The organism is Castellaniella defragrans 65Phen, from assembly GCF_000612685.1.
Taxonomy (GTDB): Bacteria; Pseudomonadota; Gammaproteobacteria; order Burkholderiales; family Burkholderiaceae_B; genus Castellaniella; species Castellaniella defragrans.
The window spans coordinates 2,370,283-2,485,625 of sequence record NZ_HG916765.1; the positions used below are offsets into that span (position 1 = coordinate 2,370,283).

A 115,343-nucleotide genomic window follows, 5' to 3' on the forward strand; every position below is an offset into this window, starting at 1 on the left:
ACCGGCAGGAACACCGTGAAGGCCTGGGACGTCAGGTCGTACCAGGACTTGCCGGATTCGGGCTCGATGGTGTTGCGCAGTTCGGTGATGAAGATGTCGTCGGCGCGGCGCAGCAGGTCGGCGTATTCGCGCTTGACCTCGCCCAGGATGCGCACGCCCAGGCCGGGGCCGGGGAACGGGTGGCGGAAGACCATTTCGGGCGGCAGGCCCAGGGCCAGGCCCAGGTGGCGGACTTCGTCCTTGAACAGCTCGCGCAGGGGCTCCAGCAGCTTCAGGTTCAGGGTCTCGGGCAGGCCGCCGACGTTGTGGTGGGACTTGATGGCGACGGCCTTGCCGGTCTTGGAGGCGGCCGATTCGATGACGTCGGGGTAGATGGTGCCCTGGGCCAGCCAGCGGGCGGACTTGAGCTTGGCCGATTCGGCCTGGAAGACTTCGACGAATTCGCGGCCGATGATCTTGCGCTTGGCCTCGGGATCGGCGACGCCGGCCAGCTTACCCATGAACTGTTCGCCGGCATCGACGTGGATGACGCGGATGCCCAGGTGCCGCGCCATGGTGTCCATGACCTGCCTGGCTTCGTTCAGGCGCAGCAGGCCGTGGTCGACGAAGACGCAGGTGAGCTGGTCGCCGATGGCCTTGTGGATCAGGGCGGCGGCGACGGAGGAATCGACGCCGCCGGACAGGCCCAGGATGACTTCGTCGGAACCGACCTGCTCGCGGATGCGGGCGACGGCTTCGGCCACGTAGTCGGGCATGTTCCAGTCGCGCGAGCAGCCGCAGATCTCGGTGACGAAGCGCTCCAGGATGGCCTGGCCCTGGACGGTGTGGGTGACTTCGGGGTGGAACTGGACGGCGTAGAAACCGCGTTCCTCGTCGGCCATGCCGGCGATCTCGCACGAAGGCGTGGAAGCCATGCGCTTGAAGCCCGGCGGCAGGGCCGTGACACGGTCGCCGTGGCTCATCCAGACTTTCAGCATGCCGTGGCCTTCGGCGGTCTCGAAGTCCTGCAGGCCGGTCAGCAGGCGGGTGTGGCCGTGGGCGCGGACTTCGGCATAGCCGAATTCACGATGGTCGGAAAATTCGACCTGGCCGCCCAGCTGCAGCGCCATGGACTGCATGCCGTAGCAGATGCCGAGCACCGGTACGCCGGCCTGGAAGACGGCGGCGGGGACTTTCAGGGATTCCTCGGCGTAGGCGGAGGCGTGGCTGCCCGACAGGATGATGCCCTTCAGGCCCTGTTCCTGCTGTTCGCGGATGAAGTCGTCGCCCACGTCGCCCGGGTGGATTTCGCAATAGACGCCGGTGTCGCGCACGCGGCGGGCGATGAGCTGGGTGACCTGTGAACCGTAGTCCAGGATGAGGATGCGCTGGTGGTGCATGATGGATGGGCGATCGGGAGGGCTGTTCAAGGCGTTAATGTAACCCAGGCGCGCCCCGGGTGTCCCGGCGCGGCGAAGCGATCCCGGAAGGCGCCTCGGCAGGGGGCCGGCCATGCGCGAGCGGGCCCCGGCGGCATCCGGACACCCGGCGGCGCCCGCACGCCTTGGTCCGATCGGCGCATGCCGGTTACAGTACAAGCCTGAAGGAGACGACACAACATGGCATCCCGCCCCTCTCGCATTCCCCTGCCCCTGGCCGGCCTGCTGGCCCTGGCCGTGGCCATGGGCATCGGCCGCTTCGCATTCACGCCCGTGCTGCCGATGATGCAAGCCGACCTGGGACTGAGCCTGGCCCAGGGCAGCTGGCTGGCCAGCGCGAACTACCTGGGCTATCTGCTGGGCGCATTGCTGGTCACGCACCTGAGCTGGCCGCCCGCGGCCCTGCTGCGGCGCGGCCTGTGGCTGGTGGTGCTGATGACGGCAGCGATGGGGCTGGACAGCCACTGGCTGGGCTGGCTGGCGTGGCGGCTGCTGGCCGGGGTGGCCAGCGCCTGGGTGCTGATCGGCACGTCCGCCCTGTGCATCGCGCGCCTGAACGCCACGGGGCAGACGGAACGCAGCGGCGTGGTGTTCGCCGGCGTGGGCTGCGGCATCGCGTTCGCCGGGCTGGCCTGCATGGGCCTGACCCTGGCGGGGACGACGGCCTCGCAGGCCTGGCTCTGGCTGGCGGCGGCGGCGCTGGGCGGCCTGATGGGCGCGTCGATGCTGTGGCGGACGGTGGACGCCGCCGCGCCGCCCCCGCCCGCGACGAGCGCGTCGGACCCAGCCGCGACGACCGCGTCGGACCCGGCCGCGGCGCGCGCGGCGGCTTCCGGCGAGCCGCCTTCGGGCAGGCCGCCGGCCGCCCCGACGGCCGCCGCCCGGCAGGCCGACGGCGCTTCGGCCCACGCCGTCCCGCCCCTGCACTGGGGCCTGATCCTGTGCTACGGGGTCTACGGCTTCGGCTACATCCTGCCGGCCACGTTCCTGCCGGCCCAGGCACGGCTGCTGGTGCCGGACCCCTGGCTGTTCAGCCTGGCCTGGCCGGTTTTCGGCCTGGCGGGCGCGGTGTCCACGGTGATGGCCAGCCGCCTGGCGCGCCGCTACACCCGGCCGCAGATCTGGGCCGGCGCCCAGGTGGTGATGGCGGTGGGCGTGCTGCTGCCCGCGATATGGCATGCGCTGCCGGCGATCCTGCTGGCGGCCTGCTGCGTGGGCAGCACCTTCATGGTGATCACGATGGTGGGCCTGCAGGAGGCCCAGGCCGCGGTCGGCCAGGCCGGCGCCAAGCGCCAGATGGCGGCGATGACGGCCTCGTTCGCCCTGGGCCAGCTGATCGGTCCGATCTTCTTCAGCCTGACGCACGCCTGGTTCGGCGCATCGCTGGAATTCGCCCTGGTGCTGGGCACGCTGGGCCTGCTGGCGGGCGCCGTTCCGATCCTGCGGCTGCGACGCCCGGCTTCGGCCGGGCAGCCCCGGGAACAGCGGTAAGCAGCTCCCCGATCCGGGCGGCGGCATGCCGCCCATGCGCTCCCGGCTTTCAGCCCGCCAGCCGCTGATACACCAGGGTGGCGAAGATCGCCGCGCCCTGCGCGAGCAGCGCGTCATCGAAGTCGAATTCGGGATGGTGGCAGGTCAGGCCGTCATGGCCCAGGAAGAAATACGCGCCCGGGCGATGGTCCAGCAGGTAGGCGAAGTCCTCGGACGCCATGAGCGGCGTGACGGGATCGACGACTTGACCGGTCCCCAGCACGGCGGCCGCCGCGCGCTTGACGTGCTCCACCGGGCCGGCCTGGTTGACCGTGGGCGGGGAACTGAGCAGATGGCGGAATTCGACTTCGCAGCCATAGCCGCGCGCCGTGCCTTCGCACAGGCCGCGCAGGCGCTCCAGCACGCGGGCCTGAGCCTCGCGCGACAGGGTGCGCACAGTGCCGCGCAGCACCGCATGGTCGGCAATGACGTTGATGGCGCTGCCCGCCTGGAACTGGCAGACGCTGAGCACGGCCGTATCGAGGGGGCTGACGTTGCGGCTGACGACGGATTGCAGGGACTGCACCAACGCCGCGCCGGCCACGATGGGGTCGTTGGCCTGATGCGGCATGGCGGCATGGCCGCCGACGCCCCGGATGTGGATCTCGAACAGGTCGCAGGCCGACAGGATGGCGCCGGTGCGCACGCCGACCTGCCCCGGGCCGATGCAGTTGTTGTTGTGCAGGCCGTAGAGTTCGTCGCAGGGAAAGTCGCGGAACAGGCCGGCCTCGGCCAGCGCCTTGGCGCCCGTCAGGGGCTCCTCGGCCGGCTGGAAGATGAAGACGATGCGTCCGGCGAAGTCGGGATGGGCCGCCAGATGGCACGCCGCGCCCAGCAGGATGGCGGTATGGCCGTCGTGGCCGCAGGCGTGCGCGACACCGGCGTGGACCGAGCGGTGATCGTGAGCGCCCGCATCCGGCATGGGCAGGGCATCCATATCGGCGCGCAATCCCAGGATCGGCCCCGCTCCCCGGCGTCCGTCCAGGACCCCGATGACGCCGGTGGTGCCGCCGTACCCCTCGTGCACGGCGATACCCCAGGAACGCAGCAGTTCGGCCACGCGGGCCGCCGTGCGGTGCTCTTGGTGGCCGAGTTCGGGGTGCCGGTGGAAATCCCGGCGCCAGGCCTGCATGGCCTGCGCCAGGCCGTCGTCGATGCGCACGCCCGCCGAAGCGGCGGGGGCGGCATGGACGCCCGGGACCGGGTCGCTGGCGGCCATGCGTTCAATCCGCCCGATAGTTGGGGGCTTCTTTGGTGATCTGCACGTCGTGGACGTGCGATTCGCGCACCCCGGCGGCGGTGATTTCCACGAATTCGGCCTGGGCGTGGAGATCCTTGATGGTGGCGCAGCCGCAATAGCCCATGGAGGCCCGGATGCCGCCCACCAGTTGGAAAATGATGGCAATGACGCTGCCCTTGTAGGGGACGCGCGCCTCGATGCCTTCGGGAACCAGCTTGTCGACGTTGTTGTTGGGATCCTGGAAATAGCGGTCGGCCGAGCCGTCGGCCATGGCGCCCAGGCTGCCCATGCCTCGATAGGACTTGTACGAACGCCCCTGGAACAGCACGACTTCGCCGGGGGCCTCTTCGGTGCCCGCGAACATGCCCCCCATCATGCAGGTGGATGCCCCCGCCGCCAGGGCCTTGGACACGTCGCCGGAATAGCGGATGCCGCCGTCGGCGATCAGGGGCACGCCGGTGCCTTCCAAGGCCTGGGCCACGTCGGCGATGGCGGTGATTTGCGGCACGCCCACGCCGGCCACGATGCGGGTGGTGCAGATGGAGCCCGGGCCGATGCCGACCTTGACCGCATCGGCGCCGGCCTCGACCAGTGCGCGCGCAGCGGCGGCAGTGGCGATGTTGCCGCCGATGACCTGGATGTTGGGGTAGTGTTTCTTGACCCAGCGGACGCGGTCGATCACGCCGGCCGAATGTCCGTGCGCGGTATCGACCACGATCACGTCCACCCCGGCGGCGGCGAGTTTCTCGACGCGCTCGTCCGTGCCCTCGCCCACGCCGACGGCGGCGCCGACGCGCAACTGGCCCTGGGCGTCCTTGCTGGCCAGGGGGTGCTCGGTGTTCTTGACGATGTCCTTGACGGTGGCCAGGCCGCGCAACTGGAATTTGTCATTGACGATCAGCACGCGCTCCAGGCGATGACGATGCATCAGCGCCTGGGCCTCTTCGAGGGTGGCGCCTTCGGTCAGGGTCACCAGGCGTTCCTGGGGCGTCATGATCTCGCGCAGGGATACGTCGAGGCGGTCCTCGAAACGCAAATCGCGATTGGTGACGATGCCCACCAGCTTGCCGCCCTCGACGACCGGCAAGCCCGAGATGCCATGCTGGCGCTGCAGCGCGATGGCGTCGCGCACCTTCATCGTGGGGGTGACCGTGACCGGGTCGATCACGATGCCGAATTCATGGCGCTTGACGCGCGAGACTTCGCGCGCCTGCTCTTCGGCGCTGAGGTTCTTGTGAACGATCCCGATGCCGCCTTCCTGGGCCATGGCGATGGCCAGGCGCGACTCGGTCACGGTGTCCATGGCGGCGGACACGAGGGGGATGTTGAGCTGGATCCCCCGGGTCAACTGCGTGGTCAGGCGCGTATCGCGCGGCAGAACCTGGGAAAAGGCCGGGACCAGCAGGACGTCGTCGAAGGTCAGGGCTTTTTTGATCAGACGCATGAAAGAACTCCGCACAAAGAGCGATTATAGCGTTTCAAGCCAGATGAACCCGCGCATTGCGGAACATCCGCATCCACGGCGTATAGCCGCCGTGGGGCGCGTCGTCCCCGCCTCGATCCGCCGGGCCCCAGCGCTCAGGCCGCCAGGACATCATGACGTTGCGCGTGACGCGTTCGGGGTGCGGCATCATGACGGTGTAGCGGCCGTCGGCCGTGGTGACCGCCGTCAGGCCGGCCGGGCTGCCGTTGGGGTTGGCCGGATAGGCTTGCGTACGCGCGCCCCGGTTGTCGATGAAGGCCATGGCCTCGACCACCCGGGCGGCGTCGCCCTGGCGGCTGAAATCGGCATAGCCTTCGCCGTGCGCGACGGCGATGGGCACGCGCGCGCCGGCCATGCCGGCAAAGAAGATCGACGGCGAATCCAGGACCTCGACCAGCGACAGGCGCGCCTCGTATTTCTCGGACACGTTGCGCGTGAAGCGCGGCCAGGCGTCCGCGCCCGGGATGAAGTCGGCCAGCGCCGCCATCATCTGGCAGCCGTTGCACACGCCCAGCGCGAAGCTGTCCGGGCGGGCGAAGAAGGCGCCGAACTGGTCGGCCAGCGCCGCGTTGAAGCGGATGGTGCGCGCCCAGCCCTCGCCCGCGCCCAGCACGTCGCCGTAGCTGAAGCCGCCCACCGCCACCAGGCCGCTCATGCCGTCCAGGCGGATGCGGCCTGCCAGCAGGTCGGTCATGTGCACGTCCACGGCCTCGAAGCCGGCGGTGTCGAAGGCCCAGGCCATCTCGACCTGGCTGTTGCAGCCCTGCTCGCGCAGGACGGCGATGCGCGGCCGCGCGCCGGTGGCGATGAAGGGCGCGGCCACATCGTGCTGGGGATCGAAGTCCACCCGCGGCGACAGGCCCGGATCCTCGACGTCGAGCCAGGCCTCGTATTCGGCCTGGGCGCAGTCGGGATGGTCGCGCCGCGCCATGATGCGCCGCGTGGTCTCGCTCCAGGCCTGGCCGAGTTCGGCCAGGGGGCGCTGGTAGATGATGGAACCGTCGCGGAAGACCTGCAGCTCCCGGCGCGCGTTGGGCATGCCCACCACGTGGGTGCAGTGCGACAGGCCCGCCTGGCGCAGGTGGCGCAGGACCTCGTCGCGGTGCGCGCGCGGCACCTGCAGCAGCCAGCCGGCTTCCTCGTTGAACAGGGCCGCCAGATTGCGTTCGTGGTGCTGGACGGCCACCTGGTCGGCGCGGATCTTGTAGTCGCCGGCGTCGGCCGTGTGCGGATCGATGGTCAGCATGTCCAGGTTCAGCGACACGCCCAGGCGCCCGGCGAAGGCCATTTCGGCCGCCGCCGCCAGCAGGCCGCCGTCGGAGCGGTCGTGGCACGCCAGGATCCAGCCCTTGGCCGCCAGCTCGCGCAGTGCCAGGAAGGCCGCGCGCAGCAGGGCCGCGTCGTGCAGGTCCGGGGTGTCCGTGCCGATGGCGCCGTAGGCGTGGGCCAGCACCGAGCCGCCCAGGCGCTGGCGCCCTTCGCCCAGGTCGACCAGCAGCAGCACGGAGCCTTCGGCCGCGTCGCGCAGCTGCGGCGTCAGGGTGGCGCGCACGTCGGCCACCGGCGCGAAGGCCGTGACCACCAGCGACACCGGCGACACGATCTGGTGGTCGCCCGCCTCGTCGCGCCAGGCGGTGCGCATGGACAGGGAGTCCTTGCCCACCGGGATCGACAGGCCCAGGCTCTGGCACCAGTCGCTGACGGCGGACACGGTGTCGTACAGGGCCGCGTCCTGGCCGGGCGCGCCGCAGGCGGCCATCCAGTTGGCCGAGAGCTTGATGTCCTCCAGGCGGGCGACGCCGGCGGCGGCGAGGTTCGTCAGGGCCTCGGCCACGGCCATGCGGCCGGAGGCGGCCGGGTTCAGGACCGCGATCGGGCTGCGTTCGCCCAGGGCCATGGCCTCGCCCGCCACGCCTTCGTGGTCGCGCAGGGTGACGGCGCAGTCGGCCACCGGGACCTGCCAGGGGCCGACCATCTGGTCGCGGGCCGTCAGGCCGCCCACGGTGCGGTCGCCGATGGTGATCAGAAAGGACTTGTTCGCCACGGTGGGATGGCGCAGCACGCGCTCGACGGCCTCGGGCAGCTCGATGCCGCCGAGATCCAGCGGCTCGCCCGCCACGGCGACGCGCCCGGCGCTGCGCTGCATGCGCGGCGGCTTGCCCAGGATCACGTCCACCGGCACGTCCACGGGCCGCAGCCCGGCCGGGGCCGTTTCGCCCGCCGGACGGTCCAGGCCTGGCAGGCCCTCGTCCAGGGTGACGCGCAGGCGGCGCTCCTCCGTGGCGACGCCGACCACCGCGTAGGGGCAGCGCTCGCGCTCGGCGATGCGCGCGAAGCGGTCCAGGTCTTCCGGACGGAGGGCCAGGACGTAGCGTTCCTGGGATTCGTTGCTCCAGATCTCGGCGGGCGACAGGCCGGATTCTTCCAGCGGCACGCGCCGCAATTCAAATTCCGCGCCGCGCCCGGCGTCGTTGACCAGCTCCGGGAAGGCGTTGGACAGGCCGCCCGCGCCGACGTCGTGGATCGCCAGGACGGGGTTGGCTTCGCCCTGCTGCCAGCAGCGGTCGATGACTTCCTGGGCGCGGCGCTGCATTTCCGGGTTGCCGCGCTGCACGGAATCGAAGTCGAGTTCGGCCTGGTTGCTGCCCGCCCCCATGCTGGAGGCCGCGCCGCCGCCCATGCCGATGCGCATGCCCGGCCCGCCCAGCTGCACCAGCAGCGCGCCCGGCGGCAGCGGGTCCTTGTGCGTGAGCCGCGCGTCGATCTGCCCCAGGCCGCCGGCCAGCATGATGGGCTTGTGGTAGCCCCAGCGCGTGCCGCCCGCCTGCTGCTCGAAGCTGCGGAAATAGCCCAGCAGGTTCGGCCGGCCGAATTCGTTGTTGAACGCGGCCCCGCCGATGGGGCCTTCGATCATGATGTCCAGCGGCGCGGCGATGCGCTCGGGCGCGCCGCCCGCGTCTTCCCAGGGCTCGGCGGCGCCGTCCACGCGCAGGTTCGACACGGTGAAGCCGGTCAGGCCGGCCTTGGGCTTGGAGCCGCGCCCGGTCGCGCCCTCGTCGCGGATCTCGCCGCCCGCGCCGGTCGCCGCGCCCGGGAAGGGCGCGATGGCCGTGGGGTGGTTGTGGGTCTCGACCTTCATCAGCGTGTGGGCCACGACGTCGTGGCGCCGATAGACGGTGTCGCCGGCGCCGCCCGCGTGGAAGATCCGCGCCGGTCCGCCGGCCATGATGGCGGCGTTGTCCGAGTAGGCGACGATCGTGCCTTCGGGCTGGGCCGCATGGGTGGCGCGGATCATGTCGAACAGCGTGTGCGGCTGGGCCTGGCCGTCCACCGTCCAGTGGGCGTTGAAGATCTTGTGGCGGCAGTGCTCGCTGTTGGCCTGGGCGAACATCATCAGTTCGACGTCGGTGGGATCGCGCCCCAGGTCGCGGTAGGCGCGCAGCAGGTAGTCGATCTCGTCGTCCGACAGGGCCAGGCCCAGGCGCGCGTTGCAGGCTTCCAGGGCGGCGCGGCCTTCGGCCAGCACCGGCACGGCCTGGACGGGGCGGCCTTCCAGGGACGCGAACAGCGCCTGGCCGTCGAAGTCGTCCGCCACCACGGTCTCGGTCATGCGGTCGTGCACGCAGGCGGCCACGGCGGCCAGCTGGTCCGCATCCAGCGCGCGCGCGCCCAGCAGGCCGCGTTCGGGCACCACGGCGTAGCGCACCCCGCGCTCGATGCGGCGCACCTGCGGCAGGCCGCAATGGCGGGCGATGTCGGTCGCCTTGCTGGCCCAGGGGGAAATCGTGCCCAGGCGCGGGATCACCAGGAAACGCGCCACGTACCGCCCGTCCGGCAAGGCCTCGGACGCCCGGCCGTCGTCGAGCAGCGCCCGCAGGCGCGCCCGGCCCGCCTCGTCCGGTTCGCCGTCGAGGCCGACGAAATGGCAGGCCTGCGCGCGGACGTCGGCCACCGGCAGATCCCGGGCGGCCAGGGCGCGCAGCAGGCGTTCCCGGCGGAAGTCGGACAGGACGGATGAACCGGGGAAGATCAGTACGGTAGTCACGGCGGGACGGCTCGGGGGCATGGGAAACCGACTATTTTAGCCGCGATCGACAGCCGCGATCAGGGATCCGGATAGCGGATGTCCAGTATGTCGAGCTCCTCGATCCCCGAGGGCGTGCGCAGGGTCACGGTATCGCCTTCGCGCGCCTTGATCAGGGCGCGGGCCACGGGCGAGACCCAGCTGATCCGGCCGGCCAGGGGCTCGGCCTCGTCCACGCCGACGATGGTGACGGTGAATTCCTCGCCGCGGCTGTCGCAGTAATGCACGGTCGCGCCGAAGAAAACCTGGTCGCGGTTGGGCTGCTGGGCCGGGTCGACGACCTCGGCCGACTCCAGGCGGCGCGTCAGGTAGCGGATGCGCCGGTCGATCTCCCGCAGCCGTTTCTTGCCGTACAGGTAGTCGCCGTTCTCCGAGCGGTCGCCGTTGGACGCGGCCCACGACACGACGGACACCACCTCGGGGCGCTCGACGTTCATCAGGTGCATCAGCTCGTCGTTCAGCGCCCGGTAGCCGGCCACCGTCATGTAGTTCTTGGTCCCGGCGGGCAGCGCCCGGGATTCGGGCAGGTCGTCGTCCTCGTCGCCTTCGGACTCCTTGACGAAAGCCTTGTTCATCGCATCACTCCACTAGATCCAGTCGCGCCACACCGGCGTCAGGTATTCCGGCAGCGGCGGCACGCGGCCCAGTTCCGCGCGGGGGATGCCCGGCGCGTGAAAATCCGAGCCGCGCGACGCCTCGAAGCCGTAGGCCTGCGCCACGCGGGCGTAACGGTTGCACTGGGCGGGCGTGTGGCCGCTGGAGACGACCTCCAGGCCGACGCCGCCCAGCGACTTGAATGCCTCGAACAGCGCGTCGAACTGCTGCAGCGTATAGCGGTAGCGTCCGGGGTGGGCGATCACCGCCTTGCCGCCGGCCGCGCGGATCCAGGCCACCGCCGCTTCCAGGCTGGGCCAGCGCATCGGCACGAAGGCCCGCTTGCCGTCGCCCAGGTAGCGGTCGAAGGCCTGCTGCAGGGTCCTGCAATGCCCCTGCTCCAGCAGATGGCGGGCGAAATGCACGCGCCCGATCAGGTCCGGATTGTCCACCTGCCGCAGGGCGCCCTCGTAGGCGCCGGCGATGCCGCAGTCCTGCAGCCGCTCGGCGATTTCCCCGGCGCGCTCGAAGCGGCTGCGGCGGATGCCGGCCAGGCCCGCGCGCAGGTCGGGCTGCTCCGGATCGATGTTCAGGCCCAGGACGTGGACCGTGAGTCCGCAGAACGTCACGGAAATCTCCACGCCGGGGATGAAGCCCAGGCCCAGTTCGCGCGCCGCGGCGGCGGCCTCGGCCAGGCCGGAGGTCTCGTCGTGGTCGCTCAGCGACCACCAGTCCACCCCCTGCTCGCGGGCGCGCGCGGCCACCTGCGCGGGCGGCAGGACCCCGTCGGAGCAGGAGGAATGGCTGTGCAGATCGACGTTCAGCGGCATGATTCCGGTGCGCGGAGGCGCGGTGCGGGCGGCCGGCGGACCGCCCGGATTCAGCACGAGGCAGCGAGCAGGAAATCGCGCACCGCGGCGATCTGCGCGTCGGCGCGCAGGGTGGGCGCATGCCCCACCCCGTCGAATTCCACCAGGCGGGCGCGGGGATTGCGTTCCAGCATCCGCTGCGCGGTCTCCGGCGTCAGGATGTCGGACTGCGCGCCGCGCAGGATCAGGGCCGGCACGGGCAGGCGGTCCCAGGCCTGCCACAGCAGGGCCTCGGCGGCGGCCGTGGCCTCGGGGGTCTGCAGGGCGAAGGGCTGGGCCAGGCGCAGGTCGTAATGCTTGACCCACCGGCCGTCCCGCTCGGGGAACACGTACCGGGTGAGCGCATCCCAGCCGGCCTCGTCATGCGGTCCGAAGGCGGCGGACACCGTCCGGACGTAGTCCACCGCCTGCTCGTAGCGCGCGAAACTCAGGTCCTGGCCGACGTACGTGCCGATCCGCGCCAGGCCGTCGAAGTTCAGCGTGGGGCCGATGTCGTTGAAGACCATGCGGCCCAGCGGCACGTCGGGCGCCGCGCCCAGCCCCAGCGCGCCGCGGGCGGGACGCAGGGCGGGCGACACGGCCGCCATCCCCGCCAGGCCCAGCCCGATCAGCCCGCCCATCGACGTGCCGACCCAATCCAGGCGCGCCGGCCGCAGGCGGGCGACCAGCGTCGTCAGGTCGGCCACGTACTGGGGAATCGCGTAGCCGGCCGGATCGATCAGCCAGTCCGAGCGCCCCCGCCCCACCACGTCGGGGCAGGCCACGCGGTATTCGCGGCTCAGCGCGCGCGCCAGCGCATCGAAGTCCCGCCCGGTGCGGGTCAGCCCGTGCACGCAGACCAGGACCCGGTCGTTGTCCGGATCGCCCCATTCCCAATACGCCATGCGATGCAGGCCCGCCGGACTGGCGCAGGCGACGAAATCCAGGCGGGGCTCGTCGGCCGTTGGGGTTCGGGAGTGCGGGGCTGGGGAAGCGGAAGACATGGGGGCACCTCGTGTCGGACGGACGCCCTTATTTAAACATGGCGATGGACGGGGCGAGGAGAAGCCCCCGCCCCCGCCCGCGGCGCGCTCAGACGTGCAGCGCCTGCCCCAGCGCCCGCAGGGCCGCTTCCTGGATCGCCTCGCCCTGGGTCGGATGGGCGTGGATCGTATGGCCCACGTCCTCCAGCCGGGCGCCCATCTCGATGGACTGGCCGAAGGCGGCGGCGAATTCCGACACGCCCCGCCCCACGGCCTGCCAGCCCAGGATCAGGTGGTTGTCGCGCCGCGCCACCACCCGCACGAAGCCGTCGGTCGATTCCAGCGTCATCGCCCGGCCGTTGGCCGCCAGGGGGAAGGACGCGTCGATGGCGTCGATGCCGGCCTGGGCCGCCTGCTGCGGCGACAGGCCCGCCGTGACGACCTCCGGATCGGTGAAGCACACGGCCGGGATGGCCGCCGGCATGAAGCGCCGCGTGTGGCCGGCGATCTGCTCGGCCACGCATTCGCCCTGCGCCATGGCGCGGTGCGCCAGCATGGGCTCGCCCGTCAGGTCGCCGATGGCCCAGACCCCGGTCATGGACGTGCGGCAGCGGTCGTCCACGCGCACCGCCTGGCCGTCCATGTCGAGCATCAGGGAACTGAGGCCGAAGCCCCGGCTGCGGGGTTTGCGTCCGACGGCCACCAGCACCTGCTGCGCGGGCAGCACGTCCTCGGTCTTGCCCGACTGGACCCGCAGGCCCTTGCCGTCCTCCGCCAGGCCCAGGACCTGGGTCTGCAGGTGCAGGCCCACGCCCAGGGATTTCAGCGCGGCGTGCACCGGCTTGACCAGGTCGGCGTCGTAGACGGGCAGGATGCGGTCCTGCGCCTCGATCACGTCGACCTTCACGCCGAGCTTGCGGTAGACCGTGCCCAGCTCCAGGCCGATGTAGCCCGCGCCGACGATGGCCAGGGACTTCGGCAGTTTCCTGGGCGACAGCGCCTCGGTGGAGGAAATCACCGGGCCGCCGAAGGGCATGAAGGGCAGCGCGGCGGGTTCGGACCCCGTGGCGAGCAGCAGGTGCTCGCAGCGGATGCGCTGCGGCGCGCCGGCCTTGCCGCGGACGACGGGATCGACGTCCACGGTCTTGCCATCGACGATGCGCGCCCAGCCCTGGACGACCGTGACCTTGTGCTTCTTCAGCAGCGCGCCCACGCCGGCGGTCAGCTTCTTGACGATGCCGTCCTTCCAGGCGACGCTGCGCGCCAGGTCGAGTTCGGGCGACTGGGCGCGGATGCCCAGCGGCGAATCGCCGGCGTAACCCTGCAGCGCGTGGAACTGCTCGGCCACGTGGATCAGCGCCTTGGACGGGATGCAGCCGATGTTCAGGCAGGTGCCGCCCAGGGCTGCGCCTTCGACCAGCACGGTGGGAATGCCCAGCTGGCCGGCGCGGATGGCCGCCACGTAGCCGCCGGGGCCGCCGCCGATGATGAGCAAGGTGGTATGGATGGGATTGGACATGCTGCTTACTCCACGAACAAGAGCGCCGGGCACTCCAGGTAACGCCGGATGCACTGGATGAACTCGGCGGCATGCATGCCGTCGACCACGCGATGATCGAAGGACGAGGACAGGTTCATGAGCTTGCGCGCCACGACCCGGCCCTCCTGGAACACCGGCCGCTCGACCACGCGGTTGACGCCGACGATGGCGACTTCCGGATGGTTGATGACCGGCGTGGACACGATGCCCCCGAGCGCCCCCAGGCTGGTCAGGGTGATGGTCGAGCCGCTCAGCTCGTCGCGCGCCGCCTTGCCCTGGCGGGCGGCCTCGGCCAGGCGCGCGACTTCCGCCGCGCACGACCAGAGGTCCAGGGTCTCGGCGTGATGCAGCACCGGCACCATCAGGCCCGACGGCGTCTGCGCCGCCACGCCCAGATGCACCGCCCCGTACTGCGTCACCACGCCCGCGTCGTCGTCGTAACGGGCGTTGATCTGCGGAAACTCGCGCAGGGCCAGCACCATGGCGCGCGCCAGGAACGGCAGCAGGGTCAGCTTGCCGCGCTCGGCGCCGTGCAGGGCGTTCAGGCGCGCGCGCAGCGATTCCAGCTCGGTCACGTCGATTTCCTCGACGTAGGTGAAGTGCGGAATGCGGCGCTTGGATTCCTGCATCTTCTGGGCGATCTTGCGCCGCAGGCCGATGACGGGGATCTGGGTTTCCTCGTCCTGGGAGGCGTAGAGCGTGCCGGTGGTGCGGTTCGAGGTCGCGTTGCGGTCGCGCGCCAGCCAGGCGTCCAGGTCGCCGTGCGTGATCCGGCCGGCGGGGCCGGTGCCCGGCACGTACTGCAGGGTGATGCCCAGGTCCCAGGCGCGGCGGCGCACGGCCGGCGAGGCCAGCGGGCGCTGGCCTTCGGGGCGCGACGGCGCATGCGAGGCCGCATGCGGCGCCTGTCCGCCGCGCGCGGCGGGAGCCGGCGCGGATGAAGCGGGCACGGCAGCGGACGGCGCCGCGGCGGCCTTCGCGCGATCGCCGTTGCGGGGCGCGGCGGCCGCGACGGGTGCTTCGGACTCGGGTCCGGGCTGGGGTTGTTCGGGCTGGGGCGCCGGTGCCGGCGCCGCGGGTGCAGATGCGGTCGCGGCCGCGGCGGGCGCCGCAGCCGCCCGCGACGTCGCCCCGACCATGTGCTCGTTGCCCTCGCCCTCGACCTCCAGGCGGATGAGCTCGGAGCCCACCGCCATGACGTCGCCGACCTGGCCGCCCAGCGACACGACGCGCCCGTGCACCGGGGACGGCACCTGGACGGTGGCCTTGTCGGTCATGACGTCGGCCAGGACCTGGTCTTCGACGACGGCGTCGCCCGCCTGGACGTGCCATTCGACGAGTTCGACTTCCGCGATGCCTTCGCCGATGTCCGGCATCTTGATGATGTGAATACCCATTATGCCTCCCGGAACACGCGCTTGAACGCCTCCGCAACCCGCTTGGGGCCGGGGAAATAAGCCCATTCGTGCGAATGGGGATACGGCGTGTCCCACCCCGTGATGCGTTCGATCGGGGCCTCGAGATGATAGAAACAATGCTCCTGGACCAGGGCGCACAGCTCGGCGCCGAACCCGCTGGTGCGGGTGGCCTCGTGCAGCACCACGCAGCGGCCGGTCTTGCGCACCGAGGCCAGGATCGCGTCCAGGTCCAGCGGCCAGAGGCTGCGCAGGTCGAGGATGTCGGCGTCGATGCCGGCCTCGCGCGCGGCGACCTCGGCCACGTACACCATGGTGCCGTAGGTCAGCACGGTCAGCTCGCGGCCTTCGCGGTAAAGCGAAGCCGAGTCCAGCGGCACGGTGTAGTAGCCTTCGGGCACGTTGCCCAGCGGATGCTTGGACCAGGGCACGACGGGCTGGTCGTGGTGGCCGTCGAAGGGGCCGTTGTACAGGCGCTTGGGCTCCAGGAAGATGACCGGGTCGTCGTTCTCGATGGAGCTGATCAGCAGGCCCTTGGCGTCGTAGGGGTTGGACGGCATGACGGTGCGCAGGCCGGCCACGTGCGTGAACAGGGCCTCCGGACTCTGGCTGTGGGTCTGGCCGCCGAAGATCCCGCCGCCGCAGGGCATGCGGATGGTCAGCGGCGCGGTGTAGCCGCCCGCCGAGCGATAACGCAGGCGCGCCGCCTCGGAGAAGATCTGGTCGGCCGCCGGGTAGAAGTAGTCGGCGAACTGGATCTCGACCACCGGGCGCAGGCCGTAGGCCCCCATGCCGATGGCCGCCGCGACGATGCCGCTTTCGGAAATCGGCGCATCGAATACGCGCGAGGGGCCATACTTGGCCTGCAGGCCTTCGGTGCAGCGGAACACGCCGCCGAAATAGCCGACGTCCTCGCCGAAGACGACGATGTTCTCGTCCCGCTCCAGCATGACGTCCATGGCCGAGCGCAGGGCCTGGATCATCGTCATGGGACGGGTCTTGGTTTTTTCCTGTGCCATGCTCACACTCCCAGTTCCTGGCGCTGCCGGCGCAGGTGGACCGGCATGTCCTTGTACACGTCCTCGAACATGGTCGCCACGCTGCTGGTGCGCCCGGTGGCCAGCGTGCCGTGGGCCTCGGCCTTCTTCTGGGCGGCGACGACCTCGGCCTCGCAGGCCTTCTGCAGTTCCTGGTGTTCCTGTTCGGACCAGATGCCGCGCTTGAGCATGTGGTCCTTCAGCCGCGCGATCGGATCGCCCAGCGGGAAGCGCGACCAGTCGTCGGCCGGCCGGTATTTGGACGGATCGTCGGAAGTGGAGTGCGGCCCGGCCCGGTAGCTGACCCATTCGATCAGCGTGGCGCCGTGGTTGCTGCGCGCCCGTTCGGCGGCCCAGCGGGACACGGCGTGGACGGCCAGGAAATCGTTGCCGTCCACCCGCAGCGAGGCGAGGTTCGAGCCGATGCCGCGCGCCGCCAGCGTGATGCCCTCGCCGCCCGCGACGGACTGGAAGGTGGAGATCGCCCACTGGTTGTTGATCACGTTGAGGATCACCGGCGCCCGGTACACGTGCGCGAACAGCAGCGCCGTCTGGTAGTCGGACTCGGCCGTGGCGCCGTCGCCGATCCAGCCGCAGGCGATGCGGGTGTCGCCCTTGATGGCCGAGGCCATGGCCCAGCCCACCGCCTGGGGCATCTGCGTGCCCAGGTTGCCCGACAGCGTGAAGAAGCCTTTTTCCGGCACCGAATACAGCACCGGCAGCTGGCGGCCCTTGAGCGGATCCTGGTCGTTGGAAAAGATCTGGCACATCATGTCGAACAGGGGGTAGTCCTGCGCGATGAGCAGGCCCTGCTGGCGGTAGGACGGAAAATGCATGTCGCCTTCGCGCAGCGCCAGCGACTGGCCGATGGCGATGGCTTCCTCGCCCAGGCATTGCATGTAGAACGAGGTCTTCTTCTGGCGCTGGGCGATGACCATGCGGGCATCGAAGATGCGCGTCTTGACCATGGCGCGCAGGCCGCGGCGCAGCAGTTCGTCATCGGGCGGGTCTTCGGCCCAGGGACCCTGGGCGTTGCCCTCGTCGTCGAGCACGCGGATCAGCCCCATGGCCAGGTCACGGGTGTCGTAGGGCGCGATGTCGATGGGAGGCTTGCGCGCGGCCCCGGCGGGTTGCAGGCGCAGATAGGAAAAGTCGGTTTCCTGACCGGGACGCCCCGAGGGCTCGGGCACGTAGAACTTCAGAGGTGTCTGTGTCATGGTCGCAAAAATCTTTTGGATTTTTCACAAGCCCGCAGGAGAATCCCGAATCCGGGCCGGTGCCTGGAAAATCCGCTGAACGGATTCCCGTGGCCGGGCGGATGAGCTCGAACATTCTCGAAAGGACCACAGTCGTCTTGTGGACGGCTGCCGGATCATCGCCGATCCGGCGCCAAGACGCAAGACCGCGAAAACCACTACAGGCGCCGTCCATGCCCTTAACGACGGGACGACTCCAGGACACTGTACAACGACAGGCCGGTGCCGCGCGACCAGGCATTTACCCCGGCTTGCAGATCGAAACGTCCCTCGTTCCGGGACCGAAGAACCGAACCGCGGCCTGACCGCCTGGCTGCGGCTCGTCGCGCAGCGCAGCGCCCATCCCGCGGAAGACTTCCCGCCCGTGCCAATGGCGGCGGGACGACTCCAGGACGCTGGACAGCGTGAGTCCCTCGGCGCGCGACCGGGCATCGATCCCGCCTTGCAGATCGGTGCGCCACAGGGTGGCACCCGCCCGGCGCCAGCGCTCCAGCACGGCGGTGTCCGGATGGCCGTGCCGGTTCCAGGCGCCGGCCTGGAAGATCACGTGGCGCGCGGCGGCGGCCCCGACGAAGGCGGCCGACGACGAGGTGCGCGAGCCGTGGTGCGCAGCCACGACCACGTCCGCCGGCGTCAGTCCGCGTTCGACCAGGGCCGTCTCGGCGCGGATCTCGATGTCGCCCGTCAGCAGCAGGCTGTGATGCGCGCCGCGCACCCGCAACACGCAGCTGCCGGCGTTGGCTTCCGCGCCCGGGCGGCGCGCGCGCACGTCCAGCGGCCAGAGGAATTCAAATTCGACGCCGTCCAGACGCCAGCGATCGCCGAAGCGGCAGGGCGCCGCCGCCCGCGGCAAGGGCGTGTCGGCGGCGCCCAGCTTGCGGGTCTCGGCGCGCAGCCAGGCATCCAGGTCGAAGGAAGCGAAAGCCTGCGCCACCGGCACCGCCGCCAGCACGCTGCGGACTCCGCCGGCATGATCCAGATCGGCATGGGACACGACCAGCGCGTCCAGGCGGCGCACGCCCAGGGCCTTCAAGGCGGGGACGATCGTGCGGACACCCTCGTCCGCATCCCGCGCGTGGCGCGCGCCCGCGTCGAACAGCAGCGTGTGCCGCGCCGTGCGGACCAGCAAGGCGCTGCCCTGCCCCACGTCCAGCGCACGCAGGTCCCACTCGCCATCGGCCGGACGGGCCGGCGGCCACAGCAGCATGGGCAGCAAGGCCAGCCAGGCCCAGGCGCGGCGGCGGCGCAATGGATCGGCCCAACCCCGGGCGCGGCGGCGCGATGGAGCGGTCCAATGCGCGGCCGCGCCGTAATGGGATGCAGCCATCGTCTCCCCATCCCCGCCCCGGCCCGGAACGGCGAAAGCCGTTCGTCCCGCCTCTGCCGGCTCGCCGAAAGGACCCGCCATGCGCTCTCCGGACGGCCGGCCGCCCGATCCACCCCCCGGCCAGAGCGCCACCGCCGCCCCGGCCAGCGCCAGCAGATACAGCCACGCCGGACCGGCCGGCACGGGCCAGGCCGGCAAGGCGGCCAGCCATTCGGTCGGCCGCATCATCAGGACCAGCGTGCCATGCGCGAGCCAGGCCAGGCCGGCGGCCACGGCGTCCAGCCCCGGCACCAGCGCCACGCCGGCCAGCAGCAACGACAGGGGCGTGACCAGCAGTTCGATGACGGGGATGGCGTAGGCGTTGGCCAGCGGGGACACCAGCGAGACCTCGTGAAAGGTCCAGGCCAGCGGCGGCGCCAGGGCCCAGGTGATCGCCCACTGCAGGCGCGCCGCGAGCATCAGGCCGCGCAGCCAGCGGTCGCGCCGCCGCTCGGCCGGGCGGGCGCCAGGCGCCGAACGAGGCACGGTCGCCGCCCTATTCCCGGCCTGCCCGCCCCCAGCCTGTTCATCGCCAGCCTGCTCATCGCCAGCCTGCCCGCCCCCAGCCTGTTCATCCCTCGCCTGTTCATCCCCAGCCCACCCATTCCTGATCGGCTCGTTCCTAGATGATTCATTCCCCGCCGGCTCATTCCCGACCGGCTCATTCCCGACCGGCTCGTTCCCAGTCCGGTCATCCCCGAGCAGCCGCTCCCCGGCCGCTCCGTCCTCGCCGGCATTCTCTGCCCGCGCGCTGACGGCCAGCAGCACGGCCACGGCCAGGAACGAGAGCCAGAATCCGCCCGCCAGCACCGCCCAGGGATCCGTCAGCACGACCGCCGCGGCCGCCAGGGCCAGCACCCGTGAACCGCTGACGCGCAGCTGCAGGGCCTGGGCGCCCGCCACCACGGCCAGCATCATGAAGGTGCGCCGCGCGGGCACGCCCCAGCCCGCCAGCAGGCAGTACAGCCAGGCGACCAGCAGCGCCGCGAGGGCGCCCGCCCGCCGGGCGGGCCAGCGCTCGGCCAGGCAGCGCCCGCGCCAGCGCAGACGGCGCCACAGGCCATACACCGCCAGCCCGCCCGCGCCGGCCAGCAGGGTGATGTGCGAACCGCTGATGGAGACCAGGTGGGTGATGCCGGTGCGGTTGAAGACGGCCCAGTCGGCATCGTCCACTCCGTCCTGGTCGCCAATGGCCAGCGCCCGCAGCACCGGCCCGTAGCGCAGGCCTTGCAGATGTGGCGCCATGGCCTCGCGCACCGCATGACGCGCGCGCCCGGCGATCACGGACAGGCCCGCCCAGTCCTCGTCGCGCAGCCATTCCGGTGTGCCTCGCACCGTGCCCTGCGCACGGATGCCGGCGGCAAAGGCATGGGCCTCGGCATCGAAGGCATGCCGATTCTGCGCGGCGCGCACCGGCCGCAGCACCAGGGCCATGCGCCAGACCTGGCCGGGACGCACTTCGGGAAACGGAGGATCGGGCGGCCGCGCGGGCGCATAGGGGCCGCGCCAGCCGGCGGCCGGCCAGCGCACCCGGATCCGCTCGGGCACGCCGCCGGGATGCGCGTCCAGCACCACGGCCTCGAAAGTCAGGCGGTCCGGCTGGAGCCGGGGCAGGCTGTCGACGCGCAGCGTCACCCGCGACACGCGGTCCACGTTGCCGTCGGCCAGCGCCTGTGCCAGCCGCGCCTGGGCGCACAGCACGGTGAAGACGAAACCGGCCCAGGCGCTCAGCAGGCACAGGACCGACGCGCGCAGCAGGAGGCCGCGCCCCGGACCCGAACCGCGCCTCCGGGCCGGTTCCATCGGACCGGCGCGATGATCGGCCGCACCTGGCCGCTCCGCCCAGCACGCCCCCACGCGCCGCATCGCACCGCCGTTCCGGACGGTCCCACGACCGGCCCGCCACGCCGCCCATGCCGCCAGCCCCGCCATGCAGGAAACCAGCGCCAGCGTGCCGCCCCCCGGCAGATCGGCCAGCCGATGGGCGCCGAGCACGCCGCCCAGCCCCGCCGCCACCATCGCGCGCCCGAGCATGCCTTCCCCCGAAAACGAATCCTCTTTCAGCTTAGGGGGTGAACGGGCCGCCGGAACGCCTCACGCGCATTCCGGTCCAGGGGGGAAACCACGTAGTGCCTGGCAAGACCCGCTTGTGGAAAAGCGTCCGGCTTCAATAAGCTGTCGGATTGGCAACCCGCACATCTGGAGATCCCATGAAGGTCAAACGAATCGTCGCCAACATCCCGACACCCGACCCCGCCGCGGTGGATGCGTTCTACCGGGACATTCTGGATCTCGAACTCGCCATGGACCACGGCTGGCTCCGCACATACACAGGCCCCGGCAAGATGACGGTCCAGGTCAGCTTCGCAAACCAGGGCGGTTCCGACACGCCCGTACCGGACCTGTCCATTGAGGTGGATGACCTCGATGAGGCCTTGCAACGCGTGCGGAAAGGCGGGATCCGGGTGGAATACGGTCCCGCCAACGAGCCGTGGGGCGTCCGCCGGTTCTACGTCAGGGACCCGCTCGGTACGCTCGTCAATATTCTTCAGCACGAATAGCTACGCGCCATCCGCCTCGCCCAGGGCGCGCGCCAGCCGGGGCAGCACCCGGCGGGCATTGACGGCGCACTGCGCGATCAGCGCCTCGGCATCAAGACCGCGCAGCCCGGCCAGGACGCGGGCGATGCCGGCCGTCTGCGCCGGTTCGTTGCGCGCGGGCCACGGCCGGCCGTCGGCGCCGCGCCCCAGCCAGGCGGGGGGAATGTCGGGCGCGTCGGTCTCCAGCACCAGGGCCTCGGCCGGCAACTGCGCGGCCAGGCGGCGGATCTGCCGGGCGCGCTCGAAGGTCATGGCCCCGCCCAGCCCCAGGGCGAAGCCCTGCGCGATGAACTGCCCGGCCTGCTGGAAGCTGCCGTTGAAGGCATGGGCGATGCCGCCGATCGGCGGGCGGCGGCGCAGGTGCTTGAGCAGCACGTCCTGCGACCGGCGCACGTGCAGCAGCACCGGCAGGCCGTGGCGCCGCGCCAGGTCCAGCTGGCGCGTGTAGAACCGCTCCTGGCGCTCGCGCCGTTCCGGCGCCCTGGCTTCCTCGACGAAGAAATCCAGCCCGATCTCGCCGACCGCCACCAGCCTGGGATCGTTCCGCGCCGCCGCCAGGGTGGCATCCAGCGCGTCCAGGTCCGCCTCGGCCGAGCGCTCCACGTACAGCGGATGGATGCCCAGGGCGTAGCAGGCGCCCGGGGTGGCATGCGCCAGGTCCCGGACGGCCGCGAAGTTGGCGCGCGCCACGGCCGGGATCACGATGCCCCGGACGCCCGCGCGCCGCGCGCGCTCGATCACGGCGGGCCGGTCCGCATCGAATTCCGCGGCGTCCAGGTGGCAATGGGTGTCGATCAGCATGGGCTCTCCGTTCGGGTAGCGGGCCTGCGGCCCGGCGCCGGTCAAACCGCCGGGCGACCGGGCATGGCCGGAAGCGGCCGCCCCGGGCCGCCCTGGGCCGCACCGCGGCAGCGCCGCGGGCGACCGGATGCAGCATGCGCCGGACCCGGCCCGCGGCCTACCCGGCCCTATCCACCTCGCCGCTTGCAAGCGGCTCGGATTCGTCAGGCATGGCGCAGTCCGCAGGGACTGCGCCATGTCCGGCCTCATCCAGCCGTCCCGCCTGCATGTGGAAACGCCGGTGCGCCAGGGCCGCCAGCGCCGGATCGTGGGTGACGATGACGAAGGCCGTGCCCAGTTCCCGGTTGACGCGCGCCAGCAGCGCGAACATGGCGTCGGCCGTGCGCCGGTCCAGGTTGCCGGTGGGCTCGTCGGCCAGCACGCAGGCCGGCTGCGTCACCAATGCCCGCGCCAGGGCCACGCGCTGGCGCTCGCCGCCCGAGAGCTGGCCGGGGAAATGCATGGCCCGGTCCGCCAGGCCGACCTGGTCCAGGATCGCGGCGGCCTGCGCCCGGGCCTGCGCCCGCGAGCAGCGGCGCACGATCAGGGGCATGGCGACATTGTCCAGCGCGGTGAATTCCGGCAGCAGGTGATGGAACTGGTAGACGAAGCCCAGGGCCTGGTTGCGCAGGCGGCTGCGGCGCCGCTCGTCCAGCCCCGTGGCGGCCTGCCCGGCAATCCACAGCCGCCCCGCGTCGGGCTCGTCCAGCAGGCCCAGCACGTGCAGCAGCGTGCTCTTGCCCGAGCCCGAGGCGCCGACGACGGCGACCATCTCATGGGCGTGGACCGCCAGGCTGACGTCGCGCAGGACCTCGACCCGCCCGGCGCCCTCGTCATAGGTCTTGGCCAGGTGCTCGGCGCGCAGCACGGCGTCGGGAGCGGCGGAATCAGTCATGGCGCAGCACTCGGGCGGGTTGCAGGCGGGAGGCCCGCCAGCTGGGGTACAGCGTGGCCAGCAGGGACAGGGCCAGGGAGGTCCCGCCGATCACGGCAATGTCGCCCACCTGGGGATTGGACGGCAGCTCGCTGATGAAATAGATCTGCTGGGGCAGGAACTGGATGCCCAGCGCATGCTCGATCCAGGGCACGATCACGTCGATGTTGTAGGCCACCAGCGTGCCCAGCGCCACGCCTCCCAGCGTGCCCACCACGCCGATCAGGGCGCCCTGGATGAGGAAGATGCGCGCGATCTCGGCCGGGGTGGCGCCCAGGGTGCGCAGGATGGCGATGTCGGAGCGCTTGTCCTTGACCGCCATCACCAGCGAGGACAGCAGGTTGAAGGCCGCCACCGCCACGATCAGGGTCAGGATCAGGAACATCATGCGCTTCTCGGTCTGCACGGCGGCGAACCAGGTGCGGTTGTTCTGGGTCCAGTCCATGGCCCGCACGCCCGCCGGCATCCGCTCCAGCAGGGAATGGGCCACCTGGGGGGCGCGCTGCATGTCGGCGATGCGCAGGCGCACGCCGCTCACGCCGCTGTCGCGGAACACCCGGGCGGCGTCCCGCACGTCGATGAACACCAGCGAGGCATCGTATTCGTAGTAGCCGGAGGAAAAGATCCCGGACACCGTGAACTGGCGCATGCGCGGCGTGAAGCCGGCCGGCGAGATCGAACCCTGCGGCGCCAGCAGCAGCACCGTGTCGCCCACCATCAGCCCCAGGGACTGGGCGATCTGGCTACCCACCACCATGTTGAAGGAGCCGGGCGCCAGGCTGTCGAGCTTGCCCGAGGCCATCTGGCCGGCCAGGTCGGAGACCTCGGGCTCGATGGCCGGATCGATGCCGCGCACCTGCACGCCGCTCAGGCCCTCGCCGCGCGCCAGCATGCCCTGGGCCGCGACGAACGGCGCCGCACCCCGCACGGCCGGGTCCCGGCGGGCGGCATCGGCCAGGTCCCGCCAATGCTCCAGCACCTGTCCGTGGTCCGAGCCGGGCACGTAGAGCTCGATGTGCGGCAGCACCGACAGCATGCGGTCGCGCACCTGGGTCTGGAAGCCGTTCATCACCGACAGGACGATGATCAGGGCCGCCACCCCCAGGCCGATGCCGGCCATGGAACTCGCCGCCACGAAGGACACGAAGCGGTCGCCGCGGCGTCCGCCCCGCCCCGCGCGGGCCAGGCCCGCGTAGCGCGCCCCTATCCACCATTCATACGCCATGCGTATCGCCATCCTCGTCCGATTGATACCCTACAATTCCGCCATGCACATCGTGATCCCCGGGGCATTGCCCGAACCCGAAGTCGCCGCCGAACTGGCGCCCCACCTGGCGCAACGCGCCCCCACCCTGGCCCGCTGGCTGGGCCTGGGCACGCCGCGGACGGCGGCCTGTCCGGCCTCGGACGCCTGGTGCACGCCGCTGGAACACTGGCTGCTTCGCGCAAGCGGATTCACGCCGGCACAAGACGAGCATATTAGCGCAGGACTGGGGCCGCTGCGCCTGCCCGGGGCGGACGACGAGCCCGTCTGGCTGGCCGAACTGATCCACATGGCGCCTTCGCGCGACGGCGCGGCCCTGCTGCCGGCCGACACGCTGGCGATCACGGCCGAGCAGTCCGCCGCCCTGATGGAAGCCGCCCGCGAACTGATCGCCGACAGCGGCATCGGGCTGACGCCCGACACTCCCGATACCTGGCGGGTCCACTGGCCAGAACCGGTCCGCCTGGCCTGTGCCAGCCCGGCGCTGGTCGCCGTCAGCGCCGTCAACGACTGGTGGCCGCAGGACCCGGCGGCGCGGCCCTGGCGCCGCCTGATCAACGGCCTGCAGATGGCCTGGTACGATCATCCAGTCAACCAGCAACGCCAGTCCCAGGGCCTGGCGCCGGTCAACAGCCTGTGGCTGTACGGCGGCGCGCGCCGCCGCCAGCTGAGCCGCCCACTGCCGGATGATCTGCGCATCGAGACCGCGCTGCAGGCCCATGCCGCGGCCCAGGACTGGGGCGGCTGGATCGAGGCGCTGGCGGACCTGGAGCGGCGCTGCTTCGCTCCCCTGGCCGGCGCCGCGCCCACGCTGGTGCTGACCGGGCGCGAACGGACCGTGGAACTGGACGCGCGCGGCGGCTGGCTGCGGCGCCTGCGTCCGCACGACTGGAGGCGCTGGTGGTGCGCCCGCTGATCCTCGCGCGCACCGCCGACCCGGCCCGCACCCGGGCCCTGGCGGCGGCCGGCGCCCACCCTCTGCTGGCCCGCCTGTGGGCCGCCCGCGGCCTGGAACAGGCCGGCCCCACCGAATGGGCCGCCCTCATCCCCCCGGCCCGGCTCGGCTGCGTCGACCAGGCCGGCGAGCTGCTGGCCGACGCGATCCAGGCCGGACGGCGGCTGCTGATCGTGGCCGACTACGACTGCGACGGCGCCACCGCCTGCGCCGTGGCCGTGCGCGCCCTGCGCGAGATGGGCGCGCGGGTCGATTTCCTGGTCCCCAACCGCTTCGAGACCGGCTACGGCCTGTCCCCGGCGGTGGTCGAGCTGGCCTGCCGCCATCCGGCCGGCAAGCCGGACCTGCTGGTGACGGTGGACAACGGCATCGCCAGCATCGAAGGCGTCGCCGCCGCGCGCGACGCGGGAATCGAGGTCATCGTCACCGACCACCACCTGCCCGGCCCCGACCTGCCCGACGCCCTGGCCATCGTCAACCCGAACCAGGCCGGCTGCGGCTTTCCCTCCAAGCACCTGGCCGGCGTGGGCGTGATCTTCTACGTCATGCTGGCCCTGCGCGCCGCGCTGCGCGCGCGCGGCGTCCTGCCCCCCAAGGGCGGCCCGAAGCTCGAAGCCTACGCCGACCTGGTGGCCCTGGGCACGGTGGCCGACGTGGTGCGCCTGGACGCCAACAACCGGCTGCTGGTCGGCCAGGGGCTGCGGCGCATCCGCCAGGGGCGCATGCAGGCCGGGCTGGCGGCCTTGTTCGAGGTCGCCGGCCGCGATCCGGCGCGGGCCGGCACGGACGACCTGGGCTTCGCCCTGGGGCCGCGCATCAACGCCGCCGGCCGCATGGCCGACATGAGCCTGGGCATCCACTGCCTGCTGGAGGACGATCCCGGCCGCGCCCTGGAACTGGCCCGGGCGCTGGACGAGATCAACCGCGAACGCCGCGTCCGGGAAACCGTCATGCGCGACGAAGCCCTGGCGCAGCTGGACGCGACCGCCCAGGCCCTCGCCGCCAGCGTCTGCGTCTGGCAGCCGGGCTGGCATCAGGGCGTGATCGGCCTGGTGGCCTCGCGCCTGAAGGAAACCTACTGGCGCCCCGCCCTGGCCTTCGCGCCGGACGACGGCGACACCCTGCGCGGCTCGGGCCGCTCGATTCCCGAAGTCCACCTGCGCGACGCGCTGGACCTCGTCAGCAAGCGGCTGCCGGGCGCGATCCTGCAGTTCGGCGGCCACGCCATGGCGGCCGGCCTGACGCTGCGCACGGCGGCCTTCGACGATTTTTCGCGGCAGTTCGACGCCGCCGTGCGCACCCTGGGCGGGCGCGAATCCTTCGAGCCGCGCCTGGACACCGACGGTTCGCTGGAACCGGACTACCTGACCGTGGAAACCGCCGGCCTGCTGGCCGACCAGATCTGGGGCGCCGGATTCCCGCCGCCCCTGTTCCAGGACCGCTTCCGCGTCCTGCACCAGCGCCTGCTGAAGGACAGGCACCTGAAACTGTTCCTGGAGCGCGACGGCCTGCGCCTGGACGCCATCTGGTTCAATCACGCCGACCCCCTGCCCGACGCCATCGAGGCCGTCTACCGGCTGGACTGCAATACCTGGGGAGGGCGCAGCAGCGTGCAACTGCTGATCGAGGACGCGCGGGACGCGGCCTGAGGGCGGCCCGGGGATCGCCGCGCGCCGCGGCCGCCCCGCCGCGAGCCGCGCAGTCGAATAGCCGCGCAGCCGCGGCCGGCCCCCGGACCGCGGCCGCGCCGTTCAGCCCGGCGCGGCGCCGGAGCGCGCCGGCCACGCGGCCAGCAGCAGGCCCGCCAGGGCCAGGCCGAAGGCCAGGGCCTGCGGCACGTCGAAGGGCTCGTCCAGCATCCAGACCCCGACGCAGGCCGACCCGACCGGCAGCATCACGGTGAACACCCCCGCGCGCGAGGCCGGCACGCGGCGCAGGCCGGTCATCCACAGCCAGATGGTCCAGCTCGACGCCAGGCCGTAGAACAGCAGCAGCCCCCACACCGTCCAGGACACCGCGCCGAAGTCGAACCGCCAGGCGGCCCAGGCGCCCGCCGGAAGCATCAGCGCGAAACCCCACAGGTTCATCAGGGCGCTGATGCGCCGCGACGACAGGACCGCCGTCAGGCGCTTGCCGATCACGGCATAGCAGGCCTCGCACAGCACCGCGCCGCCCAGCAGCGCGTAGCCCAGCCAGAGGTCCTCCCCGCCGCCGGCCGGACCGCCCGCCGCCTGCGCCGGCCCGGGCCGCGCCAGCGCCAGCAGGGCGATGCCGGAGACGGCGCAGGCGATGGCCGCCAGCACGCGCGGACGGATCGCCTCGCGCAGCACGACGCGGCTGAGCAGCGCGATCGCGGCCGGGATGGCCGACATCACGACCCCGGCCGCCACGGCGCCGCTGAGGCTGACGCCCAGCACCATGAAGACCGTGAAGAGGAAGCTGCCGATGAAGGCTTCCAGGAACACCAGCAGGCGCACGCGCGCGGTGGGCGCGGGCTCCGCGGCCGGCCGGCGCAGCCAGTGCAGCATGCCGGCGCCGCCGATGCCGAAGCGCAGCCAGCCCAGCAGGAACACGGGAAACACGGCCGCCAGCGGCTTGCTCAGGGCCACGCAGGCGCCGACCACGAACATGCTGGCCGCCAGGCTGCCGTAGGACAGCAGCGGCGGCGGCCCGTCTCCCCGCGCATCCAGGCTCATGGCGCGCTCACTCGCGCGGCTGCCGCGAGGACAGGACGATGCCGCCGATGATCAGGGCGAAGGCCAGCGCGTGGAAAATCCGCGGGTGCTCGCCCAGCAGCCCCAGCGACAGCAGGGCGGCGATCAGCGGCGTCAGGTTGTTGAAGAAGCCCGCCAGGGTGGGGCCGACGCGCTGCACGCCGGCGCCCCAGCAGCGGAAAGCGATCACCGCCGGGCCGACGGCGACGAAGGCCACGGTCAGCGCCAGCGGCCAGCCCCAGTCGATCCGCCAGTCCGTCAGCCCCCATTCGAGCGCCGCGAACAGGCCCGACCAGGCCACGCCGTAGACCACCTGCCCCAGCAGGAAGCCGGCCCAATGGGCCCGCACCGGCGCGTCGGCCGGCACCCGCGTCAGCTGCCAGCTGTAGAAGGCCCAGACGATGGTGGCCAGCACCATCAGCAGGTCCCCGGCGACGAAGTGCAGCGTCAGCAGCTGTTCCCAGTTTCCCTGGGACAGCACCACGGCCACCCCCGCCAGCGACAGCACCGAGCCCGCCACCTGGGCCGGCCGGATCGCCACGCCGTGGAACACGCGGCCCACGATCAGCATCCACACCGGCATGCTGGCCGCCACCAGCGTCACGTTCACCGGCGTCGAGGTATGCAGCGCGAGGTACTGCAGCGAGTTGTAGAGCCCCACGCCCAGCAGGCCCAGCACGGCGTAGCGCCGCCATTCCCGCCAGACGGCGCTGCCCGCGCGCAGCACCCGATAGCCCACGGGCAGGAGCAGCAGCAGGGCCACCGCCCAGCGCAGGAAATTGAGGGTCAGGGGAGGCACCATCTGGGCCACCGCCCGGCCGACGACGGCGTTGCCCGCCCACAACAGGGGGGGAATCAGCAACAGGGCCGCTGTGCCGGGGCTCATTCGTTCATTCATGCGGATCGGGAAACAGGAACTCAGCCGGAATTCTACCCGCACCGCTACCCGCACCGCCCGGCGCGCCGGCTCCGCGTCCCGCCGCGCAGGCGAAACGCCGCGCCACGCACCCGAAATCCACGGCATGGATTCTTGACGAATCCCTGATGAATTCTTGACATAAGATGCCTCAAGCACTATGATTATAAGTACTTGATAATCAGCGGTTTTCAATTCTGGCAGCTTTTTTGCCGGTCTACGCGGGATTTTCCCGCCGTCCCTTCGGGGGTTTTACGCCCCTGCCCGGATTCCGATCGCCCCCGCGACCCCGTCCGCATGCCGCGCCCCCGGCGCACCGCGTGCCCGCTGATTTTTTGTCTCTACACCGGAGCGCACCACCATGGCCAAAGAAGAACTGCTCGAAATGCACGGATCCGTGACGGAAGTCCTGCCGGATTCCCGTTTCCGCGTGACGCTGGACAACGGGCACCCGGTCATCGCCTACACCGGCGGCAAGATGCGCAAGCACCACATCCGCATCCTGGCGGGCGACCAGGTCACCCTGGAAATGTCGCCCTACGACCTCACCAAGGGTCGCATCACCTTCCGCCACCTGAACCGCGGTCCCGGCGCCAGCAGCGCGCCGGCTCCCCGCCGCCGCCACTGATCCCGCCCGCGTCCCTTCTCCGGCGCAACCGCCGGACCGGGTCCGCGTCCTCCGCGCCCGGCGATCCTCCGGCATCGCCCGCCGCCCGCCCCGGACTCAATGGCAGTCCGGCACCGTCTGATCCAGATACACCTCGAACGCAATGTCCCGGGCCTGCAGGCGCGCGAGCGCGCGCAGCCGCTCCGGCGACGTGGCCTGCCGCATGGCCGCCTCGCGCGGCGCCGCCAGACCATCGCGCGTCAGGCGGGTGAGCGTCAGCGTCCGATAGGGCGCCAGCTGCGCCGAGAATTTCTTCCACTCGGGAAACGCCAGCAGCGCCTTGAGGAAATCCTCGTCCTGCACGGCCGCGTCGCACTGGCCGATCCGCAGCGCCAGCAGCGCGTCGGCCGCCGAGGGGTAAAGCTGCTCGATCGCGCCGAAACGCGCCGACAGTTCGCCTGAAGCGCGGCCGTCGGCGCTCAGGCACACGGTCCGGCCGCTCAGGTCGGACCATGCACGGATGTCGGTATCGGTGCGCATGATGGCCATGGGGCTGGCCGACCAGCCCAGCGCCGCGGCGCGCACGCCCGCCGGCGGCGCGGCATCGTCGCCGGGCCACACCCCCACCCAGGCATCCAGCGCGCCCTCGGCGACCTGCCGCGCGGCCTGCCCGGCCGCCACGGCCCGCAGGGTGCTGCCGCCCTGCTCCGCCCGCCCCGCCAGGACCTCGATGCGGGCCGGGGTGCGGACCTTGGCGCCCGGCGCCTGGGGCGTCGGCACCGCCGCCACGCCCAGGATCCAGCCCTCGCCCGCCGCCGCCGCGGCCGCCGGCGCATCCGCGGCGGATGCCGCCAGGCCGGCCCGCGGCAGCGCCAGCGCCCCGGCCACCAGGCTCGCCAGCAGCCCCGTCATCAGGCCCGCCAGCGGCCCCCTCGGCAGACCGGTCCGCGGGAATGGACCGGTCCGCGAAAATGGATTCGCAGCTTCCTTCATGGCTTCGCACCTCCCGGCCGCCGGCCGGGCCTCACACGTATTGATAGCGCAGCACCTTGCGCTTGATGTTTTCCAGGAACACCTGGTCGATCAGCGTGGCCAGGATGGCGATGGTCAGGATGTTGGCCATCACGCCCACCATGTCGGCCGTCTCGCCCGCGTAGGCCAGCGAGCGGCCCAGCCCCTGGCCGAAGCCGATCAGCATCTCGGCCGAGATCAGCGCCCGCCAGGCGTTGCCGAAGGCGAGCTGGGCGCCGGTGATGAGTTCGGGCATGACGGCGGGCAGGTAGACGCGCCGCAGCATGTCCCAGGGATTGGCGCCCATGACCCGGGCCGCCGACACGTGGGTCTGCAGCACGCTTTCGGTCGCGTTCATGACCGACAGGGCCGCCGGGAAGAACGCGGCCAGCGCGATCACCACGATGATGGGCACGTTGCCGAAACCCATCAGGATGAGGAACAGCGGCACCCAGGCGATCGACGGGATCGACTGCAGCACGATGATGGCGGATTTCAGGACTTCGCGGAAGAACACCAGCAGCCCCCCGGCCAGGCCGAAGCCGATGCCGAACAGCAGCGCGAAGGCGTAGCCCACGCCCAGCCGCCCCATGCTGCCGGCCAGGATGGCGCGGAATTCGGCGGTCCGGATGTCGTGCCACACGCGCTCCAGCACCTTGGGCACGCCCGGCATCAGGAAGTCCGGCAGGGTCCAGGCGGCCATCTGCCAGAACAGCAGGATGGCGGCGATGGCGATCAGCATGGCCAGCTTGCGCGCGGCCGGGGAAAGGCGTCGTTTTTTGCTCATGGATTCCGGACGAGGCTTGGCCGGGCGCCGGGAAATCTCCGGACAGGATCCCGGGCCGCGGAGTCCGCGTGCCGCCTGGCCTGTCCAGTGCTTCCCCACCCGGCCATCAGGAGGTTTTCAGGCCCGTTCACACGCGGCGGCGCAGCGCCGGACCGCATGGAGAAGCCTGGAGACGGGGTGCCATTATCGCGCACCCCGCCATCCCGCGTCTCAGAGCTTGCGGGTCTGCTGCCAGTCCAGATCGACGATGGACTTCACCTCGTAGGGTTTGCCGTCCTGGGTCTTCAAGGCGCCCTGGGCCTGCATGATGTCGGCCACTTCCTGCATGCGCGCCAGGTCCTGCGGGGTGAGCGCGGCGCTGAAGGTCTGCGTCTGGATCGCCTTGCTGATGACCTGCTCGCGCGGCACCTCGCCGTGCTTCAGGGTCTTCAGGGTCGGCTCGGCGATGAAGTAGCCGGCGATCAGCTTGGCGGCCTCGTCGGGCTTGTTCTGCAGCAGTTCGATGGCCTCGCGCTGGGCGTCCAGCGACTTCCAGACCAGGTCCTTCCTGTTCTTCAGGGTCTCGCCCGAGGTGATCGTCACCATGCAGGGGAAGGGCCAGACTTCGCCGATCTCGTAGATCTGCTTCACCGGCGCGATCAGCTGCGCGATGCTGGCCTGGGGCTCGAACAGGAAGGCCGCGTCCACGCGCTTGCCGACCAGGGACTGCACGGCCACCTGCGGGCTCACGCCCATCACCGTCACGTCCTCGGGCGCCAGGCCGGCGTTCTTCAGCACCACGCCGCGCAGCACCGTGTCGGCCGTGCTGCCTTCCTTCTGGGAAGCCAGGGTGTGGCCCTTCAGGCCGGCCACGTCCTCGATGCCCGTCTCTTCGCGCACCACCAGCGCGTGGAAGCCGCGCTGCGCGCCGGCCACCACTTTCAGGTCCGCGCCGCGCGAGGACCAGGAGGCCGCGTTGGTGAAGCCCAGCACGCCGGTGTCGAGCTGACCGCCGACGATGGCCTTGATCAGATCGGTGCCCGACTTGAACTCGATCAGCTGCACGTCCAGGCCCTGTTTCTCGTAGAACTTGCCCTCGTAGGCAGCGATGGCCTGGGCGTCGTCCATGACGCGGATGTAGCCGACCTTGAAGGGTTCGGCGGCCTGCGCCTGGGACGCCAGCGTCAGCGCGGCGAGCAGGGGAATCAGGAAACGAATTTTCATGCTGCGAGTTCCTCGGAAATGGAAGATGCGTGTTCGGTGTCGTCGACGATGCCCAGCAGGCCCAGGATTTCCCGGCGCATGGCGGCGAAGTTCGACAGGTCGTGGGTCTTGTCGGTGTCCGACAGGTGGAATTCCTTCAGCACGCGCGACGGCCGGGCGCTGAACACCAGGATGCGGTCGGCCAGGAACAGCGCCTCGTCCACATCGTGGGTCACCAGCAGCACCGTGGGCCGGGTTTCGCGGATCAGGGTGCGCAGGGCGTCCTGCAGCGTCATGCGGGTGAGCGCGTCCAGCGCGCCGAAGGGCTCGTCGAGCAGCAGCACCTCGGGGTGCGTGATGAAGGCGCGCGCCAGGGCGCAGCGCTGGCGCATGCCGCCCGAGACCTGGTGCGGGAAATAGTCCTCGAAGCCCTTGAGGCGGACCTTGTCCAGCCAGAGCCGCGCCTGGCGCTGCGCCTCGGCGCGCCCGACCTTCTGCAGCTCCAGGGCCATGGCCACGTTCTGCACCAGGGTCAGCCAGGGGTACAGCGCGTTTTCCTGGAACATCAGCATGCGGCTGGGATCGGGCTTGCGCACCGGCCGCCCGTCGGCCAATACCTGGCCGGACGAAGGCTTTTCCAGGCCCGCGGCCATGTGCAGCAGGGTGGACTTGCCGCAGCCCGACGGCCCGACCAGCGCCACCAGCTCGCCCGGCGCGATGTCGCGCTCGAAGTGTTCGACCACCCGCAGGTCGCCGAAATGCTTTTCAACCTGTTGGAAAGAGAGATTCATATGCGCGGCCGGCGGGAAAGAAATCGGTATCAAGGATGTTCGATACTTTAACGATCCAGCTTAATGAGCAACAACGATTCATTCACCATTTCTTTATTTCTTATGGAAATATAAAGAAGGGGCCGCGGCTGGAACGGAAGCGGGCCGCGGCGCTACGATAGGGCATTCGCCACCCTGGAACCCCCTTCCCATGTCCAGTCCGTCCTCTCCGGATCCGCTCGCCCGGCTGCAGGCCGTCCATGCCGGGACCCGCCGGCGCCTCCAGGCGCTCGCCGGCGCGGAGGCGTCCGACCCGCGCGCCGCCATCGCCTGGATCGAAGGCCCCGCGCGCATCGCGCACGACATCCTGGAGCAGCGCCTGTTTCCCGCCCTGATCGAATCGATGGCGGGATCCGACGCCGTGTGCCTGAAGGGCATGACCGGCGGCCTGGCGCGGGGCCGCGCCGACCTGGACCGGCGCTGGCGCCAGGCCGTGCGCCCCGCCCTGGAAGAACGCGCCGATGCGGCCGGCCGTGATGCCCGCGACGCCCGTGATACCCGTGGCGCCCGCGACGCCCATGAAGCCTGCGACGCCCATGAAACCCTCGCCGCCTGGACCGGCGACTACCTGGACTGGCTGACGCGCGCCGACGAGGAACTGCTGCCCATGGCGGCCCGCCTGCTGGACGACGCCGCCCTGGACGAGCTGACGGCCGACTGCGCCCGGCTCGACGGCGCCGCCTGATCCGGCCCGCGGCCGGCCCCGCTGCCGCCCCGCCCCGCTGCCGCCCCGTCCACCGCCGACACACGGCTGTCATGTTCGGCCGCCATACTCCCTGCGCCAGCCCGTGCCGCCAGGCCCGAGCGCTTCGACCGGAGGGATTGCCGCATGCGGTTCGCGTCCACGCTGAAAACCCGTTTCATCCTTTTCATGATCGTGCTGACGCTGTGCGCCGGCCTGGTCATGGGCGCCGTGGCCCACCTGCGGCACACGGCCGACACCTTGCGCGACGCGGAGGCGGCGCGCTACCGGGCCAGTCAGCTGGCAGGCTGGTATCAGGCGCAGGCCAACGCCCTGTCGCGGGATGCCGCCGCCTTCGTCGCCAGCGGACAGCCGGAATTCGAGCAGCGCTACCTGGAGCACCTGGCCGTCCTGGAGGGTCGCGCGCCCGACGCCCGGGGGATCCGGGCCGACGCCCGCGCGCGCTTCCGGCAGGCGGGACTCGACGCGGCCGAACTGGCCCTGTTCGAGGACGCCCACGCGCGGCTGCGGGCGCTGGCGGCCACCCAGCGGGAAGCCATCGGCACCGCCAAGGGCGAACTGGACGACGGCCAGGGCGGCATCCGGATCGCCCTGCCCAATGCGCTGCTTGCCTCGGCACTGCTCTTCAGCCAGCAATACGCCCAGGCGGAAGCGGACATCGCCGCCCTGATCGATGCCTTCGACACCCGGCAGGCGCGGCGCATGGAGGCGCGCGTCGGGCGGGCCGCGGCCGACGGCCAGACGGCCGGGCGCATCGCCCTCGGCGCGGTGCTGGCGCTGCTGCTGTGCGGCCTGCTGGCGCTGCGCGGCCTGTACCGTTCGGTCAAGCGCCCGCTGGACCGCGGCGTGGCGCTCGCCGGCCACCTGGCGGCCGGCGACCTCTCAGTCCCCATCGGGGTGACGAGCCACGACGAGATGGGGCGCCTGATGCACGCCCTGGAAGGCATCCGCCAGGGCCTGAACCGCACCCTGTGCCGGGTCGCCGACCACTTCGCGCACGTCAATGCCGGTGTGGACGTCCTGTCCCGCGGCCAGGAGGCCGCCCTGGGCGACAGCCACGACCAGTGCGCCATGGCTGGGCAGATGGCCTCGGCCATGAGCGGCCTGGACGATACCGTCCGCCTCAACCACAACCGGGCGGTCGAAGCTTGGCGCCTGAGCGAACAGGGCGACGGCGAGGCCCGCACGGGCGCCGAGGCGGTCGCCCGGCTGGCGCAGGCCATGGACGGCATCGCGCAAGGCGGCCTGCGCGTCGAGGACGCCGCCCGCCAGATCGGCGAGATCGCCTTCCAGACCAATCTGCTCGCCCTCAACGCCGCCGTCGAGGCCGCCCATGCCGGCGCCCACGGGCGCGGCTTCGCCATCGTCGCGGCCGAGGTCCGGTCGCTGGCCCTGCGCTGCGACCAGGCCGCCGGGCTGATCCAGTCCACCATCGAAGCCTCGATCCGCGACAGCCGCCAGGGCGCCGCGCTGGCGGCCGAGGCGCGGCTGGCGATGGATCGGGTGGTCCAGAGCACCGGGCGCAGCCGCCAGATCATGGACGAAGTCGCCGCCGCCACCGAGTCCCAGTCCCAGGCCATCCACGAGACGACGCAGGCGGCGCGCCGCCTGGAGGCCATCGGCGCGCGCGGCGCGCGGCAGGCCCAGGCCGCCGCGCGGGTGGTGGCCGAGCAGCGGGCCCGCGTCACGGACCTGCGCTGGACGCTGGCGCAATTCCGGCTGGAAACCGCGCAATCCCCGGAAGCGCCGGGGGAAGCGTCCGGCCGCCCCGGCCGGGCCGCGGACCCGAACCCGAACCCGGACCCGGACCCGGACCCGCAACCGCAGCAACCACAGCAACTGCAGCCACAGCAACCGCAACCACAGCAACCGCAGCCACAGCAACCGCAGCCACAGCAACCGCAGCCACAGCCACGGCCGCAGCGGCCCGAGCGGCCGGACATGGCCGCCCTGCCCCTGGACCTTCCCCCCAGGCTCGCCGCCTGAGGAACGCGGCCGGCCTCAACCCGGGTCCGGCCGCCCCCGCGCCAGGCGCAGCAGGCGGCGGACCATCGCGGCGAAGGTCAGCAGCCAGCCCAGCCAGGCCGCGTACAGGAACGCGGGGGGCAGGAAGCCCAGGAAGTCGAAGCCCATCGCATGATTCATCTGCCAGGTGCAGGCGGCGTACATGCCCAGCGGGAAGATCGCGCCCCAGTACAGCGGATCGTAGCTGAACGGAAAGCGCTGGAAGACGTAGCGCCAGATCCCCAGCAGCAGCAGCATCGGGATCCACCAGGTCCCGGTGGCCCAGTAGAACACCGTGAAGCCCTTCAGGAAGGGCAGCAGCGACACCAGGTACGGCGCCTGGGGCGCGTTCAGGATCAGCAGCGAGCCGGCCAGGGTGGAGATCGCCATGGCGCCCATGTTGATCCAGTACGGCGGCGACAGGTCGCCCGGCGAGAAGGGAAAGAAGCTGTAGCGGTAGAAGATCAGCGACATCATCCAGATGTACAGCATCCCGCCCCACAGCCACATCGACAGCGCCATCAGGTTCAGCTCCAGGCGGAAGGGCTGTCCGCTGCGGGCCGCCAGCAGCGCGCTGGACACCGCCAGCGCCTGGGTCGCCACCACCGCCAGCAGCCAGGCGCCGCTGATACTGCGGTCCAGCGGCGGCTTGTCCTTTTTCACCGTGAAGGCGGTGAAGATCGTGTAGGTCAGCCCCACCCACAGGACCACGGCCAGCACCCACAGGGCGAAGCCCGTGGCGAGGTCGTCGCGCAGCAGGACGAACTGGCTGGAGAGGATGCCGGTGGCCGCCACCATCGTGAAATAGCCCGGCCCCTTGGCGTGGTCGATCATGTCGCCGAAGAAGCGCCGGGGGAACCGCCACGCGCGCAGCAGGTAGGCCAGCCACAGCGCCACGTACTGGACCGCGTTCAGGGCGAACAGCGCCCGGGCCAGCCGCGGATGGCCCATCATGTCCGAGGCCAGCGAAACGATGCCGGTGGCCATCACCAGGCCGAAATACGCCGGCGACAGCCCGCGCAGGGGTTCTTGCCACCACGGCGGCGCGGTGTCCGCGGGCTTGAGCCCGCGCGGGCCGGCGGGAGCGGGTACGCGGCGGTCCGGTTCCGGTGCTTGCATGGCGGGGGTCTCCTTCTGGTTTGGCGCTGCGCCGCCCTCCGGCGCCCCTGCCCGGAGCGCGCTAAAATGGCGGATTGACCCGCATTTTAATGCGCGCGCCCAGCCCTGGAACCAGACACCGGACGCTCCTGCGCGCGCCCCACACAGGACACCTCCATGGAAGCCGAACGCCAGAACCAGATCATCGCCCGCATCGACGACTACACCGAGCGCCAGGGTCTGCTGCGGAGGTATCTTTGACTACGATGCCAAGGCCGAACGCCTGCTCGTCGTCAACGCCGAACTGGAAAACCCGGACGTCTGGAACGATCCGCAGCACGCCCAGGACCTGGGCCGCGAAAAGAAATCCCTGGAAACCGTCGTCCACACCCTGGCCGACCTGGAACGCGGCCTGAACGACGCGCGCGACCTGTTCGAGCTGGCCAGCGCCGATGACGACGACGCCACCCTGCTCGCCATCGAGCAGGACTGCGCCGCCCTGGGCGAGCGCCTGGAAGAGCTCGAATTCCGCCGCATGTTCAACAACCCGGCCGATCCCCTGAACTGCTTCGTCGACATCCAGGCCGGCGCCGGCGGCACCGAGGCCCAGGACTGGGCCTCCATGCTGCTGCGCCAGTACCTGCACTACGGCGAGCGCAAGGACTTCAAGACCGAGATCCTGGAAGAATCCGAGGGCGAAGTCGCCGGCATCAAGTCGGCCACCATCAAGTTCGAGGGCGAATACGCCTACGGCCTGCTGCGCACCGAGACCGGCGTGCACCGCCTGGTGCGCAAGAGCCCCTTCGATTCGTCCAACGGCCGGCACACCTCCTTTGCCAGCGTCTTCGTCTATCCGGAGATCGACGACTCCTTCGAGATCGACATCAACCCGGCGGACCTGCGCATCGACACCTACCGCGCCAGCGGCGCCGGCGGCCAGCACATCAACAAGACCGACTCGGCCGTGCGCATCACGCACCAGCCCACCGGCATCGTCGTGCAGTGCCAGAACGACCGCTCCCAGCACCGCAACCGCGCCGAAGCCATGCAGATGCTGAAGTCGCGCCTCTACGAACTCGAAATGCGCAAGCGCATGGCCGAGCAGCAGAAGCTGGAAGACGCCAAGAGCGACGTGGGCTGGGGCCACCAGATCCGCTCCTACGTCCTGGACCAGAGCCGCATCAAGGACCTGCGCACCGGCGTCGAGATCTCCAACACCCAGAAGGTCCTGGACGGCGACCTGGACCCCTTCATCACGGCCAGCCTCAAGCAGGGCGTCTAGCCCGCGGCGCGCACGGGACGCCTCCGGCCGCCGCGGCCGGGCCTTCCCGGCCGCCCTCGTCCTCTCCCACTCATTGCACGACATGACCTCGCAGAACGACACCCCAGTCCAAGCCCCCGACGAGAACCGCCTGATCGCCGAGCGCCGCGCCAAACTCGACGCGCTGCGCCAGGCCGGCCCCGCCTACCCCAACGACTTCCGTCCCGACGCCCGCGCCGCCGACCTGCACCGGGACTGCGGCGCGCTGGACGAGGACGCCCTGCAGGCCCTGGGGCGGCGCGCCCGCGTCGCCGGGCGCATGATGCTCAAGCGCATCATGGGCAAGGCCAGCTTCGCCACGCTGCAGGACGCCAGCGGGCGCCTGCAGCTGTACCTGGACCGCGGCGTGCTGGGCGACGAGGCCTACGCCGCCTTCAAGGCCTGGGACATCGGCGACATCGTCGGCGCCGAAGGCGAGGTCTTCAAGACGCGCAAGGGCGAACTGTCGCTGCGCGTGCAGTCGCTGCGTCTGCTGTCGAAATCCCTGCGGCCCCTGCCGGACAAGTTCCACGGCGTGGCCGACCAGGAACTGCGCTACCGCCAGCGCTACGTGGACCTGATCATGACCGAGGGCACGCGCGAGACCTTCCTGGCGCGCAGCCGCATCGTCACGGCGATCCGCCAGATCATGTCGGAGGCCGATTTCCTGGAAGTCGAGACCCCGATGCTGCACCCCATCCCCGGCGGCGCGGCGGCCAAGCCCTTCGTCACCCACCACAACGCGCTGGACATGCAGATGTACCTGCGCATCGCGCCCGAGCTCTACCTGAAGCGCCTGATCGTGGGCGGCTTCGAGCGGGTGTTCGAGATCAACCGCAATTTCCGCAACGAGGGCGTCAGCCCGCGCCACAATCCGGAATTCACCATGATGGAATTCTATGCGGCGTACACCGACTACCGCTGGCTGATGGACTACACCGAGTCCCTGATCCGCGAGACCGCGCGGCGCGCCCGCGGCACCGCCAGCCTGAGCTACCAGGGCCAGCCCCTGGACCTGGAACGCGCCTTCGACCGCCTGACGATCACCGAGGCCATCCTGAAGCACGCGCCCGGCTACGCGCCCGCCCAGCTGCAGGACGAAGCCTGGCTGCGCGGCGAACTGCGCCGCCTGGGCGCGGACATGGACGGCCCGGTCCTGGCCCACGCGGGCCTGGGCGCGCTGCAGCTGGCGCTGTTCGAGGAAACCGCCGAAGCGAAGCTCTGGCATCCCACCTTCATCATCGACTATCCGGTGGAAGTCTCGCCGCTGGCGCGGGCCTCCGACACGCAGGCCGGCATCACGGAGCGCTTCGAGCTGTTCGCCTGCGGGCGCGAGATCGCCAACGGCTTCTCCGAGCTGAACGATCCCGAGGACCAGGCCGCGCGCTTCCACGCCCAGGTGGCCGCCAAGGACGCCGGCGACGAGGAAGCCATGTACTACGACGCGGACTACGTGCGCGCCCTGGAATACGGCATGCCCCCCACCGGCGGCTGCGGCATCGGCATCGACCGGCTGGTGATGATGCTCACCGACAGCCCCAACATCCGCGACGTGATCCTGTTCCCGCACCTGCGGCCCGAGGACTGATCGGCGTCCCGCGGGAACGGCGCATCCTGTGCGCACCACGACGAAAAGGCCGGAAATCCGGCCTTTTCGCTGTCCGATCCGCGGGCCGGTTCCCTGTCCGGGTCCCGGCCCGCGCCTGCGCCCGCCGCGCAAGGCGGGCGCGGCCGGCCTGTGCGCTCAGACGGTGAACGACTCCCCGCAGCCGCAGGCGGCCTTTTCGTTGGGGTTGTTGAAGCGGAAGCCCTCGTTCAGGCCCTCGCGGGCATAGTCCAGCTCGGTGCCCTGCAGGTAGGGCAGGCTGTCGGGCGACACGTACACGCGCGCGCCGAACTGCTCGAAGACCTGATCCTCGGCGGAGGGATCGTCCACGTATTCCAGATGGTAGGACATGCCCGAGCAGCCCGAGGGCTTGACCCCCAGGCGCAGGCCCAGGCCCTTGCCGCGTTTGTCCAGATGGCGCTGGATGTGTTCAGCGGCCTGTTGCGTCAGCGTGATTCCCATGATGTGCCTCAGGAACGGTGGTTGTCGATGGATTCGGGTGCTTGCGGGCGTAGTCGGCCACGGCCGCGCGGATGGCGTCCTGGGCCAGCAGCGCGCAATGCAGCTTGTCGGCGGCCAGGCCCAGCGCCTGGACGAAGTCCTGGCTGCCGATGGCCAGCGCCTGGTCCAGGCTGCGCCCCGGCAGCCATTCGGTGGCCAGCGATCCGGCCGCGATGGCCTCGCCGCAGCCGAAGGCCCGGAAGCAGGCGGACTCTATGGTAGCGCCATCCAGCCGGATCTGCAGCTTCAGGATCTGGCCGAGCTCGGGCGAACCCACCAGCGCGGTGCCCACGCAAGGATCGGCCGCGTCGAAAGAGCCGACGTTGCGCGGATGCAGGTAGTGTTCCAGGACCCGCGGCCCGTACGACGGACCCGCCATCAGCAGTGCTCCGCCCAGGCGCCCAGCGTGCCCTGCCGGCGCATTTCCCACAGGGGGGACAGCTCGCGCAGGCGCCCGATCTGGGTGCGCAGCAGCCGCACGGCGCGGTCCACTTCGTCCTGCGTGGTGGCGCGCCCCAGCGTCAGGCGCAGCGAGCTGTGCGCCAGGGTGTCGCTGCGCCCGAGGGCGCGCAGCACGTGGGACGGCTCCAGGCTGGCCGAAGTGCAGGCCGAGCCCGAGGAGACGGCCAGCTCCGGCACGGACATCAGCAGGGCCTCGCCCTCGACGTGGGCCACGCTGATGTTCAGGGTGTGCGCCACGCCCCGCTCCAGGTCGCCGTTGACGTAGACGTCCGGCAGGTCGCGCAGGCCGTCCCAGAGGCGGTCGCGCAGCGCGCGGATGCGGGGGACTTCGGCGTCCATCAGCTCGCCCGCCAGGGCGAAGGCCTCGCCCATGCCCACGATCTGGTGGGTGGGCAGCGTGCCCGAGCGCAGGCCGCGTTCGTGGCCGCCGCCGTGGATCTGGGCCTCCAGGCGCACGCGCGGCTTGCGGCGCACGTACAGCGCGCCGACGCCCTTGGGGCCGTAGGTCTTGTGCGCCGACAGGGACATCAGGTCCACGCCCAGCGCCTGCACGTCGATCGGCAGCTTGCCGGTGGCCTGGGCGGCGTCGGTATGGAACAGGATGCCGCGTTCGCGGCACGGCGCGGCCAGCGCGGCGATGTCCTGGATGACGCCGATTTCGTTGTTCACCAGCATCACCGACACCAGGATCGTGTCGGGGCGCAGCGCGGCGGCCAGGGCCTCGGGACTCACCAGGCCGTGGGCGTCCACCTCCAGCCAGGTGATCTCGAAACCCTGGCGCTGGAGTTCCAGGCAGGGATCCAGCACCGCCTTGTGCTCGGTGCGGACCGTGACGATGTGCCGGCCCCGGCCGGCATGGAAATGGGCCGCGCCCTTGATCGCCAGATTGTCGGATTCGGTGGCGCCGGAAGTCCAGACGATCTCGCGCGGATCGGCGTGGATCAGCCCCGCGACCTGGGCCCGGGCCCGCTCCACGGCCTCTTCCGCGTCCCAGCCCCAGGCATGGCTGCGCGAGGCGGGATTGCCGAAGCGTTCGGTCAGCCAGGGCAGCATGGCCTGGAGGACGCGGGCGTCGACGGGCGTGGTGGCGGAATGGTCCAGGTAGATCGGAAGCGGGTCCTGTGGCATCGAAACTCCGGGAAATCAGGCCGATACGGGCTCCTGGACCCGGGAGTCGGCCGCCACCGGCGTGATCGGGATCGTCGGGCGGCCGTTGCGCATGTGGCCGGATTCCTGCCATTCGCGCAGCCGCTGCTGGTCGACCAGGTCCTGCAGCGAGACCGAGTCCAGGTATTCCAGCATTTTACGACTCAAAGTCGCCCACAGGTCGTGGGTCATGCACTTGCCGCTGTGGCCGTTGCGGCCGATGTCGCAGTTTTCCTTGCCGCCGCAGCTGGTGGCGTCCAGCGGCTCGTCCACGGCGAAGATGATGTCCGCCACGGAGACGTCGCGCGCATGCCGGGCCAGCGTGTAGCCGCCCCCCGGGCCGCGCACGCTGTCGACCAGCTCGTGCCGGCGCAGCTTGCCGAACAGCTGCTCCAGGTAGGACAGGGAAATGTTCTGGCGCGCGCTGATGGCGGCCAGCGTGACCGGGCCGCTGTGATGGCGCAGGGCCAGATCGATCATTGCCGTGACGGCGAAACGTCCCTTGGTCGTCAAACGCATGGTGAAGTCCTCTGTGGGTGCGGAAAATTTCCGGGCAACTCTAATACCCGACTATTTGAGTCAAGTGTACCCTTTTACCCGACTAAAATACTCGGTTTTAGATCGGGAAAATCAGCGGAACTTGATGGTTGTCAATTCCCACTGTCCGCAGTGGTCATCGGCCGAGGTCGCGCCCCGGACCTCCGCACCGCGAGCCTGCCCGCACACGGGCCCACCCCAAGCCTTCGCCTCCGGAAACGGTCACGCCCGCAGAGCCGCGCCGCCGGAAATTTGACGCCCGGAACCGCATGCCGGGAACCTCATGCCCGCGGGCCCGCGCCCATGAATGCGAAGGGCGCCCGCAGGCGCCCCGACATGGAAGGGAAGGATCCTCAGGCGGCCTGGTATTGCAGCGCGCGCTTGCGCACCAGTTCGAGGACGCCCTGGCAGGAGTCTTCGATGTAGTCCAGGACCTTGTTGAAGCCTTCGGGACCACCGTAGTAGGGATCGGGCACCGTGGCTTCCTCGAATTCGTTCGAGAAGCGCATCAGCAGCATGAGCTTGTGCTGGTAGACCTTGGGGCACTGCTGCTGCAGCGCGGACAGGTTTTCCCAGTCCATGGCCAGGATCAGGTCGGCGTCGCGGAAATCATCGGCGCGGACCTGCCGGGCCACCAGCCCCGACAGATCGTAGCCGCGCTTGCGCGCGGCCGTCTGGGCGCGCGCATCCGGCGCCTCGCCCACGTGGAAGTGGTGGGTCGCGGCGGAATCGACGGCGATCGCATCGGACAGCCCGGCCTCGTCGACGAGGTGCTGGAACACGCCCTGGGCGGTGGGGGAGCGGCAGATATTGCCCGTACAGACAAAAAGTACCTTATGCATGATGAGTGAAAGTGTGCGGGAAAACCCGGAAATAGGCAAGCATTTTCTGTGGAAAACCGCAAAAAAACCTGACACTTGAAGCACTTCCGAAGCGGCCCCGCAACAGGCCGGCCCGCAACAGGCCGGCCCGCAACAGGCCGGCCCGCGACGGGCGGACGGGAGACCCGGCGCCGTCCGCGCGAAACCGGGGACGAGGCCAGGCCCGGCGCCGCCGGCGCATCCGGGCGCCGGGCGTCACTCCATCAGCGCGCGGGCCTTCAGGGCGCGCAGGGCGTCGCGCACCGAGGCCGCCTGCTCGAACTCCAGGTTGCGGGCGTGCTCGTTCATGCGCTGCTCCAGGCGGCGGATCTCCCGCGCCAGGGACTTTTCGTCGTGCAGGGCCGATTCGTCGTAGCCCGCCGCGACCGGCGCCGCGGCCGCCGCCGCGGACACCCCGTCGATCAGGTCGCGCACCGCCTTGCTGACGCCGCGGGCCGTGATGCCGTGCTCGATGTTGAAGGCCTGCTGCTTTTCCCGGCGGCGGGCCGTCTCGTCCATGGCCCGGCGCATGGAATCGGTCACCCGGTCCGCATACAGGATGGCGCGCCCGTTCAGGTTGCGCGCCGCGCGGCCGATGGTCTGGATCAGGCTGCGCTCGGAACGCAGAAAGCCTTCCTTGTCGGCGTCCAGGATCGCCACCAGCGAGACTTCCGGGATGTCCAGGCCCTCGCGCAGCAGGTTGATCCCGACCAGCACGTCGAAGGCGCCCAGGCGCAGGTCGCGGATGATCTCGACGCGCTCCACCGTGTCGATGTCCGAATGCAGGTAGCGCACCTTGAGGCCGTTTTCCCCCAGGTATTCGGTCAGGTCCTCGGCCATGCGCTTGGTCAGCGTGGTGACCAGCACCCGCTCGTGGCGCGCGATGCGCAGCTTGGCCTCGCCCAGCAGATCGTCGACCTGGGTGGCGGCCGGGCGCAGCTCGACCTCCGGATCCACCAGGCCGGTCGGGCGCACCACCTGCTCGACCACCTGGTCCGCGTGCGCGGCCTCGTAGGGCCCCGGCGTGGCGGAGACGAACACGCACTGCGGCATGCGCGCCTCGAATTCCTCCAGCCGCAGGGGCCGGTTGTCCAGCGCCGAGGGCAGGCGGAAGCCGAACTGGACCAGGGTTTCCTTGCGCGAGCGGTCGCCCCGGTACATGCCGCCCAGCTGGCCGATGGTGACGTGGCTCTCGTCGATGAACATCAGGGCGTTGGCCGGCAGGTAGTCGATCAGCGTGGGCGGCGGCTCGCCCGGCAGGGCGCCCGACAGGTGCCGGGAATAGTTCTCGATGCCCTTGCAGAATCCCAGTTCCTGCAGCATCTCCAGATCGAAGCGGGTGCGCTGCTCCAGCCGCTGGGCCTCGACCAGCCGGCCCGCCGCCGTCAGTTCGGCCAGGCGCTCGCGCAGTTCGTCCTTGATCGTCTCGATGGCGCGCAGCACGGTCTCGCGCGGCGTCACGTAGTGCGAACTGGGAAAGATCGTGAAACGCACCAGGCTCTGCACCGGCTTGCCCGTCAGGGGATCGAACAGGTCCAGGGACTCGATCTCGTCGTCGAACAGCGTGATGCGCAAGGCATGCTCGGCGTGCTCGGCCGGGAAGACGTCGATCACCTCGCCGCGCGCCCGGAAGGTCCCGCGGGAGAATTCCGTGTCGTTGCGCTCGTACTGCATGGACACCAGCCGCGCCAGGATTTCCTGGCGGCCGATCCGGTCGCCCGTGCGCAGCGTCAGCACCATGGCGTGGTAGTCGCCCGGGTTGCCGATGCCGTAGATGCAGGACACCGTGCCCACGATGATGGTGTCGGGGCGCTCCAGCAGGCTCTTGGTGGCCGACAGGCGCATCTGCTCGATGTGCTCGTTGATGGACGAGTCCTTCTCGATGAACAGGTCGCGCGAGGGCACGTAGGCCTCCGGCTGGTAGTAATCGTAGTAGGACACGAAGTATTCCACCGCGTTGCGCGGGAAGAATTCGCGCATCTCGGCGTAGAGCTGGGCGGCCAGAGTCTTGTTGGGCGCCAGCACGATGGCCGGCCGCCCGGTGCGGGCGATCAGGTTGGCCATGGTGTAGGTCTTGCCCGAGCCCGTCACCCCCAGGAGCGTCTGGCACATGAGCCCATCGCGCACGCCCTCTTCCAGCGTGTCGATCGCGGCCGGCTGGTCGCCGGCGGGCGGATAGGGCTGGAAAAGCTGAAACGGACTGTCTGGAAAATGCACGAAACCCGGCGAGTCCTCCACCGGGTCCGGGGTATTTGCGCGGCTCTCCATGGTTCGCCTGGACACTATTCGGGTAAACCCCTTATTATCTCATCGTTGGCCTTCGCGACCAAGGAATCCTTTGCATCAGTCTCCCCACGTCCGACGCGCTCCTTGCCGGGATGGCCGGCGGACGGGCGGACCGGTGCATGGCGTCTCCAGACCTTTCCCCTTGTCCCTACGGAATCCCATGTCCTCCATCTTCGCATCCGTCGAACTCGCTCCGCGCGACCCCATCCTGGGCCTGAACGAACAATTCAAGGCCGACACCCGGCCCACCAAGGTCAATCTCGGCGTCGGCGTCTACTACGACGACGCGGGCCGCATCCCGCTGCTGAAGGCCGTCCGCCAGGCCGAGGCCCGCCTGTTCGAGCAGGCCGAGCCGCGCAACTACCTGCCGATCGACGGCATTCCCGGCTACAACAACGGCGCCCGCGCCCTGCTCCTGGGCGCCGGCTCGCCCCTGATCGCCGAGCACCGCTCGCTGACGGTCCAGACCCTGGGCGGCACCGGCGCGCTGAAGGTCGGCGCCGACTTCCTCAAGCAGATCCTGCCGAACGCCCAGGTCGCCATCAGCAACCCCAGCTGGGCCAACCACCAGGCCCTGTTCGCCGCCGCCGGCTTCCCGGTCGTCAGCTACGACTACTACGACGCCGCCACCCATGGGCTGAATTTCGACGGCATGCTGGCCTCGCTGCGCGCCCTGCCCGCCGGCACCATCGTGGTGCTGCACGCCTGCTGCCACAATCCCACGGGCGTCGATCCCACCCTGGAACAATGGCAGGACATCGCCCGCACGCTGCAGGCCGGCCAGCTGGTGCCCTTCCTGGACATCGCCTACCAGGGCTTCGGCGCCGGCATCGAGGAAGACGCCGCCGTGGTGCGCCTGTTCGCGGACCTGGGCATGACCATGTTCATCAGCTCCTCGTTCTCCAAGTCCTTCTCGCTGTACGGCGAGCGCGTCGGCGCCCTGACGCTGGTCACCGGCGGCGACGAGGAAAGCACGCGCGTGCTCAGCCAGTTGAAGCGCGTCATCCGCACCAACTACTCCAACCCGCCCACCCACGGCGGCGCCCTGGTCTCGACCGTGCTGAACACGCCCGAGCTGTACGCGCTGTGGGCCGAGGAACTGGCCGGCATGCGCGACCGCATCCGCGCCATGCGCCACCAGCTGGTCGAAAAGATCCAGGCCCAGGGCGTGAGCCAGGACTTCAGCTTCGTCAAGGCGCAGCGCGGCATGTTCTCGTACTCCGGCCTCACCAAGGACCAGGTGGAGCGCCTGCGCGAGGAATTCGGCATCTACGCCGTGGGCAGCGGCCGCATCTGCGTGGCCGCCCTGAACAGCGGCAACATCGACTACGTGGCCGAGGCGATCGCCCGCGTAATCAAGGCATGATCAAGGCATGATCAAGGCGTGATCGGGCACTGACCCGCCCGCCCGCGCCGCGGCATGGCGCACGACGGGGCCTCTTGCGGGGCCCCGTCGCCGTTTCAGGACGGCCGCCCTGCTGCTGGCCGCCCTGCCGCTTGCGCGGCGCGCGCCCTTCGGTCACAATACGGGCTGTGTTTCCATCCAGTAGCGCGTCATGGCCCTGAAACTCACCGCCCGGCAGTCCCAGATCCTGGACCTCATCCGGCAATCCATCCAGCAGGCCGGCCGCCCTCCCACCCGGGCCGAAATCGCCCGCCAGCTGGGGTTCCGCTCGGCCAACGCGGCCGAAGACCACCTGCGCGCGCTGGAGCGCAAGGGCTACATCCGCCTGTCGGCGGCCACCTCGCGCGGCATCCAGCTCACGGAGCAAGCCCGCAGCCCGGACGCCGATCCGGCGGGCGCGCCCGCCGCTGCCCGCCCCGCGCGGGACGGCATCCCCGCCGGCGCCGGCCCGGCCCACGGGCTCCATCCCCCGTCCGGCACATTGCCTGGCGCATTGCCCGGCCCCCTGCCCGGCGCCCCGGTCTGGCTCGCGCCGTCCGACAGCCGCCTGGTGCCGCTGGTGGGCCGCGTCGCCGCCGGCAGCCCCATCCTGGCGGCCGAGCACATCGAACGCGAAATCCCGCTGGCCCCCCACCTGTTCGAGTCCGCGCCCGACTACCTGCTGCGCGTGCGCGGCAGCAGCATGCGCGACGCCGGCATCCTCGATGGCGACCTGCTGGCCGTGCGCAGCACGCCCCAGGCGCGCCATGGCCAGATCGTGGTCGCCCGTCTGGGCGACGACGTCACCGTCAAGCGGCTGGACCACCAGGGCCGCCGCATCCGCCTGCTGCCCGAAAACCCCGACTTCCAGCCCATCGACGTGGGTCCGGGCGACGACTTCGCCATCGAAGGCATCGCCGTCGGCCTGATCCGCACCACCGCGCTGCACTGAAACGCCGGCGCTCCTCTGCGCGCATCCGGGCCAGAAGCGGCAAGGGCTCCCTTTCGGGGAGCCCTTGGTCGTTTCGCCGGCCCTTCTCCGGCCGCTGAACCGCGCCGCGCACGGAGGGGAAGCCGTTCCGATCCGCCGGGCTCGGGCCGGTCCGAACGGGGACCGGCCCGGGGCCAGGTTCGCCTCAGTGCTTCATCACCCCGCTGCCGCCGGCTTCCGCCGGCTTGGCGGCGGCGACCGCCTCGGCCGCCAGGCGGGCGACTTCCTCGTCCGACAGGGGCACGGGCATGCGCTGCAGGGCGACTTCCAGCACCCGGTCGATCCAGCGCACCGGGATGATCTCCAGGTGGTTTTTCACGTTGTCCGGGATTTCCGCCAGGTCCTTGACGTTTTCCTCCGGGATCATCACGGTCTTGATGCCGCCGCGATGCGCCGCCAGCAGCTTTTCCTTCAGGCCGCCGATTTCCAGGATCTCGCCGCGCAGGGTGATCTCGCCCGTCATGGCCACGTCGGCGCGCACCGGGATGCCGGTCAGCGCCGACACCATGGCCGTGGTGATGGCGGCCCCGGCCGAGGGGCCGTCCTTGGGCGTGGCGCCTTCCGGGAAGTGGATGTGCAGGTCGCGCTTCTCGAAGGCCTGGTCGGCGATGCCCCACTTGCGGGCGCGGGCGCGCACCACCGTGCGGGCGGCCTCGACCGATTCCTTCATCACGTCGCCCAGCGAACCCGTGCGCAGGACCACGCCCTTGCCCGGCATGTCCGCCGCCTCGATGGTCAGCAGGTCGCCGCCGACTTCCGTCCAGGCCAGGCCGGTGACCTGGCCGATCTTGTCTTCCTTTTCGGCCACGCCGAAATTGAAGCGGCGCACCCCCAGGAAGTCGTTCAGGTTGGAGGAATCCACCACGATCGCGGCCTGGCCGTCGGCATGCTTCAGCTCACGGCCCTCGGCACCGGCGCTCAGCAGGCGCTTGACGGCCTTGCGGCAGATCTTGGAGATCTCGCGTTCCAGCGCGCGCACCCCGGCCTCGCGCGTGTAGTAGCGCACGATGTCGCGGACCGCGTTTTCGGAGATGCTCAGCTCGCCTTCCTTGACGCCGTTGTTCTTCATCAGCTTGGGCAGCAGGTGATCGAAGGCGATGTGGACCTTCTCGTCTTCCGTGTAGCCCGACAGGCGGATGACTTCCATCCGGTCCAGCAGGGCCGGCGGAATGTTCAGCGTGTTGCTGGTGGCCACGAACATCACGTCCGACAGGTCGAAATCGACCTCGATGTAGTGGTCCTGGAAGGTGTGGTTCTGTTCCGGATCGAGCACTTCGAGCAGGGCCGAGGACGGGTCGCCGCGGAAATCCGCGCCCAGCTTGTCGATCTCGTCGAGCAGGAACAGCGGATTGCGCACGCCCACCTTGGCCATGTTCTGCAGGATCTTGCCGGGCATGGAGCCGATGTAGGTGCGCCGGTGGCCGCGGATCTCGGCCTCGTCGCGCACGCCGCCCAGCGCCATGCGCACGAATTTGCGGTTGGTGGCGCGGGCCACGGACTGGCCCAGCGAGGTCTTGCCCACGCCCGGGGGCCCGACCAGGCACAGGATCGGCGCCTTGAGCTTGTCCACGCGCTGCTGCACCGCCAGGTACTCGACGATGCGCTCCTTGACCTTTTCCAGGCCGTAGTGGTCGGCGTCGAGGACTTCCTCGGCGTTCTTCAGGGAGTTGTTGACGCGGCTCTTCTTGCGCCACGGCAGGCCCAGCAGCGTGTCGATGTAGTTGCGCACCACGGTGGCCTCGGCCGACATGGGCGACATCAGCTTGAGCTTCTTCAGCTCGGCGTCGGCCTTCTTGCGGGCTTCCTTGGGCAGGTGCGCGGCCGCGATCCGGCGTTCGAGCTCTTCGATGTCGGCGCCTTCCTCGCCCTCGCCCAGTTCCTTCTGGATGGCCTTGACCTGCTCGTTCAGGTAGTAGTCGCGCTGGCTCTTTTCCATCTGCTTCTTGACGCGGCCGCGGATGCGCTTCTCGACCTGCAGGATCTCGATTTCCGATTCCAGCTGGGCGAGCAGGGCTTCCAGGCGGCGCGCGGCGCCGGGCATGTCGAGCAGGGACTGCTTCTGCTCGATCTTCAGGGGCAGATGGGCGGCGATGGTGTCGGCCAGGCGGCCGGCGTCCTCGATCCCGGCCAGCGAGGTCAGGATTTCCTGCGGGATCTTCTTGTTGAGCTTGACGTACTGCTCGAACTGGGCCACGACGGCGCGGCGCAGGGCCTCGGCCTCGGCCTGGTCGGACTGGTCTTCTTCGATGCCCGAGACGCGCGCCGCGAAATGCGTTTCGGCGTCGGTGACTTCATGGACGCGGGCGCGCTGCAGCCCTTCGACCAGCACCTTGACGGTGCCGTCGGGCAGCTTCAGCATCTGCAGGATGTTGGCCGCGCAGCCGATCTCGTACAGGTCGTCGGGCGTGGGCTCGTCCTTGCCGGCGGACTTCTGGGCCACCAGCATCACGCTGCTGCCGGCTTCCATCGCCAGCTCGAGCGCCTTGATGGAACGCGGCCGCCCCACGAACAGGGGGATGACCATGTGCGGAAAGACCACGACGTCGCGCAGCGGCAGCAGCGGCAGTTCCACAGGTTCCTGGGTCAGAATCTGGCTAGCAGACATGGTTGATTCCTCAAACTATTGAATCTGAAAGAAAAAGGAAGCGCGGGCTTCCTTTTTCGTATTGTGCCTGCTGATGAATATGGTGCCGTACAGACGCTTTTCAAGAGCTGGGGGCACACTGCCAGTATACGGGAACCGGCCGTCCGGCGGGCGCGAAACGCCCCCGCCCGGAAGATGGGCGCGGCGCCGGCCGCCCTTCCGGCGGGAAGAACGAAGGGCGGGGTCCGGGCCGCGCTCAGGCGGCGGCCGAGCGCAGGGGCTTGTCTTCGGCGTGGCGGTCGGGCCGGGGGCCCTTGATGAGCGTCGGCGAGGTCAGGCCTTCGACGGCGTCCTTTTCCAGGACCACGCGGTTGATGTCCTGGCGCGAAGGCAGTTCGTACATGGTGCCCAGCAGCGCCTGCTCGATGATGGAGCGCAGGCCGCGGGCGCCGGTGCGGCGCTTGATGGCCCGGCGGGCGATCGCCGTCAGGGCCTCGGGCGTCACTTCCAGCGCGACGTCCTCCATCTCGAACAGCTTCTGGAACTGCTTGACCACGGCGTTGCGCGGCTCGGTGAGGATGCGCACCAGCGTGTCCTCGCTCAGTTCCTCCAGGGTGGCGACCACCGGCAGGCGGCCGACCAGTTCCGGGATCAGGCCGAACTTGATCAGGTCTTCCGGTTCGACCTCGGCGAACAGTTCGCCCACGCCGCGCTCGGAGCGCGCGCGCACCGTGGCGGCGAAGCCGATGCCGGAGCGTTCGCTGCGGTCGCGGATGATCTTTTCCAGGCCGTCGAAGGCGCCGCCCACGATGAACAGGATGTTGGTGGTGTCCACCTGGACGAAGTCCTGGTTCGGGTGCTTGCGCCCGCCCTGCGGCGGCACCGAGGCGACCGTGCCTTCGATGAGCTTCAGCAGGGCCTGCTGCACGCCCTCGCCCGAGACGTCGCGGGTGATGGACGGGTTGTCGGACTTGCGCGCGATCTTGTCGATCTCGTCGATGTAGACGATGGCGCGCTGGGCCTTCTCGACTTCGTAGTTGCAGTTCTGCAGCAGCTTCTGGATGATGTTCTCGACGTCCTCGCCGACGTAGCCGGCTTCCGTCAGGGTGGTGGCGTCGGCCATCACGAAGGGCACGTCCAGCATGCGCGCCAGGGTCTGGGCGAGCAGGGTCTTGCCCGAGCCGGTCGGCCCGATCAGCAGGATGTTGCTCTTGGACAGCTCGACGTCGCCGTCCTTGGCGTCCTGGTAGCGGATGCGCTTGTAGTGGTTGTAGACCGCCACCGCCAGGTTGCGCTTGGGCGTTTCCTGGCCGATGACGTAGCCGTCCAGGAAGGACTTGATTTCCTGCGGCGTGGGCAGTTCCTTGCGCACGGCGGCCCGCGCCGCGTCCTGGGACTCCTCGCGGATGATGTCGTTGCACAGGCTGATGCATTCATCGCAGATGAAGACGGAAGGCCCGGCGATCAGCTTGTGGACTTCGTGCTGGCTTTTGTTGCAGAAGGAGCAATGCAGCGCCTTGTCCTCGCTGGATCCCTTTTTTTCGGTCATGGCTATCCAATCACTTGGCTTCGTCGGTGCGCGAAACCAGTACCTTGTCGATCAGTCCGTATTCCCGCGCATCGTCGGCGGACATGAAGTTGTCGCGTTCGGTGTCCACGGCGATGCGCTCGATGTCCTGGCCGGTGCGCTCGGCCAGGATGCCGTTCAGGCGTTCGCGCAGGCTGAGGATTTCCTTGGCCTGGATCTGGATGTCCGAGGCCTGGCCCTGCGCGCCGCCCGAAGGCTGGTGGATCATGATGCGGGAATTGGGCAGCGCGTAGCGCTTGCCCTTGGCCCCGGCGGCCAGCAGGAACGCGCCCATGCTCGCGGCCAGGCCGGTGCACAGGGTGGAGACCTCGGGCTTGACGAACTGCATGGTGTCGAAGATCGCCATGCCGGCGTAGACCGAGCCGCCCGGGGAATTGATGTAGAGCGAGATGTCCTTGTCGGGGTTCTCCGATTCCAGGAACAGCAGCTGCGCCACGACCAGGTTGGCCGACTGGTCGTTGACCGGGCCCACGAAGAAGATCACCCGTTCGCGCAGCAGGCGCGAATAGATGTCGTAGGACCGTTCGCCGCGGCCGGACTGCTCGATCACGATGGGCACGTAGCCCAGGCCGGTGGGGACGACCGAGTCCCCGCCGTACATCGACGCGTAGAAATCGGTGAACCGGTTCATGTCAGCGGGCACCCATCAGAGTATCGAAATCGACGGCTTCGTCGGTGACCTGGGCGGACGCCAGGACGTGCTCGACGAGGTTGTCTTCCAGGACCAGCGATTCGATCTCGGCGCGGCGCTGGCGGTCGGACAGGTAGTAGGCGACGACCTGGGCGGGCTGCTCGTAGCTCTTGGCGAATTCCTCGATGCGGGCGCGGACCTGCTCGGGCCTGGCCTTGAGGTCGGCGGACTTGATGAGCTCGGCCACCAGCAGGCCCAGGCGCACGCGGCGCTCGGCTTCCGCGCGGAAGGTGTCCTCCGGGATGGGGATGCTGTCGGCGTTGGGCAGGCCGCGCTGCTTGAGTTCCTCGCGCGCGGCGGCCGTGCGGTTGGCAATCTCGTTGTCCACCAGGGCCTTGGGCAGGTCGAAGTCGCAGGCGGCGGCCAGGGCGTCCATGACGCTGGCCTTGGTGCGGTTCTTGGCGCGGGCCTGGGCCTCGCGTTCCACGTTGGCGCGCACATCGGCCAGCAGGGCGTCCACGTCGCCTTCGGCCTGGCCCAGGGCGCGGGCGAAGTCGGCGTCGAGTTCGGGCAGTTCGGGCTCGGCGACTTCCTTCACGGTGATGGTGAATTCAGCCTGCTTGCCGGCCACGGCGGGGCTGCCGTAGTCTTCCGGGAAGGCCAGCGGGAAGGTCTTGGTCTCGCCGGCCTTCAGGCCGGTGGCGGCGGCCTCGAACTCGGGCAGCATGCGGCCCTGGCCCAGCACGAAGGGGAAGTCCTGGGCGCTGCCGCCCTCGAAGGCCACGCCGTCGATGGTGCCGGTGAAGTCCAGGGTGACGCGGTCGCCGCTCTGGGCGGCGCGGTCGGCCGCCGGCTTGAAGACCGTGCGCTGGCGGCGCAGGATGTCGAGGGTCTTCTGCACTTCGGCTTCGCCCACCTCGACGGTGTTGCGGGTGATCTTCAGGGAGGACAGGTCCGGCAGCTGGATGTCGGGATAGACCTCGAAGGTGGCGGAAAACGCCATCACGCCGTCCTCGGCGCCTTCGACCTTGGGTTCCAGGCTGGGGGTGCCGGCCACGCGCAGGTTCGCGTCCTGGATGACCTTGTCCAGCGACTTGCCGATCTGGGTGTTGATCACGTCGTAGCGGACCGACGGGCCGTGGCTGCGCTCGATCACCGACAGGGGCGCCTTGCCGGGGCGGAAGCCCTGCACCTTCGCCGTCCGGGCGACGCGCTTGAGCTGCGCCTGGACTTCCTTTTCGATGTCGGCGACCGAGACGGTCAGATCAACGCGGCGCTCCAGGCCGGACAATTTTTCAACCATGGGCTGCATTCGGAACCTATTGAAAGATGAATAGTAAACGGGGTATTTTAGCGGAAAGTGGAGCGCCTCGTAGAAACCCGGGAAGCCCCGTCAAACCACGCTATAATGGCCGGCTTGCCTGGCGAACGTGGCGGAATTGGTAGACGCACCAGATTTAGGTTCTGGCGCCGCAAGGCATGAGAGTTCAAGTCTCTCCGTTCGCACCACCGGACCGGAGCCTTCGTCCGTGTGGACGCTGCGCATCAGCCCCCGAATCCCGCGCAAGAAACGCCAGCAGGCGGCGTTCCGCCGCGCTCAGCCCGCGCGGGCCGGGCGGTGCGGGCCCGCGCGCCGGGATCGCGCCGTCCAGGTACGCCGACACCACGGCCGGGTGCACATAGCATGCGCGGCAGACCGTCGCGGTATTTCCCAGGCGGCGGGCCACGGATTTCATGGCCTCGTTCACCCGGCGTTCGCGTTCCCGCGGCCGGCCGCCATCCCCGTCCCCATCCTCCGCCCGGCTCAGCAGGTCCAGGGCCATCACCGACCCGCCCCAGGTCCTGAAGTGCTTGGCGCTGACGTCGCGGCCCGCGATCTCGCGCAGGTAGGCGTTGACCGCCGCGGAATCGATCCGGTGGAACGCGCCGCGCTCGTCATGATACTTGAACAGCCGCTGCCCGGGCAGGTCCAGGCAGCGGCGCACCAGCCGCGCCAGCCTGCGGTCGACCACCGTGACGTCCTGATCGACGCCGCTCTTGCCGCGGAACCGCAGGCGGATCTTCGCGCCCGAGACGGTGGCGTGGCGCCGGGTGAGCGTCGTCAGGCCGTAGCTGCCGTTGCCGCGCGCATAGCGCGCGCTGCCGATCCGGATGAGCGTGCCGTCCAGCAGCGCCACCGCCAGGGCGAGGATCCGCTCCCTGGGCAGGCCCGGCAGGCGCAGGTCGCGGCGGACCCGCCGCCGGATCCGCACCAGCGCGGCGCCGAAGCCGGCGAGCTGGTCGAATTTGTGCCGGCCGCGCCGCGCGGTCCAGTCGGGATGGTAGATGTACTGCTTCCGGCCCCGCGCATCCCGTCCGGTGGCCTGCAGATGGCCGTCGGCGCGCGCGCAGATCCAGACGTCCTCGTAAGCGGGCGGAATCGCCAGGGCCCGGATGCGCGCCAGGACGGCCGGGTGGCGCACCAGCCGCCCGTCGCGGTCCCGGTAGCGGAAACCGCCGTGCCGGTCGCGTTCCCGGCGGTAGCCGGGCTCGTGGTCCCCGGTGCAGGCGAGCGCGGCCCGGGGCGCCGCGGGCGCCCTCCGGGGTGTCCTGGGCGTCATGTCGGTGTCGGCGCGCGCCCCGGCCCGCGCGCGCGCCGGATGGCATCGAGCCGCTCGCGCCACGCCGGCGACACGCAGGCCCGCGCCGCGTCCTCCGGCAGGCGGCGGCGCCAATTGGGGAACTCGTCCACGGTGCCCGGCACGTTGGGCGCCTCCAGCACGCCCGCAAGGTCTTCGAGCGTCGTCAGCACGAGCGGACACGGCGCCGCGGCGACGAAGCCCAGCATCGCGGCGATGGGCGCGCGGCGCGGCGGCGCGGCGGCGGCGCCCGGCCCGGCCACGCACGTCCACAGCTGCGCGCGTTCCTGCGCGCGCCGCAGGCGCAGCGCCGAAGCGGTCTCGCCCGGCCCCAGCAGCCGCGCCTGCTCGCGCTGGTCGATATCGACTCCCTGCCACCATCCGGCGAGCGTGGGCAGATCGTGCGTGGTGGCCATCGCCGCCGCGGCGGGCGGCCAGTGCGACGCGGGCAGGAAGGGCGCCGGTGCCCGCCGCGGCGCCGGCTGCCGCATGAACCAGAGCACGTCCATGCCCAGGATTCCGTTCCGTTCGAGGGCCGCATCCAGGCCGGCCGGGACGGTGCCCAGGTTTTCGCCGACGACCAGGGCCTGGCGACGCCAGGCTTCCAGCGCCGTGAGCGCCAGGAGCTCCCGCGCCGGCATCCGCAGGTAGGCGCCCTCCGCGGCGCCGGCCCCTTCGGGGATGACCCATATCCGCTCGAACCCCGCGACGTGGTCGATGCGCAGGCCGCCGACGTGCGCGAGGCCGGCGCGCAGCACGGCCAGGAAGGGCTCCTGCGCCCCGGCCCGCAAGGCGTGCGGAGAGAAGGCCGTCAGATGCCAGTTCTGGCCCAGGGGACTGTAGAGATCCGGCGGCGCGCCGATCGACACGCCCTCCAGCAGGTGGCCGGCCTGGCTCCACGCCTGGCTCCCGGCCGGGCTGGTGCCCACCGCGAGGTCCGCCATCAGGCCGATGCGCATGCCGGCGCCGCGCGCCGCATGGTGAGCGCCGCGCAGGCTGGCCGCGGCCAGCCACTGGAGGAAACAGTGGAAATCGACCTCGCGGGCGTGCGCGCGGGCGTAGGCGCGCACCCCGGGCGCGCGCGCGTCGCGCCAGCACGCGCCCCACCGGGTCCAGGGCAGCGGACGCCCCCGCTCATCCGCGGCGATCGCGGGATCGGCCTGCAGGCACTCGAACACCGCGTGATCCTTCAGCGGCTGGCCCTCGCCGGCGACGAAACACCGGTAGTCGCGCCGGACGCCTTCGCCGAGCCGCGGCAGCGCCGCGTGCAGCCGGCGCAGCAGGCGCATCCGGACGGCGGCCGCCCGGGGCCAGTCGATCCGATCGGGCGCGTCCAGCGCGGCCCAGTCCACCGGACCCAGGGACCGCATCGCCGCGCGGACCGCGTCCTCGCCCAGCACGTCGGCGGGCGCGGCGTAGGCGGCGTTCAGGAACAGCCGGTTCGACGGGCCGTAAGGACTGCAGGCCGCCGGGTCGGCGCTGAACATCGCATGGGCCGGGCTGAGCATCAGGGCGTCCGCGCCTTCCCGGGCAAGCTGCTGCGCCAGCCGCCGGACCGCGCCGAAGTCGCCGTATCCCCAGGTGGACGCCAGGGGATCGCCCCCGGCGCTGCGCAGGCTGTAGATCTGGGCCATCGCGCCCCACAGCCGGTCGCCCCGCCCGATCATCCGGCCGGCGACGGTGTCGGCGCCGCGCGGCGCGATGGCCAGGCGCACGGGCTCGCCGCCGCGCGGCAGCAGGCGATAGTATCCCGGCTGCAGGGGCGCGCGCAGCCAGGCGCCGGACGGGCCGCCGGCCAGGCGCACGGCGTGCGGCGGCGCGCCGCCGCCCTCCGCTTCCAGCAGGCAGTCTCCCGGCGGCAGGCCGGGCAGGAAGAGCCTGCCGCCGGCACGCCCGACCCGCAGCGCCGGCAGGCCCGGAATCGCCGGCGCCTCCACCGCCGCGCGGCTGTCGCGGATGTCCGCCGCGGTGGCGCAGGGCAGGCCCATCGAGCGCAGCAGCGCGCGCAAGGTATCCGGCGACACGCGCCGCGCCGCGCCGGCCGCATCGGTCCAGCACTCCTGCAGGCCGGCCCGCGCCGCCAGCGCGGACAGCCCGTCCCCCGCGGCGCCGCCGGGGCCGCCGGCGTGCCGGCTCATGGCCGCCTTCCGGTGCCGCGTCCGCCGCGGGCCGCCTTCACGCCGGCGCCTCCTGGCGGCCCCGCGCCGACAGCAGCACGAGGGCGTGCGGCGCCACCTCGATGCCTTCCGACACCTCGATGCCTTCCGACACCTCGGCGCCCTCCGCCGCGGCGGCGGCGGAGAGGTCCCCCCGGCTGGAATCCAGCTCGCACGTCCAGGCGAGGGCGGGCGCGGGCAGGACGAAGGACAGGGCCTCGTGGCAGGGATTGAGCAGCAGCAGCGTGACGTCCACCCTCCCCTCGCGGGCCGCTGCGCGCCGCAGCGCGAACGCGCGCCGCTCGCCGTCGTCCCACTGCCCGGGGGCGATCGCCTGCCCGTCCGGCTCGAAGCAGCTCGCGCGCGGAATGCCGGGCAGCAGTTCCTCCGCCAGGTCCAGATAGCGGCTCGCATGCAGGCTGGGGTGGCGCCTGCGCAGCTCGGCGAGCCGTCCGACGAAGCGCGTCAGCGCCACGCCCGCGGGGCTGCCGGCGCGGCGCCAGTCCAGCCACGACAGCGGATTGTCCTGGCAGTAGGCGTTGTTGTTGCCCGACTGGGTGTGGCCGAACTCGTCGCCCGCCAGCAGCATCGGCGTGCCGTCGGCGAAGAACAGGCTGGCGAGCAGGGCGCGGCGGACGCCATCGCGCAGCGCGACGATCGCCTCGTCCTCGACGGGGCCTTCCGCGCCCCAGTTGGCGCTGAAATTCTCGGCGGTGCCGTCCTGGCCGCCCTCGCCGTTGGCCTCGTTGTGGCGTTCGGCGTAGCTCACCAGGTCGGCGAGCGTGAAGCCGTCGTGGGCGGTGATGAAATTGATGCTGCTCCAGGGCCGCCGGTGGCGGCGGTCGAACAGGCCGCGGGAACCGCAGAGCGCGGCGGCCATCCCCGGCCGCTGCTCCGCGTCGCCGCGCCAGTAGCGCCGCGTGCTGTCGCGGAACACGCCGTTCCACTCGGCGAAGCCCGGCGGGTGCTGGCCGAGCTGGTAGCCGCCCAGGCCCACGTCCCAGGGTTCGGCGATCAGCTTGAGGCGCGAGAGCACCGGATCCTGCAGGATGGCATCGAAGAACCCCGCCCCCGGATCGAAGCCCGTGCCTTCGCGCCCGAGCGTCGCGCACAGGTCGAAGCGGAAGCCGTCCACGCGGTACGCGCCGGCCCATTCGCGCAGGGAATCGAGCACCATGCGCAGCACCGCCGGATGGGACAGGTTCACCGTATTGCCGCAGCCCGTCTCGTCGATGTAGCGGCGCTCCTCGCCCGGCACGAGCCGGTAGTAGCTGGCGTTGTCGATCCCCCGCCAGGACAGCGTGGGACCCCATTCGTTGCCCTCGCAGGTGTGGTTGTAGACGACGTCCAGCACGACCTGGATGCCCGCCGCGTGCAGGCGCCGGATGGCCCGGCGCAATTCGTTGGCGCCGTTGGGCACGTAGCTCGGCTCGGGGGCGAAATACGCCAGGGTATCGTAGCCCCAGTAGTTGCGCAGGCCCCGCTCCACCAGCAGCCGGCTTTGCAGGAACGCGTGCACGGGCAGCAGTTCGACCGCCGACACGCCCAGCCGCTGCAGATGCTCCACGAAACGGGGATCGCCCAGCGCCGCGGCCGTCCCGCGCAAGGCGGCGGGCAGGTCTTCGCGCATCATCGAGGCGCCCCGCAGGTGAACCTCGTAGATCAGGGTATCGTCCCAGGAGGTGTCCGGCGGCCGCGAATCGCCCCAGGCATACGGCTGCTGCGGGGAGACCACGCATTTGGGCATCAGCGAGGCGCTGTCGCGCCGGTCCATGCTCAGGTCGCCGCGCGCGTGGCCGACGCGGTAGCCGAACAGGGCGTCGCCCCAGTGCACCGCGCCGTGCAGCTGGCGGGCGTAGGGGTCGAGCAGCAGCTTGGAGGGATTGAAGCGGTGGCCGTGCTCGGGATCGTAGGGCCCGTGCACGCGGAAACCATACAGCAGGCCCGGCTCCGCGTCGGGCAGGTAGCCGTGCCAGACCTCGTCGGTGCATTCGGGCAGCGCGGCGCGCCGCAGTTCCTTGCGACCGTGGGCGTCGAACAGGCAGAGATCGACCCGGGTGGCGTTGGCCGAGAACAGGGCGAAATTGACGCCCAGCCCGTCATGGCTGGCACCGAGCGGATAGGGCCGGCCGGCCGACAGCGGAGCGTGCAGGAAGGTTTCGTTCATCATTGCGGTTCCAAGGGGGCGAGCACGAGCGTGCAGGCGCCCGGCAGGTCCAGCGTGAGGGTGCAGGGGCGCCCGTGCCGGGGTTCCGCCCGCGCCGCGACATCCCGCCGCGCATCGGCCGCCCCGTCGGGATCGCTGGAGTCCAGCAGCAACCGCCAGGGCCCGCCGCGGCTCGCCCCCAGCTCGTAGCCGGGGCGCGGCACCGGCGTGAAATTGCAGACGGCGAGCAGCGGCGCATCTCCGGGGGCGGATCGCTCGAACGCGAACACGCTGTTGTCCACGTCGTCGCCGACGGTCCACGAGAAGCCCGACGCATCGGCGTCGCCCGCGTGCAGGGCGGGCCGGTCGCGGTACAGGCGATTGAGCCGGCCGACCCATTGCTGCACGGCCCGGTGCGCCGGGTCGTCGAGCAGATCCCAATGGACCGTGGCATCGTGGTTCCATTCCTCCCACTGGCCGATCTCGGCGCCCATGAAGAGCAGCTTCTTGCCGGGATGGGCCCACATGAAGGCCAGGTAGGCGCGCAGCGCGTCCAGCCGGCGGGCCGGGTCGCCGCCCATTTTCGCGGCGAGGGCGCCCTTGCCGTGCACGACCTCGTCGTGCGACAGCGGCAGGATGAAGCGCTCCGAGAATGCGTACTGCAGGCCGAAGGTGATCTCGCCGTGATGGTGGCGGCGGTGGACCGGATCGCGCCGCATGTACTGCAAGGTATCGTGCATCCACCCCATGTTCCATTTGTAGTCGAAGCCCAGTCCGCCCTGGCGGGTGGGCGCGGTGACGCCCGGCCATGCCGTGGATTCCTCGGCGATGGTGATGGCGCCGTCGCCCCGGGCGCGCACGCCGTCGGTCAGCTCCCGCAGGAAATCGATCGATTCCAGGTTCTCGCGGCCGCCGTGGCGGTTGGGGATCCACTGGCCCGGCGCGCGGCTGTAGTCGCGGTACAGCATCGAGGCGACGGCGTCCACGCGCAAGCCGTCGAGATGGTATTGGGCGAGCCAGTGATGGGCGCTGGCCAGCAGCATGGCCTTCACCTCGTTGCGCCCGAGGTTGCAGATCGCGCTGTGCCAGTCGGGGTGGTGCCCTTCGCGCGGGTCGGCATGCTCGTAGAGCGCGGTGCCGTCGAAATGCTCCAGGCCGTGCGGATCCTCGGGAAAATGCGAGGGCACCCAGTCCAGGATCACGCCGACTTCCGCCGCGTGGCACCGGTCGATGAAGCGCGTGAAGCCGCGCGGCGTCCCGTTGCGCGCGGTCGGCGCGAACAGGCCGAGCGGCTGGTAGCCCCACGAGCCGCCGAACGGGTGCTCCATGACCGGCAGCAGTTCGATGTGGGTGAAGCCGAGCGCGCGCGCATAGGCGGGCAGCCGCTCGCCCAGCCGCTCCCACAGCTCGCTCTCGCCCTCCGGGCGCGCCCAGGAGCCGGCGTGGACCTCGTAGATGCTGATCGGCGCGCCGGGATGCTGGCGCGCCGCGCGGGCGGCGCACCAGGCGCCGTCCGTCCAGTCCATGGCCGGCGCGTCGTCCACCACCGAGGCCGTGTGCGGCGGGCATTCGGTGCGCCGGGCGAGCGGATCGGCCTTCCAGCGCAGGATGCCGTCGGCGCCCAGCACGGCGAACTTGTAGCGGTCCCCGGCGCGCGCCTCCGGCAGAAAGCATTCCCAGACCCCCGCCTCGGGGCGCAGCCGCATCGGATGGCGCTGCGGATCCCAGGCGTTGAAATCGCCCACCAGGGAGACGCGCCGCGCATTGGGCGCCCAGACGGCGCAGCGCAGCCCCCGCACGCCGCCGACCTGCGTGAGCACGGGAGCGAGCGCCGCGACGGCGCGCCAGTCGCCGGCGGCGAAACGCCGCAGCGCGGCTGCGTCGATCAGGGGGCCGGGCATGGGGGATTCCTCGCTCATGACGGTCCGCCCGGGGTGGAGGCATGCGGACCGAGCAGCGCGCCGGCGATGCGGACGAGCGCGTTCAGGGGGATCGGCAGCCATTCGGGACGGTGGACCGCTTCGTAGCGCACCTCGTAAGCCGCCTTCTCCAGCTGCGCGATCGTCAGCAGGAGGGATTCCGTCTCGTCGTCCAGCGCCAGCTCGGGCGACCGCGCGTCACGATAGCCCGCCAGGAAGGCCTCGCCGGCGCGCGCGCGAAAGGTCGCCAGCAGTTCATCGGGAGACGCGGCGGGCGGCGGGCCCGCCGCCTCCGCCTGTCCCGGCCCCGGAGGCGCTGCCGGCGGCGTCTCCGTCACGTTCGGAACGGCGATGTCGCGCCGCGCGACCGCGGCGGCATAATCGAAGGAACGCAGCATCCCCGCGAGGTCCTTGTAGATGGTGGCGGCCTGGCGCCGTTGGTCGGCGGCGTTGAGCGGTTCGCCTTCAAAGTCGATCAGGTAGGCGTCGGCCTGGGACACCAGGATCTGCCCCAGATGCAGGTCGCCGTGCACCCGCAGCCGCATGGCGCCCGGCGCGCGGCGGGCCGCCTCGTCCACGCGGGACGCCAGCGTCGCCCGGCGGGCGCGCAGGAAGGCCACGGCATCCCGCGCCGGCGCCAGGACCTCGGCCGGCAGCCGCGCCAGCGCGTCGAGCGCCGCGGACAGCTCGCGCAGCGCGCGCTTGCCGTCGGCCGCGACGCCGGCCGGACCGCCCTGCACCGCCGGCGGCGGGCCGTCCTCTCCGGCGTCCCAGGGATGCACGAAGACCGCGTGCAGCTCGGCCAGCCGCTGCCCCATGCGGCGCGCCAGCGCCAGGTAGCCCGACAGGCCGTCCTCGAATGCGCCGGCGTCGTTTCCGGCCAGCACCGCGGCGGCCAGGGTGCGGTTGAGGAATTCCAGCGTCCAGCGCCAGGCGTCCCCTTCATTGGGAATGTAGCGGTGCAGCACCGCCAGGGTGTAGCGCCGGCCGTCCGGATCGCGGTATTCGACCGTGCCCAGCAGCGGCGGGGTATGGGCATAGCCGGCCTGGGTCAGCCACCGGCTCATCTCGATCTCCGGTTCGGGTCCCGGCTCGACCTGCCGCAGGACCTTGACCACGAAGCGGTCGTCCACGATGGCGGAGCTGTTGCTCTGCTCGCCGCCGACCCAGCGCACGGGCGCGTCCGGCGCGAGCGGCTCCCACGCCTGCGCGAGCCGCCGCGAGTGCAGCCCCGCCCGGGCCGACGGCGCCGGCCCGCCCTCTTCCGCGGACGCGGCGCGCATGCCCTCCACGAGCGCGCGCAGGAAATCGGCTTCCTGGAACGCGTCGGCCAGCATGCCCGTGTCGGCGCCGCAGCGGATGCGGGCGATCGGGTAGCCGGGCCGGACGTCCTCGCTCCAGCACAGGGCGACCGGCACGTTCAGGCGCCGGACGCCGGCCTGCGCATCGCCCATCAGCACCCAGTAATGCCGCGCGGCCGGGGGCGCGGGCGGCGCGTCCGCGCCCGGCGCGGGGGCCGCTTCCTTCAGCGGAATCATCTCCTTCACGTGCAGGTCGGACGGCTCGGCCCCCGACCAGCGCTGCCGTGCCAGGTAGGCCGGCAGCGCCTCGCTCTCGAAGAGCCGGCGCGCCGCCTCGCCGAAGGCCTGCGGGTGCTTGGAGCGCAGGACCAGGGTGACCAGTTCCGGCATCTGTTCGGGCTTTTCGACGTGCCAGTCCGGCGGCGCGGCCTCGGTGCTCAGCTCGAACCAGTAGAAGCCGTACGGCGGCAGCGTCAGCAGGTAGGGCAGTTGGCCGATCCGGGGAAACGAGGATCCCGCCAGCATTTCGACCGGCACCGCCCCCGCATGGGCCTGCAGCGGGAGCTCGACCGGCTGCGCCGATGCGGACAGGTTGGCCACGCAGAGGATGGTGGTGTCCTCCCATTGCCGCAGGTAGGCCAGGATCTTGCGGTTGCCCGCCGACAGGAAGGTGAGCGTGCCGCGGCCGAAGGCGCGCGTGCGCGCGCGGCAGGCGAGCAGGCGCCGGGTCCAGTTCAGCAGCGAATGCGGGTTGCGGTGCTGCGCCTCGACGTTGATGACCTCGTAGCCGTAGAGCGGCCCCATCAGCACGGGGACCTGCAGGCGCTCCGGGTCGGCGCGCGAAAAGCCCCCGTTGCGGTCCGCCGACCATTGCATGGGCGTGCGCACGCCGTTGCGGTCGCCCAGATGGATGTTGTCGCCCATGCCCAGTTCGTCGCCGTAGTACAGGATGGGGGTGCCCGGCATGGACAGCAGCAGGCTGTTCATGAGCTCGACCCGGCGCCTGTCGCCCTCCATCAGGGGGGCGAGGCGCCTGCGGATGCCCAGGTTGATGCGCGCCTGCGGGTCCGCGGCATAGACCTTCCACAGGTAGTCGCGCTCCCGGCTGGTCACCATTTCCAGCGTGAGCTCGTCGTGGTTGCGCAGGAAGACGGCCCACTGGCAGGAAGCGGGGATGGGCGGCGTCTGGCGCAGGATGTCGATGACGGGAAAGCGGTCTTCCTGCGCGATGGCCATGTACATGCGCGGCATGAGCGGGAAATGGAACGCCATGTGGCATTCGTTGCCCTCGCCGAAATACTGGCGGGCGTCCTCGGGCCACTGGTTGGCCTCGGCCAGGAGCATCCGTCCCGGGTATTCCGCCTCCACCACCGCGCGGATGCGCTGCAGGATGGCGTGCGTCTCGGGCAGGTTCTCGTTGTTCGTGCCTTCGCGCTCGATCAGGTAGGGCACGGCGTCCAGGCGCATGCCGTCCACCCCCATGTCCAGCCAGTAGCGCATGATGTTCAGCACTTCCGCCAGCACGCGCGGGTTGTCGTAGTTCAGGTCCGGCTGGTGCGCGTAGAAGCGGTGCCAGTAATAGGCCCCGGCGACCGGGTCCCACGCCCAGTTCGACGTTTCCGTGTCGCAGAAGATGATGCGCGTGCCCGCGTAGGCACGGTCGGTGTCCGACCAGACGTAGTAGTTGCGGGCGACCGTGCCCTTGCGCGCCTTGCGCGCGCGCTGGAACCAGGGATGCCGGTCCGAGGTGTGGTTGATGACCAGTTCGGTGATGACCCGCAAGCCGCGCGCATGCGCGGCGCGGATCAGCTTGCGCAGGTCCGGCAGGCTGCCGTAGTCCGGGTGCACCCGGCGATAGTCCGCGATGTCGTAGCCGTCGTCGCGGCGCGGCGAGGGGTAGAACGGCAGCAGCCAGATCGCGGTCACGCCCAGGTCGGCGATGTAGTCCAGCCGCGACAGCAGGCCCGGCAGGTCGCCCACGCCGTCGTTGTTGGAATCGAAAAACGACTTGACGTGCAGCTGGTAGATGACGGCGTCCTTGTACCAGTCGGGTTCCGGCGCGCAGGGTTCGGGCTTGGACATATCGGCTCGCATCAATGGGAAGGCAGTCCGTGTGAAGGCAGTCCGGGCAGGCGCCAGATGCCGTACGGGGATTCCGGATGCAGCCGCGCATGCGCGCGGCAATCCGGCCAGTGCTCCGCCGCGCCCGTCAGGAGGTTCTCGGCCGAGGCGATCGGGCCCAGCGGCACCTGCACGTCGATCGCGCGCGCCGGATCGAGATTGACGACGACCAGCAGCACGTTGGACTGCGCCGCGGAGTACCGGGCATAGGCCAGCACGCCCTCGGCCTCGCAGGGCAGGCCGAGATAGCCGCGGTGGTCCTGCAGGGCCGGGTTGGCGCGCCGGATGGCATTGAGCCGGGCGATCTCCGCGCGGATGTTGCCCGGCGCGTGCCAGTCGCGCTGGCGCACTTCGTATTTTTCCGAGTCGGCGTGCTCCTCGCCGTCGGGCAGGGCCGCCGCTTCGCAGAGCTCGAAGCCGCTGTAGACGCCCCACAGGCCCGAGCCCGTCGCCGCCAGCGCCGCGCGCACGAGAAAGCCGGGCCGGCCATGCCGCTGCAGGTACAGCGGATTGATGTCCGGCGTGCTGGTGAAGAACATCGGCCGGAAGAAATCGGCGACCGGCGGCTGCGAGAGTTCGCGGAAATAGGCGTCGAGCTCGTGCGCGGCATTGCGCCACGTGAAATAGGTGTAGGACTGGGTGAAGCCCGCCTTGGCGAGCCGGTACATCATCGCCGGCCGCGTGAAGGCCTCCGCCAGGAAGACGACGTCCGGATCGCGCGCGTGGATGTCGGCGATCAGCCATTGCCAGAACGGCAGCGGCTTGGTGTGGGGATTGTCCACCCGGAAGATGCGCACGCCGTGCCCGATCCAGAAGCGCACGATCTCGCGCAGGGCGCGCCACAGCGCGGTCTTGCGCCGCCACGGCGGCGCATCCGCGTAGAACGCCACGTTGACGATGTCCTGGTACTGCTTGGGCGGGTTTTCCGCATGGCGCAGCGAGCCGTCCGGACGCCAGCTGAACCAGTCGCGGTGGCGGCGCAGCCACGGATGGTCGGGCGCGCACTGGATGGCGAAGTCGAGCGCGATTTCCAGCCCTGCGCGGCGCGCGGCATCCACCAGGCGGACGAAGTCGTCCAGCGTGCCGAGCCGGGGATCGACGGCGTCGTGGCCGCCCGCCTCCGAACCGATCGCGTAGGGGCTGCCCACGTCCTCCGGCGAGGCTTCCGGGCTGTTGTTGCGGCCCTTGCGGTCGCGCCGCCCGATCGGATGGATGGGCGGCAGGTAGAGCACGTCGAACCCCATCCGGCGGATGTCCGGCAGGCGCGCGATCACGTCGTCGAAGGTGCCGTGCCGCCCCGGCACGGGCGATTGCGAGCGCGGAAAGAGTTCGTACCAGCTCGCGTAGCGCGCCTGCGGGCGGTCCACCCACAGGCGCAGGGGCGCCGTGGCATGCGCGAACGTCGGCTTTGCCGCATCCCGCAGGAAGGCCGCGAGCGGGGCGGAGAGCAGCGCCTCGATGAGCCGCGCGTCCGGGGGCGCATCGGCGGCCGCCTGCAGCATGTCGAGCGCCTGGCGTACCCGCGCCCACTGCGGCTCGTCGCGCGCGGCGCCGTCGGCGTAGTGCAGCAGGCGCGCCAGCCACTGCGCGCCTTCCGCCAGGCTCTGACCCAGCGCCTGCCCCGCGTCGAACTTGGCGCGCCACTCCGCGCAGAATCCGGCCCAGACGTCGATCCAGGCGAGGATGCGGTATTCGTGGCCGCCGATCCGCTCGGGCCGGCATTGCGCGCTCCACCGGTCGTTGCCCCGCGCCTGCATCGGCACCTCGTGCCATCCGGCCTCGTCGCAGGCGCGCCAGCACAGATTGGCGGCCAGCCTGGCATGGCCGTCGGTGAAGACGGTGGCGCTCACCGCCAGCGTTTCGTGGCTGATGCGCTTGACCGGCCACGCGCCCCCGTCCACCGCCGGCTCGATGCGCTCGATGCCGATGCGCGGCGCGAGGAGGCCGCGCCCGTCGCCCGGCAGCGCGGCGGCGGGAACGGGAGCGCCGGGAGGCGCCGGCGCCGTCCATTGCCACAGGGCGCAGCCGGCCGGCGCCAGCAGCGCGCCCGGCCGCGGGCGCAGCGCGGGCGGCACGCCGCGCCCGTCGTCCGGGCCGGCGGGCAGCAGGCCGGCCCATTCCGACAGGTCCGCCGCGGCGTGCGGATCGCCTTCGGCGGACAGCGCCAGCAGGGCGCCCCCGGCGCCGGGACATGCCCGCACCAGGGCGGTGGCCCGGCCCGTGCGGCCGCCCACCGTCCCGAAGGTGGCCGGCAGCCGCGTGCGGCGGCGCCAGTGCGCAAGCGGCCCCAGGGTGGCGGCATCGGGCGGTCCGTCCAGGATCAGGCCTTCGCCGCTCACGGCGGCGGCGGCCAGCCAGCGGGTCTCCCGCCGCCGGCCCGCATAGGCCAGGACGGGCGCGAGCGCGGACAGGCGCGCGTGTTCCTGTGCCAGCCAGTCGGCCCGGCCGTCCCACCATGCGAGCGACGATACGGTCCAGTCGAAGGGAACGGGCGCGCAGCGCGCCAGCTCTTCGGGCGTCAGGCCCGGCGTCCACGCGATGAAGCGCACGCCCGCGTCCGCCTCGCGCAGGGCGCCCAGCAGTTCGTGCCAGATTTCGGCCGCCAGGTGCTGCGGCGTGCGGAAGCAGTAGCCGGCCACCCCCAGGGCGCTCCAGTCGCGCAGCCGCGCCGCCCACGCCTGCACGAAGGCGGCGGGCGGCGCCTGCACCACGCGCCGCGTGCAGAGGTCCTCGCGCGGCGTGCGGGGATCGGTGCGGGGATCCAGCGGCTCGGGCCGCAGCCACTCCGCGGACGCCGTGTCCGGATGCGCTCCCCGCGCCACGCGATCCAGCGCCATTTCGAGATGGCAGCTCAGGCCGCCGGCGGCGAGGCGGCGGCTGGCTTCGGCGATCTCGTCGCGCACCGGCGCGCCGCCTTCGCTGCGGTCGGCGTCCAGCGGCGCCGCCCCCGCGGGCCGCCCGCCGGTGCGCCAGGGCGGCGGCGCGAGGATGCCGGTGGCGCCGGCGGCGCGCCACTGCGCGGCCTCCGCAGCCGCCCGCGCCAGCGAATCCACCCTCACCAGGCAGGGCCAGCCCGTCTCCGAATCCCGTCCCCCGGCCATGGCCGCTACCCGGCCCGCGCGCAGCGCGCTTCCTTGGCGCAGGCGATGAAGAGATGGGCGATGGCGCCCGCGAACGCCTCGTCGAACCAGGGAAAGCAGCCGCTGACGCCCACCACGACGCCGTCGACGACCACGCTGCCCCACAGGGGCTGCTCGTCCGCCTCCAGGCGGTGCGGCGCGACGTCGCAGATCCCATGGCCGTTGCGCCGGGTGCGCCAGCTCATGCGGGCCTTGCCGCGGGCGTAGGCGGCATAGTCGGCGTCCCAGCGCGCCACCTCGCCCAGGCTGTGCTCGTACAGGACGGCGTCCTCGAATGCCGCCTCGCCGGGCAGCACGAGCGGGTTCATCACCACGACGTGCAGGAAGCCGCTGTCGCCGGCCTCGCGCGAGTCCATCGCGGCGGTGATCATGGGCAGCGACAGGCGCACCGCCCGCGCCGCCGTTTCCCGATCGAAGAATGCGCCCCGCATGAAAATCCTCCATTGCCCTTGCAGTCGCCGGAATGCAGCAAACGGCGTGCCCGCATGCGCACGGAAGTTTTATTTGTATCACCGTGTAGGAGGCTGCGCAGCGCGGCGCTCAACATGGGGCATATCGCTTTCTCAAACCTGGAAACGAATCGGCGCATTATTTCTTTGTTACTGGAGAAAATATTCGCAAGAAAACGGCGCATTAATCGCGGCCAATATCGTGCTAGGGTGTAATCGCACATCCACATCACGGAGGCTGAATCATGAGAAAACTGAAATTGATCGTCACCCACGTGGCCATCGCAGGAATGCTGGTCAGCCTGGGAGCCTGCAGCGGGATGTCGCGGCAAGGCCGGGACACGGCCGCCGGCGCGGGGATCGGCGCGGTGGGCGGCGCGGTCCTGACGGGCGGCAGTGCCGCGGGCACCATCGGCGGGGCCGCGGTGGGCGGCATCGTGGGCCACGAGGTCGGAAAATAATCGCTCCGCCCCGGCAATATAAACATCAACGCAGAATAAACATCAACGCAGGAATGCCGTCGCACGCCGTCGAGCGAAATCCAAGCACGCCGTTCCTGATTCGGGAGAATGTCCATGCTTTATTACGCCGTCGTTTTTCTGATCATCGCGCTGGTCGCCGGCGTCCTGGGATTTTTCGGTATTGCCGGGGCCGCCGCCAGCATCGCGAAAATATTGTTTTTCATCTTCATCGTCCTGTTCGTGCTGTCGCTCATATTCGGCCGCAGGCGCTTGTGAATGCCATGGCGAAAATCTTCCCTCTCCGTCCGGCGGGCGCGGCGCTCCTGCTGCTGGGCGCACTCGCCGGGGTGCTGGTCGGGCTGTACGCATATTTCACCCCCCTGACCGGCGTGACGGGCACCCTGGGCGCCCGCTGGGCGATCGTGGCGGCGGCCGTGATCGCCCTGATGGCCGTCCCCCTGGCGCGGCTGGGGCCCGGCGCGGGCCGCATCGCCTGGCGGATCGCGCTGCTCATCCTGCTGGTGGGCAACGGCCTGGCGGGCGCCCTGCTGCACGAGTGGGGGCTGCTCGGCGCGATGGCCGCCGGCCTGGCTGGCCTCGCCCTCGAAACGCAGCGGCCGGCGGGCCGCGCGGGAAAGCAGGATCATGGATACGCGTAGCGGCTTCGGTGCCGGCGGCGCGGCCCGGCGGGCCCGCGGCCTGGCGGTCGCGTGCCTGCTCGCGGCGTGCCTGCCGGTCCTGCCGGCTGCGCGGGCGCAGGAATGGGACAGCTTCCACGGCCAGCTGAGCGCCCAGAAATACAGTCCCCTCACCCAGATCGATGCGGACAACGTGGCGCGGCTGAAGAGGGTGTGGCAATTCCACACCGGCGACGTTTCCGACGGCACGGGCGATCTGCCGGCGACCGTATGGTCCGCCACGCCCCTGTTCGCCAACGACACGCTCTACATCAGCACGCCCTTCTATCGGGTGTTCGCGCTGGACCCGGCCTCGGGCCGGGTGAAGTGGCGGTTCGACTCGCATTCCACGCTCAAGGCCATGACGCAGCCGGCCCTGAAGACGCGCGGCGTCGCCTACTGGGCGGCGCGCGACCCGCGGCCCGGCCAGCCCTGCCAGAAGATCGTCTATCTCGGAACCATGGATGCGCAGCTGTTCGCGCTGGATGCCGACACCGGCAGGAAATGCGAAGGTTTCGGCCGGCATGGCGTGCTGGACATCAATGCGCAGAACACCGTCCACGCCAAATATCCGCTGTCCCTGCTGCAGCCGCCCACCGTGGCGGGCGATCACCTGCTGCTGGGCTGGGCGGGCAAGGACTGGGCCTACGCGCAGGCGCCGCCGGGCACGCTGTTTTCCCTCGACGCGCGCACCGGCAGGCTGGAATGGACCTTCCATGCACTGAACGAGGAAATGAGCCGGGTCAGCGGCACCGCGAACGTCTGGACGGCGGTGTCCGTCGACCCGCAGCGCGGGCTCGTCTACGTCCCCGTGTCCTCGCCCTCGCCGAACTACTGGGGCGGCTATTGGCCCGACGACGTGCCGCTGGCGACCTCGACGACCGCGCTGGACCTGGAGACCGGCAAGGTCGTGTGGTCCCGCCAATGGGTCCATCACGACGTCTGGGACTACGACATCAACGCCGCGCCGACCCTGATGGACATCACCGTGAACGGCAGGCGGATCCCGGCGCTGATGCAGTCCACCAAGCAGGGCTTCCTGTTCGTCGTCAACCGCGAGACCGGCGAGGACGTCTGGCCGATCGAGGAACGGCCGGTGCCGCAAGGCGACGGCTCGGTCCAGGGCGAACATCTGTCCCCGACCCAGCCGTTTCCGACCCGGCCCGCGCCCCTGCTCGACCAGAGCCGCAAGCCCGAAGTCTGGGCGCCCGCCGACATCGCCGGCGCGGGCGAGTGCTCCCGCCTCTGGGACAAGCTGGAATACCGGGGCATGTACACGCCGCCGACGGCCCGGGGCGAGGGCGCGCTGGCCTACCCCGACAGCGCGGGCGGCGTGCAGTGGGGCGGCGTGGCGTTCGACCCGGTCGGGCAGACCGCGGTCGTGAACGTCTCGCACATCGTGCAGTACGTCAAGCTCTTCGACCGCAAGGCCTACGACGAGGCCGACTCCGGCGCGGGCAACGAATCGGGCTTCGCTCCGCAGCAAGGCGCGCCCTACGGCATGCGCCTGGAAGTCGCCCTGAACTGGCTGGGCATGCCCTGCTGGCGGCCGCCCTACGGCGAGCTGGTGGCGCTGGACATGCACACGGGCGAGGTGAAATGGCGCCGCCCCGTCGGCGCGGCGCAGAAATACGGCTTCTTCATGCCCGAGCGCTGGGGTTCGCCCACCATCGGCGGGCCCGCCGTCACCGCGGGCGGCCTGGTCTTCATCGGCGGGTCGATGGACGCCAAGGTCCGCGCCTATTCGCTGAAGACCGGAGAAGAGCTCTGGTCGGACCAGGCCCAGGCCCCCGTGGTCGCCAATCCCGCCGTCTATTCCTACCACGGCCGCGAATACGTGGCGTTCGTGGCCGGCGGGAATTCCATCATCAAGGACCAGGTGGGCGATCAGCTGGTGGTCTACGCGCTCGCGCCAAAGTAGCCGCGCCGGGGCGGCACGCTGTTAAAATTTCGGGTTCAATTTTTTCCCGAAACATTTTCCCGAGCCGCCCCGCCATGCACACCGCCCTTCAGAACCTGATCGAATCCGCCTGGGAAGACCGCGCCTCGCTGCGCCCCGGCCAGTTCCCCTCCGACCTGGCCGACGCGGTCGAGCAGGCGATCCGGGGCCTGGACGAAGGCACGCTGCGCGTGGCGGAAAAGATCGACGGCCAGTGGCGGGTCCACCAGTGGGTCAAGAAGGCCGTGCTGCTGTCCTTCCGCCTGGCCGACAACCGCGTCATGGGCCAGGCCCCGCAGCTGTACTACGACAAGGTGCCGCTGAAATTCCAGGACTACGGCCCGGACGACTTCCAGCGCGGGGGCTTTCGCGTGGTGCCGACCGCCACGGTGCGGCGCGGCGCCTACATCGCGCCCGACGCGGTGCTGATGCCCTCCTACGTCAACATCGGCGCGCGCGTGGGCGCGGGCACGATGGTGGACACCTGGGCGACGGTGGGCTCGTGCGCGCAGATCGGCAGCCACGTCCACCTGTCGGGCGGCGTGGGCATCGGCGGAGTGCTGGAGCCCCTGCAGGCGGGCCCCACCATCATCGAGGACAACTGCTTCATCGGCGCGCGCTCCGAGATCGTCGAGGGCGTCGTCGTCGAGGAAAACTCCGTGCTGGCCATGGGGGTGTTCATTTCCCAGAGCACGCGCATCTACGACCGCGCCACCGGCGAGATCCACTATGGCCGCGTGCCGGCCGGATCCGTGGTGGTGCCCGGCTCCCTGCCCGCCGCCGACGGCAGCCACAGCCTGGCCTGCGCGGTGATCGTCAAGCGGGTGGACGCCAAGACCCGCGCCAAGACCAGCATCAACGACCTGCTGCGGGCCTGAGGCCCGTCCGCACGGCGCAAGGAATCGCACGCATGGCCGACACCGACGTCCTCGCCCTCGCCCGCGCCCTGATCGCCCGCCCCTCCGTCACGCCGGAGGACGCGGGCTGCCAGGACCTGATCGCCGAACGCCTGCGGCCGCTGGGCTTCGCCTGCGAGCCGCTGCCCAGCGGCCCGGTGCGCAATCTCTGGGCGCGGCGCGGCACCGGGGCTCCGCTGCTGGTGTTCGCGGGGCACACGGACGTCGTCCCGCCGGGGCCCGAGGCCGAATGGCCCAGCCCGCCCTTCGTCCCCACGGAAGCCGGCGGCCTGCTGACCGGCCGGGGCGCCGCCGACATGAAGACCTCGATCGCCGCCTTCGTGGTCGCGGCCGAGGAATTCGTCGCCGCCCATCCGGACCACCCGGGCTCGATCGCGCTGCTCCTCACCTCCGACGAGGAAGGGCCGGCGACCGACGGCACCGTCCACGTCTGCCGCGTCCTGGAGGCGCGCGGCGAGCGGCCCGACTACTGCGTCGTCGGCGAGCCGACCTCGGTGCGGGCGCTGGGCGACACGATCAAGAACGGCCGGCGGGGCTCGATGTCGGCCCGGATCACGGTGCGCGGCATCCAGGGCCACGTGGCCTATCCGCACCTGGCCCGCAACCCGATCCACGAACTGGCGCCCGCCCTGGCCGAACTGGCCGCGGCCCGCTGGGACGAGGGCAACGAATACTTTCCGCCGACCACCTTCCAGGTCTCGAACCTGCACGCCGGCACCGGGGCGGGCAACGTCATCCCCGGCACCGCGACGATCGACTGCAACTTCCGCTTTTCCACCGCCAGCACGCCCGAGGGGCTGCAGGCGCGGGTGGCGGCGATCCTGGACCGCCACGGCCTGGACTACGGCATCGACTGGACGATCGGCGGCCTGCCCTTCCTGACGCCCCGGGGTACACTGTGCGGGGCCCTGCAGGCCGCCATCGCCGGGGAAACCGGCGTCCAGGCGGAACTGTCCACGACGGGCGGCACCTCGGACGGGCGCTTCATCGCCCGGATCTGCCCGCAGGTCGTCGAATTCGGCCCGCTGAACCGCACCATCCACCAGACGGGCGAGCACGTCCCCCTGGACAGCCTCGCGCCGCTGAAGAACATCTACCGCCGCATGCTGGAAAAGCTGCTGGCCTGACCCCCATCCCGGTCCGCGCCCGAGGGGCGCGGCCGATCCTCTTTCTCACGCACACCATGCCCTCCCCCCACACCGAACTCCTGACCCTGCGCGACCTGCTGCGCTGGTCCATCAGCCGCTTCCACGCCGCCGGCCTGGTCTTCGGCCACGGCAGCGACAACGCCTGGGACGAGGCCGCCTACCTGCTGCTGCACGGCCTGCACCTGCCGCCCGACACGCTCGAACCCTTCCTGGACGCGCGCCTGCTGGAGCGCGAGCGGCTGCGCTGCGTGGACCTGATCCACGAGCGCATCAACACGCGCAAGCCCGCCGCCTACCTGACGGGCGAGGCCTGGCTGCAGGGCGAGCGCTTCCTGGTGGACGAGCGCGTGATCGTGCCGCGCTCGCCCATCTCGGAGCTGCTGGCCGAGGGCCTGGCGCCCTGGATCGAGGACCCGGACGCGGTCGGCCGGGTGCTGGACCTGTGCACCGGCTCGGGCTGCCTGGCGATCCTGGCGGCCCACGCCTTCGGCAACGCCGCGGTGGACGCGGTGGACGTGTCCGCCGACGCCCTGGCGGTCGCGCAATCCAACATCGAACTGCACGGCCTGCAGGACCGCGTCCAGGCGCTGCGCAGCGACCTGCTGGCCCAGGTGCCGGCGGACCGGCGCTACGACCTGATCGTCTGCAACCCGCCCTACGTCAACGAGCGGTCGATGAAGGCGCTGCCGCCCGAATACCGGCACGAGCCCCGCCTGGCGCTGGCGGGCGGCGCCGACGGCATGGACCTGGTGCGCCGCATCCTGGCCAATGCGCCCGATTTCATGGCGCCCGAGGGCCTGCTGGTGCTGGAGATCGGCCACGAGCGGGCGCACTTCGAGGCGGCCTTCCCCGAGCTGGAGCCCGTCTGGCTGGACACCGCCGCCACCACCGGCCAGATCCTGCTGCTGCGCCGCGCGCAGCTGGCCCCGTGATCCGCGCCGCCGGCCTGACCCTGCGGCGCGGCGTCAAGGTCCTGCTGGAAAACGCCGAATTCGTCGTCCATCCCGGCGAGCGCGTCGGCATCGTGGGCAAGAACGGCGCGGGCAAGTCCTCGCTGTTCTCGCTGCTGCAGGGACAGATCGATCCGGACGCCGGCACGCTGGACATGCCCGCCTCCTGGCGGCTGGCCAGCGTCGAGCAGATCCTGCACGACACCGGCCGTCCCGCGCGCGAATTCGTCATCGACGGCGACCGCCGCCTGCGCGAGCTGCAGGCGCGCCGCGCCGCCCTGGGCCCCGAGCAGGGCCAGGCGATCGCCGAGCTGGAGGCCGCCCTGGTCGAGGCCGAGGCCTGGAGCGCGCCTTCGCGCGCCGAGCAGCTGCTGGCCGGCCTGGGCTTCGCCCCCGACGAATGGACCCGTCCGGTCGCCAGCTTTTCCGGCGGCTGGCAGATGCGCATCGCCCTGGCGCGCGCGCTGATGGCGCCGTCCGACCTGCTGCTGCTCGACGAGCCCACCAACCACCTGGACCTGGACGCCATGCTGTGGCTGGAGCGCTGGCTGGCAGGCTATCCGGGCACGGTGCTGCTGATTTCCCACGACACCGAATTCCTCGACGCGGTCGCGCGCGTCATCCTGCATTTCGAGCAGCAGTCGCTGGTGCGCTACAAGGGCGGCTACGAATCCTTCCTGGAGCAGCGCGCCGAGCGCCTGCGCCAGAACCGCCTGGCGATCCAGCGCCAGACGCGCGAGGCGGCCCACCTGCAGTCCTTCATCGACCGCTTCAAGGCCAAGGCCACCAAGGCCAAGCAGGCGCAGAGCCGGGTCAAGGCCCTGGCGCGCATGCAGACCCTGGCGCCGCTGGCGGTGGAGTCGGGCATCGACATCCGCCTGCCCGAGCCCGCGCAGACGCCCGACGTGCTGCTGACGCTGGAGGACGCCGCCCTGGGCTATCCGGCGGACGGCGCCGCCGCGCCGCGCACCATCCTGCAGGACGTGAGCCTGATGGTGCGCGGCGGCAGCCGCATCGGCATCCTGGGCGTCAACGGCGCCGGCAAGAGCACCCTGGTCAAGACCCTGGCGCGCGAACTGGCGCCCCTGGCGGGCGGCTACCGCCCGGCCAAGGGCCTGGAGATCGGCTATTTCGCCCAGCAGCAGCTGGACGTGCTGGATCCGGAGCTGAGCCCGCTGCAGCACTTCGTGCGCATCGCCCCCGACACGCGCGAACAGGAACTGCGCAACATGCTGGGCGGCTTCGGCTTCGGCGGCGACATGGTCAGCCAGCCGGTGGCGCCGTTTTCCGGCGGCGAGAAGGCGCGCCTGGCCCTGGCCCTGATCGTCTGGCGCAAGCCCAACCTGCTGCTGCTCGACGAGCCCAGCAACCACCTGGACGTGGACACCCGCGAGGCCCTGGCGCGCGCGCTGGCGGAATTCCCCGGCAGCGTGCTGCTGGTGTCCCACGACCGGCACCTGCTGCGCACCACCGTGGACAGCTTCTGGATCGTGGCCGACGGCCGGGTCCAGCCCTTCGACGGCGACCTGGAGGACTACCGCGACTGGCTGCAGCAGCGCCAGGCGCAGCGCAACCAGATCGCGCGCGCGGCGGCGCCGGCGCCGGGCCAGGACCGCAAGGCGCAGCGCCGCGAGCAGGCCCAGGCGCGGCAGGAACTGGCCGCCCGCCGCAAGCCGCTGGAAACCCGCCTGAAGCGGGTCGAGGACGCCATGGCCAAGGTCCAGGCGCGGCTGGCGGAACTGGACGCGCTGATGGCCGATCCGGCGTTCTACACCGACGCCCACAAGGACGTGCGCCCCGGCCTGATGGCCGAGCACGGCGAACTGAGCAAGGCCCTGCAGGGCCATGAAGAGGACTGGCTGGAGATCCAGACGGAGATCGAGGCGCTGGAAAAGTCCTGATTTACCTCCATATTCCAGGGCTGAATAATTTAATACTCTTATATTCGTTCGGCATGAGAATGGGGATCCTTAGAATGGGCAGGTCTTATAACCTCCCGTCCAAAAGATCCGCGCCATGAGCCGCCTCCCCATCCAATCCGTCGAATCCGCCCCGGCCGAAGCCCAGGACCGCCTGCGCGCGGCCGCCCAGGCCAACGGCTTCCTGCCCAACCTGCTGGGCGTCCTGGCCAACGCGCCCACCGCCCTGGAAACCTACCAGGTCGTCGGCGCCATCAACGGCCGCAACAGCCTCACCCCCACCGAACGCGAGGTCGTGCAGATCACCGCCGCCGCCTACAACGGCTGCGGCTTCTGCGTGGCCGGCCACACCAAGCTCGCCTACAAGAAGCTGCAGCTGCCGCAGGAACTGGTCGAGGCCCTGCGCGGCACCCAGGCCCTGTCCGATCCCAGGCTCAACGCCCTGGCGCAATTCACCCTGCAGGTCCTGGAGCACCGCGGCCAGGTGCCCGACGAGGCCCTGGACGCCCTGCGCGCGGCCGGCTACGGCGACGCCCAGGCGCTGGACGTGGTGCTGGGCGTGAGCCTGGCCACGCTGTGCAACTACGCCAACAACCTGGCCCGCACCCCCATCAACCCGGAACTGCAGGCCTACGCCTGATCCTGGAGGCCCGCATGTCCACCGACCTGCTGCCCGCCGTCCACGGCGAGGGCATCGACACCCTGATCCGCGAAGTCCTGGCGCCCCAGGCGCAAGCCATCGACGAGGGCCGCTATCCGGGCGACTTCATGCGCGCCCTGGGCCGCCTGGGCGGCTTCGGCGCCGCCCTGCCCGCCGGATCGGGCGGCCTGGGCCTGGACCTCGCGGCCCAGATCGAAATCATCGCCCGGGTCGGGCGCGTCTGCGGCTCCACGGCCTTCCTGACCTGGTGCCAGGCGGCCTGCGCCTGGTACCTGCGGCAGACGGACAATGCCGCCGCGCGCGCACGCTACCTGGCGCCCATCGCCCGGGGCGAGATCCTCGCCGGCACCGGCATGTCCAACGCCGTCAAGCACCTCGCCGGCATCGAGCGCATCAACCTGCGCGCCCGGCGCGACGGCGAAGGCTACCGGGTGAACGGCGCCCTGCCCTGGGTCTCGAACCTGGGGCCGGGCCACCTGCTCATCGCCGCCGCCGCCCTGGAGGAAGGCGGCTACGTCATGTTCGTCGTGCCGCCGGGCTCGGAAGCCCTGACGCTGCGCCCCTGCCCGGCCTTCGCCGGCATGGAGGGCACCGGCACCTATGGCGTGCACCTGAAGAACGCCTGGATTCCCGCGGAAGACGTGCTGGCCGAGCCCGCGGCCTTCGAGGACTACATCCGCCGCATCAAGCCCGGCTTCCTGCTGCTGCAGATCGGCATGGGGGTGGGGCTGGTGCAGGCCAGCCTGGAAACCATCCACGCGACCAACCAGCGCCTGAGCCACGTCAACACCTACCTGGACGACCAGGAGGCCGACCTCGAACGGGACTTCCAGGCGCTGCGGGCGGAAACCCTGCGCCTGGCCGGCCTGGACCTGGACGCGCTGCCGCTGGACATCCTGCGCGCCCGCGCCCGGGCGTCCGAACTGGGCCTGCGCGCCACGCAGTCGGCCGCCCTGCACGCGGGCGCCGCCGGCTATCTGATGAGCAGCCCGGCCCAGCGCCGCCTGCGCGAGGCCTTGTTCGTCGCCATCGTGACGCCGGCCCTGAAGCACCTGCGCAAGGAAATCCACGCGCTCGAACAGCAGGCGGCCTGAACGATGAGCCTCGCCACGGCGCTTTCCGAACCGGCCGCCGCGCCCGCATCCGCGCCCGCCGCCGCAGCCGGTGTGCTCGGCGCCGAGCGCGTGGCCCTGGGCTACGCGCGGCCGGGCGCCGGCCCCCACCGCATCCTGCAGGATTTTTCCCTGGAACTCCAGGCCGGCGAGATCGTCGCCCTGCTGGGCCCCAGCGGCGTGGGCAAGTCCTCGCTGCTGCGGGTGCTGGCGGGCCTGCAGATGCCGCTGGCCGGCCAGGTCCGCCTGCGCGGCCGTCCCCTGGCCGGCCCCGCGCCCGACGTCGGCTTCGTCTTCCAGGACCCCTGCCTGCTGCCTTGGCTGACGCTGGAGGAGAACGTCGCCTTCGGCCTGGATTTCCGCCACCAGCCCCGCCTGGACGAGGCGCTGCGTCGCCAGCGCGTGCAGCAGGCCATCGCCGAGGTCGGCCTGACGCAGGCCCGGACGCGCTACCCGGACGAGCTGTCGGGCGGCATGGCGCAGCGCGCCGCCCTGGCCCGCAGCCTGGCGCGCGCGCCCGAGATCCTGCTGCTGGACGAGCCTTTCAGCGCCCTGGACGAAGTCACCCGCAGCGAGATGCAGACCCTGCTGCTGGAGATCAGCGCGCGCCACCACGCCGCGGCGATCCTGGTGACCCACGACATCGACGAGGCCCTGCTGCTGGCCGACCGCATCCTGCTGCTGGGCGGCCAGCCGGGCCGCCTGATCGGCCAGTGGCGGCCCGACCGGCCCCACCCCCGCGACGAAACCGATCCCCGCCTCACCGCGCTGCGCGTCGAGATCCTGCAGGCCCTGCGCGCCGCCCGCCCCCCGAAACCGAACCTCGCATCATGACCCTGAAACTCATCGATTCCTGCTGCGGCGCCGCCGCCGGCGCCCTGGCCGGCCGCCGGCAGTTCCTCAAGCTGTCCTCGCTGTTCACGATGGCCGGCGCCCTGCCGCTGCTGCAGGCCGGCCGGGCGGCGCGCGCCGCCGAGCCGGACGCGCCGGTGCGCATCGGCTACCTGCCGATCACCGACGCCACGCCGCTGCTGGTGGCCCATCACAACGGCCTGTTCGAGAAGCGCGGGCTGCAGGTGGAAAAGCCGCGCCGCTTCCGCAGCTGGTCGCAGATCGTCGAGGCCTTCCTGAGCGGCCAGGTGAACGTGGTCCACCTGCTCATGCCCATGACCATCTGGTCGCGCTACGGCAGCAAGTCCCCGGCCAAGGTGGTCGCCTGGAACCACATGGAAGGCTCCTGCCTGACCGTGCGTCCCGACATCGCCAGCCTGGCCGACCTGGGCGGCACCACGGTCGCCATCCCGTTCTGGTATTCGGTGCACAACATCGTCCTGCAGGCCATGCTGCGCGAGGCCGGGCTGGAATTCATCAGCGACGGCGAGCCGACGAAGCAGCAGGTCAAGCTGGTGGTGATGTCGCCCGGCGACATGCTGCCCGCCCTGGGCACCAAGCGGATCTCCGGCTACATCGTGGCCGAGCCCTTCAACGCCAAGGCCGAGGAGCTGGGCGTGGGCAAGGTCTGGCGCTTCACCGGCGACGTCTGGCGCAACCACGCCTGCTGCGTGGTGACGATGCACGAGCGCGACCTGCAGGAGCGTCCCGAATGGTCCCAGAAAGTGGTCGACGCCCTCGTCGAGGCGCAGGCCTGGACGCGCGGCCACCGCGAGGAAACCGTGAAGATCCTGGAGCGCGGCAACCCGGCCGACTACACCCCGCACGAGCATTCGACGCTGGCGCGGGTGCTGCTGGCCTCGCCCGAACGCGACGCGGAATACGCCCGCAGCGGCGCCATCCGCCACACCGGCTGGAACGAGCGGCGCATCGACTTCCAGCCCTATCCCTTCCCCAGCTACACGGAAAAGCTGGTGGAGCTGCTCAAGACCACCTACGTGCTGGGCGAGAACGCCTTCCTGAAGGACCTGGACCCGGCCGAAGTCGCCCGCGACCTGGTGGAAGAACGCTACGTGCGCAAGGCCATCGAGGCCCAGGGCGGCCCGGCCGCCTTCGGCATCGCGGACTACACGCGCACCGAAACCTTCTCGGTCGCCTAGACCGGCCCGGACCACGGACCCACGCCCATGAAAACACGCATCGCACCGCTGCCCGCCCCCAGGCGCCTGGCCCTGAGCCTGGGCGGACTGCTGGCCCTGCTGCTGCTCTGGGCCGCCGGCATCGGCCTGATCGGCGAGGAGACGGCCATGGCCGGCCTGTTCTCGCCGCTCAAGGCCCTGCCCAGCCTGGTCCACCTGGTGCTGGACAACCAGCTGACGGCGCACACCCTGGTCAGCCTGCGGCGCGTAGCCGTGGGCCTGTTCTGGGCGCTGGTGTTCGGCATCCCGCTGGGGCTGGCCATCGGCGCCTCGCAGAAGCTGGAGCTGGCCACCAGCGGCGCCTTCCAGTTCCTGCGCATGGTCTCGCCCCTGTCCTGGATGCCGATCGCCGTGATGCTGTTCGGCATCGGCGACGCGCCCATCTACTTCCTGCTCAGCTTCGCCGCCGTCTGGCCCATCATCCTCAACACCAGCGCGGGCGTGCGGCAGCTGGACGCGCGCTGGCTGATGCTGGCGCGCAGCCTGAGCGCCACGCGTTCGGAAATCCTCTGGAAGATCGTGATCCCCGGCTCCCTGGGCCACATGCTGACCGGACTGCGCCTGGCCATCGGCATCGTCTGGATCATCCTGGTGCCCTGCGAGATGCTGGGGGTGAGTTCCGGCCTGGGCTATTTCATCCTGGACACGCGCGACCGCCTGGCCTATTCCGAGCTGATGGCCGTGATCGTGCTGATCGGCGCGCTGGGCTTCCTGCTGGACGCCACCGCGCAGCGGCTGCACCGGCGCTGGGCGCGGCGATGACCGGCCGCGGGCCCGGGACTCAGACTCAGGCTCGCGCCTGGGCTGGCTCGGGTCAGTCGAGCACTTCCAGCTTGGCCACGCCCAGGGCCAGGGTCTTGGTGCCGGCGTCGCAGAATTCGATGCGCGCCTGGGCGTCGGCGCCGCTGCCGCTCAGCGCCACCACGGTGCCTTCGCCGAAGCGCCCGTGGCGCACCCCCGTGCCGATGCGGAAGCACTGTTCGCCCACCGTGACGCCGGCCGCCTGAGTGCGCGGCGCGCGCGGCGCGAAGGTGCTGCCGTCCTCGCCCTGCCAGCCGCCCAGGCCGCGCCGGAAGGCGCCGCTCCAGGGCTGCTGGGCGGCGGCCGGGCGCTGGCGCGGGGTGATCCATTTCAGGTGCTCTTCCGGGATCTCGTCGAGGAAGCGCGAGCGCATGCCGTAGCGCGTCTGGCCGTGCAGCATGCGGCTCTGCGCCAGGGTCAGCGTCAGGCGCTCGCGCGCCCGCGTGATGGCCACGTACATCAGGCGGCGTTCCTCTTCCAGGCCACCCGCGTCCAGCAGGCTGTTTTCATGGGGGAACAGGCCCTCTTCCAGCCCGGTGATGAACACCACGTCGAATTCCAGGCCCTTGGCCGCGTGCACGGTCATGAGCTGCACGGCGTCCTCGCCGGCCTGGGCCTGGTTGTCGCCGGCCTCCAGGGAGGCGTGGCTGAGGAAGGCGCCCAGGGGCGACATGACGGCGGGCGCAGGCTGCGCGGCCGCGCCGAAGGCCGGATCCGGCGCATCGGACGGACCCGCGGCACCGGAGTCCGCACCGAAGGCCGGCACCGGCGCGCCGGGCGATCCGGCGGCGTCGGCCGCCACGTCGGCGGCAATGGCCGCGCCTTCGGGAATGCGGCCGGCGGGCAGGCCCTGGAAGCCTTCCTCGGCCACGAAGGCGGCCGCGGCATTGACCAGTTCCTGGAGGTTTTCCAGGCGGTCCTGGCCCTCGCGGTCGGCCCGGTAGTGGGCCTCCAGGCCACTGTGGTGCACCACGTGGCCGATGAGCTCGGGCAGGTCCAGCGTGCGGGCTTCCTCGGCCAGCTCGCGGATCAGGGTGGCGAAGCGCGCCAGGCTGGCGCCCGCCTTGCCCGGCACGAAGGCCACCGCGCCGGCCAGGCTGGTGCCCTGCTGCGCGGCCATGTCGGCCAGTTGCTCCAGCGTGCGCGCGCCGATCCCGCGCGTGGGGAAGTTCACCACCCGCATCCAGGACGTGTCGTCGTTGGGATTGTCGATCAGGCGCAGGTAGGCCAGCACGTGCTTGACCTCCTGGCGCTCGAAGAAGCGCTGGCCGCCGTAGACCCGGTACGGCACGCGGGCGGAGAACAGGGCGTGCTCGATGGGGCGCGACTGGGCGTTGCTGCGGTACAGGATGGCGATCTCGTGGGCCGGGCGGCCCTCGCGGATCAGGGCGCGGACCTCGTCCACCAGCCACTGGGCCTCCAGCGCGTCGGAGGCCTGCTCGACCACGCGCAGGGGCTCGCCCTCGCCCGCGTCGGTCCAGAGGTTCTTGCCCAGGCGGTTGCTGTTGTGCGCGATCAGGGCGTTGGCCGAGTCCAGGATGTGGCCGTGCGACCGGTAGTTCTGCTCCAGGCGGATCACATTGCCGTGCGCATGGCGCTGCTCGAAGTCGGCCATGTTGCCGACGTTCGCCCCGCGGAAGGCGTAGATGGACTGGTCGTCGTCGCCCACCGCGAACACCGGCGTGTGCGCGCCCGCCAGCAGCATCAGCCAGCGGTACTGCAGCACATTGGTGTCCTGGAATTCATCCACCAGAATATGCCGGAAACGGCGCTGGTAGTGCTCGCGGATCGGCGCTTCGCGCTGCAGCAGTTCGTAGGCGCGCAGCAGCAGTTCGCCGAAATCGACCACGCCCTCGCGTTCGCACTGGTCCTGGTAGCGCTGGTACAGGTCGGCCAGCCGGCGGGCGTGGGGGTCGCGCGCGTCCAGGTCGCCCGGGCGCAGGCCGTCTTCCTTGGCGCCGTTGATCATGCGCTGCACGTCGCGCGGCGGAAAGCGCTCGTCGTCGATGCCGGCGGCCTTCAGCATGCGCTTGATGGCCGAGAGCTGGTCGGCGCTGTCCAGGATCTGGAAGGTCTGCGGCAGGCCGGCCTCGCGGTGGTGCGCGCGCAGCAGCCGGTTGCACAGGCCATGGAAGGTGCCGACCCACATGCCGCGGGTGTTGATGGGCAGCAGCGCCGACAGCCGCGTGAGCATTTCCCGCGCGGCCTTGTTGGTGAAGGTGACGGCCAGCAGGCCGTGGGGGCCGACCTGCCCGGTCTGGATCAGCCAGGCCATGCGGGTGGTCAGGACGCGGGTCTTGCCGCTGCCGGCGCCGGCCAGCACCAGGGCGTGCTGCGCGGGCAGCGTGACCGCCGCGCGTTGTGGTTCGTTCAGGCCGTCTATCATGCAAAGTCGATTCAAGAGCACTGCGAAAGAACCCCTAGTGTAGCCCTTGCGCCCGGCCGGCCGCTGGCCCCGGGCCGGGATCACCCCGGCGTTTTCCCCGGCGTTTCGTACAGGACATGTCCCCAGTCGTGCATCAACTGGAAAAACACGCGGGCGTGCTCCAGACCGAGGTCGGGCAGTGCTTTTTGCGCCTGGCGCAGCACGTGCCGGACACTGCGCCGGCCGTCGACGGCGTCCAGCAAGGCGGTCCCATTGCGGTTCAGGGAGAACTCGTGCCAATCGCGCTTGAGCTGCGCAGGCCGATCCTGCTGGATGCTGCCGGGTTGCAGGATTTTCAAAAAAGGGTGCCGCACCGGGACATACGCCAACCAGCCGGGGGTGTCGAAGCGCGGACGCAGCGCCAGGCGCCGGGGGTGGCACAGCAAAAACCGGTGCGTGCCCCGCGTCTGGGCCAGGAGTTCCAGCGTGGCCCACCGCTCTTCGGGCGGCAAGGCCTGGATACGGGCCAGGGCCGGGTGCTGCAGGCCCAGGACCGCCCGGGCATCGTAATCCTTGGCGTCCGTCCAGCCCCAGAAGCCCAGCCCGTTTTCGCGGGCGAACGCCAGGACCTGGGGCACGGTATAGGCGCGGTCCTGGGGATGCAAAAACGTATCCACGATGCCCGCGTCATAGCGCAGATCGTCCGCCACGGCCAGATAGCGGCGCAGCACATGATCGTCCGGCAGGCACGCCAGCGTGGCCCGCACCAGGGCGACATCTTCCGGGGTTTGCCCGCAGCCCAGGCGGCGGAAGACCTCCTGCATCAGGTACACACCCAGGCGCAGGCTCTGGCCATACAGCATCAGGTTCATCATGCCGTCGGGGGCCAGCACCGCACGTAACGCCTGCAGGCCCGCGTCCGGGCTGGGCAGGTGATGCAGCACCCCGGTACACACGATGTAGTCGAGCTGCTGGCCCAGCCGGGGAACTTGCAGCAGGCCCATGTGCCGCAGGGTCAGGTTGTGCAGCCCATGCTTCTCTTTCAGGAACTGGCTGTGCTGCAGGCTGTTCATGGAAATGTCGATGGCCGTCACCTGCGCCTCGGGCATCGACAAGGCGTTGTACGCCGCCTGGTTGCTGCCGCAGCCGGCGATCAGCACGCGCAGGCCCGCCAGGCTGCGGCCCTCGGGCCACAGCAGGGGGCCGAACAAATGCGGTGCGGCAAATTCAAAATAGCCGTCGGCGATGGCCGCCTGCATGTCCTGGACGGGCTGGGGATACACCCAGGCGCTGTACTGCCGGGCCACGATGTCCGTGACCTTGTCGGGGGCCGGCGCAGCGCCTGGGGCAACCGGGCCGGGCACCGAGGAGGCCGAAGCCGCAGTCATCCCGGATACCAGGCTATGCCGCCTGCAGCACCAGGGTATGGTCGGCGGCGGCGCTTCCCAGAGCCGCCAGGTCGGTCACCCCGGTCAGCTGGATGACCAGATCGGTGCCGGCCTGATAGCTCGAATCGCCTCCCCGCTCGACCGCCAGGTAGGTATCGCCTTCAAATACAAAGGCCAGGGCATTCCCGCTACTGCTGCTGCCCAGCACCTGGAAGGCGGCAGTGATCCGCCCCGCCAGATCTGTCTCATCTACTATGCCGGAAAAGGTGGCGATCCCCTGGGATGCGTGGACGGTAACGCCACCACCAACGATGGTATCGCGATTCTCCACGATGCCGGTATAGCCCGCGATCTTCAGGACATCGCCATGGGCCGCCATCGTGTCAAACCCGGCAATCTCGATGAACTTGCCGTTCCGTGCATCCAGGTCGGTTGCGCTCTGGATGACGAGGACATCCGACCGGGCCAGCGACCGCGCCAGATCGACGCTATCCGCCCCGCCATTCAGAGTGATCTGGTTCTGGCCGCTGCCGCCCCTGATCGTATCGGCGCCGCTGTCGGTGGCGGCGGTGAGGTTCCCGCTCAAAGCCGTCGCATCCAGGGTGATGTCGGTGCCCTGAACCAGACCCAGACTCAGGTTGGCCGCCCCGGAAATATTGACCACGGCTCCGGCGGCCACCGACAGGCCCGCGCCGGCCACGCCCGCCAACCCCGTGTTGCCGACGCTGCCAGGGGAGCCGCCAGTGCCGTCAGTGCCCCCAGTTCCACCATCGGACAGGCCGCGAAGGCCGGCCGCACCGCCGATGCCGAGGGAGCCGCCCACGCCGCCATCCCCTCCTTGGGAAACAAGAAGATTGTCGGCCACGCTGCCATCGGCATTGGTATTGGAGACGATGTTGACGGCGTTGAAATCGTGCAGATCCACCACGACGCCCCCGGCACCGCCATTGCCGCCATGGCCGCCGTCGCCCCCGTGACCGCCATTGCCCCCATTGCCGCCATTGCCCCCGGCCCAGCCATTGCCCCCGTTACCCCCGGCCCCGCCATTGCCTCCCTTACCGCCCGAGCCCCCGGCCCCGCCTATGGACTGCAAGGTGACCCCGGCCAGGACAAGAGAGATCTCGTGCCCGCCGCTCTGCGACACCGACAACGCCGAACCGGCGTTGCCGCCATTGCCGCCGGCCCCGCCGTGACTGCCGCTGCCCCCATGACCCCCATTACCACCATCGAAATGGAGAATACTACCCACGGCGCCATTCCCTCCAAACCCGCCATTGCCGCCGTTTGCGCCAGCGCCCCCGGCACCGCCCAGGACAGTGATGTCCTGGTGGATGACCAGGCTGATGTCGTGATGGACACCCGTGAATACCAACCCAGTGCCCGCTGCGCCATCATCCCCATCCTCGCCCGCTGCGCCATCCCCGCCTGCCCCACCCGGGGTCACGCCAGTGGCGCCATCCGCCGATGGCGTGCCCGCGCTGCCCGCCGCGCCGGCCGATTGAACCCGCCCCGCCAAATCCAGCGTCGTAAACCCGGAAAGGGTCAAATCCAGGGTGAACGCCTGGGTGGCGTGCAGCTGCAGATTCTGGAAACTAATGACACTGGGCCCTCCGATGGCGGTCGCCAGAGTGCCGTCGATGACGGTGTCGGCCAGCACCAGGGTATTGGTGCCGACCCCGCCATTCACCATACCGTCGCCATTGAATTCGCCCGCCGCAAAGGTCACGGTGTCATTGCCCGCCCCCCGTGAAAATGGATATCGCCATTGCCGACCTTCAGGCTGAGGTCGCCCGTCATGCGTACGGCATCGATGTTGTCGATGGAAGCAGCCAGGACACCCGTCATCGTCAACGATTGACCGCCCGTCAGGCGCAGGACCGGCCCCTCGAAGTCCAGGGCTCCCAGGGTATTGGGGCCGGACCCGCTGGAATCGATCGTCAGAATGTACGGACCATCGACAGCCAAGTGGACATCCCCCATTTCGGTGCCGTTGGAGACGGCCAGCCTCGCCAAGGGAGAAGCCCCGAAATCGGCGGTCAGCGCCTGCGTGCCGGTGACGTGATTCAACCCCAGGATCTGGTTATCCCTCAGGACAATCTCGCTGCCGGCCGCCCCCAGGGGGGCGGAAAGACTGACATCCACATAATTGAGCTGCGTCACGTCCTCCAGGCCGCTGGTATTCACGGCCCCGCCCGTCGTGCCATGCAGATTGATGATTTCGACGCGGGTCAACTGGGGCAGCACGGCCGACTCGCCATAAAAATTGAAGGTGTCGGTACCGCCCCCGCCGTCGATCTTGTCGGTCGGGGTGACGGTCGTCTTGCTCCGGTTGTCGCCCGTGAACACATCGTCCCCATCGGTGGCATGATGATTGGCCACGTTGAAGTCGTCGATGGCGGTCGTCAGGGCATAGGGGTCGGGAGGGGTGCCGCCGCCGGAATGGTCCTGTTCAAACGTATCCGGCAGCGGCAGCAGCGCGGGCGGCACATGCACGCCGGGAGGCACGACCAGCTTGATGCCTTCGGGCGGTACGAAATCGACGGGGATGGGCGTATCGGCCGCGGGAACCCAGCCCTCGGGCGGCTGAAAGCTCGGCAGAAAGGGAGCGATCGCGTACACGCGCGCCAGCGCCAGGTCGTAATTGCCCACCGTCAACGCATCAACGAACTGGGCGTCGCTCTGGAAAATGCTGAGGACGATGCCATTGCCCAGGTCGCGGCCTTCCAGCACGCCGTAGCTCATCAGATGCTGCAGCGCGGTGGTCTGCCCGGCGTCCACCGCGGCGGCCACGTCGGGATTGGCGCCCAGGTAGGCGGCCAGGTCGATAAAGGGGGACAAGGCGCGCACTTCCCCGCTGCCGTACTGCAGGAAATGCTGCACCGCATTCATGCCGTCGCCCACCGCGGCGGCCACGTCGGGATTGAGCGCCAGATAATATTCCGGGTCGAAGACGATCAGCGGCGAACGGTCTTCCTGGATGCCGTACAGCAGGAAATGGTCGTAGGCGGTCGTCAGGCCGGCCTGCACGGCGGCGGCGACATCCGGGTTGGCCGCCAGATAGTGTTGCGGGTCGAACAGAGGGCCGGGGGTGCCCGGCCTTCGGCCTTGCCGTACAGATTGAAATGCTGTTCGGCGGTCAGGCCGCCCTGCGCGACGGCGGCGGCGACATCCGGGTTGTAAGCCAGATAGTAAGCCTCGTTGAACAGGTCATACGGCATGGTTGAGTCTCCGGGTCGGGCAGTCCCACAGCGGACAAACCAGGCGATCGGCGGCCATCCAGGCAGCCTGCTCGCCGTTTGAATCATCGTGGGTATTGCGGATTGTTGTTATGTCCGCTGATTTTATCGATTATTGCCCGCAAGCGCTTCAGGATTGAATCAATATTCAATGCGTATGCGCTTTTGCAACATCCGGTCCATGCCCGGATACGCTCAGGCCGCGTAGCGTCCGAGCTGGAGGGCGAACTGCTCCAGGGCGTCGATGCCGCTCGCCCGGGCGCGCAGGCACCAGGCGCGCAGGTCGGCCAGCAGCTGCTCGCTGCTGGCGCTGGAGGATTCCCACAGGGCCGTCAGTTCGCGGCGCATCTGCACCACGGTGGAGAGCGCGGGCGCGAGCGAGAGGGCGCGTTCCACCTGGGCCTGCTCGCGGGGTGCCAGCGCGGCGGCGTCGCGCACCAGCCATTTGCGGCAGCGCCGCAGCAATTGCCACTCGCCGCGCCGATGACGCTGTTTCAGGGCTTCGAGCTCGTGCGCCAAGGCGGCCTTGACCACCCCGGAATAGCGCGCCAGGACTTCGTAGCGGTGGACGATGATGCCCTGGAGCTGGTCCTGCCCGAGCGTATCGGCGGCGTCCGGCGCGCGCAGCCGCAGCCGGGGCGCGACCCGGCGCACCTGGGCCAGGCCCAGCGCCTGCAGGATGCGGATGTAGGCCCAGCCCAGGTCGAACTCGTACCAGCGCGAGGAAAACTTGGCCGAAGTCCCGTAGGCGTGGTGGTTGTTGTGCAGTTCCTCGCCGCCGATGAGCAGGCCCCAGGGCACGACGTTGGTGCTGTCGTCCGGGCAGGCGAAATTGCGGTAGCCCCAGGCATGGCCCAGGCCATTGACCACGCCCGCCGCCCAGAAGGGGATCCAGGCCATCTGCACCGCCCAGATCGTCAGGCCCACGACGCCGAACAGCGCCAGGTCCAGGATCAGCATCAGGCTCACGCCCAGCAGGTTGTGGCGGCTGTACAGATGGCGCTCGATCCAGTCGTCGGGCGTGCCGTGGCCGTAGCGCGCCAGGGTTTCAGCGTTCTTCGCCTCGTCGCGGTAGAGCTCCGCCCCGCGGAAGAAGACCTGCGCCAGGCCGAACACGGCGGGCGAATGCGGGTCGCCCTCGCGCTCGCACTTGGCGTGGTGCTTGCGGTGGATGGCGACCCATTCGCGCGTCACCATGCCGGTGGTCAGCCACAGCCAGAAACGGAAGAAATGCGCCACGGCGGGATGCAGGTCCAGCCCCCGGTGCGCCTGGCTGCGGTGCAGGTACAGGGTCACCGCCGCAATGGTGACGTGGGTGAGCGCCAGCGTCACGCCGACCAGGGCCCAGGGGCCGAGATCCAGCATGCCGCCGTGGAGGAAGGAAAGCCAGGTGTTCATTGCGTTCGGGCCGGGCCCGCGTGGTGCCGAAAGGACGCTTTCAGTTTAGCCCGGAAATTTCGTCAGGCGGGTAAAAAGGAATAGGCGATTCCTGCCCGAGGGCTTATGGTTATTGGGTCTCACGCCATACAACCAAAAAGAACCGCCTATGCCAAATCGTACCACTGAAGAACTGGACTTTGGACGCCTTGGACGGCGCCATTTACAGGCCAATTTCCAAGGCGGCGATCTCAGCTCCGACGGCGGGCTGATGCTGCTGCGAAGAATTGATGCGCGCACGGGCCTGTCGCGCATGGCGGCCAAGGCCTTGACCGAGCGCCGGGCCGCTGGCCGCATTCATCACCGCCTGCGCGATCTGCTGGCCCAGCGCCTGTACGGCCTGTGCTGCGGCTACGAAGACCTGAACGACCACGATACGCTGCGCGGGGATCTGCTGATGCAAACGGCTGTTGGGCGAGATCGTGCCCTGGCCAGTTCACCCACGCTCAGCCGCCTGGAGACGGGGGCGACCCGCGCCGATGCGTGGGCGCTGCATGGGGTGCTGGTCGAACACTTCATCGCCAGCTTCGCCACCGCGCCCAGGCAACTGATTCTGGATGTGGATGCCTCGGATATCCCGCTGCACGGCGAGCAGGAGCTCAAGCAGTTCCACGCCTACTACGACCACCACTGCTATCTGCCGCTGTACGTGTTCTGCGGCCAGTCGATGCTGGCCTGCCTGCTGCGCCCCAGCCGCATTGACGGGGCCAGGCACGCGGCGGCGGTGCTGCGCCTGCTGGTGAACCGGCTGCGTCAGGCATGGCCCGAGGTCAGGATCATCATCCGTGGGGACTCGGGGTTCTGCCGTCAGCCGCTGATCCGCTGGTGCGAACGCAGCGGCGTGCAATACATCATCGGCCTGGCACGCAATAAACGGCTTCAGGCGCGCGTTGCGCAGGCCGAGGAAATCCTCAAGGACGGCTACGAGCGCACCGGGCGCAAGCAGCGCCTGGTCAGTGAGTTCACCTACGCGGCCGGGTCGTGGGATCGGCCCCGGCGCGTGCTCACCCGCCTGGAGTACGGTGCCCAGGGCGTGAACCCGCGCTTCGTGGTCACCAACATCCGGGACTGCGATGCCATGCAACTGTACGATCAGCTGTACTGCGCCCGGGGCGAAGCCGAGAACCGCATCAAGGAAGCGCAACTCGATCTGTTCGGTACGCGCGCCAGTTGCCACCGGTTCGCCGCCAACCAGTTCCGGCTGCTGCTGGCGGCCCTGGCCTATACGCTGATGCAGCGGCTGCGCGAGACGGCGCTACGAGGCACCGAACTGGAGCGCGCCAGCGCCGCCACCATCCGGGTGCGCCTGCTGAAGGTCGGTGCGGCCATCGTGCGCAATACCCGGCGGGTCCGCATCCTGCTGGCCTCGCATCATCCGCTGCGCCACGTCTACGCGCACGCCGCGCGCGCCATGGCCCCGTAGCGCCGAGAAAGTGCTGTCCCCGGCACGCGATAAAGCAACGGGGGTAGGGACCATTGCGCCTGCGGTACTGAAAAACAGCTTCCCGCGCCGCCGATCCCCTCCGCCGCGTCGCCGAGGCAGCCGGACTACCGGGAAATCACTTAAACAGGCTTGCTGACGAAATGTCCGGGTTAGCCCACGCGGTTTTCCCGCGTCAGCCCCCGGGAACCTCTGATCAAGTCTTATTCAGGGGTTCCCTTGGCGCGCTGCATCACCGCGGCGAAGAAGCCGTCGGTGCCGTGGACGTCGGGGCGCAGCCGCAGGAAGGGGCCGTCCAGCGCCACCTCGATGCCCCGGTCGGCCAGGATGGCGCCGGCGTCCAGCAGGGAGAATTCCGGGTGCGCGGCCAGGAAGGCCTCGACCTGCTGCTCGTTTTCCTCCGGCAGGATGCTGCAGCTGGCGTACACCAGCCGCCCGCCCGGCATCACGCAGGCGGCGGCGTCGCGCAGGATCGCCGCCTGGGTTTCGCGCAGCTGGGCCAGCGATTCGGGATGCTGGCGCCATTTCAGGTCGGGATTGCGGCGCAGCGTGCCCAGGCCGCTGCACGGCGCGTCCACCAGCACGCGGTGGGCCTTGCCCCGCAGCCGCTTGACGCGCTGGTCGTTGCGCTCCGCGATGGCCACCGGCACGATGTTGGACAGGCCGCTGCGCGCGAAGCGCGGCTTGGCCCGGGCCAGGCGGGCGGCCGACACGTCGAAGGCGTACAGCCGGCCGGTGGAGCGCATCAGCGCGCCCAGCAGCAGCGTCTTGCCTCCCGCGCCGGCGCAGTAGTCGATGACCATCTCGCCGCGCCGGGGCGCCACCAGCGCCGCCAGCAGCTGGCTGCCCTCGTCCTGCACCTCGATCTCGCCGCGCTCGAAGGCGCCCCAGCGGTTGACGGGCGGGCGCCCCTGGATGCGGATGCCCCAGGGGGAATACGGCGTCGGCCGCGCCGCCCAGCGGGCCTCGGGACCCGCGGCCCAGGCGGCCAGCAGGGCCTCGCGCTCGATCTTCAGCGGATTGATCCGCAGGTCCAGGGGCGCGGGCACGTTCAGCGCCTGCAGCAGGGACTCGGCGTCCGGCAGGGCCGCCAGGCGCTCGTCGAGCCAGTCGGGCACGCTGTGGCGCACCGCCCGGGGCAGGCCGGCGGCGGACAGCGACAGCACGTGGTCCAGCCAGGCGCGCTCGTGCTCGTCCAGGCCGGTGTCCAGCGTTTCGCGCGGCCAGACGGAGGCCAGGCCCAGCACCGCCAGGCGCCGCGTGCCCGAACCCGCGCCGATCTCGGCGAACTGGCGGTAGCGCCGCAGGTGGCGCAGCACGTCGAACACCGCTTCGGCGATCTCGCCCCGGTCGCGCAGCCCGGCATTGGAGTGGGCGCGGAACCAGTGCGACAGCACGGCGTCGGCCGGATATTTCCATTGCAGGACTTCGCCCAGCACCTGGCGCACCTGCTCGATGCGCGCCGCCGCCATGACGTAGGGCCGCGCGGGCTGGCCCGCCGTCTGGCCGCGGCCGGCGTCCTTGCCCCGGGGTGCCTGGGCGTCGCGCCCGCCGCCGGCGGCGGCGGGGCGGCCGCGCGGCCGGGAACGGGATGCGTCCCGCGTGTCATTCCTGCTCATGAGGAGCCTCCTGAAAGAGTACGGCGCCGGCCCAGGCGCGGTGCGGGGCGTCCGCGACCGCGACGCGGCCGTCCCCCAGCAGCCGCACGCGGCCCTGCGCCAGCCAGCGCAGCGTCTGGACGTAGATCCGGTGCTCGACCGGCAGCAGCCGGGCCGCCAGGCTGTCGGGCGTATCGCCGGCCAGCACCGGAATGGCGCCCTGGGCGATGATCGGCCCATGGTCCAGCACCGCGGTGACGAAGTGCACGCTGCAGCCGTGCCATTGCACGCCCTGGGCGAGCGCCTGCTCGTGGGTGTGCAGGCCGGGAAAGGCCGGCAGCAGCGAGGGATGGATGTTGATGATGCGGCCCTCGAAATGGCGCACGAAATCGGCGCCCAGCACCCGCATGAAGCCGGCCAGCAGGATGTAGTCGGGCGCCAGGGCGTCCAGCCGCGCCCGCAGGGCGGCGTCGAAGGCCGCGCGGCTGGCGAAGTCGCGGTGGGCCAGGACGTCGGCGGGCAGGCCGCGCGCGCGCGCCCAGTCCAGCCCCGCCGCGTCGGCGCGGTTGGACAGCACGGTGCAGATGTCGACGGGCAGGTCTTCGGAGGCGACGGCCTCGGCCAGCGCCTGCATGTTCGAGCCCCGGCCCGAAATCAGGATGGCCACCCGGATCGGCCGGTCGGGGGAATGCGGCATGCGCGAGGTCTCCAGCAGGAAGAAAGGCGGAAAAAGAAGGCGTGCGGCCCGGCGGCGACGCTGGGCGCAAACATAAAATTGTAAACTCTCGCCTGTGAATACCGACATCCGACTCTACCGCCACCTGCCCCGGCACGATTCGACGGCCCCCAGCGCCGTCACCATCGGCAATTTCGATGGCGTGCACCGGGGCCACCAGGCCATCCTCGCCCAGGTCCGCGAACGGGCCGGCGCGCTCGGGCTCGTGCCCACCGTCATGACCTTCGCGCCGCACCCGCGCGCCTTCTTCGCCCACCGCGGCCAGCGGCCGGAACTGATCCCCACGCAGATCAGCAGCCTGCGCGACAAGGCCGGCCTGCTGGGCGAACACGGCATGCGGCAGATCGTGATCCAGCGCTTCGACCAGCACCTGGCCGACATGGGCGCCGAGGACTTCATCCGCCGCCTGCTGGTGCAGGGCCTGAACACCCGCTGGCTGCTGGTCGGCGAGGACTTCCGCTACGGCCACAAGCGCAGCGGCGACATCGACCTGCTGCGCCGCATGGGGCGCGAGCACGGCTTCGAGGTGCGCACCCTCGCCGACGTGGCCGACAGCCAGGGCCAGCGCATTTCCAGCTCCGCGCTGCGCACCGCGCTGGCGGTGGGCAACCTGGAACGCAGCTGCGAGCTGCTGGGCGCGCCCTACCGCATCAGCGGGCACGTCATCCATGGCCGCAAGCTGGGCCGCGACCTGGGCTTTCCCACGCTGAACCTGCGCGTGCCCGAGCCCTGTGCGGCGCGCTCCGGCATCTACGTCGTGCGCGTGCACGGGCTGGACGAACACCCCCTGCCGGGCGTGGCCAGCCTGGGCGTGCGCCCCACGGTCACCCGCGACGGCACGCTGTTGCTGGAGACGCACATCCTGGATCGGCGGGTGGACGCCTACGGTAAACTGGTGCGCGTCGAATTCCTCGAATTCCTGCGCGACGAGGAATCCTTTCCCGACCTGACCACCCTGACCGCCGCCATCCGCCAGGATGCGCAAGGCGCTCGCGACTATTTCGCCTCCCATGGACTATAGAGACACCCTGAACCTGCCCGAATCCCCCTTTCCCATGCGCGGCGACCTGCCCAAGCGCGAGCCGGGCTGGATCAAGGAATGGGAGGAAAAAGGCCTGTACAAGCGGCTGCGCGATGCCCGCCAGGGCGCGCCCCTGTTCATCCTGCACGATGGCCCGCCCTACGCCAACGGCAAGATCCACATCGGTCACGCGGTCAACAAGATCCTCAAGGACATGATCGTCAAGAGCCGTCAGCTCGAAGGGTTCGACGCGGTGTACGTGCCGGGCTGGGACTGTCACGGCCTGCCGATCGAGAACGCCATCGAAAAGCTGCACGGCCGCAACCTGCCGCGCGACGAGATGCAGGCCAGGAGCCGCGCCTTCGCCACCGAGCAGATCGCGCAGCAGATGACGGACTTCAAGCGCCTGGGCGTGCTGGGCGACTGGGACCACCCCTACAAGACCATGAACCACGCCAACGAGGCGCTGGAACTGCGCGCCTTGAAGAAGGTCATGGAACGCGGCTTCGTCTATCGCGGCCTCAAGCCGGTGTACTGGTGCTTCGACTGCGCCTCGTCGCTGGCCGAGTTCGAGATCGAATACGCCGACAAGAAAAGCCAGACGCTGGACGTGATGTTCCCGGCCGCCGACCCCGGCAGGCTGGCCGCCGCCTTCGGCCTGGACAGGCTCGACAAGGAAGCCTTCATCGTCATCTGGACGACCACGGCCTGGACCATCCCCGCCAACCAGGCGCTCAACGTCAACCCGGAACTCGAATACAGCCTGGTCGACACCGAACGCGGCCTGCTCATCGTCGCCTCGGCGCTGGTCGAAAAGTGCCTCGAACGCTGGAAGCTGCACGGCCGGGTCATCGCCACGGCCAAGGGCGAAAAGCTCGAACACATGCCCTTCAGGCACCCGCTGGCGCACGTGGACAAGGGCTACGACCGCCTCTCGCCCGTGTACCTGGCCGACTACGCCACGGCCGAGGACGGCACCGGTATCGTGCACTCGTCGCCCGCCTACGGCCTGGACGACTTCAACTCCTGCACGGCCAACGGCCTGGCCTACGAGGACATCCTCAACCCCGTGCAGGGCCACGGCGTGTACGCGGACGACCTGCCGCTGTTCGGCGGCCAGCACATCTGGAAGGCCGTGCCCGCGATCCTCGACGCCTTGAAGGCCGCGGACCGCCTGGTGGACACCACCACCATCACCCACAGCTACCCGCACTGCTGGCGCCACAAGACGCCGGTGATCTACCGCGCCGCCGCGCAGTGGTTCATCCGCATGGACGAGGGCGAGGGCGTGTTCACCGACCCGGCCCAGAAGCCCGCGAAGACGCTGCGCCAGATCGCGCTCGAAGCCATCGACCAGACCCGCTTCTACCCCGAGAACGGCCGGATCCGCCTGCGCGACATGATCGCGGGACGGCCCGACTGGTGCATCTCGCGCCAGCGCAGCTGGGGCGTGCCCATCCCGTTCTTCCTGCACGTGGACACGGGCGAGCTGCACCCGCGCACGATGGAGATCATCGACCAGGCGGCCGACCTGATCGAACAGGGCGGCGTGGAGGCCTGGAGCCGCGTGACGGCCGAGGACATCCTGGGCGCCGAGGACGCCAGGCACTACACCAAGAGCACCGACATCCTGGAAGTCTGGTTCGACTCGGGCTCCACCTTCTGGCACGTGATGCGCGGCTCGCATCCGGCCATGCACCACGACAGCGGCCCCGAGGCCGACCTGTACCTCGAAGGCCACGACCAGCACCGCGGCTGGTTCCACAGCTCGCTGCTGCTGGCTTCGGCCATCTTCGGCCGCGCGCCCTATCGCGGGCTGCTCACCCACGGCTTCACCGTGGACGGCCAGGGCAAGAAAATGAGCAAGTCGCTGGGCAACACCGTGGCGCCGCAGGACGTGAGCGGCAAGATGGGCGCCGAGATCATCCGCCTGTGGGTGGCGTCCACCGACTACTCGGGCGACCTGGGCATCGACGACAAGATCCTGGCGCGCGTGGTGGACAGCTATCGCCGCATCCGCAACACGCTGCGCTTCCTGCTGGCCAACACCAGCGATTTCGACGCGGCGACGGACGCCGTGGCCTACGAGGATCTGCTGGAGATCGACCGCTACGCCCTGGCGCGCGCGGCCCAGCTGCAAAAAGAGATCCTCGGCCACTACCAGGTCTATGAATTCCACCCCGTGGTCGCCAAGCTGCAGCTGTTCTGCTCCGAGGACCTGGGCGGCTTCTACCTCGACGTGCTGAAGGACCGCCTCTACACCACGGCGCCCAAGAGCCTGGCGCGCCGCAGCGCCCAGACCGCGCTGCACCGGATCACCCACGCGCTGCTGCGCTGGATGGCCCCGTTCCTGTCGTTCACGGCCGAGGAAGCCTGGAAGATCTTCGGCAGCGGCGACAGCATCTTCCTGGAAACGTTCACCACCCTGCCCGAGGGCGACGAGGCGCTGCGGGCCAAATGGACGCGCATCCGCGAAATCCGCGACCAGGTCAACAAGGACATCGAGGCCGTGCGCGCCGAAGGCAAGGTCGGCGCCTCGCTGCAGGCCGAGGTGACCGTCGCGGCCCAGGCCGAGGACCTGGCCCTGCTGCAATCGCTGGGGGACGACCTGAAGTTCGTCTTCATCACCTCCGCGGCCCGGGCCGTGGCGGGCGACGGCGACCTGCGGATCGATGTGCGGGCCACGACGCACGAGAAGTGCGGCCGCTGCTGGCACCACCGCGCCGACGTCGGCCGGGACCCGGCGCACCCGGAACTGTGCGGCCGCTGCGTGGACAATCTGTACGGCGATGGCGAAGCCCGCGCCCATGCCTGATCCGGGCGCCGGCCCGCACGCCCCGCCGGGCGGACCGGACGCCCCGGCGGCCGCGCCGCGCGCGGCGCGCCTGCGGCCGCTCGCCGGCTGGCTGGCCTGGGCGCTGGTCCTGGTGCTGCTGGACCAGGCGACCAAGGCCTGGATCTCGGGCGCGCTGGGCTACGGGCAGCGCATCGCCGTGCTGCCGCCCGTCTTCGACCTGACCCTGCTGCACAACACCGGCGCGGCCTTCAGCTTCCTCGCCGGCGGCGGCGGCGCCCAGCGCTGGCTGTTCACCGGCATCGCCGCGGCCGCCGCCGTCCTGATCCTGCGCTGGCTCTACACCCACGCGACCGAGCGCCTGCTGTGCGCGGCCCTGGCGAGCATCCTGGGCGGCGCCGTGGGCAACGCCATCGACCGCCTGCAGCACGGCCACGTCGTCGATTTCCTGCTGTTCCACTGGCGCGACTGGTACTTCCCGGCCTTCAACCTGGCCGACGTGGCCATCACCTGCGGGGCCGTGCTGCTGATCCTGGACGAAATCCTGCGCGCCCGCCGCGCGCGCCCATCCTGAAGGAGGCCCCCATGGACCTGTCGGGCAAACGCATCATCCTGGGGCTGACGGGCGGCATCGCCTGCTACAAGTCGGCCGAACTGCTGCGCCGCATGCAGGACGAGGGCGCCACGGTGGACGTGGTGATGACCGAGGCCGCCACCCGCTTCATCACGCCGGCCACGATGCAGGCCCTCTCGGGCCGCCCCGTCTGGGTGGACGCCTGGGACGCGCGCATGGACAACCGCATGGCGCACATCAATCTCACGCGCGGCGCCGACGCGGTCCTGGTGGCGCCGGCCAGCACCGATTTCCTGGCGCGCGCCGCCCTCGGCCTGGCCGACGACCTGCTGACCACGCTGTGCGTGGCGCGCGGCGCCGTGCCGCTGCTGGCCGCGCCGGCCATGAACCACGAAATGTGGACCCACCCGGCCACCCAGCGCAACGCGGCGCAGCTGCGCGCCGACGGCGTGACGCTGATCGGCCCGGACGCCGGCCCGCAGGCCTGCGGCGAGACCGGCTCGGGCCGCATGATGGAGCCCGACCGGATCCTGCGCGCCCTGATCGCCTTCTTCCAGCCCAAGACGCTGGCGGGCCGCCGCGTGCTGCTCACGGCCGGCCCCACCAGCGAGACCATCGATCCGGTGCGGGTGCTCACGAACCGCTCGTCCGGCCGCATGGGCTACGCCCTGGCCCGGGCGGCGGCCGAGGCCGGCGCGGCAGTGACCCTGGTGTCCGGCCCCGTCGCGCTGCCCTGCCCCGACGGCGTCGAGCGCATCGCCGTGCGCAGCGCCGCCGACATGCACGCCGCCGTGATGGCGCGGGCGGGCGGCGCCGACCTGTTCATCGCCGTGGCGGCCGTGGCCGACTGGGGCATCGCCAACCCTTCCTCCCTCAAGCTCAAGAAGCAGCCCGGCGGCCAGCCGCCGCAACTGGAATTCGTCCAGAACCCCGACATCCTGGCCGAGGTCGCCGCCCTGCCCGGCGGCCCCTGGTGCGTGGGCTTCGCCGCCGAGACCGACCACCTGGCCGAGCACGCCCAGGCCAAGCGCGCGCGCAAGGGCATCCCCGCCATCGTCGGCAATCTGGCCCAGGAATCCATGGACGCCGAGGACGCCGAACTGGTGATCTTCGACGAGACGGGCGCCCACCCCCTGGCGCGGCAGCCCAAGCTGCACGCCGCCCGCGCGCTGGTCGCCTGGATCGCCGGGCACCTGCCGCCCCGCTGAGCCCCCCGCGATCCGCCCGCCGCGCGGCGGGCCGCGTCCCGCTTTTTCCGGCCGCGACCGCGCCCCGCTTTTCTTCACCACGGACCTTCATCACCATGCAACGACGTCTCATCCAGGCCCGCATCGTCAACCCCCTGCTGGGCACGGACGCGATCCCCCTGCCCGACTACGCCACCGGCGGCTCCGCCGCCCTGGACCTGCGCGCCTGCCTGGAAGCGCCCGTCACCCTGGCGCCCGGCGAACGCCTGCCGGTGCCCACCGGGCTGGCGCTGAACATGATGGACCCCGGCCTGGTGGCGATCGTGGCCTCGCGCTCGGGCCTGTCGCTCAAGCACGGCATCCGCGTCGCCCAGGGCATCGGCGTCATCGACGCCGACTACCATGGGGAAATCAAGGTCCTGCTCGCCAACGACGGCGGCGCGCCCTACGCCATCCAGCCGGGCGAGCGCATCGCGCAGCTGCTGTTCCAGCCGGTCGTGCAGGTGGGGCTGCACCTGGTCGGGGCCTTCGACACGGCCACCGAACGCGGCGAAGGCGGCTTCGGCAGCACCGGCCGGCATTGAGCTTCCGGCTTCATCGCCGGCGCCCTGCCGAAGCGTCCGGACGTCCCCGCTCCGCACGGACGGGGGATCAGGGTTTATCCTGATATCCGATCAAGAACACTGGCGCCGGCATCCGGGCTGGACCGGCGGGACGGCCGATCCGGCCCTTCCTTTTCGCGGCGGGACGGCCGATCCGGCCCTTCCTTTTCGCGCCGGGGCGGCGCCCCGGCGCAGGCCGGCCATTCCCATGCCGGGAATAATTCCATTTGAATTTCAATGGCTTGGATCATTGCTGCCGGCATTTTTCCACCCTGGACGCATCAGGGTTTATCCCAGTTCGTACAAAAAATATTATCAATATATTATTAAGCCAGTCCAAAATGAGGGGATCGGCCGCAGGCCTCGCAGTCCCTTATCTAGGCGATATCCCTGGTTGCACTAGCGGATTTCAGATGGTTATACTTCGCCCGTCTTTCGGGTTGCCCCTTTTTCCTTCCGTAAAGGTTTTACCTGATTGACAGGGTTAACCAACCCCTTCGCACGACCGCGCCGTTCCCATCCGGCGGCGCGGCCCGAGAAGGCCGGCCTCCTTCCCACCGAGACAAGGGAATCCCCCGGGAATGGGGCCGCTTGCATCGCACACGCTCTACCCGACCCACCCCAGCGATTGGATCCGTCACAAAGGAGAATCCAGACATGAGCAGGCTGACCAAACTTTCCACCCTCACCGCAGCGATCCTGCTGGCGACCGGCGCCGGAACGGCGTTCGCCGCCGACGGCCCCATCAAGATCGGCGTGCAGGCCCCCATCACCGGCGAATACGCCGCCGAGGGCCAGGGCATCGAGAACGGCGTCCAGCTGCTGGTCAAGCAGCAGAACGCGGCGGGCGGCCTGCTGGGCCGCCAGATCCAGGTGATCGTGTGCGACGACGAAGGCAAGGCCTCGCAGGCCGCCATCTGCGGCCGCAAGCTGGTGAACGACGGCGTGATCGCGGTGATCGGCACCTACACCAGCGGCGCCGCCCTGGCCGCCGCGCCGATCTATTCGGCCGCCAACGTCATCCAGACCTCCGACGGCACCAGCGACGAACTCACCCAGCGCGGCTGGAAGACCTTCTTCCGCAACGCGCCGCCCAACAGCGACGAAGCCGTCTTCGCCGCCAACTACATGGTCAACGTCAAGAAGTACCAGCGCATCGCGGTGCTGAGCGACCACTCCAGCTACGCCACCGGCCTGGCCCAGAGCGTCAAGAAGGCGGTCCAGGACCAGAAGGGCAACCTCGTGGCCGAGGACTTCATCAACGCCGGCACGCAGGACTACAGCGCCGTGCTGACCAAGCTGAAGTCCAAGAACCCGGACGCCCTGTTCTTCTCGGGCTACTACACCGACGGCGGCCTGATCCGCGCCCAGATGAAGCAGCTCGGCATGAACGCGGTCTTCATCGGCGGCGACGCCAACCAGAACGCGGCCTTCGCCAAGATCGCCGGCAACGCGGCCCAGGGCGCCATCATCGTCAACGTCCCCGCCCCGGAAAACCTGCCCTATCCGGAAGCCAAGCAGTTCCTGGCCGACTACACCAAGGCCTTCGGCGCGCCGCCCCCCAGCATCTACACCTTCACCAACGCCGACGGCCTGCGCGCGGTCTTCGCCGCCATCGAGGCCACCAAGAGCACGGACACCGCCAAGCTCATCCCCTGGCTGCACGACATGAAGCAGCCCTTCCCCGGCCTGACCGGCCCCTTCACCTGGGATGACAAGGGCGAACGCATCGGCAGCCCGATGTCGGCCTTTGAAGTCCAGGCCGACGGCAGCTACAAGACCGTCTACCCGACGAACTGAGCCTGCCGCTCGACGGCGCCCGCGCCCCCCGCGGGCCGGGCGCCGCCCTTTTCGCCACGCCCGGTCCCGGGCGGCGCGCCTGCCGCGACGCGGCTCTCTCTGGAAACCGATCGATGGACTTTATCCTCCAGCAATTCATCAATGGGGTGACGGTCGGCGGCATCTACGCGCTGATCGCGCTGGGCTACACCATGGTCTACGGGGTGCTCAAGCTGATCAACTTCGCCCACGGCGACCTGTGCATCCTGGGCGCCTTCATCGGCCTGACCACCCTCACCTCCGGCGTCTTCGCCGGCCTGTCCACGCCGGTCCTGCTGGTCCTGGCGTTCCTGATCGCCATGATCGTGGTGGCCGTGGCCGGCACGCTGCTCGACCAGTTCGCCTACAAGCCCCTGCGCAAGGCGCCGCGCCTGTCGGCCGTGGTCTCGGCCCTGGGCGCCTCGATGCTGATCCAGAACGGCATCATGCTGATCTGGAGCCCGAACGTCCAGGTCTTCCCCAGCAACCTCCTGCCCAACATCAACTGGGAGATCGGCGGCGCCCACATCAGCTTCGTGCAGCTGCTGATCATCGTCGGCGCCTTCGTGCTGATGGCCGCGCTGTACTTCTTCGTGCACCACACCCGCGTGGGCACCGCCATCCGCGCCACCGCCATCGACCAGGACGCCGCGCGCCTGATGGGGGTCAACGTCAACCGCGTGATCGCCATGGTCTTCATCATCGGTCCGGTCCTGGGCGCGGTGGGCGGCCTGTTCATCGGCCTGTACTACCGCCAGACCTACTTCACCATGGGCTGGTCCTACGGCCTGAGCGCCTTCATCGCGGCCATCATCGGCGGCATCGGCAACATTCCCGGCGCCATGCTGGGCGGGCTGGTGCTGGGCCTGTTCAATGCCTTCGCCGCCGGCTACGTCTCCAGTTCCTGGCAGGACGCCATCACCTTCGCCCTGCTGATCGGCATCCTTCTGGTGCGCCCCACGGGCCTGCTGGGCGAACGCGTCGCGGAAAAGGTGTAATCCATGGACAAACACATGAAACAAGCCACTCCGGCCGCCCGCGCGGACCGGGCCCGCGCGCTGCGCCTGGCCGGCCCCGCCCTGTGGGCGCTGGGCCTGCTGATCCCGCAGCTGCTCTCGCCCGCCTGGATCACCATCGGCGGCATCTTCGCCATCTATTCCATCGTCGCCCTGTCCCAGGACATCGTGCTGGGCCGCGCCGGGATGTACGACATGGGGCACGCGGTCTTCTTCGGCATCGGCGCCTACACCTGCGCGATCCTGTCGCTGTCGTTCAACTGGCCCGTGCTCTGGACCATCCCGGTGGCCATCGTGCTGGCGGCGGCCCTGGGCGCGATCCTGTCGGCGCCCATCGTCAAGCTGCGCGGCGACTACCTGCTGGTGGTCACGATCGGCTTCAACGCCATCTTCGTGCTGGCCATGCAGAACAACCTGTTCGGCCTGACCGGCGGCGCCGACGGCCTGTTCGGCGTGAGCGGCCCGACGCTCTTCGGCCACATGTTCGGCACGCAAAGCGACCTGTTCTACCTGAACTGGGTCGTGCTGGCCGTGGTCCTGTGGCTGATGGGCAACCTGGACCGCTCGGCGCTCGGGCGCACCTTCCGCTACATCAAGCACGACGAGCTGGCGGCCGGCACCCTGGGGGTCAACGCCCGCAACTACAAGGTCGCCGCCTTCGCGCTGTCGGCCGGGCTGGCCGGGCTGGCCGGCACGCTGTTCGCCATGCAGCTCTCGGCCGTCAGCCCCGGTTCGTTCCGCTTCACCGATTCGGTGGTGCTGTTCGCCATCGTGCTGGTCGGCGGCCAGGCCTCCGTGCCCGGCGTGCTGCTCGGCACCGCCATGATGTTCGTGGTGCCGCAGATCTTCACCGAATTCGCCCAATACCGCTATCTGGCCTTCGGCGTGGCGATGATCCTCGTCATGATCCTGCGTCCGCAGGGCATCTGGCCGGCTCGCAAGGGGATCGCATGATGAATACCGCCGTTTCCCGCCCGTCCGGCGACGGGTCCGACGTCCTGCTCGAACTCGACGGCATCGGCATCAGCTTCGGCGGCCTGCGCGCGGTCGACGACCTCAGCTTCAAGATCCGGCGCGGCGAGATCGTCGGCCTGATCGGCCCCAACGGCGCGGGCAAGACCACGGTGTTCAACATGATCACCGGCGTCTACCGGCCCACCGACGGCCACATCCGCTGGCATGGCCGCGACATCACGGGGCTCGCGCCGCACCGCATCGCCGAGGCCGGCATCCGCCGCACCTTCCAGACCATCCGCCTGTTCCAGGACATGACGGTGCTGGAAAACGTGATCGCCGGCCAGCACCTGCGCATGCGCCAGTCCTGGTGGCAAGGCCTGCTGAACACGCCCGCCCAGCGCCGCGAGGAACGCGAGCTGGTCGAGCGGGCCATGGCGGTGCTGCGCCAGCTCGGCCTGGCCGACGTGGCCCAGGAGATCGCCACCTCCCTGCCCTACGGCGCCCAGCGCCGCGTCGAGATGGCGCGCACGCTGGTGGCCGAGCCCGAGCTCGTCATCCTGGACGAGCCGGCGGCCGGCCTGAACGAACAGGAATCGGCCGCGCTGAACGACACCATCCGCGCCATCCGCGACTCCGGCATCACCGTGATCCTGGTGGAGCACGACATGAGCGTGGTGATGAACGTCACCGACAACATCGTCGTGATCAACTTCGGCAAGAAGATCGCCGAGGGCAAGCCCGCCGAGATCCGCAGCAACCCGCTCGTCATCGAGGCCTACCTGGGCCAGGACGACGACGAGGACGACCCGCTGATGAACGCCGTACAAGACCAGGTGAACGCATGACCGCTCCTCTGCTCCAGATCGAAGACCTGCGCGTCAGCTACGGTCACATCCAGGCCCTCAAGGGCATTTCCCTGCACGTCCAGGAAAAGGAGGTGGTGGCCATCCTGGGCGCCAACGGCGCCGGCAAGACCACGCTGATGCGCACCCTGAGCGGCCTGATCACGCCGCAGTCGGGCAAGATCACCTTCGCCGGGCACGACACCACCCGCATGGGCGCCGACCGCATCGTGCGCCTGGGCATCGGCCAGTCTCCCGAAGGCCGGCGCGTGTTCGGCACCCTCTCGGTGGAGGAAAACCTGCGCATGGGCGGCTTCACGCGGCCGGCGGGCGAAACCGAGGCAAGCTGCGAGCACGTCTACAAGATCTTCCCGCGCCTGTACGAACGCCGCGCCCAGCTCGCCGGTACGCTGTCGGGCGGCGAGCAGCAGATGCTCGCCATCGGCCGCGCCCTGGTGACCAAGCCGCGCCTGCTGCTGCTCGACGAGCCCAGCCTGGGCCTGGCGCCGATCATCGTGCGCAACATCTTCCAGGTGCTGCGCGAGGTGCGCGACACCGGCGTCACCATCCTGATCGTGGAACAGAACGCCCGCATGGCGCTCAAGCTGGCCGACCGCGGCTACGTGCTGGAGGTCGGCAAGCTCTCGCACGAAGGCTCCTCGCGCGAGCTGCTGTCCTCGCCGGAGATCCAGGCGGCCTATCTGGGGCACTGACGCGACACCGACGCCCGCCGCGGCACAAGGAAACCATGCTCTCGCTGACCTGTCTGGGGGGCGCCGGTACCGTCACCGGCTCCAAGCATCTGCTGAGCCACGGCGACACCCGCCTGCTGGTGGACTGCGGCCTGTTCCAGGGCCTGAAAAACCTGCGCGAACTCAACTGGCAGCCCCTGCCGCTGCCGCCCGCCGACATCGACGCGGTGGTGCTGACGCACGCCCACCTCGACCACTGCGGCTACCTGCCGCGCCTGGTGATCGACGGGTTCAAGGGCCGCATCCACGCCACGCCCGCCACACGCGACGTGGCCGAGCTGATCCTGCTGGACAGCGCCAGCCTGCAGGAAAAGGACGCCGAATTCTCCAATCGCAAGGGCTTTTCCAAGCATGCGCCGGCCCTGCCGCTCTACCGCGTGATCGACGCCGAACGCGCCATGGCGCGCTTTTCCGACGTCCCGCTGCACCGGACGATCGCGCTGCCCGGCGGCGCCCGGCTGACCCTGCGCCGCGCCGGCCACATCCTGGGGGCGGCGACCGCGCAGATCGACATCGGCGGCCGGCGCGTGGTCTTTTCCGGCGATCTCGGCCGCTACGGCGATCCGGTGATGCACGACCCCGAGCCCGTGCCGCACGCCGACTACGTCGTCATCGAATCCACCTACGGCAACCGGCGCCACGATCCCACCGATCCCGTCGAGGCCCTGGCCGCCGTCATCGAGCGCACCGTGCGGCGCGGCGGCACCGTGGTCATCCCCGCCTTCGCCGTGGGCCGGGCGCAGACCCTGATCCACGCGCTCTGGAAGCTGCGCCAGGCCGGCCGGCTGCAGAATGTCCCCGTCTACCTCGACAGCCCCATGGCGGCCAGCGCCACCGCGCTGCTGGACCGGCATGCCGGGGAGCACAAGCTCGCCCCGCGCGACTACGAGGCCGCCTGCGCGGCCGTGACCTACGTGCGCGACGTCGAGGGCTCCAAGGCGCTGTCGGCCAATCGCTACCCCAAGATCATCCTCTCGGCCAGCGGCATGGCGACCGGCGGCCGGGTGCTGCACCACATCGCCGCCTTCGGCACGGACCACCGCAACACCCTGCTCTTCTCCGGCTTCCAGGCCGCCGGCACGCGCGGGCGCAAGCTGCTCAACGGCGCCACAGAGACCCGGATCCACGGGCAGTGGATCCCCATCGAGGCGGAAGTCGCCGAGCTGCCCATGCTGTCGGCGCACGCCGACAGCGACGAGCTCCTGCGCTGGCTGTCCGGCTTCCGCGAGCCGCCCCGGCGGCTCTTCATCGTCCACGGCGAGCCGGAAGCCTCCGAGGCCCTGCGCGAGCGCGTCCTGCGCGAACTCGACTGGCAGGTCACCGTGCCGCTGCAGAACCAGACGTACGCGCTGTAGGCCGGACGGCGCCCGCGGCCGACGGCCTGCGCATGGTGCAAGCCGCGGCGCGGACTCCGCGGCCCGCGCATCGGCCGGGCGGCGCATTGGGTTATGCTGTGGGTCCTACCTCGCACACTCACAGGAACATCCCATGACCCAAGCCTCCGCCCGCCACATCCTGGTCGACAGCGAAGAACAGTGCCTGAAGCTGAAGGCCGACATCGAAGGCGGCGCCGATTTCGCGGCCGTCGCCCGCGAGCATTCCAGCTGCCCGTCCAGCCGCGACGGCGGCAATCTGGGCACCTTCGGCCGCGGCCAGATGGTGCGCGAATTCGACGAGGTCGTCTTCAGCGCGCCGGTGGGCGTGGTCCAGGGGCCGGTCCGCACCCAGTTCGGCTACCACCTGGTGGAAGTGACCGACCGGCAGGACTGATCAGAGGACTGTCGCAGCCCCCCACCTCGCCGCTTGCAAGCGGCTCGGATTCGACAGGCTGGGAATGGTCCGCAGGGACCATTCCCAGTCCAGTCTCATCCCACCGCGCGGCCTGCAGGCCGCTTGGATGATTCCGGCGGCCGACAGTCCGCAGAGGATTGTCGCAGCCCCCCCACCTCGCCGCTTGCAAGCGGCTCGGATTCGACAGGCTGGGAATGGTCCGCGGGGACCATTCCCAGTCCAGTCTCATCCCACCGCGCGGCCTGCAGGCCGCTTGGATGATTCCGGCGGCCGACAGTCCGCAGAGGACTGTCGGACCGTCCGGAATCATCCCACCATCATCAAGCTGGCATTGCCGCCGGCGGCGGCGGTGTTGACGCAGACCGAGACTTCGCGGACCAGCATTTCCAGCGGATAGGTCTTGCCGGCCGACAGCTCGTCGACGCGGCGGGCCAGGACGGGGACGATCGGGCCGGGCCGGCCGACGATCGCGCGCGACAGCGCCTGCAGGCCGTCGCTGTCGCCCTCGTAGAGCACCGCCTGGAAGTCGGCCGTGGCGACGGCCTCGGGCGCGACCCAGCGCACGGCGGCGCCCGCCGGGCGCGCGGCGTGGAAGGCGCGCACTTCCGGATGATCCACCCACAGCATCTCGTTGCCCGTGCGGTGGCAGGCCTCCATCTGGGCCTGCGCGCCGGCCGCGCTGGCCGCGTGGCACAGCACCGTGCCGCGCGGCTTCAGGTGGTACTGGTTGGTCTCGCCGGTGGGGCCGGGCAGCGTCAGCGGCCGCGCGCCCTTGCCCACCACGCCCTCGACCGGCAGGGTGCCGGGCGCGTCGGCCAGCAGGCGGTGCAGGTACAGCGGGCCGCCCGCCTTCGGGCCGGTGCCCGACAGGCCCTCGCCGCCGAAGGGCTGCACGCCCACGGTGGCGCCGACGATGTTGCGGTTGACGTAGACGTTGCCCGCATGGATGCGCTCGATGACGTGGCGCACGGTCTCGTCCAGGCGGGTATGCACGCCGAAGGTCAGGCCGTAGCCGCGGCCGTTGATGGCGTCGATCACCGCATCCAGATCCTGACGGCGGTAGCGCAGCACGTGCAGCACGGGACCGAAGACCTCGCGCTCCAGCTCGGCGATGTCGGCGATCTCGATCAGGGTGGGCGCCACGAAGGTGCCGTGGCGCGTCTGCGCCTCGTCGAGCGGATAGCGGTCGACGGCATGGCCGGCCGCCTGCATGGCCTGGACGTGGCGCTCGATCACGGCGCGGGCCTCGGCGTCGATCACCGGGCCGATGTCGGTGGACAGCAGCTCGGGACGGCCCACGCGCAGTTCGTTCATGGCGCCGCGCAGCATCGCCAGCGTGCGGTCGGCGCAGTCCTCCTGCACGCACAGCACGCGCAGCGCGGAACAGCGCTGGCCGGCCGAGTCGAAGGCCGAGCTGAGCACGTCGTAGACGACCTGCTCGGTGAGCGCCGAGGAATCCACGATCAGCGCGTTCTGCCCGCCGGTCTCGGCGATCAGCGGGACCGGGTGGCCGGCGCCGTCCAGGCGTTCGGCCAGGGTGGCGGCGATCAGCCGCGCGACCTCGGTGGAGCCGGTGAACAGCACGCCGCGCACCGCCGGGCTGGCGACCAGGGCCGCGCCCACGGTCTCGCCGCGGCCCGGCAGCAGCTGCACCGCATCGGCCGGGATGCCGGCGCGATGCAGCACCGACACGCCGTAGGCGGCGATCAGCGCGGTCTGCTCGGCCGGCTTGGCCAGCACGACGTTGCCCGCGGCCAGGGCGGCCGCGACCTGGCCGGTGAAGATCGCCAGGGGGAAGTTCCAGGGGCTGATGCACAGCACCGGGCCCAGCGGCCGGTGGCTGTCGTTGGAGAAGGATTCCTCGATCCGGACGGCGTAGTAGCGCAGGAAATCGACCGCCTCGCGGACTTCGGCGATGGCGTTGGGGAAGGACTTGCCCGCCTCGCGCACGATCAGGCCGATGGCCGACTGCATCTCGTCTTCCATCAGCTGGGCGGCATGCCGCAGGCACTGGGCCCGCTCGGCGGGCGGCGTGGCCTGCCAGATCGGCGCCGCGTACTCGGCCCGCCCCAGGGCGGCCCGGACGTCGGCCTCGTCGGCCTCGATCACCTGGCCGACCACGTCGCGGCGGTCCGCCGGGTTGGGCACGGGCCGGGCGCGCTCGCCGCGCCATTCGCCGGGCGGCGCAGCGCGCCAGTCCTGCGCGGCGGCGCCCAGCAGCGCGGCCGCCAGGGAGCCCAGGCGATGCTCGTTGCTGAGGTCCAGGCCGGCCGAATTGGCGCGGTCCTCGTGCGCCCGGTACAGGTCGCGCGGCAGGGGAATGCGCTCGTGCGGCGCCCCCAGGGGCTGGATGGCGCGGGCCTTGCGGACCGGGTCGGCCACCAGGGCGTCGATGGGCAGGTCGCGGTCGCCGATCTGGTTGACGAAGGAGGTGTTGGCGCCGTTTTCCAGCAGGCGGCGCACCAGGTAGGCCAGCAGGGTCTCGTGCGTGCCCACGGGAGCGTAGACGCGGCAGGGCCGGTTCAGGCGGCCCTTGGAGACCGGGCCGACGACCTCCTCGTACAGCGGCTCGCCCATGCCGTGCAGGCACTGGAATTCATACTGCCCGGGGTAGTAGTTTTCGCCCGCCATGTAGTAGATGGAGGCCAGCGTCTGGGCGTTGTGCGTGGCGAACTGGGGAAAGACGGCTTCCGGGGCGGACAGCAGCTTGCGCGCGCAGGCCAGGTAGGACACGTCGGTATGGATCTTGCGCGTGTAGACCGGATAGCCTTCCAGGCCGTCGACCTGGGCGCGCTTGACCTCGGAATCCCAGTAGGCGCCCTTGACCAGGCGGACCATCAGGCGGTGCTTGCTGCGGCGCGCCAGGTCGATCACGAAATCGATCACGAAGGGCGCGCGCTTCTGGTAGGCCTGGATGACGAAGCCGATGCCGTTCCAGCCGCGCAGGCGCTCGTCGAAGCACAGGGCTTCCAGCAGGTCCAGGGACAGCTCCAGGCGGTCGGCCTCCTCCGCGTCGATGTTCAGGCCGATGTCGTAGCGGCGCGCCAGCGCGGCCAGCCCGACCATGCGCGGCAGCAGCTCTTCCATGACCCGGTCGCGCTGGGCGCGCGAATAGCGCGGATGCAGCGCCGAGAGCTTGATGGAGATGCCCGGGCCTTCGTAGATCCCGCGTCCCTGGGAGGCCTTGCCGATGGCGTGGATGGCCTGCTCGTAGGACTGGTAGTAGCGCGCGGCGTCCTCCGCCGTGGTGGCGGCCTCGCCCAGCATGTCGTAGGAATAGCGGAAGCCGATGTCCTCGAACTTGCGGCTGTTGGCCAGGGCCGAGGAAATCGTCTGGCCGGTGACGAACTGCTCGCCCATCAGGCGCATGGCCATGTTCACCCCGCGCCGGATCAGCGGCTCGCCGCCCTTGGCGATCAGGCGTGTCAGGGCCTGGGACAGGTTCTGCTCGCTGTTGACGCTGACCAGCTTGCCGGTGACCAGCAGGCCCCAGGTGGCCGCGTTGACGAACAGCGAACGGGATTCGCCCACGTGCGCGCGCCAGTCGCCATGGCTGATCTTGTCGCGGATCAGGGCGTCGCGCGTGGCCTGGTCGGGAATGCGCAGCAGCGCCTCGGCCAGGCACATCAGGGCGACGCCTTCCTGGCTGGAGAGCGAGAATTCCTGGATCAGGCCTTCCACCCCGCCGCCCTTGCGCTTGTCGCGCAGGGTCTGGACCAGGCGCCGGGCCAGGGTCTCGACCCGCTCGGGCTGCGACGACTCGGCCTGGTCCACCAGCATGGCGACGCATTCCGGTTCCGGACGGCGGTAGGCGGCGGTGATGGCGGCGCGCAGCACGGACTGCGGCAGGACTTCCTGGGCGAACTCGTGGAACGGCGCCAGGGGCTCGGGTTCCACCGCGGACGCTTCCGTGGAATCGGCGTCCGCGCGCCGGTCGATCTCGGCGGGCACCTGGCCGCGCTCGATGGCCTCGATGTAGCTCAGCAGGGCCTGCTTGTGCAGCCAGTGCGGCGTGCAGCCCAGTGATTCCGCCAGGACCCGCAGGCGCTCGCGCAGCGCCTCATCGACCTTTACACCCAAGGTTACAGTAGCCATGTTCCAGGTATTCCACGTTGGTGTCGCCGGCCGGGGACCCGGCTCGCATCAGGCGCCATGCTAAAAGGTTGCACCTGAACCCGCCATTATGGTTAACCCGAAATCAGTCAGGTGCAACCGAATTCTGACACGGTTGGTTTTCCCTGTAAATCGGCCGTGGAATCCGAGGCCGCGGCGGCGATCAGGGCCGCCAGGCGGTCCAGCGCCCCGCGCTGGGCTTCCACCAGCGAGGCCACGCCCGCGCCGGCGGGCAGGCGCACGGCGGCCCGGCACAGGCGGATGCGGTCGGCGCCCGGCGCGCGGTCCGTCCAGTCCGCCTCCAGCGCCACGAAGCGGTCCCAGACCATGTCGAAGCGGTCGATCCGCACTTCGATGCGCCGGGCGGGCCGGGATCCGGCGTCCGGCAGGCGCTGCAGGTCGGCCGCGCCCAGCCGGCGGCCGACCTCGGCGGCCAGCGCATCGCGGATCTGGTCGCCCAGCGGCGCCGCCCAGAGCGAATCGTTCAGCACCTGCACCGCCGGGCCCCGGGCCGGGTCGCGCACCACCAGCTGGGGGCGCTCGGCCTCGGCCGGAATCCGCGCGACGGAGAGGCGCAGGCCGGTTCCGGCCGCCCGCGGAGCGGGGGACGCCGAGGCCGGCTGAACACCCCGAGCCCCCTGGGCCGCCTGATCCCCCTGGGCCGCCTGATCCTCCTGGGCCGCCGGGGCCGTGCCGGCCGTGGACGCCGGCAGGCCGGCCGCGGGCGCCGCCAGGCTGTAGTAGCGCGGCGGCGCCACCGCGCAGCCCGCCAGCAGGGCCGCCAGACCCAGCAGACGTCCCCAGGTCGAAATCGTCCCTCTTACGCTCATGATGCGCTCCTCATCCTCGTCAACGCAGCTCGTCGGGCGCACGCCCCCGGATCAGGGCGTCGGGGCGGGCCTGCAGCGCATCGGACAGCAGGCGCAGGGCGCGCGCCGCGCGGTCCAGTTCGCTCAGGGTGTCGCGCAGCCCGCCCAGCAGGGGCGCATCGGGCGCCAGCACCGCGCCGATGCGGTCCAGCGAATTGCTGGCCGAGTTCAGGGCCCGCGTCGCCTGGGGCGCCACCTGGGTGTCCAGGCGGCGCAGCAGGCGGTTCAAGGCCTCCAGGCTGGCGCTCAGGTCGCGCCCGATCGCATCGATCGGCACCTTGTCCAGCTTGGTGACGATATTGCCGAGCTGCCCTTGCAGCCGGTCGAAATCCCCCTGCACCGTGGGCACCAGGAAGCCGCTGCGGCTGGAGAGGTCGCCGGGGATCTTCGGCTCCGCATGGGCCTCGCCGGGGAAGAAGTCCAGCGCCACGTACTGCTGGCCGGTCAGCAGGCTGGCGGTGCGCAGCTGGGCCCGCAGGCCGCGTTCGATCAGCGGCTCGAGCAGCGCCTCGCCCTGCAGGCCGCCCGCCACGCCGTTGTGCAGCTGGCGGTAGGCGCTGCCGAAGCGCACCGGATAGAGCAGGCCCCGCACGCGGGAGAAGAAGCGCCGGCGCGCGCGGTCGAATTCCAGGTCGATGTCCACCACCTTGCCGATCGACATGCCGCGGAAATCGATGTCGGCGCCCACGCGCAGGCCCCGCACCGACTGGTCGAAGCGCAATTCGACCGACACCGGATCGCCGTCCGGATCGGCCAGGGCCTGGTCGCGCGAACCGAACAGGCGGTACTCGGTGCCCGCGGCGGCCGGCGTGCTGTCGGCGGGGCCGTCGTAGGAGCTGGACTCGTCGGCCTGGGCGAAGGCGATGCCGCCGTCCAGGATCGCCGCCAGGCCGCTGGTGCGCATCTGGACGCCGTCGGTCGATACCGTCAGGTCCACGCCGCTGTCGTTCCAGAAGCGCGTGTCCGGCGTCACGTAGCGGTCGTAGGGCGCCTCGACGAAGACGTGCAGGCCGACCGAGCGGCCGTCGGGCGCCATGTCGTAGCTGACGACGCGGCCGACCTCGATGCGGCGGTAATGGATGCGGGACCCCACGCGCAGCGAGCCCAGCGAATCCGCCCGCAGCACGTAGCGGGTGCCGACCTGGCCGCTGAGCACCTCCGGCGGGTTGGCCAGGCCCTCGAATTCGCGCACCGATCCGTCCTCGGACCGCGCGACGGGCGCATCCACGTCGATGTAGACCCCCGACAGCAGCGTGTCCAGCCCCGAGACGCCCGCGAGACTCACCTGCGGACGGACGATCCAGAACTTGGAGTCCTTCTGCGTGATGTATTCCGAGCCCTCGCGCCTGAGCTGCACGTCCACCAGCACGTGCTGGCGGTCTTCCGCCACGCGCACGTCGGACACCTCGCCCACCACCACGTCGCGGTAGCGCAGCTTGGTCTGGCCGGCCTCGACGCCGGCCGCCGACAGGAAGCTGATGGTGATCACCGGCCCGTTGCGCACCCAGACCGAGGCCAGCAGCGACAGCCCCACCGCCAGCGCCAGCAGGGGCACCAGCCAGACCCAGGACCAGCGCAGGGAGCGGCCCGGCCGGATGACGGGCGCCGCAGCGTCCCCGGAGGGGCGCGTGGCCCCGGCGGGATAGGCGCCTTCGGCGCCGGCTGGATCGTGCTCGGGGCGGGGCGGTGGGTCCTCAGTGTCCATGGGTCTCCTTTGCCGGCCGGGCGCCCCGCAGGACATCCCAGCCTCGACGCGGATCATAGCGCATGGCCGCCGCCATCGTGAGCACGACCACGGCGCCGAAATTCAGCGCGGCCGGCCCGACGCTGATCTGCGACAGGCCCGGGAAATTGGCCATGGCGGCCATCAGGACGACGACGAAGACGTCCAGCATGGACCACTGGCCGACGAATTCGACCCCGGCGTACAGCCGCGTGCGCTGCCGCTGGACCCGCGCGCCCAGGGGGCGGTCGCGCAGCAGCAGGAAGGCCAGCGCCAGCAGCTTGGTCACCGGCACCAGCACGCTGGCGACGAAGACGATCACCGCCAGGTCCCAGGAGCCGTAGCGCCAGAGCTCGATCACGCCGCCCAGGATGGTGTGGTTGCTGCGGCCCAGCGCGGTGCGGACCTCCATGATCGGCAGGAGATTGGCCGGAACGTAGAAGATGGCCGCCGCCAGCAGCAAGGCCCAGACCTGCGCCGCGCCGCCGTGGCGGGCGGGGCCCAGCGCCGCCCCGCAGCGCAGGCAGCGGCCGGAAGGCTGCGGGGGCTGGACGCAGCCGCAGGCGTCGCACACCCGGCCCCGCCCCTGCGCGCCGGACACCGGCACCAGGCCGGCGTCCTCGGCCTGGCGCCACAGGGCGTGCGCATCCCAGCGCCCCAGGCCGGTCAGCAGGAAGCAGAGCGCGAGAAAGCCCAGCAGGCCGGGCGCCACCTGCAGGTGCGCCAGGCCCGCGACCTTGACGACGGACACCAGGATGGCCAGGATCAGCACCGTCGCCATGGACCAGGGCGCCAGCCACCCCAGCACCCGCAGCGTGGGCCCCAGGTCGGGCGGCAGGCGCCGCGCGGCGATCGCCTGCATCACCCACAGCGTCAGCGCGATCTGCAGCAGCGGGAACCAGAATCCGGCCAGCCCGGTCATGACCGAGACGCCGTAATAGCCGCGATCCCAGCACAGGCGCAGCGCCTGCCAGTAGGTCAGGTCGAGGTCCAGGCCCTGGAGCGACACGCGGACGATGGGGAACCACTGGGCGATGGCGAACACCGCCAGGCAGGCCCAGGCGAGCGCGACCCATTGTTCCAGCGACAGCCAGCCGCGCCGGTACAGCACCGTGCCGCAGCAGCGGCATTCGGCCCTGCCGCGCGCGCCCGGGTCGAGCCGGACGTGCAGCGTGTCGCAATGAGGGCAGGCGATCAGGGGCCCGCGCGCCATCAGGGCCTGTTCATGCGGAGAGCCCTAGTCCACGAGCTCGGGCTCGGGCCGGGAAGGCTCCGGCACCACGCCCGGGCCCTCGTCGCCCTCGGGGAAGTTGAGCACCACCCGCTCCTGGGCATCCAGGTCGACCTCGACCCGCCCGCCGTGCACCAGGCGGCCGAACAGCAGCTCGTCGGCCAGGGCGCGGCGGATGGTGTCCTGGATCAGGCGCTGCATGGGCCGGGCGC

88 protein-coding genes, 1 tRNA gene and 1 pseudogene (2 of these 90 only partly in view) are annotated in these 115,343 nt (G+C 70.6%); 38 read left to right on the forward strand and 52 right to left on the reverse strand.

Annotation, left to right across the window (positions count from 1 at the left end; translation table 11 throughout):
• A protein-coding gene (guaA, locus tag BN940_RS10615) for a glutamine-hydrolyzing GMP synthase (protein WP_043682856.1) crosses the window boundary here: on the reverse strand, window positions 1-1,379 show its 5' portion. The gene continues 217 nt to the left of window position 1, outside the view; only the first 1,379 of its 1,596 coding nucleotides appear in the window; its start codon is at window positions 1,377-1,379; the stop codon falls past the left edge of the window.
• Window positions 1,380-1,598: 219 nt separating this feature from the next.
• On the opposite strand from guaA, the gene BN940_RS10620 reads away from it, so the two are divergent.
• Entirely contained in the window at window positions 1,599-2,909 is a 1,311-nt protein-coding gene (locus BN940_RS10620) for a YbfB/YjiJ family MFS transporter (protein ID WP_052355783.1), read from the forward strand.
• Between the two features lie 49 nt (window positions 2,910-2,958).
• On the opposite strand, the gene BN940_RS10625 is transcribed toward BN940_RS10620, so the two are convergent.
• The 11 genes from BN940_RS10625 to BN940_RS19815 all read right to left on the reverse strand — a co-directional run bounded on the left by BN940_RS10625 (window position 2,959) and on the right by BN940_RS19815 (window position 20,828).
• Window positions 2,959-4,167, reverse strand: a complete 1,209-nt coding sequence (locus tag BN940_RS10625) for an amidohydrolase (protein ID WP_242404182.1) — start codon at window positions 4,165-4,167, stop codon at window positions 2,959-2,961.
• Window positions 4,168-4,171: 4 nt separating this feature from the next.
• A complete protein-coding gene (guaB, locus tag BN940_RS10630; RefSeq protein WP_043682858.1) occupies window positions 4,172-5,632 on the reverse strand; it encodes an IMP dehydrogenase in 1,461 nt (486 codons plus the stop codon).
• A gap of 34 nt (window positions 5,633-5,666) precedes the next feature.
• On the reverse strand, window positions 5,667-9,716 hold the full coding sequence (purL, locus tag BN940_RS10635; protein WP_043686854.1) for a phosphoribosylformylglycinamidine synthase: 4,050 nt from the start codon (window positions 9,714-9,716) through the stop codon (window positions 5,667-5,669).
• Window positions 9,717-9,775: 59 nt separating this feature from the next.
• Window positions 9,776-10,330, reverse strand: coding sequence for a transcription elongation factor GreB (greB, locus tag BN940_RS10640; protein WP_043682860.1), 555 nt, complete (start codon window positions 10,328-10,330; stop codon window positions 9,776-9,778).
• Between the two features lie 12 nt (window positions 10,331-10,342).
• Window positions 10,343-11,179, reverse strand: a complete 837-nt coding sequence (locus BN940_RS10645) for a PHP domain-containing protein (RefSeq protein WP_043682863.1) — start codon at window positions 11,177-11,179, stop codon at window positions 10,343-10,345.
• 50 nt (window positions 11,180-11,229) lie between these two features.
• Window positions 11,230-12,201 (reverse strand): alpha/beta fold hydrolase, encoded by a 972-nt coding sequence (locus BN940_RS10650; protein WP_242404183.1) that lies wholly within the window; start codon window positions 12,199-12,201, stop codon window positions 11,230-11,232.
• Between the two features lie 88 nt (window positions 12,202-12,289).
• Window positions 12,290-13,699, reverse strand: coding sequence for a dihydrolipoyl dehydrogenase (lpdA, locus tag BN940_RS10655; protein ID WP_043682867.1), 1,410 nt, complete (start codon window positions 13,697-13,699; stop codon window positions 12,290-12,292).
• A gap of 5 nt (window positions 13,700-13,704) precedes the next feature.
• Entirely contained in the window at window positions 13,705-15,117 is a 1,413-nt protein-coding gene (locus BN940_RS10660; protein ID WP_043682873.1) for a dihydrolipoamide acetyltransferase family protein, read from the reverse strand.
• Window positions 15,117-16,154, reverse strand: coding sequence for an alpha-ketoacid dehydrogenase subunit beta (locus BN940_RS10665; protein ID WP_043682876.1), 1,038 nt, complete (start codon window positions 16,152-16,154; stop codon window positions 15,117-15,119). Before BN940_RS10665 ends, BN940_RS10660 begins: the two co-directional genes overlap by 1 nt.
• 2 nt (window positions 16,155-16,156) lie before the next feature.
• Complete coding sequence (locus tag BN940_RS10670; protein ID WP_043682879.1) at window positions 16,157-17,389, reverse strand: 3-methyl-2-oxobutanoate dehydrogenase (2-methylpropanoyl-transferring) subunit alpha; 1,233 nt, start codon at window positions 17,387-17,389, stop codon at window positions 16,157-16,159.
• Window positions 17,390-17,669: 280 nt separating this feature from the next.
• Window positions 17,670-20,828 (reverse strand): ComEC/Rec2 family competence protein, encoded by a 3,159-nt coding sequence (locus BN940_RS19815; RefSeq protein WP_052355784.1) that lies wholly within the window; start codon window positions 20,826-20,828, stop codon window positions 17,670-17,672.
• Between the two features lie 176 nt (window positions 20,829-21,004).
• Between BN940_RS19815 and BN940_RS10685 the strand changes: the two genes are divergently transcribed.
• Window positions 21,005-21,355, forward strand: a complete 351-nt coding sequence (locus BN940_RS10685) for a VOC family protein (RefSeq protein WP_043682881.1) — start codon at window positions 21,005-21,007, stop codon at window positions 21,353-21,355.
• Here the strand turns inward: BN940_RS10685 and BN940_RS10690 are convergent, their stop codons facing one another.
• From BN940_RS10690 to BN940_RS10700, 3 genes and pseudogenes are all read right to left on the reverse strand, one after another.
• Window positions 21,356-22,195, reverse strand: coding sequence for a TatD family hydrolase (locus tag BN940_RS10690; protein WP_043682884.1), 840 nt, complete (start codon window positions 22,193-22,195; stop codon window positions 21,356-21,358). It lies immediately after the preceding gene.
• A 250-nt stretch (window positions 22,196-22,445) separates the two neighbouring features.
• Window positions 22,446-23,129 (reverse strand): annotated as a pseudogene (locus BN940_RS10695) (ABC transporter ATP-binding protein); the annotation flags it as partial.
• A complete protein-coding gene (locus BN940_RS10700; protein ID WP_043682887.1) occupies window positions 23,122-24,393 on the reverse strand; it encodes a lipoprotein-releasing ABC transporter permease subunit in 1,272 nt (423 codons plus the stop codon). The gene BN940_RS10700 and the pseudogene BN940_RS10695, both read right to left, overlap by 8 nt.
• A 43-nt stretch (window positions 24,394-24,436) precedes the next feature.
• On the opposite strand from BN940_RS10700, the gene BN940_RS10705 reads away from it, so the two are divergent.
• Together BN940_RS10705 and recJ are read left to right on the forward strand one after the other, a co-directional pair.
• Complete coding sequence (locus BN940_RS10705) at window positions 24,437-25,348, forward strand: hypothetical protein (protein ID WP_043682890.1); 912 nt, start codon at window positions 24,437-24,439, stop codon at window positions 25,346-25,348.
• A complete protein-coding gene (gene recJ / locus BN940_RS10710) occupies window positions 25,333-27,036 on the forward strand; it encodes a single-stranded-DNA-specific exonuclease RecJ (RefSeq protein ID WP_043682894.1) in 1,704 nt (567 codons plus the stop codon). The genes BN940_RS10705 and recJ overlap by 16 nt, the downstream gene beginning before the upstream one ends.
• A gap of 102 nt (window positions 27,037-27,138) precedes the next feature.
• Here recJ and BN940_RS10715 read toward each other — a convergent pair whose 3' ends face one another.
• The gene (locus BN940_RS10715) at window positions 27,139-28,083 is read right to left on the reverse strand and encodes a DMT family transporter (RefSeq protein WP_052355785.1); all 945 of its coding nucleotides are present in this window, start codon (window positions 28,081-28,083) and stop codon (window positions 27,139-27,141) included.
• 7 nt (window positions 28,084-28,090) lie between these two features.
• The gene (locus BN940_RS10720) at window positions 28,091-28,999 is read right to left on the reverse strand and encodes a DMT family transporter (protein WP_043682896.1); all 909 of its coding nucleotides are present in this window, start codon (window positions 28,997-28,999) and stop codon (window positions 28,091-28,093) included.
• Between the two features lie 379 nt (window positions 29,000-29,378).
• Between BN940_RS10720 and infA the strand changes: the two genes are divergently transcribed.
• Window positions 29,379-29,645, forward strand: coding sequence for a translation initiation factor IF-1 (infA, locus tag BN940_RS10725; RefSeq protein WP_043682898.1), 267 nt, complete (start codon window positions 29,379-29,381; stop codon window positions 29,643-29,645).
• Window positions 29,646-29,741: 96 nt separating this feature from the next.
• Here infA and BN940_RS20100 read toward each other — a convergent pair whose 3' ends face one another.
• The 4 genes from BN940_RS20100 to BN940_RS10745 all read right to left on the reverse strand — a co-directional run bounded on the left by BN940_RS20100 (window position 29,742) and on the right by BN940_RS10745 (window position 33,395).
• Window positions 29,742-30,536: a type 2 periplasmic-binding domain-containing protein gene (locus BN940_RS20100; protein ID WP_052355786.1), complete on the reverse strand. Its 795-nt coding sequence runs from the start codon at window positions 30,534-30,536 to the stop codon at window positions 29,742-29,744.
• Window positions 30,537-30,648: 112 nt separating this feature from the next.
• The gene (locus BN940_RS10735; protein ID WP_148305045.1) at window positions 30,649-31,377 is read right to left on the reverse strand and encodes an ABC transporter permease; all 729 of its coding nucleotides are present in this window, start codon (window positions 31,375-31,377) and stop codon (window positions 30,649-30,651) included.
• A 255-nt stretch (window positions 31,378-31,632) separates the two neighbouring features.
• On the reverse strand, window positions 31,633-32,625 hold the full coding sequence (locus tag BN940_RS10740) for an ABC transporter substrate-binding protein (protein ID WP_043682900.1): 993 nt from the start codon (window positions 32,623-32,625) through the stop codon (window positions 31,633-31,635).
• Window positions 32,622-33,395, reverse strand: coding sequence for an ABC transporter ATP-binding protein (locus BN940_RS10745; RefSeq protein WP_043682901.1), 774 nt, complete (start codon window positions 33,393-33,395; stop codon window positions 32,622-32,624). Before BN940_RS10745 ends, BN940_RS10740 begins: the two co-directional genes overlap by 4 nt.
• 190 nt (window positions 33,396-33,585) lie before the next feature.
• Here BN940_RS10745 and BN940_RS10750 point away from each other — a divergent pair, with 190 nt between their 5' ends.
• Together BN940_RS10750 and BN940_RS10755 are read left to right on the forward strand one after the other, a co-directional pair.
• Window positions 33,586-34,119, forward strand: coding sequence for a hypothetical protein (locus BN940_RS10750; RefSeq protein ID WP_052355787.1), 534 nt, complete (start codon window positions 33,586-33,588; stop codon window positions 34,117-34,119).
• A gap of 144 nt (window positions 34,120-34,263) precedes the next feature.
• Window positions 34,264-36,123 carry a methyl-accepting chemotaxis protein gene (locus BN940_RS10755; protein WP_043682903.1) on the forward strand — a complete coding sequence of 620 codons (1,860 nt, stop codon included), beginning with the start codon at window positions 34,264-34,266 and terminating at the stop codon, window positions 36,121-36,123.
• A 15-nt stretch (window positions 36,124-36,138) separates the two neighbouring features.
• Here the strand turns inward: BN940_RS10755 and BN940_RS10760 are convergent, their stop codons facing one another.
• Window positions 36,139-37,260: a tellurite resistance/C4-dicarboxylate transporter family protein gene (locus BN940_RS10760; protein ID WP_084330644.1), complete on the reverse strand. Its 1,122-nt coding sequence runs from the start codon at window positions 37,258-37,260 to the stop codon at window positions 36,139-36,141.
• A 156-nt stretch (window positions 37,261-37,416) separates the two neighbouring features.
• Here BN940_RS10760 and prfB point away from each other — a divergent pair.
• Window positions 37,417-38,521, forward strand: a protein-coding gene (gene prfB, locus BN940_RS10765; protein ID WP_148304947.1) for a peptide chain release factor 2 whose coding sequence is annotated in 2 segments (ribosomal slippage) — window positions 37,417-37,497 and window positions 37,499-38,521 — 1,104 coding nt in all. Because the reading frame shifts where the segments join, the coding sequence is not laid out codon by codon here.
• Between the two features lie 82 nt (window positions 38,522-38,603).
• On the forward strand, window positions 38,604-40,127 hold the full coding sequence (lysS, locus tag BN940_RS10770) for a lysine--tRNA ligase (RefSeq protein ID WP_043682906.1): 1,524 nt from the start codon (window positions 38,604-38,606) through the stop codon (window positions 40,125-40,127).
• A 156-nt stretch (window positions 40,128-40,283) separates the two neighbouring features.
• On the opposite strand, the gene iscA is transcribed toward lysS, so the two are convergent.
• From iscA to uvrB, 6 genes are all read right to left on the reverse strand, one after another.
• Window positions 40,284-40,607, reverse strand: coding sequence for an iron-sulfur cluster assembly protein IscA (gene iscA, locus BN940_RS10775; protein ID WP_043682908.1), 324 nt, complete (start codon window positions 40,605-40,607; stop codon window positions 40,284-40,286).
• Entirely contained in the window at window positions 40,576-41,025 is a 450-nt protein-coding gene (locus BN940_RS10780; protein WP_052355788.1) for an iron-sulfur cluster scaffold-like protein, read from the reverse strand. Before BN940_RS10780 ends, iscA begins: the two co-directional genes overlap by 32 nt.
• Window positions 41,025-42,236 carry an IscS subfamily cysteine desulfurase gene (locus BN940_RS10785; protein WP_043682911.1) on the reverse strand — a complete coding sequence of 404 codons (1,212 nt, stop codon included), beginning with the start codon at window positions 42,234-42,236 and terminating at the stop codon, window positions 41,025-41,027. Before BN940_RS10785 ends, BN940_RS10780 begins: the two co-directional genes overlap by 1 nt.
• A 15-nt stretch (window positions 42,237-42,251) precedes the next feature.
• Window positions 42,252-42,773 (reverse strand): Fe-S cluster assembly transcriptional regulator IscR, encoded by a 522-nt coding sequence (gene iscR, locus BN940_RS10790; RefSeq protein ID WP_043682914.1) that lies wholly within the window; start codon window positions 42,771-42,773, stop codon window positions 42,252-42,254.
• A 371-nt stretch (window positions 42,774-43,144) separates the two neighbouring features.
• Window positions 43,145-43,636 (reverse strand): low molecular weight protein-tyrosine-phosphatase, encoded by a 492-nt coding sequence (locus BN940_RS10795; RefSeq protein WP_043686878.1) that lies wholly within the window; start codon window positions 43,634-43,636, stop codon window positions 43,145-43,147.
• Window positions 43,637-43,867: 231 nt separating this feature from the next.
• Window positions 43,868-45,919, reverse strand: a complete 2,052-nt coding sequence (uvrB, locus tag BN940_RS10800; protein WP_052355789.1) for an excinuclease ABC subunit UvrB — start codon at window positions 45,917-45,919, stop codon at window positions 43,868-43,870.
• A gap of 178 nt (window positions 45,920-46,097) precedes the next feature.
• Here uvrB and BN940_RS10805 point away from each other — a divergent pair, with 178 nt between their 5' ends.
• Window positions 46,098-47,303, forward strand: coding sequence for an amino acid aminotransferase (locus BN940_RS10805; RefSeq protein ID WP_043682919.1), 1,206 nt, complete (start codon window positions 46,098-46,100; stop codon window positions 47,301-47,303).
• Between the two features lie 190 nt (window positions 47,304-47,493).
• Window positions 47,494-48,273, forward strand: coding sequence for a transcriptional repressor LexA (gene lexA, locus BN940_RS10810; protein ID WP_043682922.1), 780 nt, complete (start codon window positions 47,494-47,496; stop codon window positions 48,271-48,273).
• A gap of 184 nt (window positions 48,274-48,457) precedes the next feature.
• Here the strand turns inward: lexA and lon are convergent, their stop codons facing one another.
• From lon to tig, 4 genes are all read right to left on the reverse strand, one after another.
• Window positions 48,458-50,917, reverse strand: a complete 2,460-nt coding sequence (gene lon, locus BN940_RS10815) for an endopeptidase La (protein WP_043682924.1) — start codon at window positions 50,915-50,917, stop codon at window positions 48,458-48,460.
• A 235-nt stretch (window positions 50,918-51,152) separates the two neighbouring features.
• Window positions 51,153-52,445 (reverse strand): ATP-dependent Clp protease ATP-binding subunit ClpX, encoded by a 1,293-nt coding sequence (gene clpX, locus BN940_RS10820; protein WP_043682927.1) that lies wholly within the window; start codon window positions 52,443-52,445, stop codon window positions 51,153-51,155.
• Between the two features lie 10 nt (window positions 52,446-52,455).
• Window positions 52,456-53,115, reverse strand: coding sequence for an ATP-dependent Clp endopeptidase proteolytic subunit ClpP (clpP, locus tag BN940_RS10825; protein WP_043682930.1), 660 nt, complete (start codon window positions 53,113-53,115; stop codon window positions 52,456-52,458).
• Between the two features lies 1 nt (window position 53,116).
• Window positions 53,117-54,427 (reverse strand): trigger factor, encoded by a 1,311-nt coding sequence (gene tig / locus BN940_RS10830; RefSeq protein ID WP_043682932.1) that lies wholly within the window; start codon window positions 54,425-54,427, stop codon window positions 53,117-53,119.
• A gap of 112 nt (window positions 54,428-54,539) precedes the next feature.
• Between tig and BN940_RS10835 the strand changes: the two genes are divergently transcribed.
• Window positions 54,540-54,624, forward strand: a tRNA-Leu gene (locus BN940_RS10835).
• On the opposite strand, the gene BN940_RS17980 is transcribed toward BN940_RS10835, so the two are convergent.
• The 7 genes from BN940_RS17980 to BN940_RS10865 are packed head-to-tail and all read right to left on the reverse strand — an operon-like array spanning window position 54,603 to window position 68,947.
• Window positions 54,603-55,715 (reverse strand): DNA topoisomerase IB, encoded by a 1,113-nt coding sequence (locus BN940_RS17980; RefSeq protein WP_084330846.1) that lies wholly within the window; start codon window positions 55,713-55,715, stop codon window positions 54,603-54,605. The two genes, BN940_RS10835 and BN940_RS17980, sit on opposite strands and share 22 nt — an antisense overlap.
• Window positions 55,712-57,871, reverse strand: coding sequence for a 4-alpha-glucanotransferase (gene malQ / locus BN940_RS10840; RefSeq protein ID WP_043682934.1), 2,160 nt, complete (start codon window positions 57,869-57,871; stop codon window positions 55,712-55,714). Before malQ ends, BN940_RS17980 begins: the two co-directional genes overlap by 4 nt.
• Window positions 57,872-57,908: 37 nt before the next feature.
• Window positions 57,909-60,059 (reverse strand): glycogen debranching protein GlgX, encoded by a 2,151-nt coding sequence (glgX, locus tag BN940_RS10845; protein WP_242404184.1) that lies wholly within the window; start codon window positions 60,057-60,059, stop codon window positions 57,909-57,911.
• On the reverse strand, window positions 60,056-61,954 hold the full coding sequence (glgB, locus tag BN940_RS10850) for a 1,4-alpha-glucan branching protein GlgB (RefSeq protein WP_242404185.1): 1,899 nt from the start codon (window positions 61,952-61,954) through the stop codon (window positions 60,056-60,058). Before glgB ends, glgX begins: the two co-directional genes overlap by 4 nt.
• A complete protein-coding gene (gene treS, locus BN940_RS10855; RefSeq protein WP_052355791.1) occupies window positions 61,951-65,337 on the reverse strand; it encodes a maltose alpha-D-glucosyltransferase in 3,387 nt (1,128 codons plus the stop codon). Before treS ends, glgB begins: the two co-directional genes overlap by 4 nt.
• An 11-nt stretch (window positions 65,338-65,348) precedes the next feature.
• Window positions 65,349-68,477, reverse strand: coding sequence for an alpha-1,4-glucan--maltose-1-phosphate maltosyltransferase (locus tag BN940_RS10860; protein WP_052355792.1), 3,129 nt, complete (start codon window positions 68,475-68,477; stop codon window positions 65,349-65,351).
• Between the two features lie 5 nt (window positions 68,478-68,482).
• The gene (locus BN940_RS10865; protein ID WP_052355793.1) at window positions 68,483-68,947 is read right to left on the reverse strand and encodes a hypothetical protein; all 465 of its coding nucleotides are present in this window, start codon (window positions 68,945-68,947) and stop codon (window positions 68,483-68,485) included.
• 263 nt (window positions 68,948-69,210) lie between these two features.
• Here BN940_RS10865 and BN940_RS10870 point away from each other — a divergent pair, with 263 nt between their 5' ends.
• From BN940_RS10870 to BN940_RS10930, 13 genes are all read left to right on the forward strand, one after another.
• Window positions 69,211-69,426, forward strand: a complete 216-nt coding sequence (locus BN940_RS10870; protein WP_043682940.1) for a hypothetical protein — start codon at window positions 69,211-69,213, stop codon at window positions 69,424-69,426.
• Window positions 69,427-69,540: 114 nt separating this feature from the next.
• Window positions 69,541-69,702, forward strand: a complete 162-nt coding sequence (locus tag BN940_RS18575; RefSeq protein WP_043686892.1) for a DUF1328 domain-containing protein — start codon at window positions 69,541-69,543, stop codon at window positions 69,700-69,702.
• Window positions 69,703-69,707: 5 nt separating this feature from the next.
• A complete protein-coding gene (locus BN940_RS10880; RefSeq protein ID WP_043682943.1) occupies window positions 69,708-70,085 on the forward strand; it encodes a hypothetical protein in 378 nt (125 codons plus the stop codon).
• The gene (locus tag BN940_RS10885; protein ID WP_084330645.1) at window positions 70,072-72,024 is read left to right on the forward strand and encodes a pyrroloquinoline quinone-dependent dehydrogenase; all 1,953 of its coding nucleotides are present in this window, start codon (window positions 70,072-70,074) and stop codon (window positions 72,022-72,024) included. Before BN940_RS10880 ends, BN940_RS10885 begins: the two co-directional genes overlap by 14 nt.
• Before the next feature lie 74 nt (window positions 72,025-72,098).
• The gene (dapD, locus tag BN940_RS10890) at window positions 72,099-72,920 is read left to right on the forward strand and encodes a 2,3,4,5-tetrahydropyridine-2,6-dicarboxylate N-succinyltransferase (RefSeq protein WP_043682945.1); all 822 of its coding nucleotides are present in this window, start codon (window positions 72,099-72,101) and stop codon (window positions 72,918-72,920) included.
• 32 nt (window positions 72,921-72,952) lie between these two features.
• Entirely contained in the window at window positions 72,953-74,086 is a 1,134-nt protein-coding gene (gene dapE, locus BN940_RS10895; protein WP_043682947.1) for a succinyl-diaminopimelate desuccinylase, read from the forward strand.
• 56 nt (window positions 74,087-74,142) lie between these two features.
• Window positions 74,143-75,039 carry a 50S ribosomal protein L3 N(5)-glutamine methyltransferase gene (prmB, locus tag BN940_RS10900; RefSeq protein WP_043682950.1) on the forward strand — a complete coding sequence of 299 codons (897 nt, stop codon included), beginning with the start codon at window positions 74,143-74,145 and terminating at the stop codon, window positions 75,037-75,039.
• Window positions 75,036-76,958 carry an ABC-F family ATP-binding cassette domain-containing protein gene (locus BN940_RS10905; RefSeq protein ID WP_148304949.1) on the forward strand — a complete coding sequence of 641 codons (1,923 nt, stop codon included), beginning with the start codon at window positions 75,036-75,038 and terminating at the stop codon, window positions 76,956-76,958. Before prmB ends, BN940_RS10905 begins: the two co-directional genes overlap by 4 nt.
• Window positions 76,959-77,073: 115 nt before the next feature.
• Window positions 77,074-77,616 carry a carboxymuconolactone decarboxylase family protein gene (locus BN940_RS10910; RefSeq protein WP_043682952.1) on the forward strand — a complete coding sequence of 181 codons (543 nt, stop codon included), beginning with the start codon at window positions 77,074-77,076 and terminating at the stop codon, window positions 77,614-77,616.
• 14 nt (window positions 77,617-77,630) lie between these two features.
• A complete protein-coding gene (locus BN940_RS10915; RefSeq protein ID WP_043682954.1) occupies window positions 77,631-78,731 on the forward strand; it encodes an acyl-CoA dehydrogenase family protein in 1,101 nt (366 codons plus the stop codon).
• A 3-nt stretch (window positions 78,732-78,734) separates the two neighbouring features.
• Window positions 78,735-79,583 (forward strand): ABC transporter ATP-binding protein, encoded by an 849-nt coding sequence (locus BN940_RS10920; RefSeq protein ID WP_084330646.1) that lies wholly within the window; start codon window positions 78,735-78,737, stop codon window positions 79,581-79,583.
• Window positions 79,580-80,800, forward strand: a complete 1,221-nt coding sequence (locus tag BN940_RS10925; protein WP_052355794.1) for an ABC transporter substrate-binding protein — start codon at window positions 79,580-79,582, stop codon at window positions 80,798-80,800. The genes BN940_RS10920 and BN940_RS10925 overlap by 4 nt, the downstream gene beginning before the upstream one ends.
• A gap of 27 nt (window positions 80,801-80,827) precedes the next feature.
• Window positions 80,828-81,601, forward strand: a complete 774-nt coding sequence (locus BN940_RS10930) for an ABC transporter permease (protein WP_052355795.1) — start codon at window positions 80,828-80,830, stop codon at window positions 81,599-81,601.
• Window positions 81,602-81,653: 52 nt separating this feature from the next.
• Here the strand turns inward: BN940_RS10930 and BN940_RS10935 are convergent, their stop codons facing one another.
• The 6 genes from BN940_RS10935 to BN940_RS10960 all read right to left on the reverse strand — a co-directional run bounded on the left by BN940_RS10935 (window position 81,654) and on the right by BN940_RS10960 (window position 90,027).
• Entirely contained in the window at window positions 81,654-84,026 is a 2,373-nt protein-coding gene (locus BN940_RS10935) for a UvrD-helicase domain-containing protein (RefSeq protein WP_043682959.1), read from the reverse strand.
• 80 nt (window positions 84,027-84,106) lie between these two features.
• Window positions 84,107-85,393, reverse strand: coding sequence for a class I SAM-dependent methyltransferase (locus BN940_RS10940; protein ID WP_084330647.1), 1,287 nt, complete (start codon window positions 85,391-85,393; stop codon window positions 84,107-84,109).
• Window positions 85,394-85,406: 13 nt separating this feature from the next.
• Window positions 85,407-87,119 (reverse strand): bluetail domain-containing putative surface protein, encoded by a 1,713-nt coding sequence (locus BN940_RS20105; RefSeq protein ID WP_052355797.1) that lies wholly within the window; start codon window positions 87,117-87,119, stop codon window positions 85,407-85,409.
• Window positions 87,116-88,420, reverse strand: a complete 1,305-nt coding sequence (locus BN940_RS17990) for a hypothetical protein (protein ID WP_052355798.1) — start codon at window positions 88,418-88,420, stop codon at window positions 87,116-87,118. Before BN940_RS17990 ends, BN940_RS20105 begins: the two co-directional genes overlap by 4 nt.
• Window positions 88,405-88,611 carry a hypothetical protein gene (locus tag BN940_RS10955; protein WP_043682962.1) on the reverse strand — a complete coding sequence of 69 codons (207 nt, stop codon included), beginning with the start codon at window positions 88,609-88,611 and terminating at the stop codon, window positions 88,405-88,407. The genes BN940_RS17990 and BN940_RS10955 overlap by 16 nt, the downstream gene beginning before the upstream one ends.
• 213 nt (window positions 88,612-88,824) lie before the next feature.
• The gene (locus BN940_RS10960) at window positions 88,825-90,027 is read right to left on the reverse strand and encodes a DesA family fatty acid desaturase (RefSeq protein WP_043682965.1); all 1,203 of its coding nucleotides are present in this window, start codon (window positions 90,025-90,027) and stop codon (window positions 88,825-88,827) included.
• Between the two features lie 148 nt (window positions 90,028-90,175).
• On the opposite strand from BN940_RS10960, the gene BN940_RS10965 reads away from it, so the two are divergent.
• Window positions 90,176-91,489, forward strand: coding sequence for an IS1380 family transposase (locus BN940_RS10965; RefSeq protein ID WP_043680420.1), 1,314 nt, complete (start codon window positions 90,176-90,178; stop codon window positions 91,487-91,489).
• 221 nt (window positions 91,490-91,710) lie between these two features.
• On the opposite strand, the gene BN940_RS10970 is transcribed toward BN940_RS10965, so the two are convergent.
• On the reverse strand, window positions 91,711-92,946 hold the full coding sequence (locus BN940_RS10970; protein WP_322789581.1) for an RsmB/NOP family class I SAM-dependent RNA methyltransferase: 1,236 nt from the start codon (window positions 92,944-92,946) through the stop codon (window positions 91,711-91,713).
• A gap of 166 nt (window positions 92,947-93,112) precedes the next feature.
• Entirely contained in the window at window positions 93,113-93,802 is a 690-nt protein-coding gene (purN, locus tag BN940_RS10975; RefSeq protein ID WP_043682970.1) for a phosphoribosylglycinamide formyltransferase, read from the reverse strand.
• Between the two features lie 94 nt (window positions 93,803-93,896).
• Between purN and BN940_RS10980 the strand changes: the two genes are divergently transcribed.
• From BN940_RS10980 to BN940_RS11035, 12 genes are all read left to right on the forward strand, one after another.
• Window positions 93,897-94,862: a bifunctional riboflavin kinase/FAD synthetase gene (locus tag BN940_RS10980; protein ID WP_043682973.1), complete on the forward strand. Its 966-nt coding sequence runs from the start codon at window positions 93,897-93,899 to the stop codon at window positions 94,860-94,862.
• Window positions 94,819-97,677: an isoleucine--tRNA ligase gene (ileS, locus tag BN940_RS10985; RefSeq protein ID WP_043682975.1), complete on the forward strand. Its 2,859-nt coding sequence runs from the start codon at window positions 94,819-94,821 to the stop codon at window positions 97,675-97,677. Before BN940_RS10980 ends, ileS begins: the two co-directional genes overlap by 44 nt.
• On the forward strand, window positions 97,670-98,230 hold the full coding sequence (gene lspA, locus BN940_RS10990; RefSeq protein WP_052356080.1) for a signal peptidase II: 561 nt from the start codon (window positions 97,670-97,672) through the stop codon (window positions 98,228-98,230). The genes ileS and lspA overlap by 8 nt, the downstream gene beginning before the upstream one ends.
• Before the next feature lie 11 nt (window positions 98,231-98,241).
• Window positions 98,242-99,438 (forward strand): bifunctional phosphopantothenoylcysteine decarboxylase/phosphopantothenate--cysteine ligase CoaBC, encoded by a 1,197-nt coding sequence (gene coaBC / locus BN940_RS10995; protein ID WP_043682977.1) that lies wholly within the window; start codon window positions 98,242-98,244, stop codon window positions 99,436-99,438.
• Window positions 99,439-99,533: 95 nt separating this feature from the next.
• Window positions 99,534-100,001 carry a dUTP diphosphatase gene (dut, locus tag BN940_RS11000; RefSeq protein WP_043682979.1) on the forward strand — a complete coding sequence of 156 codons (468 nt, stop codon included), beginning with the start codon at window positions 99,534-99,536 and terminating at the stop codon, window positions 99,999-100,001.
• Between the two features lie 675 nt (window positions 100,002-100,676).
• Window positions 100,677-101,819 (forward strand): branched-chain amino acid ABC transporter substrate-binding protein, encoded by a 1,143-nt coding sequence (locus tag BN940_RS11005; RefSeq protein WP_043682981.1) that lies wholly within the window; start codon window positions 100,677-100,679, stop codon window positions 101,817-101,819.
• A 113-nt stretch (window positions 101,820-101,932) separates the two neighbouring features.
• Window positions 101,933-102,835: a branched-chain amino acid ABC transporter permease gene (locus tag BN940_RS11010; protein ID WP_043682984.1), complete on the forward strand. Its 903-nt coding sequence runs from the start codon at window positions 101,933-101,935 to the stop codon at window positions 102,833-102,835.
• 15 nt (window positions 102,836-102,850) lie between these two features.
• Entirely contained in the window at window positions 102,851-103,807 is a 957-nt protein-coding gene (locus BN940_RS11015) for a branched-chain amino acid ABC transporter permease (RefSeq protein ID WP_052356081.1), read from the forward strand.
• Window positions 103,804-104,655, forward strand: a complete 852-nt coding sequence (locus tag BN940_RS11020) for an ABC transporter ATP-binding protein (RefSeq protein ID WP_322789572.1) — start codon at window positions 103,804-103,806, stop codon at window positions 104,653-104,655. The genes BN940_RS11015 and BN940_RS11020 overlap by 4 nt, the downstream gene beginning before the upstream one ends.
• Entirely contained in the window at window positions 104,652-105,365 is a 714-nt protein-coding gene (locus tag BN940_RS11025; RefSeq protein WP_043682987.1) for an ABC transporter ATP-binding protein, read from the forward strand. Before BN940_RS11020 ends, BN940_RS11025 begins: the two co-directional genes overlap by 4 nt.
• Window positions 105,366-105,400: 35 nt before the next feature.
• On the forward strand, window positions 105,401-106,759 hold the full coding sequence (locus BN940_RS11030) for an MBL fold metallo-hydrolase RNA specificity domain-containing protein (RefSeq protein ID WP_043682988.1): 1,359 nt from the start codon (window positions 105,401-105,403) through the stop codon (window positions 106,757-106,759).
• A gap of 133 nt (window positions 106,760-106,892) precedes the next feature.
• Window positions 106,893-107,174: a peptidylprolyl isomerase gene (locus tag BN940_RS11035; protein ID WP_043682991.1), complete on the forward strand. Its 282-nt coding sequence runs from the start codon at window positions 106,893-106,895 to the stop codon at window positions 107,172-107,174.
• A gap of 327 nt (window positions 107,175-107,501) precedes the next feature.
• Here the strand turns inward: BN940_RS11035 and putA are convergent, their stop codons facing one another.
• From putA to clpA, 5 genes are all read right to left on the reverse strand, one after another.
• On the reverse strand, window positions 107,502-111,290 hold the full coding sequence (putA, locus tag BN940_RS11040; protein WP_043682994.1) for a trifunctional transcriptional regulator/proline dehydrogenase/L-glutamate gamma-semialdehyde dehydrogenase: 3,789 nt from the start codon (window positions 111,288-111,290) through the stop codon (window positions 107,502-107,504).
• Window positions 111,291-111,397: 107 nt separating this feature from the next.
• Entirely contained in the window at window positions 111,398-112,138 is a 741-nt protein-coding gene (locus BN940_RS11045) for a PqiC family protein (RefSeq protein ID WP_043682995.1), read from the reverse strand.
• 19 nt (window positions 112,139-112,157) lie between these two features.
• Window positions 112,158-113,882 (reverse strand): PqiB family protein, encoded by a 1,725-nt coding sequence (locus BN940_RS11050; protein WP_043682999.1) that lies wholly within the window; start codon window positions 113,880-113,882, stop codon window positions 112,158-112,160.
• Window positions 113,872-115,113, reverse strand: a complete 1,242-nt coding sequence (locus tag BN940_RS11055; protein WP_043683001.1) for a paraquat-inducible protein A — start codon at window positions 115,111-115,113, stop codon at window positions 113,872-113,874. The genes BN940_RS11050 and BN940_RS11055 overlap by 11 nt, the downstream gene beginning before the upstream one ends.
• A gap of 24 nt (window positions 115,114-115,137) precedes the next feature.
• Window positions 115,138-115,343: the 3' portion of an ATP-dependent Clp protease ATP-binding subunit ClpA gene (gene clpA / locus BN940_RS11060; RefSeq protein WP_043683004.1), read on the reverse strand. Its footprint extends 2,113 nt past the window's final position; the window shows 206 of its 2,319 coding nt (coding positions 2,114-2,319); its start codon lies off the right edge, out of view — the gene reads right to left on this strand; its stop codon occupies window positions 115,138-115,140.

Bases quoted from the DNA above. Each gene is read 5' to 3' on its own strand.
- BN940_RS10620 (WP_052355783.1), top strand. From the start codon at position 1,599: ATGGCATCCCGCCCCTCTCGCATTCCCCTGCCCCTGGCCGGCCTGCTG.
- BN940_RS10625 (WP_242404182.1), bottom strand. From the start codon at position 4,167: ATGGCCGCCAGCGACCCGGTCCCGGGCGTCCATGCCGCCCCCGCCGCT.
- guaB (WP_043682858.1), bottom strand. From the start codon at position 5,632: ATGCGTCTGATCAAAAAAGCCCTGACCTTCGACGACGTCCTGCTGGTC.
- greB (WP_043682860.1), bottom strand. From the start codon at position 10,330: ATGAACAAGGCTTTCGTCAAGGAGTCCGAAGGCGACGAGGACGACGAC.
- BN940_RS10645 (WP_043682863.1), bottom strand. From the start codon at position 11,179: ATGCCGCTGAACGTCGATCTGCACAGCCATTCCTCCTGCTCCGACGGG.
- BN940_RS10650 (WP_242404183.1), bottom strand. From the start codon at position 12,201: ATGTCTTCCGCTTCCCCAGCCCCGCACTCCCGAACCCCAACGGCCGAC.
- lpdA (WP_043682867.1), bottom strand. From the start codon at position 13,699: ATGTCCAATCCCATCCATACCACCTTGCTCATCATCGGCGGCGGCCCC.
- BN940_RS10660 (WP_043682873.1), bottom strand. From the start codon at position 15,117: ATGGGTATTCACATCATCAAGATGCCGGACATCGGCGAAGGCATCGCG.
- BN940_RS10665 (WP_043682876.1), bottom strand. From the start codon at position 16,154: ATGGCACAGGAAAAAACCAAGACCCGTCCCATGACGATGATCCAGGCC.
- BN940_RS10670 (WP_043682879.1), bottom strand. From the start codon at position 17,389: ATGACACAGACACCTCTGAAGTTCTACGTGCCCGAGCCCTCGGGGCGT.
- BN940_RS19815 (WP_052355784.1), bottom strand. From the start codon at position 20,828: ATGCTCGGGCGCGCGATGGTGGCGGCGGGGCTGGGCGGCGTGCTCGGC.
- BN940_RS10685 (WP_043682881.1), top strand. From the start codon at position 21,005: ATGAAGGTCAAACGAATCGTCGCCAACATCCCGACACCCGACCCCGCC.
- BN940_RS10690 (WP_043682884.1), bottom strand. From the start codon at position 22,195: ATGCTGATCGACACCCATTGCCACCTGGACGCCGCGGAATTCGATGCG.
- BN940_RS10700 (WP_043682887.1), bottom strand. From the start codon at position 24,393: ATGGCGTATGAATGGTGGATAGGGGCGCGCTACGCGGGCCTGGCCCGC.
- BN940_RS10705 (WP_043682890.1), top strand. From the start codon at position 24,437: ATGCACATCGTGATCCCCGGGGCATTGCCCGAACCCGAAGTCGCCGCC.
- BN940_RS10715 (WP_052355785.1), bottom strand. From the start codon at position 28,083: ATGAGCCTGGATGCGCGGGGAGACGGGCCGCCGCCGCTGCTGTCCTAC.
- BN940_RS10720 (WP_043682896.1), bottom strand. From the start codon at position 28,999: ATGAATGAACGAATGAGCCCCGGCACAGCGGCCCTGTTGCTGATTCCC.
- infA (WP_043682898.1), top strand. From the start codon at position 29,379: ATGGCCAAAGAAGAACTGCTCGAAATGCACGGATCCGTGACGGAAGTC.
- BN940_RS20100 (WP_052355786.1), bottom strand. From the start codon at position 30,536: ATGACGGGGCTGCTGGCGAGCCTGGTGGCCGGGGCGCTGGCGCTGCCG.
- BN940_RS10735 (WP_148305045.1), bottom strand. From the start codon at position 31,377: ATGCTGATCGCCATCGCCGCCATCCTGCTGTTCTGGCAGATGGCCGCC.
- BN940_RS10740 (WP_043682900.1), bottom strand. From the start codon at position 32,625: ATGAAAATTCGTTTCCTGATTCCCCTGCTCGCCGCGCTGACGCTGGCG.
- BN940_RS10745 (WP_043682901.1), bottom strand. From the start codon at position 33,395: ATGAATCTCTCTTTCCAACAGGTTGAAAAGCATTTCGGCGACCTGCGG.
- BN940_RS10750 (WP_052355787.1), top strand. From the start codon at position 33,586: ATGTCCAGTCCGTCCTCTCCGGATCCGCTCGCCCGGCTGCAGGCCGTC.
- BN940_RS10755 (WP_043682903.1), top strand. From the start codon at position 34,264: ATGCGGTTCGCGTCCACGCTGAAAACCCGTTTCATCCTTTTCATGATC.
- BN940_RS10760 (WP_084330644.1), bottom strand. From the start codon at position 37,260: ATGCAAGCACCGGAACCGGACCGCCGCGTACCCGCTCCCGCCGGCCCG.
- lysS (WP_043682906.1), top strand. From the start codon at position 38,604: ATGACCTCGCAGAACGACACCCCAGTCCAAGCCCCCGACGAGAACCGC.
- iscA (WP_043682908.1), bottom strand. From the start codon at position 40,607: ATGGGAATCACGCTGACGCAACAGGCCGCTGAACACATCCAGCGCCAT.
- BN940_RS10780 (WP_052355788.1), bottom strand. From the start codon at position 41,025: ATGGCGGGTCCGTCGTACGGGCCGCGGGTCCTGGAACACTACCTGCAT.
- BN940_RS10785 (WP_043682911.1), bottom strand. From the start codon at position 42,236: ATGCCACAGGACCCGCTTCCGATCTACCTGGACCATTCCGCCACCACG.
- iscR (WP_043682914.1), bottom strand. From the start codon at position 42,773: ATGCGTTTGACGACCAAGGGACGTTTCGCCGTCACGGCAATGATCGAT.
- uvrB (WP_052355789.1), bottom strand. From the start codon at position 45,919: ATGGAGAGCCGCGCAAATACCCCGGACCCGGTGGAGGACTCGCCGGGT.
- BN940_RS10805 (WP_043682919.1), top strand. From the start codon at position 46,098: ATGTCCTCCATCTTCGCATCCGTCGAACTCGCTCCGCGCGACCCCATC.
- lexA (WP_043682922.1), top strand. From the start codon at position 47,494: ATGGCCCTGAAACTCACCGCCCGGCAGTCCCAGATCCTGGACCTCATC.
- lon (WP_043682924.1), bottom strand. From the start codon at position 50,917: ATGTCTGCTAGCCAGATTCTGACCCAGGAACCTGTGGAACTGCCGCTG.
- clpX (WP_043682927.1), bottom strand. From the start codon at position 52,445: ATGACCGAAAAAAAGGGATCCAGCGAGGACAAGGCGCTGCATTGCTCC.
- clpP (WP_043682930.1), bottom strand. From the start codon at position 53,115: ATGAACCGGTTCACCGATTTCTACGCGTCGATGTACGGCGGGGACTCG.
- tig (WP_043682932.1), bottom strand. From the start codon at position 54,427: ATGCAGCCCATGGTTGAAAAATTGTCCGGCCTGGAGCGCCGCGTTGAT.
- BN940_RS17980 (WP_084330846.1), bottom strand. From the start codon at position 55,715: ATGACGCCCAGGACACCCCGGAGGGCGCCCGCGGCGCCCCGGGCCGCG.
- malQ (WP_043682934.1), bottom strand. From the start codon at position 57,871: ATGAGCCGGCACGCCGGCGGCCCCGGCGGCGCCGCGGGGGACGGGCTG.
- glgX (WP_242404184.1), bottom strand. From the start codon at position 60,059: ATGATGAACGAAACCTTCCTGCACGCTCCGCTGTCGGCCGGCCGGCCC.
- glgB (WP_242404185.1), bottom strand. From the start codon at position 61,954: ATGAGCGAGGAATCCCCCATGCCCGGCCCCCTGATCGACGCAGCCGCG.
- treS (WP_052355791.1), bottom strand. From the start codon at position 65,337: ATGTCCAAGCCCGAACCCTGCGCGCCGGAACCCGACTGGTACAAGGAC.
- BN940_RS10860 (WP_052355792.1), bottom strand. From the start codon at position 68,477: ATGGCCGGGGGACGGGATTCGGAGACGGGCTGGCCCTGCCTGGTGAGG.
- BN940_RS10865 (WP_052355793.1), bottom strand. From the start codon at position 68,947: ATGCGGGGCGCATTCTTCGATCGGGAAACGGCGGCGCGGGCGGTGCGC.
- BN940_RS10870 (WP_043682940.1), top strand. From the start codon at position 69,211: ATGAGAAAACTGAAATTGATCGTCACCCACGTGGCCATCGCAGGAATG.
- BN940_RS18575 (WP_043686892.1), top strand. From the start codon at position 69,541: ATGCTTTATTACGCCGTCGTTTTTCTGATCATCGCGCTGGTCGCCGGC.
- BN940_RS10880 (WP_043682943.1), top strand. From the start codon at position 69,708: ATGGCGAAAATCTTCCCTCTCCGTCCGGCGGGCGCGGCGCTCCTGCTG.
- BN940_RS10885 (WP_084330645.1), top strand. From the start codon at position 70,072: ATGGATACGCGTAGCGGCTTCGGTGCCGGCGGCGCGGCCCGGCGGGCC.
- dapD (WP_043682945.1), top strand. From the start codon at position 72,099: ATGCACACCGCCCTTCAGAACCTGATCGAATCCGCCTGGGAAGACCGC.
- dapE (WP_043682947.1), top strand. From the start codon at position 72,953: ATGGCCGACACCGACGTCCTCGCCCTCGCCCGCGCCCTGATCGCCCGC.
- prmB (WP_043682950.1), top strand. From the start codon at position 74,143: ATGCCCTCCCCCCACACCGAACTCCTGACCCTGCGCGACCTGCTGCGC.
- BN940_RS10910 (WP_043682952.1), top strand. From the start codon at position 77,074: ATGAGCCGCCTCCCCATCCAATCCGTCGAATCCGCCCCGGCCGAAGCC.
- BN940_RS10915 (WP_043682954.1), top strand. From the start codon at position 77,631: ATGTCCACCGACCTGCTGCCCGCCGTCCACGGCGAGGGCATCGACACC.
- BN940_RS10920 (WP_084330646.1), top strand. From the start codon at position 78,735: ATGAGCCTCGCCACGGCGCTTTCCGAACCGGCCGCCGCGCCCGCATCC.
- BN940_RS10925 (WP_052355794.1), top strand. From the start codon at position 79,580: ATGACCCTGAAACTCATCGATTCCTGCTGCGGCGCCGCCGCCGGCGCC.
- BN940_RS10930 (WP_052355795.1), top strand. From the start codon at position 80,828: ATGAAAACACGCATCGCACCGCTGCCCGCCCCCAGGCGCCTGGCCCTG.
- BN940_RS10935 (WP_043682959.1), bottom strand. From the start codon at position 84,026: ATGATAGACGGCCTGAACGAACCACAACGCGCGGCGGTCACGCTGCCC.
- BN940_RS10940 (WP_084330647.1), bottom strand. From the start codon at position 85,393: ATGACTGCGGCTTCGGCCTCCTCGGTGCCCGGCCCGGTTGCCCCAGGC.
- BN940_RS10955 (WP_043682962.1), bottom strand. From the start codon at position 88,611: ATGCCGTATGACCTGTTCAACGAGGCTTACTATCTGGCTTACAACCCG.
- BN940_RS10960 (WP_043682965.1), bottom strand. From the start codon at position 90,027: ATGAACACCTGGCTTTCCTTCCTCCACGGCGGCATGCTGGATCTCGGC.
- BN940_RS10965 (WP_043680420.1), top strand. From the start codon at position 90,176: ATGCCAAATCGTACCACTGAAGAACTGGACTTTGGACGCCTTGGACGG.
- purN (WP_043682970.1), bottom strand. From the start codon at position 93,802: ATGCCGCATTCCCCCGACCGGCCGATCCGGGTGGCCATCCTGATTTCG.
- ileS (WP_043682975.1), top strand. From the start codon at position 94,819: ATGCGCAAGGCGCTCGCGACTATTTCGCCTCCCATGGACTATAGAGAC.
- lspA (WP_052356080.1), top strand. From the start codon at position 97,670: ATGCCTGATCCGGGCGCCGGCCCGCACGCCCCGCCGGGCGGACCGGAC.
- coaBC (WP_043682977.1), top strand. From the start codon at position 98,242: ATGGACCTGTCGGGCAAACGCATCATCCTGGGGCTGACGGGCGGCATC.
- dut (WP_043682979.1), top strand. From the start codon at position 99,534: ATGCAACGACGTCTCATCCAGGCCCGCATCGTCAACCCCCTGCTGGGC.
- BN940_RS11005 (WP_043682981.1), top strand. From the start codon at position 100,677: ATGAGCAGGCTGACCAAACTTTCCACCCTCACCGCAGCGATCCTGCTG.
- BN940_RS11010 (WP_043682984.1), top strand. From the start codon at position 101,933: ATGGACTTTATCCTCCAGCAATTCATCAATGGGGTGACGGTCGGCGGC.
- BN940_RS11015 (WP_052356081.1), top strand. From the start codon at position 102,851: ATGAAACAAGCCACTCCGGCCGCCCGCGCGGACCGGGCCCGCGCGCTG.
- BN940_RS11020 (WP_322789572.1), top strand. From the start codon at position 103,804: ATGATGAATACCGCCGTTTCCCGCCCGTCCGGCGACGGGTCCGACGTC.
- BN940_RS11025 (WP_043682987.1), top strand. From the start codon at position 104,652: ATGACCGCTCCTCTGCTCCAGATCGAAGACCTGCGCGTCAGCTACGGT.
- BN940_RS11030 (WP_043682988.1), top strand. From the start codon at position 105,401: ATGCTCTCGCTGACCTGTCTGGGGGGCGCCGGTACCGTCACCGGCTCC.
- BN940_RS11035 (WP_043682991.1), top strand. From the start codon at position 106,893: ATGACCCAAGCCTCCGCCCGCCACATCCTGGTCGACAGCGAAGAACAG.
- putA (WP_043682994.1), bottom strand. From the start codon at position 111,290: ATGGCTACTGTAACCTTGGGTGTAAAGGTCGATGAGGCGCTGCGCGAG.
- BN940_RS11045 (WP_043682995.1), bottom strand. From the start codon at position 112,138: ATGAGCGTAAGAGGGACGATTTCGACCTGGGGACGTCTGCTGGGTCTG.
- BN940_RS11050 (WP_043682999.1), bottom strand. From the start codon at position 113,882: ATGGACACTGAGGACCCACCGCCCCGCCCCGAGCACGATCCAGCCGGC.
- BN940_RS11055 (WP_043683001.1), bottom strand. From the start codon at position 115,113: ATGGCGCGCGGGCCCCTGATCGCCTGCCCTCATTGCGACACGCTGCAC.